The sequence below is a fragment of the Halomonas sp. YLGW01 genome, from assembly GCF_014840935.1.
GTDB lineage: Bacteria > Pseudomonadota > Gammaproteobacteria > Pseudomonadales > Halomonadaceae > Onishia.
On the sequence record NZ_CP062005.1, the window covers coordinates 1,407,061 to 1,522,403 of the forward strand.

The following is a 115,343-nucleotide window of genomic DNA, read 5'->3' on the forward strand; positions in this document are numbered from 1 at the left end:
TCTCGCCGGCATCGGCCAGATCCGCGATCGAGGTGGCCTCGGCATAGCTCGGCACGGCGAGGCCGACGCGGGCATCGGTGAGGTTGGGGCCGAGATCCTCGATCCTATCGGCGGTGCCTTCGTAGTAGCCGGCCTGGGTGATCGGTAACCAGGCGCCGGTGAAGGCATCCAGTTCGCCGACCGATAGCCCCTGCCAGATGGCGGCCAGGCTCACGGAGCGCACATCCACCTCATGGCCCGCGTCCTCGAGGACGGCCTTCAACACATAGGTGCTGGCCTGGCCGGTGGCCCATTCGCCGATGCCGAGACGCAGGGTGTCGGCCTGAGCCAGGGGGCTAACGGCGCCGAGCAACAGGCCGGCGGAAGCGAGCAGGGAACGTAAGTACATCGAAAATCTCCAGCAACAGAGGGTAGGGGGTGCCTCAAGAGGCGGTCATGATAACTGTTCGTTGGCGATGACGATGCCGTTGTTGTCGGCGTAGAGCCATTGCCCCGGGGTGATGGTCACGCCGGCGAAGGTCACGGCGATGTCCCGTTGGCCTTCACCACGCTTCTCGCTCTTGCGGGGGTGGGTGGCCAGCGCCTGAACGCCGAGATCCGTCTCGGCCAGCACATCGACATCGCGCACGCAGCCGTACATCACCACGCCCGCCCAGCCGTTGCTGGCCGCCTGTTCGGCCAGCATGTCGCCGAGCATCGCGCAGCGCAGCGAGCCGCCGGCATCCACCACCAGCACGGCGCCGTCGCCGCGCTCGGCCACGGCCTCCTTGACCCGGGAGTTGTCCTCGAAGCACTTGACGGTGCGAACCGGGCCGGCGAAGGCCTCGCGACCACCGACGTTGACGAAGATGGGGTCGAGCACCTCGACCTCGGGATGGGCGTCACAGATGTCGGGCGTCACGATGGAAGTCATGGGATTCTCCTTGAGCTGAAACTCCGATGGTGCCACAACCTCGGCCTTGAGGAATCCGAGACAGCGTACAAAAAACGCCGGGCCATGGCCCGGCGTTTTTCGTCCGCCCTTCGCTGGGCGGGTGTGCTGGCCGCCGGTTGCTTGATTAGAAGCGCAGGCCTGCCGAGGCGGTGAAGGTGTCGATCTTGTAGTCGCTGTCCAGGTCGTAGCGCTCGTATTCGGCACGTACCAGGAACGGATCGAAGTTGAACTGAGCGCCAACACCGTAGACCGGGTCGGTGCCGTCGTTATCCTCCAGATCCAGGTTGGCGTTGCCCAGGTTGCCATCCACGTCGGTTTCCCACTTGGCCACGCCGGCCTTGGCGAAAGCCGTGAACCAGGAAGTGACCGGCAACTGGCCGACCAGGTTGAGGCCGTAGGCGCTCGACTCGAGGTCGGTGTTGGCGACGTTGTTACCCTTCAGGCGGGTGTGGCCGAGGTCGGCGTAGAAGAGTTCGGTGGCGAAGTAGCGGTTGTGCTCATAGCCGATGAACCCCTTGAAGACGTTGTCGTCATCGTCGACCTCGAAGTCTTCGGAGCCGGACTCGATGAAGTCGTCGACGTCGTCCCGGTCATTCTCCAGCGAGCTGAACCCGGTGCCCAGGCCCAGGTAGAGGCCGTCGGCATTCGGGGCGGCGAGCACGGCCGGGGCCGAGGCGAAAAGACCGGTGGCTATGGAGGCGGTAAGCAGAGTACGAAGTGTCATGGGTATCTCCTTGATGTCGGTACCAGATGGACCGATGCGGCGGGGTGTCCCGCGCGATGGGCGTCCTGCCGGGCAAACACGGGTCGAGACGGGTAAAGCGGAATGACCTTAGCAAGGTAATAAAAACACTGTTCGATAACAAGGTCAGGGCAGTAACGACGCGTGAGTTATTGTTGCGATCGAGACATAAAAAAAGCGCCCTACACGCTATTGGTAAGCATGGCGGGGCGCTTGGGTCATCGACTCCGGCCTGTCATGGCCGCTGTCGGCGCTATGCCGTCAGCGACCTGACGTACCGGCGATGGTGCGAGCATCGTCGATTTCGGGGTGTCCCGGTCTCAGGCTTCGGCGACCGGAATCACGTTCGAGGCGGCCTTCTGGAACTCCTCGATTTCATGGAAGTTCATGTAACGATAGATCTCACCGGCCATCGCGTCGAACTCGCCCATGTAGCTCTGGTATTCCTCGACCGTGGGCAGACGACCCTCGACCGCGGCCACCGCGGCCAGTTCGGCGGAGGCCAGGAAGACATCGGCGCCGTCGCCCAGGCGGTTGGGGAAGTTACGGGTCGAGGTGGACACCACGGTGGACTTCGGTGCCACCCGTGCCTGGTTACCCATGCACAGCGAGCAGCCCGGCATTTCCATGCGGGCGCCGGCACGGCCGTAGATGCCGTAGTAGCCTTCCTCGGTCAGCTGGTGCTGGTCCATCTTGGTCGGCGGTGCCAGCCACAGCTTGGTCTTCAGGCTGCCTGCGGGCTGCTTCTCGAGCAGCTTGCCGGCGGCGCGGAAGTGGCCGATGTTGGTCATGCACGAGCCGATGAAGACCTCGTCGATTTGGCGGCCGGCCACCTCGGACAGCAGGCGGGCATCGTCCGGATCGTTCGGGGCACACAGCACCGGTTCCTTGATCGCATCGAGATCGATCTCGATGACTTCGGCATACTCGGCGTCCTTGTCGGCGCGCATCAGGCTCGGATCGGCCAGCCACTCTTCCATGGCCAGGATACGGCGCTCGATGGTGCGACGGTCGCCGTAGCCGGCGTCGATCATCCACTTGAGCAGGGTGATGTTGGACTTCAGGTACTCGGCGACCGAGTCCTCGCCCAGGGTGATGGTGCAACCGGCGGCGCTGCGCTCGGCGCTGGCGTCGGACAGCTCGAAGGCCTGCTCGACGGTCAGATCCTCGAGGCCTTCGATCTCCAGCACGCGACCGGAGAAGGCGTTCTTCTTGCCGGACTTGTCGACGGTCAGCAGGCCCTGCTGGATCGCGTAGTAGGGGATGGCGTGCACCAGGTCACGCAGGGTGACGCCCGGCTGGCGCTTGCCCTTGAAGCGCACCAGCACGGATTCCGGCATGTCCAGCGGCATCACGCCGGTGGCGGCGGCGAAGGCCACCAGGCCCGAGCCCGCCGGGAAGGAGATGCCCATCGGGAAGCGGGTGTGGGAGTCGCCGCCGGTGCCGACGGTGTCGGGCAGCAGCATGCGGTTCAGCCAGGAGTGGATGATGCCGTCGCCCGGACGCAGCGAGACGCCGCCGCGGTTCATGATGAAGTCGGGCAGGGTGTGGTGGGTCTCCACGTCGACCGGCTTCGGATAGGCGCTGGTGTGGCAGAACGATTGCATCACCAGGTCGGACTGGAAGCCGAGGCAGGCCAGGTCCTTGAGCTCGTCACGAGTCATCGGACCGGTGGTGTCCTGGGAGCCCACGGTGGTCATCTTCGGCTCGCAGTACATGCCCGGACGCACGCCGTCGAGGCCGCAGGCCTTGCCGACCATCTTCTGGGCCAGGGTGAAGCCCTTGCCGGTGTCGGCCGGCTGCTCGGGCAGGCGGAAGACGTCGGACGGCTCGAGGCCGAGGGATTCACGGGCCTTGCCGGTCAGGCCACGGCCGATGATCAGCGGGATACGGCCGCCGGCGCGCACTTCGTCGAGAATCAGCTGGGTCTTGAGCTCGAAGGTGCTGACCACTTCGTCGGTATCGTGCTTGCAGACCTTGCCTTCGTACGGGTAGACGTCGATGACGTCGCCCATCTCGAGCTTCTCGACGTCCATCTCGACGGGCAGGGCGCCGGAATCTTCCATGGTGTTGAAGAAGATCGGTGCGATCTTGCCGCCGAAGCAGAAACCGCCGGCGCGCTTGTTCGGCACGTTGGGGATGTCGTCGCCGAAGAACCACAGCACAGAGTTGGTGGCGGACTTCCGCGAGGAGCCGGTGCCGACCACGTCGCCGACATAGGCGACCGGGAAGCCCTTGGCCTTCACTTCCTCGATCTGCTTGAGCGGACCGATATTGCCGGGCTCTTCCGGGTTGATGCCGTCGCGCGGGTTCTTGAGCATGGCGTTGGCATGCACCGGAATGTCCGGGCGTGACCAGGCATCCGGCGCCGGGGACAGATCATCGGTGTTGGTCTCGCCGGGCACCTTGAAGACGGTCAGGGTGATCTTCTCTTCCAGCGCCGGCTTGGCCAGGAACCACTCGGCGTCGGCCCAGGACTGGATAACGTCCTTGGCCACGGCGTTGCCGGCCTTGGCGCGCTCTTCCACGTCATGGAAGGCATCAAACATCAGCAGGGTGTGCTTGAGCTGTTCGCCGACTTCCTTGGCCAGGCTGTCGTCGTCGAGCAGTTCGACCAGAGACACGATGTTATAGCCGCCCTGCATGGTGCCGAGCAGCTTGACCGCGTGGGTCTTGTCGATCAGCGGGGACTCGGCTTCGCCCTTGGTGATGGCGGTCAGGAAACCGGCCTTCACGTAAGCGGCTTCGTCGACGCCCGGCGGGATGCGATCGGTCAGCAGCTCGAGCAGGAATTCTTCCTCGCCGGCCGGCGGGTTCTTCAGCAGTTCGATCAGCGCGGCGGTCTGCTCGGCATTCAGCGGCTTGGGCGGCACGCCTTGGCTGGCGCGTTCTTCGACATGTTGGCGATAGGCTTCAAGCACGGAGGGACCCTCATCAAGTTGATCTGCCAGAGCACCTCGGCCCGACGACATCGACTGCATGAGGTCGTCGATCATGGCGCTCCGGGACGTTCATTATGCGTCTTTCGGGAGGCGATGAAGTGTACGTGAATTTGTCGACAATGTTAAGCAAGCCCCCGTCGTGAGGCCTCGTCCCTTGGTCGAGTCCCTTGACCGAGAAGGCGCGCGTGGCGCTGCCTCGGCGTCAGGTCGAAGGCGGCCGGAACCGATCGGGGAGGCGCGATGTGTGGGGGGAGGGGGATCAAGGGATAAGGTATGTGAGGGCGAGGTACAAGGTATGTGAAGGTAAGGCATGAGGAGCAAGTCTTGGGGGCGTGGCGCGGTGGAGCAGACACGGGCTGGGGAAGTGTGTCGTGTGCTTTGCGAGCCGGGTAAGATAGGGGCAGCCAAGAGGGAGAGCCATGACACGCCGAATCATTTCGCCCTGCGTCGGGCTGTGTTCCACCACCGTGGGGGACGATGTCTGCCGGGGCTGCCAGCGCCATGCCGACGAGATCCGCGACTGGCCGGCCTACGAGTCGGAAGAGCGGGATCGCCGCCTTGCCGATCTGGATGCCCTGCGGGAGGAGGTCGCCGCCGAGTTGCTGCGGGTGGTCGATGCCGGCATGCTCAAGGCCCAGCTGGAGCGTCATGGCATTCGCCATCGCACCGATCAGCCCGCGCTTTCTCAAGCGGTGGAGCTGCTGCGCGTCGGGCGTGATCGCATCCGGGACCTGTCGCGCTATGGCCTGGAAACGGTGGCCGAAGGCCGAGACCTCACGCCCGCCGAGCTGCATGCCCGGCTGGTGCCGCGCCTGATGGCGGCGGCCGAGGCTCGGCGTGAGGCCTCAGGCTGAAGCGGCACCCCACGCACCTTCCTGTCAGCGCCCCTGTTATCACCCTTACCCACCACATGACTATTCGAGACACGATGCTAGAGACCGTCGATGACCTGTTACCCGCCGAGCTGCGGGACTTTCTGGCCTGCGAGACCCCGGATGCCTGGATCGAAGCGGCGCTTGCCCACCCTGACCTGCTGTTGATCGATCATGCGCAATGCGAGAAGAAGGCCGCCTCGACCGCGATGAGCCTGATGTATCGCTACGTCGACCGCCCCCTGCTGCTGACCAAGATGTCGCAGCTGGCACGGGAAGAGCTGCTGCACTTCGAGCAGGTGATTCGCGTGATGGAGAAGCGGGGCATCGACTATCGCCATCTCAGTGCGTCCCGCTACGCCGAGGGGCTGAGGCGCCATGTGCGTCGCGACGACCCGGGCCGCCTGATCGATATCCTTATCATCGGGGCCTATATTGAGGCGCGTAGCTGTGAGCGGTTCGCCCGCTTGATCCCTCATCTCGATGCCGAACTTGCCAAGTTCTACCGCAGTCTGGTTAAGTCGGAAGGGCGCCATTACGAAGATTATCTGATGCTGGCCCGTCGTTATGCCGCCGAGGCAAATGACACGAGCGTGGAGACGCGCATTGCCTTCTTTGCCGATCGTGAACGCCAGTTGATCTGTGAACCGGATGAGGACTTCCGCTTCCATAGTGGTGTGCCTGCCGCCGCCTGAGGGAGCTCCTGGGTCAGGGGTGTCGCCTGGCGATGCCCCGGCCCGGGAAGAGAACGAGGCGGCAGGTAGAGGCAATCGAGGGCCAGCCAGAGGCGTGACTCGGCCAAGGATGCCGGGGACGAAACGCTCACGCGTTACACACAATAAATGGCTCGGCAAGCTCGCTGGAAAAGCGTGATTGGGTTGTCCGAGTCAGGAAGACAATAACGCAGGAACCAACACGATGCGTGATCCCTCAGTCAACGAGCAGTTAGCGCTTTTCGGGCACTTCTCCCTGACCCTGGGCGAAGACTGTCTGACCCAGTTCAGCTACGACAAGGTCAAGGCCCTACTGGTCTACCTTCTGCTCCATGACCAGCCAGTCAACAGAGCGACCCTGGCTGAGCTCTTGTGGCCGGATCAGGGCCTGTCCTCGGGCCGCACCAACCTTCGTCATGCCCTGCATTGTCTTCGTCAGTCCCTCGGGGACGAGGCCGACCAGGTGCTGGCGGTCTCCCGTCAGACCATCGCCTTCCAGCTGCCGGAACGCTGGGCCTTCGATCTGCATCAGCTGCACGAGCTGCTCGACGGGGTGGCGGATATCCCGACCCTGGAGACCGTTCTCGACGCCTATCGGGGTGATCTGGTCGAGGAGTTGCAGCTCTCTGCCTGTGCCGAGTTCCAGCGTTGGTTGCTCCAGGTGCGCAACGAATGGCGCCAGCGGGTGATTGCCTTCGCCGAGGCGGTGCTCGAGGAGCACGATGACGTGCCGGAGGCGCTGCTGCGTACCCTGGTGAGTCGTTTCTCCGGCTACGGCCCCTTTCACGAGTGCCTGGTGCGTCAGCTGGCCGAACAGGGACAGTCGGCGGCCGCCCATGAAGAGTACAACGCCTACCTGCAGCTGCTGGCGCTGTCCGGTCAGCAGCCCGACCTCAGCTTCCTTCAGCTGGCCAGGTACTGGTCCGACGGCCAGGCCGACATGGCCCCCATCTCCCCGCAGGGCGCCTTTTCCCGCGCCCTGGCCCCCGACAGCACGCCTCTTCAGGAAGACGAGATCGAGCAGCGCCAGCTGTCGGTGATGGCCATCCGTCTGACTCTCGAGGGTGACTGGCAGGAGCGCGCCGAGACCTGTGCCTGCCTGCGCCTGCAGATCGAGCTGCTGCGATGGCTGGAGGAGCAGTGCCATCACCTCGGCGGCTTCTGGCTGACCGGTGCCACCGGCGGGTTGGGACTGGCCTGCTTCGGCACCCATGGGCCCGCCCACCAGCTCGCCGAGCTGGTCGCCCTCTATGAGCACTGCCGCGCCGCCTTGCCTGAGGAAAGCCAACGCCGCTGGTCCGGGGAGGGCGAGATGCCTCGCTTTACCCTGTCGGCCGGCCTCAACAGCGGCCGGGTGGTGTATGTGCCTGAGCGTCAGCTGGTGGACCCGCTCGGTCAGGTGACGCAACGCTCCCTCGAGCTGATGAGCGCCGCGGATGGCAGCGAGCTGGTGATCTCCCACGAATCCAGCCAGCACATGCCGCCGGCGCTGGACCTGCAGCCGCGCCTGACTTCGCGGCTGGTGGCCTGCGACGGCAAGGTGCACCTGCGGGCGCTGGTGCTCGGCGTGAACGAAGGTGGCCGCGATGCCTTGCCGCCGAGCCTGGTGGGCCGCGAAGCCGATCTGCGCAAGTTGCGTGACGCCCTGGCCCGGGCCGGCATCGGCCTGCGCCAGAGCGTGCTGGTACGAGGCGCCTCGGGAATGGGCAAGTCTGCCCTGATGGTGGCCTTTCGCCAGCTCGAGCAGAGTCGCGAGGCGGCCATATGCTGGCAACCCGCCACGCGCATGGCGGCCCAGACGCCCTACAGCGTGGCGAGAACCCTGCTGCGCTGGCACCTGGGAGAAGAGCCCAACGAGGCACAGCTCAACGAGGTGCTGGATGACTACCCGGCGCTGGCCGGCGACGAGCATCAGCGTCGGCTGCTGGCCGAGGCGCTGGGCGTCTGTCACAGCGACGAGACGGTCCTGATCCAGAGCGGCGAGGCGGTCGAGCTGGTGGCCCGGCTAATGCAGCAGCTGATCGAGACCCTGACCCTCGATCGCCCCCTGGTGCTGATGCTGGATGACCTGCAGTGGCTCGACGAGCCGTCCTACAAGGTGCTGGCGGCCCTGCAGACCCGCCTGCCGATCAACTGTCCGCTGTTGCTGGTGGCCAGCCATCATGGCCGCGAATCGCTGCCCACCAAGCTGCACTGGGACCAGCAGATCACCCTGGGCCGCTTGGACAACCAACAGTCCTCGCACCTGCTCTCTCAGCTGGCGCGTCGCTATCGTCTGCACTTAAGCCCCCGACTGCGCAGCCAGCTGATCGAGCGCTGTGATGGGGTCCCGCTGTATCTGCAGGAGATCTGCCGCCGCCTGGACATGGAGCGCCGGGAGGGGCGCAGCGTGCAGGTCGACGAGTTGCCCCAGGGCCTGCTGGGCCTGCTGGCGAGCCGTATCGACCAGCTGGATGCCGATCGCGAGGTGGCGCAGATCGCCGCCGTCCTGGGGCGGCAGTTCCGGGTCGATTTCCTGGCGGAATGCAGCGGCTGGGAAGCCGCACGCCTCAAGCAGGCACTGGAGCAGATGCTGCGCATGGAGGTGATCGAGCCCTGCACCACAACCCCCGAGTGCGAGTATCAGTTCAGTCATCAGCTTCTGCAGGAGGCCGCCTATCTGTCCTGCCCGCGGGACGTCCGGGTGCGCATTCATCGTCAGGTGGTCAGCCTGATCGAGGAGCGCTTCCCGGTGTGGATCTCCCGTCATCCGGGGGATTTCGCGACCCACCTGCGGCGCAGCGGCCATTATGCGCGCGGCGCCCGCTACTTCGAGCTCGCCGCCCGCGAGGCCCTGAAGGTCAGCGCCAATCGCACGGCCCTGAAGATGGCCGACGAGGGATTGGCCAGCCTGCGCCAGGCCGAGGACAGCACCGAGCGCGAGATCAGCCTGCTGACGGTACGCGGCCAGGCGGCCTTCGCCATGGAGGGCCATGCCTCGCCGACGGCTCACGAGAGCTTCGTGCGGGCGCGGGATCTGCTGGCGTCTCAGCAGGCCGCGTCGCAGGAATCGTCCGATGACGAGGCCGATATCGAGCAGCGCTTCCTGGTCAAGTGGGGGCTCTGGGTCGGCTGCAGCCAGCGCCATGCCCATGCCGACGCCTTCTCGCTGGCCTCGCAGCTGGCCGACCTGGCCTCGCGGCTCGAGGACCCGCGCTACCTACGCCTGGCCGACTATGCCCGCGCCAGTTGCGAATACTGGGCGGGTAGCATTCGCCAGGCCTATGCTCACCTGGAAGAGGTCGATCCGCTCCATCAGCCGATGATGATCGAGTGGCTGCCGTTCTCGGACCATCCCCAGGTCGCGGCGGCCTGTTATCAGGGCTGGGCGCTATGCCTGCGGGGCGACTATCGCCGCGCCGAGGTTCAGGCGGAGGCCGCGATTCGCCTCGCGGAAAGCTTCAATCACCCGGGATCGCTGGCCATGGCCCTGATGTATGCCGCCGCCGTCTACCGCCAGCTAGGGCATGTGCACCTGGTCAGTCGTCGCGCCCAGCGAGCCTTCGAGCTCACCGGCACTCCGGACCTGCACCTGTGGCAGATGTCCTCCCAGAGCCTTCTGGGCTGGCAGCGGGCCCTGGCGGGGGATCGTCAGGGGCTCAAGGTGATCGAGACCTGCATGGAGGAGTTCGATGCCATCTCCGGCCGCCATCGTTACCAGACGCCGGTGCTGTGGTGGGTCGATGCCCTGGTGGCCTCTGGCGAGGACGAGCGAGCCGAGAACTATCTCGATCAGTGCCTGCTGGTGGCCCAGGAGCGCAGCTCGCTGTACATGCCGGAGCTGGCCATTCAGCTGGCCCGGGTGCGTCATCGCTTGGGGCATCCGGTCGAGGAGGTGCGTCGGCTGGCCGAGCAGGCGCTGGAGCAGGCCCGGGAGCACGGCAACCTGCATCATCAGCTGAATGCGCTGGAGCTGTGGCTGACCCTGGTGGACCCGCAGGACACCAAGGCCAGGGACGTGTTTCGTGAGCTGCTGGGCACCGTGAGTATCAGCGATGCGCCGGTGCTGGTGCGCTGGCGGACCCTGCTCGACCACCGACTGGCCTCGCCGGCTCGCGCCTAGCGCGGCTTCTCGTCGGGCGCCTCCAACGACAAGGGCTCATCCGCCTGGCGGATGAGCCCTTTTTTCGGCCAGGCCCGATTGTCGGGAAGGTCGAGCGGTGTGATGGCTCACGCGGACTGGCCGGCCAACGGGCCGGGGCAACCACATCGGCCCGCGACATGGCGCCGTCGCGTCAGGTCATGGCTTCCCAGGCGGCGATCCGCGCCAGCGCCTGCTCGCGGTGATCGCCACACAGTTCGGGGTCGAAGTCGAAGCGGGCGCAGACGGCGGGCCGACTGGGGTCGCCGAACAGCCGGCACAGGTTGTCTTCATCGAGCTGCACGCAGCGGACCCCGGCGGGCTTGCCCTCGGGCATGCCGGGTATCGGCGAGCTGATCGAGGGGGCGATGCAGCAGGCGCCGCAGCCCGGACGGCAGCCGCCATCGGCGTCGGAGGGCGCCATGGCCGGGCTGCTGACGATCAGCCGACTCATGGCGTTCGCTCCGCGATGGCTCCCTTGCCGATGCCTTCGAAGGCCTGGACTCTCGTGGTCTGGCCGGTCTCCCGGGCGATCTCGCCGGCAAGCCAGGTGGCGATCTGCTCGATGGTGGTGGCCGTCGGAAGGATCACGCAGCGCTCCTTAGGCAGGCGCAGGAAGAACGCGCCCTGGGGGGCGTGATAGCGCGTCGTCAGTTCGCCCAGGGCGGCGGCCTCGCGATCGTCCTGGAGGTCGCTCTCGTCGATCAGGTAGCGATCCGCCAGCCGCTCGGCCCATGCGGCCTCCAGGGCCGGGGCGCGAACGCCTGCCTGCCAGACATGCAGCGGCGAGCGGTGCCCGTGGGCGATGCGCTGGCAGTTGCCGTCGTGGCGACGCAGGCCATGGCTGTAGGTGTAGGCGGCGCCGGCGATCGGCTCATCCGAGAAAGCGAGGCGAATCGCGCTGACCCGTGGCGGCGGGGCCTGCATCATCTCCTCGGCGAAGCGTGCGGCCAGCCCTTCCGGCGTGATCTCGGCCGTGGGTACCAGGGTGAAGGCCTGACGCGGGCCCCGCACCTCCATGGCATAGGGCGTGGTGGTGCGGATGGCGAGGCCTTCCGCACAGTCGCCGATCGTCACCCCCGGTGCCTCGGTGGGCACGATCAGGGTGTGGTCGGCGCCGTCATCCAGTCGCGACTTGATCCACGGCTTGACGTGGCCGAAGTCGAACAGCATGCCATCCTCGCCGAGCTCGCCATCGAGCTCGACATCCACCTGCCAGCTGATGCCGATCAGGCCGCGGCGGGGGCACCAGGCCGAGGCATCGAGATGCGTCAGGCCATTGACGAAGAGTGTCATCAGTCGATCCCCGCAATCTTGTGGGTCTGCAGCGACAGCTGCCATTGGGGCGCTCCCAGGCAGTAGTCGACGACCGCGGCCATTGTGTTGCCGTCGCCGCCCAGCGGGGCGAGGTCCATGGGCTGCAGGTAGAAATGACGAAAGTTAAGTCCGGCGAAGCGCTCGGGCGGTGCGTCCTGTTGCGGATAGACCAGCTTGAGCTCGTCGCCTGAGGTGATCGCAAGTGTGGTATCGCCCTTGGGGCTGACGCACAGCCAGTCGATGCCGGCCGGCGGCATGAGGGTGCCGTTGGTCTCCACGGCGATCTCGAAGCCACGGGCATGCAGCGCCTCGATCAGCGGGGTATCCAATTGCAGCAGCGGCTCGCCGCCGGTGAAGACCACGTAGCGCCGGCCGCCGGGCACGGCGGGCCACAACGCCGCCAGATGATCGGCGAGTGCCTCGGCGCCCTGAAAGCGGCCGCCGTTCTGGCCGTCGGTGCCGATGAAGTCGGTGTCACAGAAGCGGCAGGCGCTGGTGGCGCGATCCTGCTCGCGCCCCGACCATAGGTTGCAGCCGGTGAAACGGCAGAAGACGCTCGCACGCCCGGCTCGGGCTCCTTCGCCCTGCAGGGTATAGAAAGCTTCCTTGACGCTATACATCGCGGCGACCTTCGCTTGTGTCAGCGGCGGCGTCTGAATCAGTCCCGGGCCGCTGTGACGGAGCAGCTTCTGCGTTATTGTCGGGCCGCTGAGCTGCGGCGGCTTCGGGCCGCTGTAAATAGCCAAGCGGGTCCGTCACGCCATGGTGGGCGAAGGCCGCTAGTCGCTCGCGGCAGCTGCCGCAGTCGCCGCAGGCCAGATCCTCGCCCAGATAGCAGGTCCAGGTATGGGCGTAGTCCAGTCCCATGGCGAGGCCGTCGGCGAGAATCTCGTCCTTGCGCTTGTGCAGATAAGGCGCCTCGATGGTCACCGGGGAAAAGTTGGCGATGGCCGCCACGGCATTCATCTTGTCGACGAATTCGGGTCGGCAGTCCGGGTAGAGCACATGATCACCGCCGTGGGCGCCGTAGAAGACGCGATCGGCGCCGATGTTCACCGCCTGGGCAATGGCCAGTGACAGCAGGATCATATTGCGGTTCGGCACCACGGTGGCGGTCAGGTTGTCCGCGTCGTAGTCGCCGCCGGGCAGCGTCTGGGAGGCATCGGTCAGGGCGGAGCCGTCGATCAGGCCGTGGATGGCGCGGATATCGACGATCTGGTGCGGGATGTCGAGCTCCTCACAGACCTGCCTGGCGGTCTCGAGCTCGCGGGCATGACGCTGGCCGTAGTTGAACGACAGGGCGTGGAGTTCGTAGCCCTCGCGGAGTGCGCGATGCAGCACCGTGAAGGAATCCATGCCGCCGGAATAGATCACCACGGCACGGGGAGTCGAAGAGGTCATGGGGATGTCCTTTCGGAGAATTTGTTTGGGCCGCGGCCTGACGGCGCGGACGCCCGGGATCCGGTCCGGACGAGCCGGGCATTGTAGAGACTGGCGCGGGCGCTGGCCAGTGCGGGCGGCGGCAGGCTGGCCTTGGCGGGGCTGGCTGGTTACCCTCGGGGGATCAGCGCATCAGCACCGGGAGTCGACATGGCCACCATCGAACATAGCGCGACACTGCCGGCGACACCGGAGCGCGTCTTCGAGCTGCTGCAGCGGGTCGAGGACTTCGCCGAGTATTCTGACCTGATTGAGTCCATCGAATCGCTGGGCGACGCCCGCTACCGCTGGCATGTGAGGGCGGTGGGTGTCGACTGGGCCTTCGATGTGGCGATCACCGAATCCCGGGCGCCCGAGAGACTGGCCTGGGAATCCATCGACGGGGTGAAGAACCAGGGCTGCTATCGGCTCACGCCGGTGCCCGAGGGCACCCATGTGGCGCTAACACTTGAGTACGTGATCAAGAATCGCCTGGTGGAGAGAGCCGTCAACAAGGCGGCCCGTCCGCTGGTGAACAAGGTCAGCCGGCAGATTCTCGAGCGGGTCGAGGCGCGGCTGTGATCGTCATGGGCCGGCCAAGCTCGACGGTCAGGCTCGAGGGCCGGAAAACTCAGGTCTTGCGCAGTGACGCGTTGAGATGATCCACCACTTCCGCCCAGTCGGCATCGTCTTCCAGGGCGCCGCGAATCAGTTCGGCCTGGGACGGGCTCCAGAAGGGGGCCTCGGCCAGGCCCATCTCCTCGGGCAGCGGAGCATGTCGCTCGATAAAGGCCTGGATAGAAGCGTTATCGGCCGGGAGGCCAAGCTGTTCGAAGAGTTCACTGAAGGGGTGTACGCCATGTTCCATGGTGATGCTCCTTGTGATGAGGACCGGTCGGTGCCGCATGGATCCATTTCCGACATGCCGGGCCGTACGGCCCGGTAGCTTGCCCTGTCGTTTCTGGTCTTTCGTTTCTGGTCTTTCGTTTCTGGTCTTTCGTTTCTGGTCTTTCGTTTCTAGTCTGTCGCTCTGTCGTCGCTATGGGCCGGCGTGTCGTGCCCTGCGATCCTGTCGGCGGCATCTGCTTGCCGTCTGCCGTTCAGCTTGACACGCCGTGGCCGGCGCTTGCCATCACCATAGCGGAAGAACCGCCATCGCTCAGCGTTCCCCGACTAGGCTTGTGAGGAAGTGCCGGCGTCGGTCCTCGTCACTCAGCGGCTGGGCCAAGAGGTGAATCAGCTTGGTCATGACCGCCTCCGGCGTCATGTCATCGCCGGCCAGCACCTCGGCCTGTGCGAGCCCCTGGCCGGCCGCATAGGCGCCGATATCGATGCGACCCTCAGGGCATTGGCTGATGGCCGTCACCAGCTTGCCTTCGCCGCGGGCCTGGGCCAGGACCTCGACCAGTGCCGGGTCATCGGCGATGTTGCCCCCGCCCCAGACCTCCAGCAGGGCACCCTTCACGCGATCGTCGAGCAGCAAGGCGCCGAGCTGGGCAGCGGTGATGCCCGGCCAGAGGGCGGTGCGCACCACCGGCGAGGGACCGAGCGCTCGATAGTCCGGCAGCTCGAAGCGCCGAGTGCCGCGCTGATGCTCGGCGAGGCCCCGGCCGGGGTAGAGCACCGGCGCATCGTCGACCCGTTCGCCGAGCGGCGGGTGGTTGGGGCTGATGAAGGCGTCCTCGGCCTGGGTGTTCCACTTGCGAGCGCGCACGCCACGCAACAGGCGTCCCGCGAAGTAGAGGGCGACTTCCTGAAGGTCGGGCAGGGCGGCGAAGCGCAGGGCGCCTTCTACGTTGTCGAGCGCATCGCTGCCTTCGGCCTCCAGCGGATGCATGGCGCCGGTCACCACAACGGGCTTGTCGATGCCCTGCAGCTGAAAGGCCAGGCTGCTGGCGGTCCAGCTCAGGGTGTCGGTGCCGTGCAGGATGACGATGCCGGAATAGGCCTGCTGGTGTTGGTCGACGAGGCTCGCCAGGTCCTGCCAGTCGGCAGGGGTTGCACCGCTCGAGTCGATGGGCGAGGGCGTGGCGATGAAGTCGAAGTCCGGCAGGCTGGCGCGGCGTGCCGGCGGAAGGCGGTTCAGGGCCTCGCGCAGGCGGGGCTCGAAATCGCCGCCGGGTGCGAGGCCCTGAGGGGTCTCGACCATGCCGAGGGTGCCGCCCGTGTAGATGATCAGCAGGGGAGGGCGCGGCGCGTGCATGGAGGACTCCTGTCAGCATGGGGAATGAGGCGGTCATGATACCCGATGCCGCGCCAGCTGTGGCCAAGTCGAGGGCGTGATCGAGTGGCTCAAGTGAGTGACGGAAGTTCGAGGCTGACTTGGACAGACGTAACAGGGATCAGGGCGAGCCCAGTTGCTGCTCGAGGAAATCGAGGCCGGCCTCGATGGCCGGGCCGGCCGACAGGAAGGCGGTGTAATGCCCCCGAAGCGCGAGCCGTTCCAGTCGAGTGGCGACGCCGCGGTCTCGCAGGGCGGCCTGGAAGTCCTCGGCGTGCTCCACCGGCACCAGGCCATCCGCGCTGCCGTGAAAGAAGAAGAAGGGCGGGGCCATCTTTCCGAGCTGGCGCAGCGGCGACGCCAGGCGATAGCGCTCCGGACGCTCGGCCTGGGTGCCGCCGATGAAGTCCTTGAGCAGGCGGCCGTCGTCGAACTTCAATAGATCGGTGGGCGTACCGCCGGCCAGCACGCCGGCGAGGCGCGCCTCCGGCCCTCCGTGGGGGCGATCAAGCGGGTTGTCCGGATCGATCACGGCCAGCAGGCTGAGGAGGTGGGCGCCGGAGGAATAGCCGACCCCGATGATGCGGTCGGTATCGATGCGATAGCGCTCTGCCTGGTCATGGAGCCAGTGCATCGCCTGCTGCAGGTCGTGCAGCTGGGCGGGGAAGCGGTAGGTGGGTGCGAAGCGATGGTCGATATTGATGGCCACGAAGCCGCGCTGGGCGAGGCGCGCGGCGATGGCGTCCATGTCCTCGCGGCTGCGCCGTTGCCAGCCACCGCCATGCACCACCAGGGCGGCGGGCCTGAGGCTTGGGTCATCCGGGGTGAAGGGGAGGTGGATATCCGCCTGCAGGACCTCCGGCCAGTCCTCGGGGCTGTAGGTCACGTCGTTGAGGCGTCGCGTGTCGGCGCCGGTGGTGGTGTCGTCGAGGCCCAGCGGATAGGCAGCGCAGCCGGCCACCAACAGAGGCAGCAGCAGGGCGGCCAGTGGCCGGACCATCCAGCGTAGTGGTGAAAGTAGCGGCGAGCGTGGCAGGAAAGAAGCGGCGCGCATGGGTGGGGCTCCGTGGGCCTGAATCCGCCCTACTGTATAGCTCTTGCATCGTTTTTGTACAGCCTGGCGTGCCTGTCCGGACATGAAAAAGGCGCCGAGTCGGCGCCTTCCGTGAAGAGGTCTGTCGACCGAGGGCGAGCCGTCAGGCGTCTGCCGTGGTGTGCTCCGGCGTGCCCAGGCGGGCCACCATGGCCTCGACCATCTGCGCCGAATGCCGGGCGGCCTGGTCGATGAAGGCCTTGAAGGACAGGTTGGACTCCTGGCCCGCGATATCCGACAGGGCGCGAATGACCACGAAGGGGCAGCCATAGAGATGGCAGGTCTGGGCGATGGCCGCGGCTTCCATCTCGGCGGCGAGCATGGTCGGGAAGCGATCGCGGGTGCGCGATACCGCCTCCGGGCAGGCCATGAAGATGTCGCCGGTGGCGATCAGGCCCTCGACGACCCGCAGTTCGCCCAGGGATTCGATGCACTGCCTGGCGACCTCGACCAGCCGGTCGTCGGGCAGGTAGGCGGCCGGCATCTGGGGCACCTGGCCGTGTTCGTAGCCGAAGACCACGGCATCCACATCGTGATGGCGGACCTCCGAGGAGATCACCACGTCACCCACGGCGAGATCGTCGCCGAAGCCGCCGGCCGAGCCGGTGTTGATGACCAGCTCGGGCTGGTACATGTCGAGCAGCAGGGTGGTGCCGACCGCGGCATTCACCTTGCCGATGCCGGACTGGAGGATGACGACCTCGGTGCCCTGCAGTCGGCCGGTGTGAAAGGTGCAGCCCACATGCTCGCGGGTACGGCGATCCTCCAGGCGAGAGGCCAGCAGGGCCACCTCTTCGGCCATGGCGCCGATGATGCCAATCCTGTTCATTGCGTCTGTCGCCTTGGTCATCGGTTCAGGCAAAGATCTGCTGCCATTCGTCACGCTTGGCCAGGAAACCGCGGGCGATGTCCTTGGCGCCTTCGAGGCTGTGGCTGGCCGCCCAGCCGCACTGCAGTTCGTTGCAGGCCGGCACTTCCTCGGCTTCGAGCACGTCCTCGAGGGTCTTCTCGATCAGTGTCAGGATACCGTCGTAGTCGTCGTGGTTGATCATCGCCCAGTAGAAACCGGTCTGGCAGCCCATGGGGCTGATGTCGACGACCTTGTCGGTGTGGTTGCGGGACATCTCGGCCATCAGGTGCTCGAGAGAGTGCAGTCCCGGCATGTCCATGTGGTCCTGATTCGGCTGACAGATGCGCATGTCGTACTTGGTGATCTCGTCGCCGTGCTGGCCGATGGTGACGCCGGCCAGGCGGACGTAGGGCGCCTTGACCTTGGTGTGGTCGAGATTGAAGCTTTCGACGTTCATCTTCTGGTCGCTCATGGCACCTGACCTCGTGAAAGATGGAATGTAAAAGGCGCCCGGATCACTCGGCGCCTGGAAAAAGAATGGCGGGGATTCTACCCCAATGCGCCGACTGGCGCATGGTGGCTTGCGGCCGTTGGCCTATTCGGCCGGCATCGGCGCGTGAAGTTCCGCGGCGTAGAGGGTGTTCTCCAGAAGCGAGGCGACCGTCATCGGACCCACGCCGCCCGGGACCGGGGTGATATGACTGGCGCGCTCGGCGGCCGGGGTGAACTCCACGTCCCCGATCAGCTTGCCGTCGTCGTTGCGGTTGATGCCCACGTCGATGACGATGGCGCCTTCCTTGACCCACTCTCCCTTGACCAGCCCCGGCTTGCCGACGGCCACGACCAGCAGGTCGGCGCGACGCACCTGGGCCTCCAGATCCTTGGTGAAGCGATGACAGACGGTGGTGGTGCAACCGGCCAGCATCAGTTCCAGGGCCATGGGGCGGCCGACGATATTGGAGGCGCCGACGATGGTGGCATCCAGGCCGCGCACATCGAGGCCGGATTCCTGCAGCAGGGTCATCACCCCCTTGGGGGTGCAAGGGCGCAGTAGCGGCAGGCGCTGTGCCAGGCGGCCGAGGTTGTAGGGGTGAAAGCCGTCGACATCCTTGTCCGGATGGATGCGCTCGAGGATCGGGCGCGGATCGAGATGGTCGGGCAGCGGCAGCTGTACCAGGATGCCGTCCACCCTATCGTCGGCGTTCAGCTCGTCGACCAGGGCCTCCAGTTCGGCCTGGCGGGTCTCCGCGGGCAGTTGATGGCGGAAGGACACGATGCCTGCTTCCTCGCAGGCGCGATGCTTGTTGCGCACATAGACCTCGGAGGCCGGATCCTCGCCGACCAGCACCACGGCCAGGCCGGGCGCGCGAGCACCGGCATCCTGGCGGGCCGTCACCTGGCGGGCAACCTGTTGGCGAACATGAGCGGCAATGGCCTTGCCATCGATCAGTTGGGCGGTCATCGGCATTTCCCTGGAAGCTAGGGCGGCGGCTCGGAAAGGCGAGCCTGCCGCGGGCGACAAAAGTTGAAGTGCGGCAATTTTCGCATGAGCGGGCCGGGAGTCAAAGCGCCGTTATGCGCAGAGGAGGTGCTAAGGGCTTGACCAGTGGGCAAAGATGCGTAGAATACGCTGCGCATTGAGGCGGGCGACGTTCTCGCTTCAAGGCCGTGCCGAATGCCGGCGGGATGTAGCGCAGTCTGGTAGCGCGCCTGCTTTGGGAGCAGGATGTCGGGGGTTCGAATCCCTCCATCCCGACCACGCAACCTTTTGATTTTTCAGAAGAAAAGTTAATAAAAGGGTTGCAGGCAAGAGCCTAGAGGCCGTAGAATGCGCCCATAGCTCAACCGGATAGAGCAACGGCCTTCTAAGCCGTAGGTTGCAGGTTCGAGTCCTGCTGGGCGCGCCACTGGTATGTGTAGGTGGTCGGCAGCATGGCGAGTTCCGTATAAGTAAGACGATATGGTGGATGTAGCTCAGTGGTAGAGCCCCGGATTGTGGCTCCGGTGGTCGTGGGTTCGATCCCCATCATCCACCCCATGTCGTGTTCTTGTAGCTTGTTTAGGTAGTGGTGGATGTAGCTCAGTGGTAGAGCCCCGGATTGTGGCTCCGGTGGTCGTGGGTTCGATCCCCATCATCCACCCCATTACCTTTCCCTTCTATTTATCTCCAAATGCATCTTGATTCTACGATTCGCGACCCATGGTCTCGAGTCCCTTTGTCGTGTCCGTTCCTTGTGTCTGTGGTCTGGCCTTCCCGGCGTTGTCTTCTCGACGCTGTATGCCAGCTATCTAAGGTTTTTGCTTCAGGCCCCTTGTAACCAGGTGCGACGCCCCCATAGTCATGGCAATCGCGCTTGCCAGCGTGCATCGGGGTTCTTAGAATTGATCCCCTTTGACCATTCAACGCTTTTTCGAACGCCCCAGTGGTAGAGGACTATTCATGCAAGTTTCCGTCGAAACGACCTCCCAGATCGAACGTCGCGTCAAGGTTCAGGTACCGGCGGCCGAGATCGATCAGGCCGTCGAGGCTCGCCTCAAGGACACCGCCAAGAATGCTCGCCTGAACGGCTTCCGCCCGGGCAAGGTGCCCATGGCCGTGGTCCGTCAGCGTTACGGGAAGGATGCGCGTAATGAAGTGGTGGGCGAGGTGATGCGTGAACGTTACGTTCAGGCCATCACGCAGGAAAACCTCAACCCGGCGGGCTACCCGCAGATCGAGCCGACCGTGAACGAAAGCGGTCAGGATCTCGAGTTTGTGGCTACCCTGGAAATCTATCCGGAAGTCGAGCTGGCGAGCATCGAAGGCACCGAAGTCGAGCGTCCGGTGGTCGAAGTGACCGACGCCGACGTCGAGCAGATGATCGAGACCCTGCGCAAGCAGAACGCTAGCTGGGCCGAAGTCGAGCGTGCCGCCGAAGACGGCGATCAGGTCACCCTCGACTTCCAGGGCTTCCTGGGCGACGAGCCGTTCGAAGGCGGCAGCGCCGAGAACCATGATCTGGTGATCGGTTCCGGCAGCTTCATCCCGGGCTTCGAAGAGCAGTTGGTTGGCGTCAAGGCCGGTGATGAGACCGAGATCAAGGTGACCTTCCCGGAAGACTACCAGGCCGAGAACCTGGCCGGTCAGGATGCGACCTTCAAGGTCAAGGTCCACAAGATCAGCGCCCAGGAGCTGCCGGCGATCGATGAGGCCTTCATCCAGCAGTTTGGTGTTGAAGGTGGTGATGTCGATACCTTCCATGCCGAGATCAAGAAGAACATGACCCGTGAAGCCGGTCAGGCCGTCGACAACCGCGTCAAGCAGCAGGTGCTGGACGCGCTGAAGAAGGCTAACGACATTCCGGCGCCGCAGGCCCTGGTTCAGCAGGAAACCGACGCCCTCAAGCGTCAGGCTGCGCAGCAGTTCGGTCTGGGTGAGGACTTCGACGTCTCCCAGCTGCCCAACGAGCTGTTCGCCGAGCAGGCCAAGAGCCGCGTCCAGGTCGGTCTGCTGCTGGCCGAGGTGATCAAGGTCCATGAGGCCGACGCCTCCGATGACGAGATCAAGGCCAAGGTCGAAGAGCTGTCTCAGCAGTATCAGGATCCGCAGCAGGTGATCGATTACTACATGAGCAACGACCAGCTCAAGAATCAGCTGAAGTCGTCGATCCTCGAGGAGAAGGCCGTCGCGGTGCTGCTCGAGCAGGCCACCGTGAAGGACGTCGAGATGTCCTACGAGGAGGCGCTGCAGGCGGCCCAGCAGCAGGCCGAAGCCGATGAGGAAGCGACCAGCGAAGAAGAGGATGACGCCAAGGCGTGATCGTCGACAGCAGGCGTTGGCAGCCCGGCTTCGGCTGAGCTGCCGATCATGCTTTACTGTCTCCATGCCCCCGCGCCTGCGGGGGCATCATCCAGTCATCGGATTAAGGACGTCACACTATGGGCAACGAGTTCGATATTCAAAACGCTGGCGGCCTGGTGCCGATGGTGGTCGAGCAGAGCGCACGCGGTGAGCGCTCCTACGACATCTACTCGCGCCTGCTCAAGGAGCGTGTGATCTTCCTGGTGGGACCGGTGGAAGACTACATGGCCAACCTGGTGGTGGCACAGCTGCTGTTCCTGGAGTCCGAGAACCCGGACAAGGACATCCATCTGTACATCAACTCGCCGGGCGGGTCGGTCACTGCTGGCATGTCGATCTACGACACCATGCAGTTCATCAAGCCGGATGTCTCCACCGTCTGCATCGGTCAGGCGGCGAGCATGGGTGCGCTGCTGCTGGCCGGTGGTGCCGCGGGCAAGCGCTATTGCCTGCCGAACTCGCGCATGATGATCCACCAGCCCCTCGGTGGCTATCAGGGCCAGGCCTCGGATATCGAGATCCATACCAAGGAGATTCTCAGTATCCGCCAGCGCCTGAACCAGATCCTGGCCGACCACACTGGTCAGGATTTCGAGACCATCGCCAAGGACACCGATCGTGATAACTTCATGAACGGTGCGCAGGCCGCGGAATACGGTCTCATCGATGCCATGCTGGAGAAACGCCCGGCATCCTGATAGCGTGGAAATCATCCCCAGCCACGATATGCAACTCCGGCGGCCGACAGGTCGCCGTCCGTAGAGAGGTACGCAAATGGCCGACGGCAAAGGTAAGGACGAGAGCGGCAAGCTGCTGTACTGCTCGTTTTGTGGCAAGAACCAGAACGAAGTTCGCAAGCTGATCGCCGGCCCGTCCGTCTATATCTGCGATGAGTGCGTCGACCTGTGCAACGACATCATCCGCGAGGAGGTGCTCGAGGCCGATGCCGAAAGCGATGAGGATCGTCTGCCGGCACCGCGGGAGATTCGTCACACCCTCGATGATTATGTGATCGGTCAGGACCGCGCCAAGATGGTGCTGTCGGTGGCGGTCTACAATCATTACAAGCGTCTGCGTGCCGAGGTCAAAAGCGACGAGGTGGAGCTTGGCAAGTCCAACATCCTCCTGATCGGCCCGACCGGTAGCGGTAAGACGCTGTTGGCCGAGACGCTGGCGCGCCTGCTCAATGTTCCCTTCACCATCGCCGATGCCACCACCCTCACCGAGGCGGGCTATGTCGGCGAGGATGTCGAGAACATCATCCAGAAGCTGCTGCAGAAGTGCGACTATGATGTCGACAAGGCCCAGAAGGGCATCGTCTACATCGACGAGATCGACAAGATCTCGCGCAAGTCGGACAACCCCTCGATCACCCGCGATGTCTCGGGCGAGGGCGTGCAGCAGGCGCTGCTCAAGCTGATCGAGGGCACCACCGCCTCGGTGCCGCCGCAGGGCGGTCGCAAGCACCCGCAGCAGGAGTTCCTGCAGGTCGATACCGGCAACATCCTGTTCATCGTCGGCGGTGCCTTCGCCGGTCTGGACAAGGTGATCCGGGAGCGCGCCGAGAAGGGTGGCATCGGCTTCAATGCCGAGGTCAAGAGCAAGGACGAGAGCAAGGGCGTCGGTGACGTGCTGCTCGACGTCGAGCCGGATGATCTGGTCAAGTTCGGCCTGATCCCCGAGTTCGTCGGCCGCCTGCCGGTGATCGCGACCCTCACCGAGCTCACCGAGGATGCGCTGATCCAGATCCTCACCGAGCCCAAGAACTCGCTGGTCAAGCAGTATGCCAAGCTGTTCGAGATGGAAGGGGTGGAGCTCGACTTCCGTGAGGAGGCGCTGCGCGCCGTCGCCGACAAGGCCATGGCTCGCAAGACCGGAGCGCGCGGCCTGCGCTCGATCCTCGAGGCGGTGCTGCTCGATACCATGTACGAGATTCCGTCGCTTGAGGGTGTCACCAAGGTGGTGATTGACGACTCCGTGATTCGCGGGGAAAGCGAGCCGCTGCTGATCTACTCCCAGCAGGAAGACAGCAAGGTGGCGGGCAAGGACGGCTAAGGCCGCTCCCCTCCGGAGCAGGGGCCGCAGATGCGGCCCCTTTTTTTCGTGCTCCAGGCCCCGGCAGGCCGTGGCGATCCTTGCAAAGCGCCTCCGCTGCCCCCATCACCTGTTTAATCATTCGAGCATTGAGGAACGTCTGCGATGCAGCAGAACGCCGAACAGACCCAGAGTCTGCCCCTATTGCCGCTTCGCGATGTGGTGGTTTACCCGCAGATGGTGATTCCGCTGTTCGTGGGGCGAGAAAAGTCCATTCAGGCGCTCGAGGCAGCCATGGCCGCCGACAAGCGCATCTTGCTGGTCGCCCAGCGTGAGGCCGGCCAGGACGAGCCCGATACCAGCGATCTGTTCTCGGTCGGCACCGTGGCCGAGATCATGCAGCTGCTGAAGCTGCCCGATGGCACCGTCAAGGTGTTGATCGAGGGCGCCGCCCGGGCCGATGTCGGCGACATTGCCGTGGTCGACGAGGGCTACAGCCGCGCCGAGGTGATCCTGCGCGAGAGTGAGCCGCTCACCGAGCGGGAGCAGGAGTCGCTGGTGCGCGTGCTGCTCAACCAGTTCGAGCAGTACGTCAAGCTGTCCAAGAAGGTCCCCAATGAGGTGCTCAACTCCCTGTCCGGGATCGAGGACCCCAGTCGCCTGGTGGATACCATCTGCGCCCACCTGTCGCTGAAGATCGGCGACAAGCAGCAGCTGCTCGAGATGGATCGGGTGCGCGATCGTATCGAACACCTGATGGCGCTGATCGAATCCGAGATCGATCTGCTGCAGGTCGAGAAGCGCATCCGGTCGCGGGTCAAGGACCAGATGGAGAAGTCGCAGCGCGAGTACTATCTCAACGAGCAGATGAAGGCCATCCAGAAAGAGATGGGCGAGCTCGACAATGTGCCCAATGAGGCCGAGAAGTACGAGCAGGCGATCGAAGAATCCGGCATGCCCGAGGAGGCCCGGGAGAAGGCCACTCAGGAGCTCAGCAAGCTGAAGATGATGGCGCCGACCTCTGCCGAGGCGACGGTCGTGCGTTCTTACCTCGACTGGCTGATCGCGGTGCCCTGGAAGAAGCGCACCCGGGTCAAGCACGACCTGCTGCGGGCCCAGAAGGTCCTCGACGAGGATCATTACGGTCTCGAGGAGGTCAAGGAGCGCATCCTCGAATATCTGGCTGTTCAGAAACGGGTCAAGAAGCTCAAGGGCCCGGTGCTGTGCCTGGTCGGCCCGCCCGGGGTGGGCAAGACCTCGCTTGGGCAGTCGATCGCCCGGGCGACCAACCGCAAGTACGTGCGCCTGGCGCTTGGCGGGGTGCGCGACGAGTCCGAGATCCGGGGGCATCGCCGCACCTATATCGGTTCGCTGCCCGGCAAGGTGGTGCAGCGCATGAGCAAGGCCGGGGTCAAGAACCCGCTGTTCCTGCTCGATGAGGTCGACAAGATCGGCATGGATCATCGCGGCGATCCGTCCTCTGCGCTGCTCGAGGTGCTGGACCCGGAACAGAACGACAAGTTCAGCGATCACTATCTCGAGCTTGATTACGATCTGTCCGAGACCATGTTCATCTGTACGGCCAACTCGATGAACATCCCCGGTCCGTTGATGGATCGGATGGAGATCATTCGTCTGCCGGGCTACACCGAAGACGAGAAGCTGGCGATTGCCAAGCGCTACCTGATCCCCAAGCAGCTCAAGGCCAATGGCCTCAAGGACGACGAGCTGACCTTCGACGATGACGCCGTGCTCGAGCTGATCCGCTACTACACTCGCGAGGCGGGGGTGCGTGAGCTGGAGCGCCAGGTCGCGAAGGTCTGCCGCAAGGTATTGCGCGAACGCATCGAGGCCCAGGGCAAGGAGGGTGCTCAGGCACCTCAGCGCCTCGGCGCCGAGGAGATCGAGCGTCACGCTGGCGTGCGTCGTTACAGCTATGGGCTGGCGGATCAGGAAGATCAGGTCGGGCGCGTCACCGGGCTTGCCTGGACGTCGGTGGGCGGTGAGCTTTTGACCATCGAGTCGGTGCTGACGCCGGGCAAGGGGCGGATCAACAAGACCGGTTCGCTCGGGGATGTGATGAAGGAGTCGGTGAGCGCCGCCCAGACCGTGGTGCGGGCGCGTGCCGAGGCGCTGGGCATCGACCCCGAGCGCTTCGAGAAGGAAGACCTGCATATCCACGTCCCCGAGGGCGCCACCCCGAAGGATGGTCCCAGTGCCGGCATTGCCATGGTCACGGCCATGGTCTCCGCCTTTACCCATCGCCCGGTGCGCTGCGAGGTGGCGATGACCGGCGAGGTCAACCTGCGCGGCGAAGTGATGCCGATCGGCGGGCTCAAGGAGAAATTGCTGGCCGCCAGGCGCGGTGGTATAAAGACGGTGCTTATTCCAGAGGAAAATCGGCGCGACCTCAAAGAGGTGCCGGACAATATCAAGGAAGCATTGGACATTCGTCCTGTGCGCTGGATTGATGAGGTGCTCGAGGTTGCTCTCGCCGAAAAGTCCACTCTTGAATCTGATGAAAATCGCAAGGATGACTCGGCCTCATCCCAGACGATGATCAGTACTCACTAAGAGGAATTTTACCACCATGCCAAGGCAAAAACCTCGGCATGGTGGGGCTTGGGGCCAATAGTTGCTTGACGATCTTATGTGGCATTGCTATAAATTACGCTTTGCTGTGATCGAGAAAGTCGCCTCAAGATAGCGCCGATTTCCAGTAATTTCTGAAACAGTCAAGGGGTGAAGTGTGAACAAATCCGAGCTGATCGAAGCCATTGCCGCGTCTGCCGACATTCCCAAGGCGGCTGCCAGCCGTGCGCTCGACGCTATGGTCGATAGCGTTACTGAAAGCCTGAAGCAGGGTGATTCCGTCTCACTGGTAGGGTTTGGCACCTTCTCCATCAAGGAGCGTGCCGCGCGCACCGGCCGTAACCCGCAGACCGGTCAGCCGATCGAAATCAGCGCCGCCAAGGTGCCCAGCTTCAAGGCCGGCAAGGCGCTCAAGGATTCCGTCAACTGAGACGCCTGGCTCAGCCTGGTGGACCGACGGTCCTCTGATCTGGCGCATCGCTTAGCGGTGCGCCTTTTTATTGGGCGTCAGTCCGGGTTTGCCTGATGAGCGGTTGCTCCCGGCCCGCATCGGGCGCATATAATACATCGTTTTTTCTCTGCCAATCTCCAGCCGAGGCCAGTAATGCTGCAACGTATTCGGGACCGCTCCACCAGCTGGGGCGCCAAGATCATCATCGGCGCGGTGATCGCGACCATGGCCCTGTTCGGGGTCGACTCCCTGATCGGCCTGTTGTCATCCGGTGGGGATGATGTCGCCACCGTCAACGGGCAGTCCATCACCCGCCAACAGGTCGAACTGCAGGTGCAGCGGGCGATCCGCAGCGGCCAGGTGCCGCCGGAGCAGGAGCGCCAGCTGCGTGGCGAGGTGCTGGATCAGTTGATCAGCACGGCCTTGCTGGATCAATACGTCGAAGAGGGGGGGCTGCATCTCTCCGACAATCAGCTCGACGAGCTGATCGTGTCGCTGCCCGAGTTCCAGGATCAGAACGGTCGCTTCTCGAGCGAGCTGTTCAAGAACCGCCTGGCCAGCGCCGGTTACACGCCGCTGGCCTTCCGTGCCCAGCTGCGGGATGACATGCAGCGCCAGCAGCTGCAGCAGGGGCTCTCTGCCGGCGAGTTCATGCTGGACGACGAACAGCAGCGACTGGCGGCGCTGCAGAATCAGACGCGCCGCTATCGCTATCGGCTGCTCGAGGCCTCCGATCTCGAGGCGATGCCCGAGGTCAGCGAGGCGGATCTGAACACCTACTATCAGGAGCATCGCGACAATTATCGGCGTCCGGAGCAGGTGAAGCTGGCCTATCTGGTGCTCGACCGTCGCGAGCTCGCCGACGAGGTGGAGGTCGACGAGGCCGATCTGCGCGACCTTTACGAGCAGCGCGCCAGCGATGCCGAGCGTCGTGTCTCGCATATCATGGTCACCTTCGGTGATCAGCGCACCCGCGAGGACGCCGTGGCGCGCCTCGAGGATGTGCGCGAGCGGCTGGCAGGCGGCGAGTCGTTTGCTGCCCTGGCGGCAGAGGTCTCCGAGGATGGCTCGACCAGCGGCAGCGGCGGTGACCTGGGGGTGATCAGCCGGGGCTTCTTCGGGGAAGCCTTCGAGGACGCGGCCTTCTCCCTCGACGAGGGGCAGGTCTCCGAGATCGTCGAAACCGACAATGGCCTGCACCTGGTCGAGGTCACCGAGATCGAGATCCCGGCCTTCGAGGAGCTGCGTGATGAGCTTCGCCAGCAGGCGGCGCTGGCCGGCGTGGATGATATCTTCAATCAGCGGGCGCAGCAGTTGATCGATGAGAGCTTCGCTGCCGATGACCTGGCGAGCATCGCCGAGGATATCGGTGTCGAGCTCAAGACCAGCGATTGGGTGTCCGCCAACGGCGCCACGGGCGAGCTTGCCGAGCCCGGGGTGATGGACGCCGCTTTCAGTGCTGACGTGCTTGAGGAAGGCTTCAACAGCGAGGTCCTCGAGCTCGACGAGGATCGCCGACTGGTGCTGCGGGTGCGCGAGCACCGCCCGTCGACCACCCTGGCGCTGGACGAGGTTCGCGAGCGGGTGAGCGAGGCGGTCCGTCAGCGCAAGGTACAGGAGGCGCTGGTGACGCTTGCCGAGACTCGCGTGGCCGCCCTGCGTGATGGCACGGCAACGGCCGATGACTGGCAGCGGGTCGAGTCTGCGACGCGTCAGAGCGGGGGCGAGGCCCCGGCAGCGGTCAATGCGCTGGCCTTCCGGTTGCCGCACCCCGAGGGCGAAGTCCCGGTGTATGGCCAGACCGCGACCCAGAATGGCGTGGCCCTGGTCACACTGCTGGATGTCCAGGCGGGCGACGTGACCGATGCCGCCGGCTCCCAGGTAGCGCAACTGGTCGAGCGCCTGCGGGCCCAGTCCGCGGTGAGCGGCTTGCGCGAACAGCTGCGCAGCGACGCCGAGATCGAGCGCTTCTAGCGCTCGTTGTCGGGCGAGATCGCCTGGCCCCGACACGCGGGAGATAAACGCGACCCACCAGGGTCGCGTTTTTTTGTGCTGGGTGGTAGGGGATGGTTTCTTGTTCCGGAATGTCGCTTGGCGGTCAGGCATCGCTCGATGGTGCATCCGGGGCGCCTGCTGGTTCATCCGGCGTGAATGCCGTCGCATGAAATTCGCTGGCGGCTGCGACCTCGGCGAGGCCGATTTCCTCGGGGGTGGGGGCCTCGCCACCGGCCAGGATCTGCAGCACGGTGTGGACGCCCTGAGACAGGGACTCCAGGTGATAGCCCCCTTCGAGCACCAGCGCGAGCCTTCCTTCGCAATGCTGATCGGCCAGCGTCTGGACGAGCTCCGTGAGGGCGGCAAATCCCTCATAGCTCACGTTCAGGCACAGATCGAGGCGGTGCGCATCGAAGCCGGCCGAGATGAGGATCAGGTCCGGTTTGAACCAGGCCGCGGCCGGGACCAGGATATCGCGAAAGGCCATCAGCATGGCCTGATCGCCGGCCCCGCCGGGCAGGGGCACGTTCACGGTGGTGCCTTCGCCGAGGCCGGCGCCGACGTCCTCCAGCTGGCCCGATCCGGGGTAGAAGGGGGCGGCGCGGTGCGTATCGAACAACATGACGTCCGGCGAGGCCCAGAAGATGTCCTGGGTGCCGTTGCCATGATGAGCGTCCCAGTCGATGATCAGTATGCGCTCCATGCCCAGTTCCTGCTGGGCATGGGCCGCCGCGACTGCCACGTTATTGTAGAAACAGAAGCCGCGGGAGCGAGCCGGTTCGGCGTGATGCCCCGGCGGGCGGCATAGAGCGAAGGCGCTCTGGGCCCGCCCCTTGCAGACGGCTTCCACCGCCGCGATGGCGGCGCCGGCAGCGACCTCGGCGGCTTCTATGCTGCCGGGGGACACGGCCGTTGTGTCGACATCGAGCCAGGCATGCTGGCCACGCATGCGCTCGATTTCCCTCAGGTGGGCGCTGGTGTGAACGCGCCCGAGTTGTTCTCGTGTCGCAGGCTCGGCGGTCTCGAAGCGCACACCTGGTATCGGCTCGGCTGTGAGTCGTTCGGTGATGGCCCTGAGTCGTCCGGGGTGCTCGGGGTATTTCCACTGCACGGCGAGGCCGTTGAGGATTTCCCTGACCCGGCGATCCAGGCGCCCGGGCAGGAAGGGATCCTGGATATCGGGTTGATGGTTCAACATGCGGTCGTCACTGATCACCATCACTGAGCGGTCACCGATCACGGGCATTCTCCGTCACGTGGGGGTAGCGCCCGGCTCGGCTGGTGGGTGCGTGCCGGGGCGTTGTGTCTTCCAGTGTCGTCCTCTCCCGCGTCTCAAGCAATTCAACCCGGGTTTTGTCCAGGTTCACTGGGTCGTCCTTCGCGCACGGATATGGGGGAGGCAGGAGTGCCGTGTGAAAGGCTTTCTTGTTATAGTGTAACGTTTATTAAGTCGTCTTCATCGAGGTCCCGTGCCCGTGTCATCTCAAGCGCTTTCCTCCGCTCCGCTGTCGGGGATCCCCGTACATGTCATCACCGGGTTTCTTGGCAGTGGCAAGAGCACCCTGATTCGCCACCTGCTGGCCCACAAGCCTCGCGAGGAGCGCTGGGTGGTGGTGATCAACGAGTTTGGTCAGGTCGGTATCGATCAGGCCATGTTCGAAGAGCGCGAGGATGTGGTGGTCAAGGGACTGCCCGGCGGTTGTCTGTGTTGTCAGCTGGCCTTCGTGCTGCAGGCCTCGCTGGTCAATCTGCTGCATCGTCATCGTCCCGATCGGCTGATCATCGAGCCCTCGGGGCTCGGTCATCCGGCGGGACTTTTAGACCTGTTGCGCAGTGAGGCCTTCGCCGAGGCGCTGGACGTACGCGATATCATCGCGCTGCTGGACCCGCGGCGGCTCGACGATCCGCGTGCCCGAGGCCATGAGACCTTCCGCGATCAGCTGGCGATGGCCGATGGGGTGGCCCTGACCATGACCGACCTGGCCACGGCGCAGCAGTGTCGCGAAGCCGAGGCCTATCTTGACGCGCTGTGGCCCGCCAAGCGCTGGGTCGAGGCGGCGCCGCATGGGCGGCTGCCGGTGTCGCGTCTGATGCGTGGGCAGGGGAGTGAGCCCGGGCGGGGGAGTGAGGCAAGCGTCGCGAGCGATCACGGCGGCGACGCCTTGGCTGTGGCGCCGGCGCGTCCTGTGCTCCATTCCGCTCTCCATTCCGCTCTCCATTCCGCTATGCATGCCGGGCAGGTGCCGGTGATGCTGGAGGAAATCGCCTATCGGGAGCCGGTGCCGGGTGAGCCGGTCTGCGAGGAGGGCGACTCGCTTGGCTATCGCAGCCTGGGGTGGCGCTTCCATGCCAGCGAGCTGTTCTCCCTGGATGCGCTGGCACGCCTGCTCGAGTCGTTGCCCGCTGACTTGCGGATAAAAGCGGTGGTGCAGACTGACGTTGGCTGGAAGACCTACAACCGGGCCTCGGGGCGGGTGACCCTGACCGGGGCCAGCTGGCGGCGAGATTCCCGCCTCGAGCTGATCATGGATGTCGGTGCAGAGGGGCTGCCGGAGGCAAGCGCATTCCAGTCTTGCCTGCTGGCCTGTCGAGACCAGGATTCCTAGGCGCCAAACTCGCCCGGGTCGGGGGTCTGACGCTGCCTTTAGGGGGCGGTGAGTGGTACAATTTCGCATTGCTATCACGAAGCTAGCCCTGCCAGCCTCCCGTAGCGCCAAACAGTCGCAGTGCAAAGGATTTGACGACCCATGGGTGACATCGCCAGAGAGATTCTGCCAGTCAACATCGAGGACGAACTCAAGCAATCGTACCTCGATTACGCCATGAGCGTGATCATCGGCCGGGCGCTGCCCGACGTGCGCGATGGCCTCAAGCCGGTGCACCGGCGCGTACTCTACGCCATGCACGAGCTGAACAACGACTGGAACAAGCCGTACAAGAAGTCGGCCCGTGTGGTGGGTGACGTCATCGGTAAGTATCACCCGCACGGTGACAGTGCGGTCTATGACACCATCGTGCGCATGGCGCAGGATTTCTCGATGCGCCACGTGCTGGTCGACGGCCAGGGCAACTTCGGCTCCATCGACGGCGACAACGCCGCCGCCATGCGTTACACCGAGGTGCGCATGGCCAAGCTCTCCCACGAGCTACTGGCCGACCTTGAGAAGGACACCGTCGACTGGGTCGACAACTATGACGGCACCGAGCGCATCCCCGAGGTGCTGCCGACCAAGGTGCCCAACCTGCTGATCAACGGCAGTTCCGGCATCGCCGTGGGCATGGCCACCAACATCCCCCCGCACAACATGAGCGAGGTGATCAGCGGCTGCCTGGCGCTGATCGACGACCATACCCTGTCGGTCGATGACCTGATGGAGTACATCCCGGCGCCGGATTTCCCCACCGGGGGCATCATCAACGGCAAGGCCGGCATCCTCGATGCCTATCGCACCGGCCGTGGGCGCATCTATGTGCGGGCTTGTCACACCATCGAGCACGATGACAAGACCGGTCGCGACCACATTATCGTCAGCGAGTTGCCGTATCAGGTGAACAAGGCGCGGCTGATCGAGAAGATCGCCGAGCTGGTCAAGGACAAGAAGATCGACGGCATCGCCGAGTTGCGTGACGAGTCCGACAAGGACGGCCTGCGCGTGGTGATCGAGGTCAAGCGCGGTGAGAGCGGCGAGGTGGTGGTCAACAACCTCTTCGCCCAGACACAGCTGCAGAATGTCTTCGGGATCAACATGGTGGCCCTGTCTGACGGCCAGCCCAAGACGCTGAACCTCAAGCAGATGCTCGAGGCCTTCATTCGCCACCGTCGCGAAGTGGTCACCCGCCGCACGCTGTTTGAACTGCGCAAGGCCCGTGAGCGCGGCCATATCCTCGAGGGCTTGGCGGTCGCCATCTCCAACATCGACGAGGTGATCGAGCTGATCAAGGCCTCGCCGTCCGCTGCCGAGGCCAAGGACAAGCTGCTGGCCCGCGCCTGGCAGCCTGGCCAGGTCACCGGCATGCTGGAGCGTGCCGGTGCCACCTCCTGCAAGCCGGAAGACCTGGAGGAAGGCTTCGGTCTCGATGAAGCCGGTAGCGAGTATCGCCTCTCGCCGGCTCAGGCTCAGGCCATCCTCGAGCTGCGCCTGCACCGCCTGACCGGTCTCGAGACCGAGAAGCTGCTCAACGAGTACCTGGGCATCCTCGAGAAGATCGCCGAGCTGAGCGCGATCCTGGCCTCGGCCGATCGCCTGCTCGAGGTGATTCGCGAGGAGCTCGAGGCGATCCGCGATCAGTATGGCGATCCGCGTCGCACCGAGATCCAGATCAGCCACCTGGACCTGCATATCGAGGACCTGATCGCCGAAGAGGACATGGTGGTGACCATCTCCCGCAGCGGCTATGCCAAGACGCAGCCGCTGTCCGACTATCAGGCTCAGCGCCGTGGCGGTCGCGGCAAGTCGGCGACGGCCATGAAGGACGAGGACGTCATCGAGCACCTGCTGGTGGCCTCGACCCACGATACCGTGCTGCTGTTCACCAACAAGGGCAAGGTCTACTGGCTCAAGGTCTACGAGATGCCCAATGCCAGCCGTGGCTCGCGGGGCAAGCCGCTGGTCAACCTGTTACCGCTGGATGAGGGCGAGGCGGTCAGCGCCATGCTGCCGGTGCGCGAGTACCGCGCGGACAGCTTCATCTTCTTCGCCACCGCGAATGGCACGGTCAAGCGCACCAGCCTTGATCAGTTCTCGCGTCCGCGTAGTGTCGGGCTGATCGCCATCGACCTCGACGAGGACGATCGCCTGATCGGCGCCGCCATTACCTCGGGCTCCGACCACGCCATGCTGCTGTCCTCCAACGGCAAGGCGATCCGCTTCGAGGAATCCCAGGTCCGCGCCATGGGCCGTACCGCCCGCGGCGTGCGTGGCATGCGCCTCCAGAAAGGCGCCCAGGTGATCAGCCTGATCATCCCGCAGAGCCAGCAGATCGATGTCGAGGCCGATGCCGACGACAGCGACGCGGTTCAGCCGGAGGTGGCAGCCGGGAACGGCGGCCAGATCTATATCCTGACTGCCTCCGAGCGGGGCTACGGCAAGCGCACCCGGCTCGAGGAGTTCCCGCTGCGCGGGCGTGGCGGGCAGGGCGTCATCGCCATGCAGACCAGCCAGCGCAACGGCGATCTGGTCGCGGCGATGCAGGTCTACTCTGCCGACGAGATGATGCTGATCACCGACAAGGGCACCCTGGTACGCACCCGGGTCGAGGAGGTCTCCACCACCTCGCGCAACACCCAGGGCGTGATGCTGATCCGCCTGGGCGAGCGTGAGTCGCTGGTCAAGACGGTGCGGATCGACGAGCCGGAGGACGACGAGGCCGGCGGCGAGACGCTAGAGGCCGAGGCGCTAGAGGCAGAGGCCGACTCGTCCGCGGATGACGCCCCGCAAGAGGGCGCCGGCGACGAGGCACCGCAGGGCGATCACTGATCGCCGCGGGCCGATACCATCATTCTGGAAGACAACGCTGATGACACGTCATTTCAATTTTTGTGCAGGGCCGGCGGCGCTGCCGACCGCCGTGCTGGAGCGGGCGCGGGACGAGCTGCTCGATTACCAGGGGCGCGGCCTCTCGGTGATGGAGATGAGTCACCGCAGCCCCGAGTTTGTCGCCATCGCCGAGCAGGCCGAGGCGGATCTGCGTGAGCTGCTGGCGGTGCCCGATAACTATCGGGTGCTGTTCCTGCAGGGCGGCGCCTCCATGCAGTTCGCGATGCTGCCCTATAACCTGCTGGGCCAGGGTGGCACCCCCAACTATCTCTACACCGGGATCTGGGGTAAGAAGGCCATCGCCGAGTCGCGCCATCTGGTCGGCGCCCACGTGGCGGCCTCCAGCGAGGCCAATGGCCTTGTCGCCGTGCCGCGCCAGGCCGATATCGCGCTGTCGAGCGATGCCGCCTACCTGCACTACACGGCCAACGAGACCATCGGCGGCCTCGAGTTCGACTATGTGCCCGAAGGGCGTCTGGCCGACGGCAGCGAAGTGCCGGTGGTCTGTGACATGTCCTCGTCGATCCTTTCTGGCCCGCTGGATGTGTCGCGGTTCGGCGTGATCTATGCCGGCGCCCAGAAGAACATCGGCCCGGCCGGCCTGACCCTTGCGATCGTGCGTGATGATCTGCTGGAGCGGGCCCGCCCGGACACGCCGACCATGTTCAACTACCGGGTCATGGCCGAGAACAACTCGATGTACAACACGCCGCCCACCTATAGCTGGTACCTGGCGGGGCTGGTGTTCCAGTGGCTGAAGCACGAGATCGGCGGGCTTGGCGCGATGAATGCGCTCAACGACCGCAAGGCCGCCAAGCTCTATGCTGCCATCGACCAGAGCGAGCTGTACTCCAACCCCATCGCGGTGGCCAACCGTTCACGCATGAACGTGCCCTTCGTGTTGGCCGATGATCGCCTCGACAAGGCCTTCCTGGCCGAGTCCGAGGAGGCGGGTCTGCTCAACCTCAAGGGACACCGTAGCGTGGGGGGCATGCGCGCCAGCCTATACAACGCAGTGCCCGAGGCCGGGGTCGATGCCCTGGTGGCCTTCATGGCCGACTTCGAGCGTCGGCGCGGCTAGGATCGCAGCGGGCGGCTTGCCACGGGCCGTTGAGCCAGGGCAGGCCGCGGATTGTCGAATCAGGGGTTAGTGTAGGGGAAATCGAATGAGTGACACTCCCATTGATCTCGATGCGCTGCGTCAGCGTATCGATGGTCTGGATGGCGAGATTCTTCGCCTGATCAGCGAGCGCGCCCAGTGCGCCAGTCAGGTCGCCAAGGTCAAGACCGCGTCCGACCCGGATGCCGTCTTCTATCGGCCCGAACGTGAGGCGCAGGTGCTAAGGCGCATCATGGCCCTCAATCAGGGCCCGCTGGATGCCGAGGAAATGGCGCGGCTGTTCCGCGAGATCATGTCGGCCTGTCTGGCGCTTGAACAGCCCGTCAAGGTCGCCTACCTGGGGCCCGAGGGCACCTTCACCCAGCAGGCCACGCTTAAGCATTTCGGCGACAGCGCCGTCAGCCTGCCGATGGCCGCTATCGACGAGGTCTTCCGCGAGGTGGAGGCCGGCGCCGTCAATTACGGTGTGGTACCGGTGGAGAACTCCACCGAGGGCGTGGTCAATCACACCCTCGACTCCTTCATGGATTCCTCTCTGCGCATCTGCGGCGAGGTGGTGCTGCGCATCCACCATCACCTGCTGGTCTCCAGTAATACCCGGCGCGACAAGGTCTCGCGGATCTATTCTCATCCGCAGTCCTTCGCTCAGTGCCGCAAGTGGCTGGATGCCCATTACCCCCATGCCGAGCGGGTGCCGGTTTCCTCCAACGCCGAGGCGGCCAAGCTGGTCAAGACCGAGTGGCACAGCGCGGCGATCGCCGGTGACATGGCCGCCAAGCTCTACGGGCTCGACAAGATCGCCGAGACCATCGAGGACCGTCCGGACAACTCGACTCGCTTCCTGATCATCGGCAATCAGGACGTCCCGGTCTCCGGCGAGGACAAGACCTCGATCGTGGTCGCCATGCGCAACCAGCCCGGGGCCCTGCATGACCTGCTGGAGCCCTTCCATCGCCATCAGATCGACCTGACGCGACTCGAAACGCGGCCGTCCCGCAGCGGTGTGTGGAACTACGTGTTCTTCATCGATTTCAGCGGCCATCGCGACGATGCGCGGGTGGCCGCCATGCTCGAGGAAGTGAGGCTGCGCTGCGCCGAGCTCAAGGTGCTCGGTTCCTACCCGGTGGGCGTGCTCTGATCATGGCAACATCTTCCGAGCTCCGGGCCGCGATGGCAGGTGAGCAGGCGGCTGATGCCAGTGCGCTCGGGGAGCGGCAGCTGCTGATTGTCGGCCTCGGGCTGATCGGTGGCTCCCTGGCCGCGGCGCTCAAGGCCGGCGGCTTCGGTGGCCGGATCCTTGCCTGCGATCGGGACGCCGACGAAATCGCCCGCGGCGTCGAGATGGGCATCATCGATGGCGGCGATACCGAGCTTGCCGCCGTGCTGCCCGGCAGCACCCTGGTGGTGCTGGCGGTGCCGGTGCTGGCCATGGACGCGGTGATGGGCGAGCTGGTGGCAGGGCTCGAGACGGCCGCACCCGAGGTGGTGATCACCGATGTCGGCAGCACCAAGGCGGCGATCCGCGAGGCCGCCGTGCGCGCCTTCGGCGAACTTCCGACCCATCTGGTGCTGGGGCATCCGATCGCAGGCTCCGAGAAGAGCGGGGTGGCCGCATCCAACTCCCGGCTATACCGTCAGCACAAGGTCATCCTGACGCCTGACGAGGGCACCGCGCCTGCGGCTCTCGCGCGGGTGCGGGCCCTGTGGGAGGCCTGTGGCGCCACGGTGCTCGAGATGCCGGTGGAGCGCCATGACCAGGTGCTGGCGCGCACCAGTCATCTGCCACATCTGTTGGCGTTTTCGCTGGTGGATACCCTGGCGCGTCAAGACGAGCGGCTGGAGATCTTTCGCTACGCCGCCGGCGGCTTTCGTGACTTCACGCGCATCGCCGGCAGTGATCCGGTGATGTGGCGGGACATCTTCACCGCCAACCGCGAGGCGGTGCTTCAGGCGCTGGATGATTTCGAGGGCGGCGTGGCGCGGTTGCGTCACGCCGTGGAGGCGGGCGACGGCGATGCCATGCTGGGCATCCTCGATCGTGCCAGTCATGCGCGACAATATTTCGATACGCTGTTGAACCAGACCAGTTATCAGGCGGGTTATCAGACCATGCAAGACAATTCCATGCGTTACCGGGTCAGCCCCGGTGGCAGCGTCGCCGGGCGTATCCGCGTCCCGGGCGACAAGTCGGTATCACACCGTTCCATTATGCTCGGCGCCTTGGCCGAGGGCGTGACCGAGGTCAAGGGCTTCCTCGAGGGCGAGGACAGCCTGGCGACCCTGCAGGCCTTCCGCGAGATGGGCGTGGCCATCGAGGGACCCCACCAGGGCCGGGTGACCATCCATGGCGTCGGCATGCACGGCCTCCAGGCGCCGGCGGGGCCGCTCTATGTGGGCAACTCCGGCACCGCCATGCGGTTGTTCGCCGGCCTGCTGGCCGGCCAGACCTTCGATTGCGAGCTGACCGGCGATGCCTCGCTCACCAAGCGGCCGATGGGGCGGGTGGCCGATCCGCTGCGCCTGATGGGTGCGAAGATCGATACCGCCGAGGGCGGTCGTCCGCCGCTGAAGATCCACGGTGGCCAGCCCCTCAAGGGCATCGACTACGCCATGCCGATGGCCAGTGCCCAGGTGAAGTCCTGCCTGCTGCTGGCCGGCCTCTATGCCGACGGCGAGACGAGCGTCAAGGAACCGGCGCCGACCCGTGATCACACCGAACGCATGCTCAACGGTTTCGGCTATCCGGTGGCCCGCGATGGCGACACCGCCCGACTGAGCGGCGGCGGGGCGCTTAACGCAGGCCCGATCGACGTGCCGTCCGATATCTCCTCGGCGACCTTCTTCCTGGTGGCCGCGGCGATCACGCCGGGCGCCGATCTGACGCTTGAGCATGTCGGCATCAACCCGACCCGCATCGGGGTGATCAACATCCTCAAGCTGATGGGTGCCGATCTCGAGCTCTCCAACCAGCATGAGGTGGGTGGCGAGCCGGTGGCCGATATCCGCGTGCGCTACGCGCCGCTGTCAGGCATCGATATTCCGGTCGATCAGGTGCCGCTGGCCATCGACGAGTTCCCGGCGCTGTTCGTCGCCGCCGCCAATGCCCGGGGCACGACCCGGCTGCGCGGCGCGGAGGAGTTGCGCGTCAAGGAATCCGACCGTATCCAGGCCATGGCCGACGGCCTCGACGTGCTCGGTGTTAAGAACACCGTGGTGGCCGACGGCATCGACATCCTTGGTTGTGACGACGGCTCCGGCACACCGAACTATGGTGGTGGCCATGTCGACAGCCTCGGCGATCATCGCATCGCCATGGCCTTCACGGTGGCGGGCCTGCGCGCCTCTGACGAGATCCTGATCGACGACTGCGCCAATGTGGCCACCTCCTTTCCGGGCTTCGTCGAGCTGGCGAGGCGCGTCGGTCTCACGGTCACGCCGGAACCTGTGGCCACCGAGTCCGCGCCCAGTGAACAGCAGGAGGATGCATGAGCGACGTCGATGCACGGGTACTGACCATCGATGGCCCCGGGGGCGCCGGCAAGGGCACCATCAGCCGCCTGGTCGCCGAGCGGTTGGGCTGGCACCTACTGGACAGCGGCGCCCTCTACCGCCTGACCGCACTGGCGGCGGCCCGCCATGACGTAAGCCTGACCGACGAGGACGCCCTCGAGTCGCTGGCCGCCAACCTGGACGTGGTCTTCGTGCCCGCCGAGGGGGGCAGCCGGGTACTGCTGGAAGGTGATGACGTCAGCCGCGAGATTCGCACCGAGCAGGCCGGCGACCGGGCCTCTCAGGTAGCGGCGTTGCCCCGGGTCCGCCAGGCGCTGCTGAATCGTCAGCGCGACTTCCTCAAGGCCCCCGGCCTGGTAGCCGACGGCCGCGACATGGGCACCGTGGTCTTTCCTGGGGCGCCTCTCAAGGTCTTCCTGACCGCCAGCGCCGAGGAGCGGGCCCGACGCCGCCATCTCCAGTTGCGGGAAGCGGGGCAGGATGCTAGTCTATCGAGTCTTTTAAAGGAGATTCAGGCCCGCGATGCGCGTGACATGCAGCGCAGCGTTGCCCCTCTCGAACCGGCAGACGATGCCATCGAGCTGGACACCACGAGCCTGACAATTCCGGAAGTGGTGGAACGGGTGAAGGATCTGCTTGCCCAGCGTGGCATTGCTTGATCGTCTAACGATCCATTACGGGCCTCGGGATGATGTAACGACATGGGCGGACAGCACGTACTGAGAGTCCGCTCAGGTCTAACCAGCGCCAACATCCCCGGGGCATATTGCAGTAGGCCCGCACTCGCTGGTGGTGCGGAGAAGGCGGTAAACCGCCATTCAACGTTGATCACGTAGGAACATCATGAGCGAAAGCTTTGCTGACTTGTTTGAACAGTCTCTCCAAGACATCAACATGGAGCCGGGCGCCATTGTCATGGCGACCGTCGTCGACATTGAAGGTGATTGGATCACCGTCAATGCCGGTCTGAAATCCGAAGGCCAGATCCCGTCCGCGCAGTTCCGCGACGAGAACGGTGAGCTGACCATCGGCGTGGGCGATGAAGTCAAGGTCGCACTGGAAGCCGTGGAAGATGGCTTCGGCGAGACCCGCCTGTCCCGCGAGAAGGCCAAGCGCGCCGAAGCGTGGAAAGAGCTGGAAGCAGCCTTCGAGAAGGATGAGATCGTCAAGGGCGTGATCAACGGTAAGGTCAAGGGCGGCTTCACCGTCGACGTGGCTTCTATCCGTGCCTTCCTGCCGGGCTCTCTGGTCGACGTGCGTCCGGTGCGCGACACCGCTCACCTCGAGCACAAAGAGCTGGACTTCAAGGTCATTAAGCTCGACCCGAAGCGCAACAACGTGGTTGTTTCCCGCCGCGCCGTGCTCGAAGCCGAGAACAGTGCCGAGCGTGAAGCGCTGCTGGCTACCCTGCAGGAAGGCCAGCAGATCAAGGGTATCGTCAAGAACCTGACCGACTACGGTGCCTTCGTGGACCTGGGTGGCGTCGACGGTCTGCTGCACATCACCGACATGGCCTGGAAGCGCATCAAGCATCCGTCCGAGATCGTTGCCGTTGGCGACGAGATCAACGTCAAGGTGCTGAAGTTCGACCGCGAGCGTAACCGTGTGTCCCTGGGTCTCAAGCAGCTGGGCGAAGATCCCTGGGTCAACATCAAGGGTCGCTATCCGGAGAACACCAAGGTCAACGCACGCGTTACCAACCTCACCGACTACGGCTGCTTCGCCGAGCTGGAAGAGGGTGTTGAAGGCCTGGTCCACGTGTCCGAAATGGACTGGACCAACAAGAACATTCACCCGTCCAAGGTCGTCCAGGTTGGCGACGACGTCGAGGTAATGGTGCTGGATATCGACGAAGAACGTCGTCGTATTTCCCTGGGTATCAAGCAGTGCACCACCAACCCGTGGGAAGACTTCAGCGCTCGCTTCAACAAGGGCGATCGCGTCGCTGGTAGCATCAAGTCCATCACCGACTTCGGCATCTTCATCGGCCTGGAAGGCGGTATCGACGGTCTGGTGCACCTGTCCGACATTTCCTGGTCCGAGACCGGCGAAGAAGCGGTTCGCAACTTCAAGAAGGGCGACGAAGCCGAAGCCGTCATCCTGTCCATCGACCCGGAGCGTGAGCGCATCTCCCTGGGTATCAAGCAGCTGGACAGCGATCCGGTCGCCGAGTACCTCGCCGTCAACGACAAGGGTAGCGTTGTTACCGGTCGTGTCGTCGAAGTCGATGCCAAGGAAGCGCACGTCGAGCTGTCCACCGATGTCGTGGCCGTGCTCAAGGCGTCCGAGATCAGCGCCGATCGCGTGGAAGACGCGCGCAACGTGCTGAACGAAGGCGACAGCGTCGAAGCTCGCATCGTGAGCGTCGATCGCAAGAGCCGCGTGATCAACCTGTCCGTCAAGGCCAAGGATCAGGACGACACCCGTCGCAACATGGGTCGTCTGCGCGAGCAGGAGTCCGAGGCTACACCGACCACCATCGGTGACCTGATCAAGCAGCAGATGGGTCAGGACTAAGTCCCGACCCGGCGTCTCGGTCCGCCGAGACGCCAAGATGGCTTGAACAAAAACGCCGCCCCAAGGGGCGGCGTTTTTTTGTGTCTGTGTGTCTGGGATGAGTGGCCTGGTTTCTAATGACCTAGTTGCAAAGGAGTCACTTGCTGGGGCAGGCCCTGCGTTTCTTCAGGGCCTCGGCGTTTCGCTCAGGAACCAGTCCTTCATGGTCGTGGTGATCTGGCGCATTTCCTCGGCCTGGGTCACATAGGCCGGCATGGTGTACAACCAGCGGCCGAAGCTTCGCAGCCAGACACCGCGCCTGCGAGCGAAGTCCTGTACGCCCTCGAGGCTTGCGGCATCATGAACCTCGATCACTGCTGTGGCCCCAAGCACTCGCACGTCCTCGACGGCCGGGTGTGCCCTGAGCTTGGCATCCTCGACCAACTCCTGGCGAAGGATGGCGTTCAGGGAGGCGATCTTGCCGAGGTAGTCCTCTTCCTCGAAGACGGCCAGGCTCTCCAGGGCTACTCGGCAGGCGAGGGGGTTGCCCATGAAGGTGGGGCCGTGCATGAAGGCATGATCGGGGTCTTCACTCAGGAAGGCCTCATAGACCCGATCGGTGGCAAGCGTGGCCGCATGACCCAGGTAGCCGCCGGTCAGGCCCTTGGAGAGCACCATAATATCCGGCGTGACACCGGCATGTTCGGCGGCAAACATCTTGCCGGTTCGCCCGAAGCCGGTGGCTACTTCATCGAAGATCAGCAGCACCCCGAACTCGTCGCAGAGCTCTCTTGCCGCCTGTACATAGTAGGGGGATGTCATGTTGAGGCCGCCGGCGGCTTGCAGGAGCGGCTCCATGAGCAGCCCGGCGATCTCCTGGTGGTGTGCCTCCAATACTTCCCGCAGGCCCTGAATGCCGGCTTCCACGGCCTCTCGTGGGGCATCGAAGCCGGCCGTCGGTGCCGGGGCAAAATGATGGGTTGGCAGGAAGCCGGCGAACAGCGAGTGCATGCCTTCCTCGGGATCGCACACTGCCATGCAGCCCGTCGTATCGCCATGATAGGCGCGCATCAGGGAAAGCATGCGATGCTTGCCGGGGTGCCCGCGCTGCACTTGGTATTGCACCGCCATCTTCATGGCGACTTCCATCCCGACCGAGCCGCTGTCCGAGAAGAAGACGTGATTGAGACCCGGTGGTGTAATGCGGACCAGGGCCTGCGACAGCCGGTCGGCCGGCTCATGGGTCAGTCCGCCCAGCATCACATGACATAGGGTGTCGGCCTGCTGCTGAATTGCCGCTACCAGGCGGGGATGACCATAGCCATGAATCATGCACCACCAAGAGCAGGTGGCATCCAGCAGGCGTTCGCCGCTCTCCAGGGTGAAGTGTGCCCCGTCGCCACCGACCACCTTGAGGGCCGGGGGTTGTGTCTTCATCTGTGCATAGGGGTGCCAAAGGACATCTCTCATGGAGCTATACTCTGTTAACCGAAGATTTATGATAGGTTAACAGCAGGTCGTCCCTATGACCATTCCTGGCCGCATATTGACTCCCCACTGGCAATAATAAGGAAGAAAATAAGAAAAAAATAAAGGAGAGACTTGCCTTCGGCATGCTACGTTGTCGTTCTAAAAGAAAATGATTAAACTTGGCTCAAGTCAGATATCTTTGGCTTTACCAACTACCTGTCCCGTAGTGTCCACTAGCAGCATATAAGGAACGGCCATGTCCCTGCTCAATGACTACATGCATAAAGAACAGATGCTCAAGCAGCTCACGGAAGAGCTCCATAAGATGGAAAACGACAACCGCCTGAAGTCCGAGCTGGAGTTCAAGGAAAAGCTCGAAGCGCTGATGAAAGAATATGGCAAGAGCGCAGCCGATGTGATCGAGTTGGTCGACCCCAAGGGCGCCGCGCGTCCGGCGGCAGCCAAGACGGAATCATCCGGCGGTCGTCGCAAGCGCAAGCTGAAGATCTACAAGAACCCGAACACCGGCGAAGTCGTCGAGACTCGCGGCGGTAACCAGAAGACCCTCAAGGCCTGGAAAGACGAGTACGGTAACGATACCGTCGAATCCTGGCTGGTCCGCGTCGAAGAGTGATCTAGGCTCTGCGCCAGACTCGCGCGCCGATATGCCCTCGACCTTGTCGGGGGCTTTTTTATGTCGGCTCGTGTCGGGTTTGAATTCCTGGATCATTCCCTATTGTAAGACGATGCAGGACTTGTCTTTATTGCCAGCTGTCGCCAAATGGCAACAGTTGATGAAGGCGAAAGAAATAGTGCGTTCAATATGCTCTTCGGAAGACGGTGGGGCGGTTGGGTAGACGAGAATGATGCCCCTGCGCTATTTGCGTTAAGCCGGCTGGGCGGGAGCGGTAGTGAGATAAGAGCCAGATAAGCGCCAGAATAAGCGTCAGGATAAGACCCGGAGAAGATCACGGGCACGAAAAAGCGATGACGGAGCCATGACGTTATCGCCATCGTCGATGACTCGTCATTCCGGAGCGAAGTGTGGAGATGCTTTTTTAGCGGTAGCGATAAACCCGGAGGCTCGGCAGGAAGGGCGTCTCTTCCAGCCGTTCATCGCTGCGCTTGGCGCGGGTGCGCTTCTCCTGCGGTGTCGGCAAGGGCTCGTTATGATTCGGCAGTCGACCGTCAGTGCTCGGGATGAACAGGGGAAGCGCGACGTTCATGGCCCGTCGTTCGCGTCCATCGGCCAAGGGCTCGGCGAAGAAGAGGTTGGCCCGCATTAGTGGCGCCTGCTTCTGCACCTGGGCCAGGGGTTCGCTATCGGGAATGCCGGCCAGGTGCTCAAGCTGAATGCGCACATGCGGCGCATCGGCATCCAAAGCCAGCAGTTTCTGCTCGGCCTCGCGCACCGTCAGTCTCTTGATCGAGCGCCCGCTGGAGTACCAGGCCAGGCGGACGCGCGATAGGGGCGCGTTCGCCACCGGCAGGTGCCGCCAGCATTGCTTGAGATGCAATCGGGCGAGCCCCTGGCCGGTCAGGTGCGCATGCAGGGTCGGGTGGCGGAATGGCAGGACGGCCTTGATCTCGGGAATGAGGTCGGCGGCATGCTCGCGAATCCTGACCAGTACCGCAGAAAAGGCGTCCTTGGCAGCGTTGACCTCCCGGACGTGCTCGAGCAGGCGCTCGTCGGCGGCAATCAGGCCGATATAGCTACGCGTCGTGCGGCCATCCTGTCCATCCTGATACCAGAAATCGAGCAGCGCGCCCTTGAGCCAGTCGGCGTCGGGAGTGGGGTGATGCAGTGCCCAGGCATCGGTATGGCCGTCTCGGCATTGCTGGCGATAGCAGGCCACCAGGGCCTCGATGCGCTCGATGATGGTATCGAAGGCCGCCTCGAGTTCGGCCAGCAGCCGATACTGGCGCTGCTCGAGCCTGTCTGGCAGTTGTGGGCCGTCCGACATGGCGATGAGACGCTACTCCTGGCCGCGCTCGGCGCGCATGATCATCTCGTCGATGTCGGTCTCATCCATGGCCGGCTCGCCGGCGATGCGGTGGGACTCATCCGCCCAGGCGCCCAGATCGAGCAGCTTGCAGCGCTTCGAGCAGAAGGGACGATGCAGGTTGGCATCAATCCAGGCCACCGTCTTGCGACACTGCGGGCAGGCGACTTCCAGGGGGCGAGACGTCTGTTCTTGAGTCATGTGAATCCACGGCTGATCTATGTTGGCGTCAGGATGCCCAAACAGTGCGGTCAAGGCAATCCTGATGACGCCTCACAAGGGCGAGGCCGCGCGCCTCAGGAGGTGCTGGCGAGGCCGCGATAGAATTGGTCGAGACGGGCTACCCGGCGGACGAGGGCGTCCGCATTGCCGCTGTTGTCGATGACATCGTCGGCCCTGGCCAGGCGTTCCTCGCGGGGCATCTGGGCGGCGACGATGGCCCTGGCCTGCGCCTCGTCACCGCCGTCCCGATCGACGGTGCGTTGGATCTGTAGCGTCTGCGGCAGGTCGATGACCAGGCGGCGATCGACCAGCCGATGTTGATCGGATTCGAACAGGAGCGGGGAAACCAGCAGGTGATAGGGCGAGTCGGTCGCCGCCATGCGTGAAAGATGCTCGACGATGCGTTCCCGGATGCGCGGGTGGGTGACCGACTCCAGCCAGTGCCGCTCGCACTCATCGGCAAAGACGATTCCGCGCAAGGCGCGACGATCGAGACGGCCGTCGGCCGTCAATACGCCATCGCCGAAGTGCGCCACGATATCATCAAGGGCGGGCTCGCCCGGCGCCACGATCTCCCGGGCGACGTCATCGGCATCGATCCAGTCGATACCGTGGGCGGCGAAGGCACGGGCGACGGTGGACTTGCCTGAGCCGATGCCACCCGTCACGCCGATGGTCAGGCTCATGACACCAGGCCAAGGTAGGCAGCCTGCAAGGGCGCGCCGGCCAGCAGGGCGATCCAGCCCGCCATGGCCAGGAAGGGGCCGAAGGGCATGGGGGCGCCGCGCAGGCGCGGTATGGCGAGCTGAATAAGGATGCCCACCACGGCGCCCACACCGGCCGACAGGATCAGTACCATGGGCAGAGCTTGCCAGCCGAGCCATGCGCCAAGCGCGGCCAGCAGCTTGAAGTCGCCGTAGCCCATGCCTTCCTTGCCGGTGACGAGCTTGAACAGCCAGTAGAAGCCCCACAGCGAGAGATAGCCGGCCATGGCGCCGATCACCCCCGAGGTCAGCATCAATGGCTGGAAGAGCAGTTGATAGCCAAGCCCGACCCACAGCAGGGGCAGGGTGATGATGTCCGGCAGCAACTGAGTACGAAAGTCGATGGCCGCCAGGGCCAAGAGCGTCAGGCAGGCGCCTGTCAGGAAAAGGCTCTCGAGGCTTGCGCCATGAATGGCGAAGACCGCCACCACCAGCGCCATGCCGGCGAGCTCGATCAGCGGGTATTGCAGGCTGATGTGCTTGCCGCAGCCCGCACACTTGCCGCGCCGCTTCAGATAGCCGAGCAGTGGAACGTTATCGTGCCAGGCGATGGAGGCCCGACAGGCCGGGCACTGGGACGCGGGCGTGATCAGGTTGAAGGTCGCCGTAGATTCCTCGTCCTGCTCATCTTCAAGCTCCAGGGCCTCGCGAGCCTCGGCTCGCCAGCCCTGCATCAGCATGACCGGCAGGCGAGTCACCACCACGTTCAGGAAACTGCCCAGGCAAAGGCCGAGCACGATGACCAGTGGCCAGAAGAGGGAAGGCGGAAGATCGGCGAACAAGGAAAGGCTCCTAGTAGTGTTAATGATATCTGGTGGTCGGCGGTGCGGAAGCGAAGTCTATGCGGCCTGGCCGCCCTTGCCGGGCGGTCAGTGTAGTAGGTCAAAGAACGCTACCGAGCTCGAAGATCGGCAGGTACATGGAGACCACCAGGCCGCCCACCAGTACCCCAAGAAAAACGATGATAAAGGGTTCCAGTAGCGACGTCAGGGCATCGACCTTGTTATCGACTTCCTCTTCGTAGTAGGCGGCCACCCGGTTGAGCATGGCATCCAGGGAGCCCGCCTCCTCGCCGATGCCCACCATCTGCACGGCCAGAGCCGGAAACTGTTCAGTGAGGCGCATGGCGAAGTGCAGCTGCTGGCCGGTCGAGACGTCATCACGGACCTGCTGGATGGCGCGTTCATAGACCTTGTTGCCCGAGGCGCCGGCAGCGGTATTGAGTGCCTCGACCAGCGGCACCCCGGCGCCGAAGGTAGTGGCAAGCGTGCTCGAGTAGCGCGACACCGAGGACTTGTCGAGGATGTCGCCGATCACCGGGATGCGCAGCGCGAGGGCATGCATGCGATAGGCGAAGGGTTCTGAGCGTCTCATGCCCTGGCGGATCAGCATGATGGTGCCCACCAGCAGGATGATACCCCACCACCAGTACTGCTGGGCGAATTCGGACATGGCGATGGTCATGCGGGTAGGCGCAGGGAGCTCGGCACCGAAGCCATTGAAGAGGCTTTCGAACTGAGGCACCACCTTGATCAGCAGCAGGGCGGTGACGCCGATGCCGACCCCTATCACGGCCACCGGGTAGTAGAGCGCCTTCTTGACCCGGCCCTTGAGGGTCTCGATCTTTTCTTTGTAGGCGGCCACCTTCTCCAGCATATGATCCAGCGCCCCGGACTGTTCGCCGGCCTCGATCAGGTTGCAGAAGAGCTGGTCGAAGTGCTTTGGGTGCTTGCGCAGCGCTTCCGAGAAACTCGAGCCGGCCGCGACATCGTCCATCAGCTCCTGTACCAGGGCGCGCATGACCGGCTTCTTGAGGGTCTCGGCGACTACCTCGAACCCCTGCAACATGGGCACGCCAGCCTTGATCATGGTCGCCAGCTGGCGGGCGAAGATCATGATGTCCCGGGGCTTGATTGTGCCCATGCCGCCACCGAGGCCGCTCTTGCGGCGGATATTCTTGACCATGATGCGCTGGCCATTGAGGACGCGCTCGACTTCCGCCTTCTCGGTGGCGATGAGCTCGCCACTGACGCGGCGTCCCCCCGGGCCCTTGCCGGTCCATTTCCACTGGTACAGCTTGGACTTGACAGCTGACTTGGGCTTGCGTGCCATGGGCGACTCCCTGAGCGCATGTGATCCACGTTCGCTTCTGCGGGCCTCTCGTGGCCTGAGGCGTAACGCGCCTTCAATCCTTGGTGATACGGTTGATCTCTTCCAGGCTGGTCAGGCCCTGCATGACCTTGTAGAGACCGCTGCGGCGCAGGTCGGGGTGGCCCTCGAGGCGGGCCTGTTCATGTAGCTCCATGGCATTGCCGTTGCGCATGATCAGCTGGCCGATGGCCTCACTGATGGGTACCACTTCGTAGATGCCGACCCGGCCCTTGTAACCGAGGGTACACTGCCTGCAGCCGACCGGATGGTAGAGGGTGGCCGCGCGGATTTCATGCTCCTCGAAGCCCTCCTGTCGCAGGGCTTCCTCGGGGATATCGGTCGGCGCCTTGCAGTGCGGGCAGAGCTTGCGCGCCAGGCGCTGCGCAATGATCAACGAGATGGAACTGGCAATATTGAAGGCCGGAATGCCCATATTGGACAGGCGGGTCAGGGTCTCGGCGGCAGAGTTGGTATGCACAGTGGACATTACCAGGTGGCCGGTCTGGGACGCCTTGACGGCGATCTCCGCGGTTTCCAGGTCACGGATCTCGCCGACCATCACCACGTCCGGGTCCTGGCGAAGGAAGGCGCGCAGGGCGCTGGCAAAGGTCAGGCCGATCTTTGGCAACACGTTGACCTGATTGACCCCGGGTACCTTGATCTCGACCGGATCCTCGGCGGTGGAGATATTGCGCTCGCCGGTATTGATGATATTGATCCCGGTATAGAGCGAGACGGTCTTGCCGCTGCCGGTGGGGCCCGTGACCAGGATCATGCCCTGGGGCTCGGATAGCGCCTTCTCGTACATCTCCCGCTGCGCCGGGGTGAAGCCCAAAGCGTCGATGCCCATCTGCGCGGAGCTGGGGTCGAGGATACGCAGCACCAGTTTCTCGCCAAATACCGTCGGCAGGGAGCTGACGCGGAAGTCGATGGAGCGCTGCTTAGATAACTTCAGCTTGATGGCGCCATCCTGAGGCAGGCGACGCTCGGAGATATCCAAGCGTGACATCACCTTAAGACGCGCGGCAATACGGGTGCGCATGCCGAAGGGCGGCCGGGCCGCCTCGACGAGGATGCCATCGATGCGCAGGCGAATGCGATAGCTGGTCTCGTAGGGCTCGAAGTGAATGTCCGAGGCGCCGCGGCGGATGGCGTCGATCAACACCTTGTTGACGAACTTGACGACCGGCGCATCGTCGCTGCCCGCGGTGATCGCCTTGTCGTCGTCGGTGTTCTCTTCTTCGTATTCCAATCCCTCGAGGGCATCGTCGGCATCGTCAAGATCACCGAAGAGTTCGGCATTTTCATGATGGCTGAGGTAATTCTCGAGGACCGGTCCCAGCTGGTCCACCGGCGCCAACACGCCTTCAACCGTCAGGTTGGTGGCAAATTGCAGTTCATCGAGCTGCGCCAGTATCGAGGGGTAGGGCACGGCGACCGTCAAATGATGCCCACTGCGTGCGAGCGGCATGACGGTGAGCTTGCGCAGAATCTTCTCCGGCATCTCGTTGGCGGGAGGAAGGCTCGCCAGCCGCAGGCCATCGAGGTCGATCAGCGGCAGGCCATACTCCCAGGCCGCCGAGAGCGCTGCGTGTCGCGCTGGCACCAAGCCGTTCTCGACCACATGGCGCATCACCGAGACGTCTTCTTCTTCCGCCTCTTTCACGGCGCGAAGTGCCGCCGCCTCGGTCAGGAGGCCATCCGATACCAGGCGAAGAGGAAAGCCGCGCAGCGCCGATGAGGCAGGCGTTCCGTAGGCTGGGGTTCCCGGGTAGGCCAGTGTCGGCGACTGTGTATCCTCCATGTGCACTCCTTATGATCACGACGCGGCAGGAGACGGCAACCTGAGCACGCCTACTCATTCTAGCTCACTAGATGCGGTTAAGGCACGAGCATGAGGTAACCCCGGCTTCGTGACCTGTATCATGGTATGAGTCAGTAGTGTCAAATCATCGCTGATGTCGTCCACAGATGGTCTTGTCGCTGCTAACCGGCTGTACTAGGGTGGGTGCTGTCATGCATCAAAGTTTAAATCGTTGATTCTAACAAGGCTTAGTGCTTGCAGAACAGGCAACACCAAGCTACTTATATGATACATGCAATGGACTTAGGGAAGGCATCAGCCGACGACCCGACCAGGCATGAAGCAGCACACACGTCCAAGATGGGCGTTCATTCGAGGGGACGAGACATGAAGAAGCAGGGTATGAAGCACCTCAAGGGAATGCAGAATGGTCAGGGAGGCTTTACCCTGATCGAGCTGTTGATTGTGGTGGCGATTATTGGCATCTTGGCGGCAATTGCTATTCCACAGTATCAAGACTACACCGCAGATTCTGCGGATAAGGCTTGCTTGTCAGATATGCGTACCTACGGTTCGGCTGTGGCAATAGAAAGGAATCAAGGCAACGACGCTCCTGATGTTGACACTGTGCTCCCCAAGTACAGTGATACTGGTGCCGGGGAAGAAGGTGAAACTGCTTGTTCTCAGATAACTGCTACCGCAGGTACTTCAAATATCACGGGCACTGCGTACTCTCCTGGTGGATCCGTTACACTTGATATTGGTATTAGTGGGTCGTGAGAGTGGTTTCAGAATTTTGATGTAATAAAAATTTTGACCAGAACCGCATAGTGCTATTCAGTCAGCGGCCGGCAGAGATGTCGGTCGCTTTTGTATATGGGTTGATACATTTTTTGGGTTGAAAGCCTGTAGGTCCTGTTTGTGAGTTAGGCTGCTTAGGATGCTCAAAATGACAAATAAGTACCTACATCATACCCTTGCGAGCGGCTGGCCCCCTTTGGTTTGTTGCCTATGCGTTGCCGTAGGTGTGTTGTTGCCTTGGCAGCTAGGGACGTTGGCCTTTTTCGATATTCAGCGTGGGATTCAATGGCTTAGCCTTGGTCTGGTTGTGGGTATTGCGGGATTTCAGTGTCGCTTGCTGATTTATCGAAACCTGGTGGATTATGTCTCCACTTGTCTCCACTTGTCTCGGCTTGTTGCTGTCTTGCTGGTGGGGCTGGTTTTGTGGCAAGTCTCCTTTGGCGGCCTGGCGATGTTGGAAATGGCCTATCTGGTGCTGCTGGGATCAGCGATTATTGTGGTTGCGGTATCGGTTAAGTGCTATTCGCTTCTGGGGTGGACGTTGCTGGGCGGGCTGCTGACGCTTTTAATACTCATCTATGCTTTATTGGCCATTTACCATATCTTTCTGGTTTGGGGCTTTGCCAATCGCCACGATTTCGGGCCGGGCTTCGCCAACGTCCGTTTCTTTGCCGATGTGGCGGTAGGAGTAATGCCGCTTGCGCTACTCTATGTCGTGGCGCGCCCGAGACCCTCAAAAGTGGCGGCGACACTTTGCTTAGCTCCCTTGTCGGTCTGGTGGTGGCTGCTTTGGGTATCCGAAAGCCGTGCGGCACTGCTGGGGCTCTTTGCCGGCTTGCTTTGCGCGCTCTGGTTATTCGGGCGCGCTGCTCGTTGGCCGGTGACGTTGCTGTCCGTTTCCGGTGCGTTGGGGCTGGTGGGTTGGTGGATCCTCAATCCCATCGGCGGCGGAGGCGGTGATGGAGTTGAAGGTGCCTTTTTGCGCGATATTACCTCTAGCAGTGGGCGCCTCTCGCTATGGGTTGACGCACTGCGCTATGCCGTTGAGCATTTCCCGGTGGGTATCGGGCCCATGGGGTTCGCCGCGGATGGCAACCTGCGCAGTGCTCATGCCCATAATCTATTTCTTAACCTCATGGCTGAGTGGGGGCTTCCGCTGGCGATGCTCCTCTTGGCAGTGCTGATCCATGGTTGCCGGTTGATTATACGGCGTTCCCGTGCTCGTCCGGTCGTGGATAGACCTCTATACGCCTGTTTGGTGATGGCCTTCGTCGGCGTCATGACAAATGCGCAGTTCGCTGGTTCGCATATTATCCCGCTCAGTGCATTGGTAATGGTGCTGGCGATCGGTTTGGTATTTGGCTATAGCTCCACCGGTGAGTCGGGGCCTCCTGAATGCTCGGGCCCTGTGCCGATAGGTGCCACTCTGCTCTGGGCTTGCTTGGTGTTGATGCTGGCTTATATGCTTCATGCAGGGCTTGAGCTCTACTGGCTCTCTATTGATTCCACCCAGACCTGTTTTGAGGAACAGGGGCGTATTTATTTGTACCCGCGTTTCTGGGCTCAGGGGCGATTAGAATGCATGCAGATGATCGCACCGGAGCATTGGCTGTTTTGGCACTTATAGGTTAAGGAGAGCAGCTGGTAACTGCCCCTCAATATCTTTACTTTCATGAAATCGGTGGATTGAGTTGCAGCCACTAATGGAGGGGCTAGGTCTGTAGCCAGACGCTGGGACAGGCTGCTTGTTGCTTGCTGGGGGGAGTGGTTGGATATTGGTCGCTTGGTCTGCTTGACTGATAACAGGATCAATACACCACCACCCTATCTCGCCCGCCGGTCTTAGCCCGGTACAGCGCTTCGTCGGCTTGGGCGTAGAGCGCATCGAAGTTGTAGTCTTCAATGCCGCGGATGCTGGTCACGCCTGCGCTGACGGTGAGGGGGACGATGTCGTCGCCGTGGGGAATCACTAAGTTACCGATGCCACGATGAAGGCGCTCGCATAGTTCATAAGCGCCCTGTGCGTCGGTGTCGGGCATCAACAGGCAGAATTCCTCTCCGCCGATGCGCGCGACGACATCGGATTCCCGCACCAGCTGGGTTAGCGTTGTGGCCAGCTGTTTCAGTACTTGATCGCCGAAGGGGTGGCCGTATCGATCGTTGATATGCTTGAAGTGGTCGATATCGATGATGGCGAGGCTAACCGATGCGCCGCTGCGCCTGGCGAGTGCCAGGGTCTGTCTGGCCTGAGCCATCGCCGAGCGGCGATTCTCGAGGCCGGTCAGCTCATCGGTGATTGAGAGAAGCTCGAGGGCGCTTTGCTGGCCGAGAATCTTGTCGATAGCGATCAGCAGTCCGAGGATGACCACCAGCACCAGGATACCCAGGGCGACGATGATCTGGGTCATCACCGTCATGATGCGTTGCTGCTCGGTCGCGCCACTGATCATCAGCGCATGCAGTTCGCTGTAGATGTAGGCCAGGCTGTGTTCGATGCCAGCTGTCAGTTTATCTAGTTGCTCGCGCTGGTCGGGGCGCTCAAGCACCGATTCGGCAAGGGGGTGCGCCTGCTTAAGAAGGGCACCCAGTCGGGCGAACTCCTGCATGATCTGCGCAAGTTCATCTTCTGGCAGATTGCTGCGTTGAAGGTAATGCGCGATGGTCGTCTGGCGGCTGTCGATGACCCACAGCGCCTCGATCAGCTGTTGCTGGTGGAGTGGCTGTGGGTGGTCGAGCAGGTTAAGGCTGGCCTGTCGCAGGGCATCGCCATCGTGCTGGGCCCGGACGATCTCGCTGGCGAAGGCGATGTAGTCGGCATCCAGCTGCTTCTTGGCGTAGCTGGCATAGAAGGCGATGGCGATCACGGAAAGCCCTGCCAATAGCAGGAAGCTCACCCAGATCAGCAGCTGGCGCCGCGGGAGTCTCAGGCTCAGGCGTGCCTTGTCGGTAGTCACGGCCCGTCAGCTCGCGTTGATCCTGTTCAGTGACCAGATCCATTTGTCGAAGGCTTCCTGCCCTTCGAGCACGGCCTCTTCATCGGCGGGCACTACCAGCATCAGCGGGCCTTGCTGGCTCCGGGGAATGGGTGAGCCATCGAAGCGTGTGACCAGCAGGTAGGTCTTGTCGCTGAGCTGGGCAGGCGACAGGAAAACGGAGTAGTTGTCGACCGCCACCAGGCGCAGCCGTTCGGCGTCGTCCAGCGCATGAGAGGCGAGCAAGTCGTCCAGCAGCACGCCACTGTAGACACCCTCAGGCCCCTCGGGGTGTTTCATGCTGGCCTCGAAAAGTGGCAGGCGCTCGATATCGGCGAGCGACAATTTCTCTCGCCGGTCGCTGGCCTGTAGGGTGAGGACCGGCGTGGTGTCCTGGGAGGGCGTAAGCGGGCTTGGCGTCAGCTCGCCGGCCTGCAGGCCGGTGCTGAGCAGCAGTCCTGTCAGTAACCCTGTCAGCAGCACCGCCAGGCGGTCGCGTCTTCGAAGAAAGCCGGCTTTTCTTGCGCTGGCGACCGCAGTCGATCGAGTTCGGAACAGACGTTTGCTGAACATCATCATGATTTTCCCTGCATGGCCCAGGTCGCTCGGTCTGGAACCGGCGCCGTAGGCTTATGTTGTTTCGGCAGCGGTGGTCACCCAGTCCAAGCATGAGAGCCTTAGATGCCATCATCTTTTATCATGAGTGACTCTAGTCGAGGGCTCGGCTTCTGTGAACTGGGCTGGGATGTAAGCCAAAGCCTGGGCCCTCCATGCGCCGTAGGGAGAGGGTCAACGCTCTGCCATGCCCGGGGTGCCTCTAATACACGGCCTGCTCTTCTAGTACATGGCCTGCTCTTCGCCGACGACTTCCTTGAGCAGCTCGAGATAGAGCTTGTCGGCCTCCGAGTGCTCGCTGGGGTCTTCGGGAATATGCACGCTGGTGGTGTCGGAGATGTCATTGGCGATGCGGGCCATGATCTTGGCATCCGAGCCCTGAGCCAGGTGCTGGCGGGCTACCACCAGCGATTGTTCGAGGATCTGCGGGTCCTGCAGCAGCTTCTTGATGAACCCGCGTAGTTCGTTGATGACGCGTGTTTTCTGGATTTCGGATGCGGACATGGTGAGCTCCTCGTGAAAGCAAGAATGCCGGGCAGGAGGACTGCCCTAGTAATGGCGTGACCATAGCATATTGAGAATGGGGGCGGTGAGCCCGTGAGGGAAGAGCCGTTGCCGTCATGAGGGTAGAGAAGTGAACTGAGAAATTATTATTAGAATGTGCTAAACCTAGGTGTGTGGCCTTGTCACCGTTACCTTGCATTCAGCGTTGGATGTTCGTCGCAATAATGTGTGGCATATACTCAGCTTAATTTGTGGCAGATTTTTGGATGCTGTCTAATAAGTTCACTGATGATCGCCTTTGCCCGGCAACAGGTCTCTGCCAGGACGCGCCTGGCTCACAGAATGGACGACATGCCATGCCATACCTTCTTCCCGCAGCTGTTCCTCGGACGGTTGCTGCTCGCCTCCGTGTCGCCCCCCGCTGGCTGACAGGAGGGTTATTGATAGCGTCCATGATGCAGGCGGCCCCTGGCCTGGCTCAGGAGGCTGGCACCGCCACGCTCACTTCCGCCGTGCGCCAGGCGGTCAACGGCAACCCGGAGGTGCAAGCCGCTTGGCATGCCTTCCAGGCCTCGGCTGATGAAGTCGATGTGGCGCGTGGGGAGTACTTGCCGAGCGTCGATCTCACCGCGGCGGTTGGCCGCGAGGATGTCGACGACGATGGCGCCGACAGCTATAGCACCGATTATGTCGAGCTATCGCTGACCCAGATGCTGTACGACGGTTTCTCTACCCGCAATGAAGTCGCGCGGCTCGATCGCGCCAGGCGGGTGCGCTTCCTGGAGTTGCTCGATACCAGCGAGAAAGTGGCGTTCGAGACCTTCCGCGCCTACGAGGATGTGCGTCGCTATCGCGAGCTGGTGGCGCTGGCACGGGACAACTATGCCAAGCATCTGCGGGTGTATCGGCAGATCGAGGAGCGAGTGGCTTCCGGTGCCGGGCGCCGGGTGGACCTGGAGCAGATCAGTGGCCGCCTGTCGCTGGCAGAATCGAACCTGATGACCGAGGCTGCCAACCTGCATGACGTCAGTGCCCGCTTCCAGCGCCTGGTAGGCCGGGTACCGGCGCTTAGCCTGGCGCCCACGCCGGCGCTGAGCGAGCGCCTGCCTGCTTCGTTGCAGACCACGCTCAACGAGGCCTACCGGGGCAATCCCGGCTTTCATGCCGCTATCGAGAATATCGAGGCCACCCGCAAGGAGCTGGCGGGTACCCGCTCGGCCTTCCAGCCTCGGCTGGAGCTCCAGGCCCAGACCGGGCGTAACAACTGGAGCTCGGGTTCCGCACGTCGCGACGGCCATACCGCCGAGCTGGTTGCCAGCGTCAACCTCTATCGGGGTGGCAGCGACCTGGCCCGGTTCCGGCAGGTCAGCGACGAGGTCGAGCGCAGCCTCAGCCTGCGCGACCAGGAGTGTGTGAGCCTGCGCCAGACGACTTCGATTGCCTATCAGTCGGCGCAACGGCTCGAGGAACAGCAGCGCTACCTGAATCAGCATCGTCAGCATATCGACCGGGTGCGTGGTGCCTACCAGCAGCAGTTCGATATCGGCCAGCGGACCCTGCTCGACGTCCTGGATAGCGAGAACGAGTATTTCGATGCCAGTCGTGCCTATGCCAATGCGCTCCATGATCAGCGCATCGCCCAAGCGGAGACCCTGTCGGCCATGGGAGCGCTGCTCGCCGAGCTCGAGGTCCGTCGTGATGGGTTGCCGTCGCTTGGCGAACTGGGAGGCCAGGGCGCAGTGACTGACCCCGGCGCGATCTGTCCAGCGCAGGGTCCGGCCAGGTTGACGCTCGATGACCTGACCACTGGTCTCGATGTGCCCAAGGCCGCCTCGCCCGACATCGTGCTCTCTGCGGATGCGCTCTTCGCCCCGGGCAGCGCCGAGCTTTCACCCCGGGCCAGGGATGAGCTCTCGGGGCTGGCGGCGGAGCTCAAGGCCCGCAATGACCTGGTAGGGATCGTGATCGCCGGCCATGCCGACAGCACCGGCAGCGATGCCGTCAACGAGCCGCTGTCCCAGGATAGGGCCGACCGCGTAGCCGGTTACCTGGCGACGCGGGGCGTGTCACGTGACCTGCTCGAAGCGCGTGGTTTCGGTTCGCGTCGGCCGATGACCACCAATGCCACGGCAGAAGGCCGCCGCGCCAACCGCCGCGTCGAGATCACTTTGGAGACGCGGGAGGTCGGTTTTCATGCCTCGCCGGGGCGCCCGGGCTCCCTGTCCGCTGCCTACGCAGCTGTGTCCGACGCAGCCCCCGCAGCCCCCGCAGCCCCCGTGGCCACAGATGTCGCCTACATCCAGATCGTCGCCCTGAGTGCGGCGGATCGGGCCATGGCCCTCAAAGAGGACCTGACGACACGGCTGGGAGGTGAGCTGCGGGTACTGAGTGGAGAGAGGCTGCATCGGGTGCAGGTCGGCCCGATCGCCAAGCAGGAGGTGCCTGTCCTGCAGGCGGAACTCGAGTCGCTGGGCTATACGGATTCCTTCGTCGTCGCAACAGATCAGCCCGGCTGAGTTCTCTAAGCACTTGTGCCGGCATGAGTTGCCGGCACACCACTCCACCCATGTCTTGAGTTCACGCCTCAACCCCAACACAATGCGCCGGTTTGTCGCCTTTCTTTTTTCACAGAGCGTTCGAGATTCTATTGACCAGTGATGCCCGCAAGGCCAAGGATGCCGCCACCCAGCCAGCGCCGGACGACGCGCCACCGCCTCAGGACGACCTGCTGGCCTGCCTGCAAGTGGTGGCGCGCGCCCATGATCGTGAGACCAGCCCGGACACCCTGATTGCCGGTCTGCCCCTTGAGGGGGGGCGTCTGACTCCGTCCGTCTTTCCCCGAGCGGCCAAGCGTGCCGGGCTCTCGGCGCGGCATACGCGCTGTCGGCTGGTGCAGCTCAATCCCTCGCTGTTCCCGCTGGTGCTGCTGCTCGAGCCGATGCGTGCCTGCGTATTGCTGTCACTGGACGTCAAGGAGCGCCGGGCCCGAGTGATCTTCCCGGAGTTGGGTGAGGCCGCGGTCGAGGTGAGCCTCGATGAACTGAAGGCCCGCTACAGTGGTCGCGCCCTCTATGCCCGCCCGGCGTTCCGCTTCGATGCTCGGAGCCCCGAGCTCGGCGCCACGCGCCGCGGGCACTGGTTCTGGGACGTGATCCGAGAGAACCGTCGTGTCTATCGCGATGTACTGATCGGCTCCGTGCTGATCAACCTCTTCGCCATCGCCATGCCCCTGTTCGTGATGAACGTCTATGACCGAGTGGTGCCCAACCATGCCACCGAGTCGCTCTGGGTGCTGGCGATCGGCATCATTTTGGTGCTCTGCTTCGACCTGGCTCTGCGGCTGATGCGCAACGCCTTCGTGGATCTTGCCGCCAGCCGGGCGGACGTCAAACTGTCGTCCGCGATCATGTCGCGGGTGCTGGGCGTGCGCCTGGAGTATCGGCCCGCCTCCACCGGCTCATTCGCCTCCACCCTGCAGTCTTTCGAGTCGGTGCGGGCCTTCATCGGTTCGGCGACGGTGGTGGGGCTGGTGGATCTGCCCTTTGTGCTGCTGTTTGTGACCATCATCGCCTTGATCGGTGTGCCCCTGGTCATCCCGATCCTGGTCGGCATCGTCTTCGTGCTGCTCTATGGTCTGGCCGCCCAGCGCCGGCTGCATGAACTCTCCGCGACGACCTGGCGTGCCAGCGCCCAGCGTAACGCCACCCTGGTCGAGTCGCTCGGCAACCTCGAGACCGTCAAGGCGCTGAGGGCCGAAGGCCGTCTGCAGGCGATCTGGGAAAAGTCCACCGCCTTCCTGTCACGCACCTCGGCGCAGCTGCGCCTCACCGCGTCCTCGGTGACCAGCGTGGCGATGTGGACCCAACATACCGTCGCGGTGGCTGTGATCGTGGTGGGCGTCTACCTGATCATTGCCGGCGACTTGACCCAGGGCGGCCTGATCGCCGCCTACCTTCTGTCGTCTCGTGCCATGGCGCCGATCAGCCAGTCGGCGGGACTGCTCGCCCAGTATCATCAGGCCTCGACGTCGCTGGACTCACTCAACGAAGTCATGGCGCAGCCGACAGAGCGCGGCGAGCAGCAGCAGTGGGTGTCGCGGCCGGTGATTCGCGGCGAGGTCGAGTTCTCGCGGATATCGCTGCGCTACCCAGGCGAGGAGCGAGAGGCGCTGCGCGAGGTCTCGCTCAGGGTGGAGGCCGGCGACAAGCTGGCCTTGTTGGGTAAGGTTGGTTCGGGCAAATCGACGCTCCACAGGCTGCTGCTGGGGCTCTACCAGCCCACCGCAGGGGCCGTGACCGTCGATGGGGTGGACATCCGCCAGTTCGACCCGCTGGAGCTGCGCCGCCATATCGGTTATGTGCCCCAGGACGTCAGCCTATTCTTCGGTTCGCTGCGCGACAATGTGATTGCCGGCGGTGGCAGCGACGGGGTCAGCGACGAGATGCTGCACTGGGCGATCGAGGTCGCTGGCCTCAAGGCCTTCGTCGACAGTCATCCGATGGGGCTTGAGCTGCCGGTCGGCGAGCGGGGCGAGCGGCTCTCCGGTGGACAGCGTCAGAGCGTGGCGATTGCCCGTGCCCTGGTGCACGACCCGCAGATTCTGCTGCTCGATGAGCCGACCAGTGCCATGGATCATGCAAGCGAAGAAGCCTTCAAGCAGCGCTTGTCCACGCTGGCCAAGGCCAAGACGGTCATCGTTGTCACCCATCGCACCTCCTTATTGTCCCTGGCCGACCGGGTGGCGGTCATCGATGGGGGGCGGGTGGTCGCCGACGGGCCACGCGATCAGGTCGTTGAGGCCCTGCGCAATGGCAAGGTCGGGAGGGCTGCACGATGAGCCGAAAAGATGATGCGTCCCGCCATGCCGAGCAGAAGGGCTTCGAGGCCATCGGCCGGGTATCGGAAGAGGGGGGCAAGGTGCTGCGCCCCCTGATCGACCGCCTGTTTGCCAAGCGGGTATCCTCGGCTCACCTCGACCGTGACTGGGCTACCGACGCCGACTGGGCGCGCCTTCAGCAGGAACCCTTGCGCGCTCGGGCGCTGTTGTATGGGATGCTGCTGGCGCTCCTGAGCCTGGGCGTCTGGGCCTATTTCGCCGAGCTGGACGAGGTCAGTCGCGGTGTGGGTCGCGTGATTCCCTCGTCTCAGCTGCAGCGGGTGCAGTCCTTCGATGGGGGCGTGGTCAAGGCGATCCTGGTCGAAGAGGGCGAGCGAGTCGAGGCGGGTCAATTGCTGATGCGTATCGATCCAACCCGCTTTGTCTCGACCTTCCGTGAGAATCGGGCCCGTGCCAGGGCGCTTCAGGCGAGAGCCGCTCGCTTGCGTGCCCTGGCCACCGACAGTGCCTTCAATCCGCCGGAGGCCCTGCGTGTCAAAGCCCCCGATCTGGTCGCCCAGGAAACCGAACTCTATGCAAGCAGTCAGTCGGCTCTGGCCGAGCAGTTGGGGGTGCTTCAGGAGCGGCTTAGCCAGCGCCAGGCCGAGCTCGCCGAGGCGCGGTCTCGGCTTGCCACCGCCTCCCGCGAACTCAACCTGGCCTCGCGGGAGCTGTCCCTGACGCGGCCGCTGCTCGATACTGGCGCCGTTTCCGAGGTCGAGGTATTGCGCCTGGAACGCGAGGTCTCCCAAGCCAGCGGTGATCGCAACCAGGCGCGTTCTCAGGTCTTACGTCTCGAGTCCGGCGCAGAGGAGGCGCGGGCCCAGCTTCGGGAAGCCAAGGCCGAGCAGCGCAGCGAGTGGCGCAACCAGCTTTCAGAGACGCTGTCCGAGCTCTCCACCCTCGATGAGTCCAGCACCGGGCTTGAGGATCGCGTGCGCCTGGCCGAGATCCGCTCACCGGTCGATGGCATCGTGCAGCGCATGACCATCAACACCATTGGCGGCGTCGCCCAGCCAGGACAGGATGTGGTCGAGGTCGTGCCAAGCGACGATCGTCTGCTGGTCGAGGCGCGCATCGCTCCGCAGGACATCGCCTTCCTGAGGCCCGGCCAGCCGGCCACTATCAAGCTCACCGCCTATGACTTTGCGATCTATGGCGGGGTGCCCGCCGAACTCGAGCATATCAGCGCCGACACTATCACCGACGAAGAGGGGAATACTTTCTATCTGGTGCGCGTCAAGACTCAATCGGGCACGCTGAAAGAGCAGTTGGAGATCATCCCGGGCATGACCGCCGAGGTGGATATCCTCACCGGTAAGCGAACGGTGATGGAGTACTTGTTGAAGCCCCTGCTGCGTGCTGGGCAGAACGCCCTGACGGAGAGATGAGCCGATGATGCAACACTGGATCCTCCTTCCCCCCGAGCAGGTGCCGATGCGCTGGCGCGAGGCCTTTCCCGAGGGGCGTGCGGTGGAGGCCGTAGCGCTGGGCGATGCGCTCGATGGCGGCTGCCAGGTATGGATCCCCATCCAGCTGCCGGATTGGGAGCAGCAGGTTGCTCGTCTCTCCGCCTCTGGCGCCGTGGTCTGCGTACTCACCCTGAACCCTGATAGTCGGGAAGCTCTCCAGGCGCTGTCGGCCGGGGCTCGTGGCTATGCACACCTGCTATCGCCGCCTGACCTTCTCAAGCAGGTCTCTCTGGTGGTCGAACACCAGGGCATCTGGATGGGCAGCGAACTGCTGTCTCGGGTCGTCCGGGTCAGCTTCCAGTCCCTTGGCGGGCGTGACGGGGTGCAATCCGAATCTCTGGATCAGCTGACCGAGCGCGAGCGTGCCGTCGCCTTGGCTGTGGCCGAAGGTCACAGCAACAAGGAAGTGGCACGACAGCTCGATATTACCCCCCGCACCGTCAAGGCCCATCTTGGCGCTATCTTCCGCAAGCTGGAGGTTCGTGATCGCATGCAACTGGTCCTCATGCTTTCTCGCGAAACCTCTCCCAGCGTCTTGCCCAATTAAGCACCTGTACCATCGGTACAATACCCTGAGGTGATTACCCGACTTATGCTTGATGGCATAAGTCATCCGTGCGTCTTAATGTCTGATGCTAAGGGCGCCGTTTTTCGGGAATCGTCATTATGTCTATCGCTACCGTTGTCTCCATCACAGGTCAGGCCTGGGCGCGTGATGCTCAGGGTAACCTGCGTGAACTCCGCCTCGGCGATCAGCTGCAGGAAGGGGAGACTCTAGTGACCTCGGATAATGGCACCGTCGAGCTGGATTTCCTGGACGGCCTGCCTCCGGTCGCAATTGGTGGGGGACAGCAGGTGGCGATGAGCGGAGAGCTCGATGCCAGTGTGCCCGTCGATAACGACGAGGCCAGCGCCGACGATGAGGGTATCGAAACCCTGTTGACCGCTCTGGAGGGTGATGACGACCTGTTCGATAGCCTTGAGTCGCCAGCTGCCGGCGGCGGAGGTGGCATTGGTGGCGGAGGCCACAGCTTTGTCCAGCTGGCGCGAATCATGGAAAGCGTCGACCCGCTGGAATTTGATTTCGATACGGCGCGTGATCCCGTGACGAGCATAGAGTTAGAGGGTGATGAGGCGACGGTCGACGATGGCGATAGCCTCGACACCAGTGCCGAGATCAGTGTCACCCTCGGCGATATCAACAGCGCCAACGCCTCCAGTGCTCTGATCAGCGGCACCACCAGCGGCGTGGAAGCCGGGCAGGTGGTGAGCCTGGTGATCAGCGACGATGATGCCACCAGCGCCGACGTGGCAGTCACCGCGACGGTCCAGCCCGATGGCAGCTACGAAATCACCGCCGACCTGAGCGATCTCGACGACGGCAGCCTGACCGTGACCGCCACGGTCGAAGACCAGGCGGGCAATGAGGCTATTGCCACAGATACCGCTAACCTCGACACCACCATCGGTGACGGTGACACCACCATCGGTGACGGTGACACCACCAACGGGGCCGCCGTCACCATCGATGGCATCAGCGATGACACCGGCACCTCCCGCAGCGACTTCGTCACCAACGACACCAGCCTTGAGCTCAGCGGCCGCGTCGAGCTGGCCGACGGCGACAGCCTCACGGTGCGCTTCAACGGCACCGACTACACCACCGCCAATGGCCTGGTGATTGCCGACGGCAGCTGGACGCTGGATCTGACCGACACCGAACTGGCCGAGGGCACCTATCCCGTCAGTGCGGTGGTCAGCGACGCCGCGGGCAACGCAGCCACCGCCACGCAAGACGTGGTGATCGACACCACCATCGGCGACGGTGACACCACCAACGGGGCGGCGGTCACCATCGATGGCATCAGCGATGACACCGGCACCTCCCGCAGCGACTTCGTCACCAACGACACCAGCCTTGAGCTCAGCGGTCGCGTCGAGCTAGCCGACGGCGACAGCCTCACGGTGCGCTTCAACGGCACCGACTACACCACCGCCAATGGCCTCACCCTCGATGCCACGGCCGGTACCTGGTCACTGGATCTGACCGACACCGAACTGGCCGAGGGCACCTATCCCGTCAGTGCGGTGGTCAGCGACGCCGCGGGCAACGCAGCCACCGCCACACAGGACGTGGTGATCGACACCACCATCGGTGACGGTGACACCACCAACGGGGCCGCCGTCACCATCGATGGCATCAGCGATGACACCGGCACCTCCCGCAGCGACTTTGTCACCAACGACACCAGCCTGGTGCTCAGCGGCCGCGTCGAGCTGGCCGACGGCGACAGTCTCACGGTGCGCTTCAACGGCACCGACTACACCACCGCCAACGGCCTCACCCTCGATGCCACGGCCGGTACCTGGTCACTGGATCTGACCGACACCGAACTGGCCGAGGGCTCCTATCCCGTCAGTGCGGTGGTCAGCGACGCCGCGGGCAACGCAGCCACCGCCACGCAAGACGTGGTGATCGACACCACCATCGGCGACGGTGACACCACCAACGGGGCGGCGGTCACCATCGATGGCATCAGCGATGACACCGGCACCTCCCGCAGCGACTTCGTCACCAACGACACCAGCCTGGTGCTCAGCGGCCGCGTCGAGCTGGCCGACGGCGACAGTCTCACGGTGCGCTTCAACGGCACCGACTACACCACCGCCAACGGCCTCACCCTCGATGCCACGGCCGGTACCTGGTCACTGGATCTGACCGACACCGAACTGGCCGAGGGCTCCTATCCCGTCAGTGCGGTGGTCAGCGACGCCGCGGGCAACGCAGCCACCGCCACGCAAGACGTGGTGATCGACACCACCATCGGCGACGGTGACACCACCAACGGGGCGGCGGTCACCATCGATGGCATCAGCGATGACACCGGCACCTCCCGCAGCGACTTCGTCACCAACGACACCAGCCTGGTGCTCAGCGGCCGCGTCGAGCTGGCCGACGGCGACAGTCTCACGGTGCGCTTCAACGGCACCGACTACACCACCGCCAACGGCCTCACCCTCGATGCCACGGCCGGTACCTGGTCACTGGATCTGACCGACACCGAACTGGCCGAGGGCTCCTATCCCGTCAGTGCGGTGGTCAGCGACGCCGCGGGCAACGCAGCCACCGCCACGCAAGACGTGGTGATCGACACCACCATCGGCGACGGTGACACCACCAACGGGGCCGCCGTCACCATCGATGGCATCAGCGATGACACCGGCACCTCCCGCAGCGACTTCGTCACCAACGACACCAGCCTTGAGCTCAGCGGCCGCGTCGAGCTGGCCGACGGCGACAGCCTCACGGTGCGCTTCAACGGCACCGACTACACCACCGCCAACGGCCTCACCCTCGATGCCACGGCCGGTACCTGGTCACTGGATCTGACCGACACCGAACTGGCCGAGGGCTCCTATCCCGTCAGTGCGGTGGTCAGCGACGCCGCGGGCAACGCAGCCACCGCCACGCAAGACGTGGTGATCGACACCACCATCGGCGACGGTGACACCACCAACGGGGCCGCCGTCACCATCGATGGCATCAGCGATGACACCGGCACCTCCCGCAGCGACTTCGTCACCAACGACACCAGCCTTGAGCTCAGCGGCCGCGTCGAGCTGGCCGACGGCGACAGCCTCACGGTGCGCTTCAACGGCACCGACTACACCACCGCCAATGGCCTGGTGATTGCCGACGGCAGCTGGACGCTGGATCTGACCGACACCGAACTGGCCGAGGGCACCTATCCCGTCAGTGCGGTGGTCAGCGACGCCGCGGGCAACGCAGCCACCGCCACGCAAGACGTGGTGATCGACACCACCATCGGCGACGGTGACACCACCAACGGGGCGGCGGTCACCATCGATGGCATCAGCGATGACACCGGCACCTCCCGCAGCGACTTCGTCACCAACGACACCAGCCTGGTGCTCAGCGGCCGCGTCGAGCTGGCCGACGGCGACAGTCTCACGGTGCGCTTCAACGGCACCGACTACACCACCGCCAACGGCCTCACCCTCGATGCCACGGCCGGTACCTGGTCACTGGATCTGACCGACACCGAACTGGCCGAGGGCTCCTATCCCGTCAGTGCGGTGGTCAGCGACGCCGCGGGCAACGCAGCCACCGCCACGCAAGACGTGGTGATCGACACCACTGCGCCGGGTGGGGGCAGTGGAGGAGGTGAGGGCAACGCCATCGCCTTCGACGACGCCGTGATCGACGCCAGCGAACAAGGCAGCGTCACCTTCAGCGGCACCGTGGAAGACGGGGCCACGATCGATAGCCTCGTGATCAGCGACAGCAACGCCACCACCGCCGACCTCAGTGTGGCGGCGAGCGACATCACCGTGGGCGACGACGGCACCGTCAGCGTGGTGGGGCAGGATCTGAGCGACCTGGCAGACGGCGAGCTGACCGTGACCATGACCGTCACCGATGCCGCCGGCAACACGGGCCGCGTGGATAACAGTGCCACCCTCGACACCTCCGAGCTCGAAATCACGAACTTGTCTGATTCCGGTGACGTCACGGTTTATGAGTCTTTCCTAGACGATGGGACTCGGGTCGGTGACGGCTCGGTTGTAGGCAAGAGTTGGTTTGGCATCAGTGCCACGGCGGGTATCCAGACCTTGGCGATTACTGGAACATTAAGGTCCGGTGCTGGAGAGCAGACCGGTGAAACAGTCAGCTTGAGCTTGAGTCAACTCGAAGGCATTACGTCGAGTACACCGGTAGAGATCAATACGGATCAAGGTGGCATTCTTCGCTTGACTGGTTTCGATGCGAGCACAGGGAAGGTGGATTACGAGTTCGAATTGAGCCAGGCGGTTACGCATCAAGAGGGTGGCGATGCGCGTAACCTGCTTGTTCAGTCGGGCATCGATATAACTGTCACTGACGTTGCTGATAACGTTGAGGCAGAGGCGATCAACGTGGTCATCGTGGATGATGCTCCTGTTGTGGAAGAGTTCCAGGATGCGCTTCTCAGTGTGGAGGTGGGGACCATTCTAAGTGGCAGCCTCGGAATTCAGCTCGGATCGGACACTGAGACTGCTTCCGTAGAGGATATTTCGCTTTCGACCAATGATGACGGTCAGATCCTGGCTCAATACTCGGATCCCGTGTCAGGGGCATTGATGACGGCACCGGTTACAGTCGAGAGTGGACAAACACTGACATATGCCGTGCAGGATGGAGTGCTTACGGCCACAACGTCGGACGGAGAGGCTGCATTTCAGATTACGGTGGATCCGGGCTCCGGTAGTTACACCCTTGAGGTGTTCAAGGAAATTGATCCGGCGGCTCAGGTCTTTACAGGCTTTTCATTGAGTACTGGTGGGAACAACGCATCTCCGACCTTTGGCGATGATAGCCTGCAAGTGACGGTCTCTGCCGGTGATCTTTCGCCGAATTGGAGCGCCAAAAGTATCTGGGTGGCGCAAGGGGGTAAGATTACAACCGGTCAAACGCTAAGGTTCGATTTTCATGAGCCAGGAGAGTCAACGCTCTCCAACCCATTGAGCAAGATTGTCTTTACAACCAATGGCGCGAGCAGTTGGGAGGCTTACCTCGACGGTGAGCTTGTCCACTCTGATGAAAGTGCTGAAGGGGTCTTGACCATTCTGGCCGAAGATGTTGGTTCCTATTTTGACCGAATCGACTTCATTGGTACCTCGGATGGGTATAGCGTAAGTAATAACTTGCAAGGGCTGTATCTTGATTCCTCTACTGACTTCGCTCTGGCTGGTGAAGTAACGGTCAAAGATGGTGATGGCGACAGTGTGACAGTGGAAGGTGACTTCAGCTTCAGTGCCGATTCGAACTTTGAAGGTGGCCCAGGCGATGAAATCCTTGTTGGTACCACCGACAACGATGTGCTCATGGGAGGTGAAGGAAACGACCAGCTCATTGGCAGAGAAGGCAGCGACACTCTCTTTGGCGGATTGGGTGCCGATGTCTTCGTCTGGCAGCTAGGCGATGAAGGGCAGCCCGGCGATTCGGCCCACGATACGGTGAAGGATTTTTCCCTCGCCGAAGGGGATTCCCTGAACCTTACCGAACTACTGGTCGATGAGACGACTGATTCAATCGATGACTACCTGCATGCCGAACCCAGTGCCACGGGTGATGATACCATCCTGCATGTCAGCACCACGGGGGGATTCGGTGGTGACTTTTCCAACAACTCGGGACAGGAAGATCAGACGATTACCCTGGAAGGCGTTTCGATGGATGGTCAGTCATCGCAAGCCTTCATCAATGACCTGATCCAGAATGGCAACCTGAATATTGATCAATAACGAGCCTGGGGTGCTGTATGAGGTGCTATATGAATGACTACAGCAGGCCCATGGCAGGGAAGCAGTGTCTTGCGAGGGAACGGCATGTACATCAAGCGGAATAAGGCAGGAGAGATTGAGCAGCTCAGCCGGGTAGCTACGGGCGATTGTCAGGAGCGGATCGATGTCGATGCCCCGGAGCTGGATGTCTTTCTGGAGCGTGAAGATAGCGAAAGCGGTGGCAAGCTTGCACAGTCGGATCTGGGGTTGGTCCGTGTGATCGAGGATCTGGTCGATGTGCTGATCGAGCGCAACCTGATCAGCTTCACCGACTTTCCGCAGGCCGCACGCGACAAGCTGATGACCCGCCAGAGCCTGAGGCAGCAGCGCAACAGCGTGGCCTTGCTCGGCGAGCGGGACGAGGAGGATGCGATCTAGCGGCCATGGGGTGGCCGCCCTCGCATGAAAGCCGGAATCCAGGAAGCACAAAGCCGGATCGTCCTATGGTCGATCCGGCTTCGTGTCTGTTGGTACCGTGTGGAAATGAGTGAATATCTAGCCTTCGAACTTCACCACCGGCCCCGTCACCCCATCCATGCCAATCTCGACGAGAGCTTGGCGTTCTTCTGGGGTTTTCACGCCTTCGGCGATGGCCAGGATCCCCAGCGAGTGGCTCAGTGTCGCCATGCCGCGCAACAGCGTCTGGTGTGCGGTCTGCTGGTCGATATCCCGGATCAGCGAGGCATCGAACTTGAGGTAGCTCAGGCCACTGCCCTGCAGGTCGGCGAGGTGTGTGAACTGCTGGCCGACGTGTTCAAGGCCGATATGGCAGCCAAAGCGTTGCAGGGCATGGCACAGGGACTGGAAATCCTTCAGCTGATGGATGGCCACCGTCTCGGGCAATTCCAGCCACAGCCGCCTGGCTGCCTCGGGGTGGGCCAACAGCAGTTCATGCAGCCGCTGATGGAACCCCGAGCTTGCAAGGCTTCGGGCCGAGAGGTTTAGCGCCATCGGCGCCTGTTCTTGTTCCAAGGTACGCAGAGCACTCTCGATGCTGGCCAGATCCAAGGCTTCATCCAACTGGAAGCGTGTGATCCAGGCTAGATAGGTGCCCGCTGGCTGCCAATCGCCATCCAGCCAGAGACGTGAGGGGCATTCCATATGCAGCAACTTCCCTTCGGCATCGAGTACCGGGTAGCGAGCTAGCCTAACGCCTTGTTCGAGAGCCGTTTCCAGCGCGTGTCGCCATTCTGCATGGTTGCGGTATTTCAGGACATCGGGCGTCGGCTCCGTCATGCAGATCGATCGTCCACCACGCGCCTCGGCCCTGGCCAGTTCCCCATCGAGTTGGCTGAGCAGCGTCTCGCGTGGGACATCGTGCTTGAAGGCGACGATGCCGATGGGTAGGTCGAGCAGGCTGGGTTGTCGGTCGGCGAGCGGATGCAGGCGCTGAGTGAGCTGGTCGGCGACATCGTCGGGTGTCATGCCGTGGGGTAGCAGGATGGCGAAGTCACTGCCATTGAGGCGGCCTAGCTGGCTTTCATGATGCTCCAGCGATAACTCATGAAGAGCCGTGGCTATCTCGTGGAGAAAGCGATCGGTCTCCGGTCGCCCCAGCTTGGCATTGAGAGCTTCAAGGTCGGCGACCCTTACCATGGCCAGGCAGCCCTGGTGGAAGACTTCCTTGTTGTCCAGGGCATGCTGGAGATGCGTCATGAAGTAGGCCCGATTGGCGAGGCCGGTGGTCGCATCCTGTTGCAGCTTACGTCTCAGGTCCTCGAGCTTGCCGCTTTCCCGGGTCAACATCTGACGTACGCTGCCGGACAGGCGGTTCATGGCCGCGACCAATTCGCGCAACTCCTGTGTCCTGGGCTCCGGGGCGATGGTGAAGCGTCGGTTGCCGATATCGTTGGCCTGGTCGATCACCGCCGCCAGCGGGCGACGGATGCGCCGAACGATCCACCAGGCGATCAAAGCGCTGATCAAGGCGGCGAAGGCAAACCAGGCCACCAGTTGCTGGGCGCTCTGCCACAGGGAGCGGTAGGCATAGCTGTGCTGACTCTCGAGCATCAGGGTGCCGTACTGACGCCAGCCATCCTGCACCACGGCATGGCCGGGAGGAATGGTGAAGTGGGTCAGGTCCACGAACCAGCCCGGTACATCGGCGATGAACGGAGGGGCCTCGCGGCGCAGGATGAGGTCGCCGGCGGAGTCGCGCAATTCGATGCGCCGGTAGTGGCCGGTATCGAACTGGGCGGCCAGCAACAGCTCGATGGTGACAGGATCCTTGTCGAGCTGACTCATGGACAGGGCCAGTGCATTGGCATTGTCGGCGTTCTTGATGCGCACTTCCTGCTCGATGTAATGGCGACTGGTCGATAGCCCCACGATCAGGCTGCCGCCGAAGGCGAGCAGCAGGACGGTGGCGATGGCCAGCCATAGCTGTTTGATCAGAGACATCCCAAGCTCTCCCTCTGCCGCCTATTGGCGGTTATATCGATCATCATCGAATGTGTCACCGTTAAAGTCGAAATCCCTGTTCTCGCATGCGGGCCAGTACGCTGCGCCAGCGAGACAGACGCTGCACCGGGTCGACCCGTGACTGGCTGGACCCGCCGGTCCAGAGGCCGTCGCTGTTGAAACTGAACACGGGCGTCAGGTCCAACCGCTCGCTGGCGGGACGAATGCTCTCCACAAGGTTGTCCAGTACCAGCGGTTCTGCCCCCGGCAGGCGGTAATAGCCCAGCACCATGTGTGCCTGAGAGAGACCGCCGCGCCCCAGGGTCGCCCGGACATAGATCAGTCGCAGTCGCTCGGAGGCCATCCCCAGCTGCAGCAGGGTGATGTACTTGGCGATGGTGAAGTCCTCGCAGTCACCATCGCCGCGCCCCAGCGTCTCCAGAGGCGTGGCCCAGTAATCTTCCTGCTGCCAGATGGCACGGTCATCCAGCCAGCGAATACGCTGGTTGAAGAAGTCGTTGACCCCGGCCAGCTGCTCGGCGATGGCGAGGGGGCGAAGGCGCTCGATCAGGGCGAGCCAGGCCTCCAGCGCCGCCGTGCCTTGTGTCTCAAAGCGGGACTGCATGACCTGACGCAAGCGTGCCATGTCGAGGGCGGCCACCGCTGGCGGTGACAACCCCAGCCAGCCACCCGCGAGCAGACCCCCTAGCCCGATGAGCAGGCGGCGACGCTGGCGTTGAAAGGCTGGGGGAGTGGGGGCACGAGGCATCGAGGTTTCCCTGCGTGCAGGGCCTGATAGGGAGGCAGATAAGAGTGGCGGAATATATCAGGCTTTGCCTGGGCCCTGCCAGATGCGCAGCCGACCGATCCAGGGTAGGCGGGCGGCGTGGCGGCGCAGGGTGTCGGCCGCCTCGTCGAGGCTCAGCTCTGAGCTATCCGGGCGCACGTAGAGAGAGATATCAATGTGCTGATCGAGATAATGCAGGTCCAGGGTCAGGCGGGATTCCCAGGCAGGCAGGCCGGACCAGGCGGTGGCGAGCTCGGCCTCCACTTCCTCACGCAGCGGCAGCACGTGCAGTGGGTGCTGGGGCGGTGCGTCCTGATCGTCCTCGGGGTCGATGTGGAAGGTCACATCACTCAGGTTGGGGAAGGCCTGATGCAGTTGACGACAGACCTCGTTGCCGACCTCGTGGGCCTCCGAGACGGTCACCCGCGGGCGTACCACCAGGTGAAGGTCGAGCAACACCTGGCCACCGACGGTGCGGGTGCGCAGATCGTGCACGCCGCGCACCCCGGGTACCTGGCTGGCCGTCTCGCGCATGCGCTCTTGCTCGGCCTCGGGGAGCGCGGTGTCGATCAGCTCCTGACTCGCCTCCCACAAAAGCTCGCCACCGATCTTGCCGACCATGATGGCGACCACCACCGCGGCCACGCCATCCAGCCAGCCGGCGCCGAACTGGGCGCCGAGCAGGCCGACCAGCACCACTACGGTGGAGAGGGCATCCGAACGGGAATGCCAGGCATTGGCCTCCAGCAGCTTGGAGCCTACCCGCTTGGCCACCTGCATGGTGTAGCGGAAGATCCATTCCTTGGCAGCCAGGGCGAGTACCGCGATCCCGATCGCCCAAGGGCCGGGCGCGAGGACCGGCGTGCCACTGAATAGCCGTTCCAGGCTGCCCCAGGCGATGGCGCCGGCGACGAAGATCAGGATGCTGCCCAGCCACAGGGTCGCCAGGGTCTCGATGCGACCGTGGCCATAGGGATGGCCGCGATCGGGCGCCTGGCGACCGTAGTGGGTGGCGCCAATCACGAAGATGTCGGTGAGAATATCCGAGAAGGAATGAATGCCATCGGCCACCAGCGCCGCCGAGCCGACCATCAGGCCGGCCACCAGCTTGAACATGCCCACCACGAAGTCGATGCCGGCCCCGATCAGGGTGACGCGGTGCGCGGCCCGGGTGTCGGCGGCGCGGTCATCGGTCTCCGCGCGGGAGTGATGCATGTGGCCCATGGATGGTCTCCTCGGAGGGTGGCCCCATCCAACGGGGCCTGAGGCTAAGGGTGGCTGCTTGGCGGGGCATCGGCCAGATCAGAGCCCGTCGAGCGCCGCCGAGGCAGAAGATCGGCGGCGTATGCCCAGGGGCCTGGTTTGGCGCCTGTTAGAGCCGTCCGGCGCGATTGAGTACCGGGTTGGCGTACTGCGCCAGCCACCAGTCACGCAGGTGGGTGGGCACCTCGGCAAGCCGCGCATGGAAGCGCTGGCGATCCGTCTCGGTGACCTCGCTGAGATCGACAAGATCCGGTGCCAGGCCGCTGGCCTCGAGGGCCAGTTGGTGGCTGGGGAAGAGGTGGTAGCCGTTCAGCACCTGCTGGTCGATCTCCTGGGCCACAGCCTCGGGGTCGTCGAAGTCCGCGACCAGTGGAGTGCCGAAGGTCAGCTTGATCCGTCCCTTGGCGCCGGTGATGCCGGCGACGATTGAGCGAATGTCCTCGAACTCGATCTTCTGATAGGCCCCCTCGGTGTGCATGGCATGGAGTTCGCGCGCCTTCTGAAGATCGCAGGGATCGTACTCGTAGCTGATCGACACCGGCACCATGCGCAGTTCGCGGATGATCGTGCCCAGGTTGGCCTGCTTGTCGGCCTGGCGACCCGCCATGGTCAGCATCTTGATGATCGCCGGGTCGGCACGATCGATGCCGTCCTTGGCGCGCCCCTCGCGTTGAGCCATCCAGATCGAATGGTTGTCCTCGCTGATGGAGTGGCGAATGTAGCGTGACAGCAGTTGGTAGGCGGCCAGCATGGCGCGCTTGCCCTTGGCCGAGCGCGGCACGATGAAGCTCTTGTTGAGGCGCATCAGGTCCGACACATAGGGTTTCTGCAGCAGGTTGTCGCCGATGGCGATGCGCACCGTGCTGCGGTTGGCCTGATAGAGCGCGTAGTTGACGAAAGCCGGGTCGAGGGCGATGTCGCGGTGGTTGCCGATGAACAGGTAGGCCTGATCGTGCTCCAGGCGGTCGAGGCCTTCCACCTCGAAGGACTCGGTCGTGGTGCGGATCATGCGCTGCATGTAGCTGGCGATGCGCATCTGAAAGTCATAGACGCTGTCGACCCCGCGCATCTCGCGGCGAATCGCGAAGCGGGCCAGGGTGCGCGCCAGGCGCGGGGCCATCCGCGCGAGCCTGGGCAGCTTGAACTGGGTCAGCGCATCGAGCAGCTCGGCATTGTCGGCCAGCCGCGTGATCACCTCGGCGACCTCGTCGTCGTGATAGGGACGAATGTCGGCGAAGGGGTCGTTTATTGTTTCGGCTTCTGTGGTCACGATGAAAAAATCACGAGATTGAAGACTGGAAAGATGAGAGCGACGCGGATCATAGGCTCGGTGATCATGGGCTCGGCGGCGCGGCGGAGGCTTCGCCGTCCAGCCAGCCGATCAGGCGTTCCACGACCTCGGCCAGGGTCTGCGCCATCAGCACGAAGTCGGCCTCCATGCGCAGGATGGCGTCATCGCCGTCGTTGGCCTGGCTCGCTTCGTCGAGCAGGGCATCGGAAAAACGCAGCGACTTGAGGGCCAGGTCGTCGTGCAGCACCAGGGAGAGCTGCCCTTCGACCTCGAGTGCCAGCTTGTGGGCCTGTCGTCCGCCTTCGAGCAGGGTCTGGATCTCGTCGCTGTCCAGATCCACGGCCCGGGCGCGCAGTACGCCATCGTCGCCCTGAGCCTTGAGCTCGACCTGGTCGCCGAGGATCAGCCCGGTCGGGCGGCTATCCGCTTCCTTGAGCCAGGTGGTCATGGCGCGGATCGGCAAGGCCTGGGTGGCCAGTGGCGTGACCTTGAGGCTGCCTAGGGTCTGGCGCAGCAGATCAAGTATTTCCTCGGCGCGGGCACGACTGCTGGCGTTGACGGCGATCAGGTCGCGGCGAGTGTCCCACCACAGGTCGACCTTCTGGCTCTTGATGAAGGCGCGTGGCAGCAGCTCCTCATAGACCTGTTCCTTGATCGTCTGCTTCTCCTTGCGCGGCAGGGGGCGGCCCTCGGCGGCCTCGCGGTCGGCGCAGCGCTCCTCGACTTCCTCGCGCACCACGCTTGCCGGCAATACGCGCTCCTGGCGCAACGCCGAGAGCAGGCGATGCCCCTGGATCTCGTGGAGATGACGTTCGCTGCCGCGCCCGCCCGGCGTCCGCCAGCCCAACCGCGTGGCTTCGCTACCCCCTAGCGGGCGGAAGGCCTGTTCGGCGAGCTGGTCGTCCAGGTCGTCGTGGGCGATCTGCGGGGCATCATGCAGGCGATAGAGATGCAGGTGCTTGAACCACATGGCAAGTCTCTGACAAAAAAGGAGCAACATTATGGCCAAAGGGGGCCTTCGGTGCCAGCGCTGGGCCGGCGGCGCACATTTCGTTCTGGCGCCGGCGCACGTTACGGCTAGGCCTCAAGCGCTGGGCGGTGCGTCGAGCGGGAAGTCGCGCAGCTCGGGTGCCTGGCCGGCGTCGAGGCGAATATCCCAGCCTCGATCGGGCTGCCAGTCCCCCAGCACGACGCGTATGGCCGGCTGGTCATCGAGCGTGAGGTCATGGATGGCCGGGCGATGCGTATGGCCGTGAATCAGCAGGGCAACGTCATGCGCCTTCATGTCCTTGACCACCTCATCGGGCGTGACATCCATGATGTCCTCGGCCTTGTTGGAGTTGGCGTCACCGGATTGCTCGCGGATCTGCTTGGCTAGCGCGAGGCGCTCAGGAATCGACATGGCGAGGATCTGCGCCTGCCACTGAGGATCGCGGGCCTGGGCGCGGAACGCCATGTAGGCCTCGTCGCGGGTGCACAGGCTGTCGCCGTGCATCAGCAGGATCGGCTCGCCGTCGTTGTCGAGCTTAGTGGGATCATCGAGGAGGGTGGCGCCACAGGCTTCGGCGAAGCGCTTGCCGATCAGGAAATCCCGGTTGCCGTGCATCAGGTAGACCGCCGTGCCGGCGCTGCTCAGGTTGTGCAGTGCCTTGGCGACGCGCTTGACCAGCGCCGCGTTGCCGCTGGGCTCGGCCTCCGGCAGGTCGAGGATGTCATCACCGACCCAGGCCTCGAAGAAATCGCCGAGGATATAGAGGGCGTCGGCCTTGCTGGCCGTCTCTTCCAGGTAGGTGAAGAAGCCGTCGGTGATCGCGGGGGCACCCGGGTGCAGGTGCAGATCGGAAATCAGCAGAGTCGTCATGGCGAGCCTGTTCGTGTGATTGCGGTGCGGTAACGTGGCGCTTGTCGGGACGCGCCGTCAGGGCGCATGTCCCAGCGGCCGAGGGCCGAAAAACGACACACGCCCGCACGTAGGCGGGCGTGTCTTACAGGCATGGATCTCAGGTGTCGCTCGGCGCGTCATCCTTGAGATAGGCGCGCTGGATCACCACGTCGTCGGCGGGCACGTCAGCGTGCATGCCGCGGCGAGTAGTCGGGACGACGCGGATCTTGTCGACCACGTCCATGCCGTCGACCACTTTGCCGAACACGCAGTAGCCCCAGCCCTGGAGGTTCTTGCCGCTGTGATTGAGGAAGTCGTTGTCGGCGACGTTGATGAAGAACTGGGCGGAAGCCGAGTGCGGGTCCTGGGTGCGAGCCATGGCCAGGGTGCCCTTGGTGTTCTTCAGGCCGTTGTCGGCTTCGTTCTCGATCGGCGCGCGGGTCGGCTTCTGATTGAAGTCGGTGTCGAAGCCACCGCCCTGCACCATGAAGCCGTCGATCACCCGATGAAAGAGGGTGTTGTCATAGTGGCCGTCGGTCACGTACTGCTGGAAGTTCTCGGCGGTCTTGGGCGCCTTGTCGAAATCGAGCGCGATGGTGATATCGCCGTAATTGGTCTGGAGAACAATCATGTCAGTTTCCCGGAAGTCGTATTGGGCGCCTTGGCGTTGCGCATCTGCGTCGCGCTATAATAGCGGTTTTGCATCGACGCGCGAAGCCGGCAACCGCCATCCGTCCTGGTCGATCGGGATGAGAGGATGACGGTCCGTCGCCAGCGTACTCCATCAAGAGGTTCTCAGACGCCCCATGAGCAATGACAGCACCAGCGCCCCGAACTTCATTCGCAATCAGATTAGCGAAGAGATCGAGGCTGGCAAGGTCGACAAGATCGTTACCCGTTTCCCGCCGGAGCCCAATGGCTTCCTGCACATCGGCCATGCCAAGTCGATCTGCCTGAACTTCGGTCTGGCCGAGCAGTTCGGTGGCGACTGTCACCTGCGCTTCGATGACACCAATCCGGCCAAGGAAGAGCAGGCCTACATCGATGCCATCAAGGAAGATCTTGAGTGGATGGGCTTCGACTGGGCCGGCGACGTGCGTTACGCGTCGGACTACTTCGATCAGCTCTATGCCTGGGCGCAGCACCTGGTCCGCGAAGGCAAGGCCTATGTCGACGATCTGTCGCCGGACGAGATCCGCGAGTATCGCGGCACCCTGACCGAAGCCGGCCGTCCGAGCCCCTATCGCGAGCGCAGCGCCGACGAGAGCCTCGATCTGCTCGAGCGTATGAAGCAGGGCGAGTTCGCCGAGGGCGAGAAGGTGCTGCGTGCCAAGATCGACATGGCCTCGCCGAACATCAATCTGCGCGACCCGATCCTCTACCGCATCCGTCACGCCGACCATCATCAGACCGGTGACAAGTGGAAGATCTACCCGTCCTACGACTTCACCCATGGCCAGTCGGATGCCATCGAGGGCGTGACCCATTCCGTCTGCACCCTGGAGTTCGAGGACCATCGCCCGCTCTACGAATGGTTCCTCGACAACCTGCCGGTGCCGGCCAAGCCGCGTCAGATCGAGTTCGCGCGCCTGAACCTGAATTACACCCTGACCTCCAAGCGCAAGCTCAAGCTGCTGGTCGATCAGGGCATCGTTGATGGCTGGGATGACCCCCGTCTGCCGACGATTTCCGGCATGCGTCGCCGCGGCTATACGCCGGCCTCGATCCGCAAGTTCTGCGACATGATCGGCGTGACCCGCGCCGACGGCGGCCTGGTCGAGATTGGCATGCTCTATCATGCGATTCGCTCGGATCTCGAGGACAACGCGCCGCGGGCCATGTGCGTGATGAAGCCCCTCAAGGTCGTGCTGACCAATGTCCCCGAGGATCACGACGAGGTCTTCGAAGTCGCCGGCCATCCGGCCCGCGATGACATGGGTACGCGCCGGCTGCCGTTCACCCGCGAGATCTGGATCGACCGGGACGACTTCATGGAGGAGCCGCCGAAGAAGTTCTTCCGTCTGGCCCCGGACAAGGAAGTGCGCCTGCGCAACGGCTACGTGATCCGCTGCGATGAGGTGATCAAGGACGACGCCGGCGAGATCAGCGAGCTGCGCTGTTCGGTGGACTTCGACACCCTGGGCAAGAACCCGGAAGGCCGCAAGGTCAAGGGCGTGATTCACTGGGTCAGCGCCGCCCACGGCGTGTCGGTAGAGGTGCGTCAGTACGACAACCTCTTCCAGGTCGAGGTCCCCGACAAGGACAAGGACGCCGACTTCCTGGATCACCTGAACCCGGAGTCGCTGGTCACCGTGCAGGGCATCGCCGAACCGTCGATCCGTGACGCGGCCCCCGAGGCGCGCTACCAGTTCGAGCGGGTCGGCTACTTCTGCGCCGACCGCCACGCCTGCGCCGAGGGCAAGCTGGTGTTCAACCGCACCGTGGGGCTGAAGGACGGCTGGGCCAAGGCACAGAAGAAGGGCTGATATGCAGATCTACAATACCCTGACGCGCCGCAAGGAGCCGTTGGCCCCGATCGAGCCCGGCAAGCTGCGCATGTATGTCTGTGGCATCACCGTCTACGACTACTGCCACATCGGTCATGCTCGGGTGATGGTGGCCTTCGATGTCATCACGCGCTACCTGCGTTCGCGGGGCTATGACGTCAACTATGTGCGCAACATCACCGATATCGACGACAAGATCCTCAAGCGCGCCGAGGAGAACGGCGAGACGATCGGTGCGCTCACCGAGCGCATGATCACCGCCATGCATGAGGACGAGGATCGTCTCAAGGTGCTGCGCCCGGATCATGAGCCCCGGGCCACGCGCCATATCGACGACATCGTCAAGATGATCGAGACGCTGATCGACAAGGGCTATGCCTACGCCGCTGATAATGGCGACGTCTATTACCGGGTTCGCAAGTTCGCCGACTATGGCAAGCTCAACAACCGTGATCCCGACGAGATGCGCTCCGGTGCGCGCATCGATGTCGGTGAGCACAAGGAAGACCCGCTGGATTTCGTGCTGTGGAAAGCCGCTAAGCCAGGCGAGGCCAGTTGGCCGTCGCCCTGGGGTGAAGGCCGTCCCGGCTGGCACATCGAGTGCTCGGCCATGTCGACCTGCTGCCTGGGCGATACCTTTGATATCCACGGCGGTGGGCCGGATTTGACCTTCCCGCACCACGAGAACGAGATCGCCCAGAGCGAGGCGGCCACCGGCCAGCGCTACGTGAATACCTGGATGCACGCCGGTGCGGTGCGAGTCGACAGCGAGAAGATGTCCAAGTCGCTGGGCAACTTCTTCACCATCCGCGAAGTGCTCGAGTTGCACGACCCGGAGGTGGTGCGCTATCTGCTGGTGGCGAGCCATTACCGGAGCCCGATCAACTATGCCCCGGATGCCCTCGATGATGCCCGTCGCTCGCTGGAGCGTTTCTACAACGCCCTCAACGGCGTCGAAGCGGTCGCAGGTGAGGTCGATGCTCGCTTCGACGAGCGTTTCACGGCGGCCATGGACGATGACTTCAACACCCCCGAGGCGTTGGCAGTGCTCTTCGATCTGGCTCGCGAACTGAACGTGGTCAAGAAGGATGCCCCCGAGACCGCCCCGGCGCTGGCCTTCGAGCTCAAGCGCCTGGGCGAGGTGTTGGGACTCTTCGATCAGGACCCGGCGGCCTTCCTGCAGGCCGGTGCCACGGCGCTTGCCATCGGCGAGGACGAGATCGAGGCGCGCATCGTGGCGCGAGCCGCGGCGAAGAAGGCCAAGGATTTCGCCGAGGCCGATCGCATTCGCGAGGAGCTCTCGGCGCTGGGTATCACCCTCAAGGACTCCCGCGAGGGCACCACCTGGGTCGTCGATCGCGACTGAGTCGCCGCGTGGCTCGTGGGGCGTGTCGATTGCGCCTCAGCGGGTGAAGGCCACCGGGGCAGGCGGCAGCGGCAGTTTGCGCGGCCAGTCGTCGCCGACCACGAACAGCCGTTGCCAGCTGCCGTCCTCGCCCTGCAGGACCAGCGGCAGGGGGGCAGCACCGGTGGCGAAGCGCGTCATCAGGTAGGCGTCGACCTCCTCGAGTGGCCGGAGTTGCTCGGGGAGCGGCGGCGCCAGCCAGTGAGGCTTGTGCAGCCAGGCCCCTCGGGTGCCAGTCGTCAGGCCGGCACGAAAGGCCGGCCAGTCGTGCCAGGCGAGCCATTGGCCACGTAGGTGCTCGGCGGTGGCTTCGACGGGTGAGGGGAGCGGCGGCTGATCCGCCTCACGTCGCCAGGGGTAGAAGAGCACCCCGGGCATCGCCATGCGCTGATCCGTGATCCTTTCTCCACCGTCGGCTTCACGGCCGGACGTGTCGGCAACCGATACTTCTCTCTCTTTTTCCCCCTCTTTCCCCCGAGTGAACTCGCTGAGGGCCAGGCGCGCCTCCGGGGTGTCGATCAGCGGCAGCTGATGGTGGAAGAGGTGACTGCGCTTGCCGGCCAGGCTGTCCGCGCAGCCAGGCCCCACCCAGCGTGCCTGACTGGTCGCCTCACCGGGCCCCTCGCTGAGGCCCAGGTAGAACTTGATCGCCACTTCCAGATGTACCGGGCGATGGCTACCTGCCTGCTGATAGACCATGTCGAGCTCGCCCAGGGTGCGTCGTTCGCGCATCACCGGCAGATTATGGGCCAGCAGGTGGGTGCGGGGGGCGGTCTCGAGCAGGAATTGCCAGAGCCGTTCGTGGTAGTGCCCCATGCGTGCATTCACGGCGCCGCCCACCAGGGCTTCCAGCGGTTGGGGGGCGGCTTCCAGCCGATCCAGGTAGTCTCGCCAGCCGTCATTCTCAAGCCCCAGCTCGCCAAGGCTCGGCCGGCCCGGGCAGGGCATCCCCAAAAGATCGGGAGCCAGGCACAGCCAGCCCAGGTCACGCACCAGCGGGTGGCGCCAGGCGCCCAGCATGCAGTCGGGGTCTGTCAGTCTGTCGTCGTCCATCGAATCCTCAAGCCTGGACAGTCACTTGGCGTTGACGTCCTGCCACACCGTCCTTCCTGACATTGTAACGTCAGTTCCTTATACTGCCTTCACACTTGGCATACCACTGGGGTGATCGCGATGAACCGGACGTTGACATGGGTGGCAGCATTGGCAACTAGTGCCCTGGTCGGGCAGGCACAGGCCGCCGACCCGGTGGTGGTGTCCTCGAAGATCGACACCGAGGGCTCGGTGCTCGGAGAACTGATCATGCAGTCCCTGGAGGCCGGGGGTATCGAGACCGAGAACCGGCTGCAGCTCGGTGGCACCAGCATCGTGCGCGAGGCGATCATCGCCGGCGAGATCGATATCTATCCCGAATACACCGGCAATGGCGCCTTTTTCTTCGACATGGCGGACAGCCCCGTGTGGAAGAACGCCGCCGAGGCTCATGCCGAGGTCAGTGAGCTCGATCGTGAGGCCAACGGCCTGGTGTGGCTGACGCCTGCAGAGGCCAACAATACCTGGGCGATGAGCGTGCGTGGCGATCTGGCCCGGGAGTATGGCCTCGCCTCTCTTGAAGACCTGGCTACCTATCTGGCCGGTGGGGGCGAGTTCAAGTTCGCCGCCAGTGCCGAGTTTGTCGAATCCGAGGCGGCCCTGCCGGCCTTCCAGGAAGCCTATGGCTTCCAACTCGACTCTGACCAGCTGGTGGTGCTCTCCGGCGGCAATACCGCGGCAACCCTGCGCGCCGCGGCGCTGCAGACCAATGGCGTCAACGCCGCCATGGCCTATGGCACCGACGGCGGCCTGAATGCCCTGGACCTGCGCGTGCTCGAGGATACGCTGGGCGTGCAGCCGGTCTATCAGCCGGCCCCGGTCGTTCGCGAAGCGGTGCTCGAGGCCTACCCGCAGATCCCCGAGCTGCTCACGCCGGTCTTCGAGGCTCTGGATCTCGAGACGCTGCAGCGCCTGAACGGTGAAGTGGCCGTCAACGGCGCCGACCCGGCCAAGGTCGCGGCGAGCTTCCTCGACGGGCTCGAGCCGTAAGCTGCTGGGACGGACTTCCGTAAGCGTGTCATCTGCGTCATTCCCCCCGTCGCGGCGTGTGCCGCCCAACCGGGTGCTGCTGGTGCTGATGCCGGCAGCGCTCGCGGCCCTGACGCTTCTGGATCTTGCCAGCGTTCAGCCCAACCGCATCGTGCCGGGGCAGGGCATCGATCTGTGGGCCATGCTCGGCCCTGCCGGTCTGGTCGTCATACTGTTGCCGCTGGTCGTTGTGGGCCTGGCCTGGCGGGCGACATCGTCCCGGCTTAAGTGGGCGCTTGGACTGATCGTGCTCGCCATGCTCGGCCTGCCTTGGGCACTGGCCGGCTTCTGTGATGCCTTCATCGACCCGGATGCTCCCTATGCCCGTGCGGGCCTGGCGGCGGGCTTCTGGGTACTGCTGTTCGTGCTCATGCTGGCACTGATCGAGCTCAAGGGGCGCCTGAGGCTACCCCGGGGCAGCTGGTGGGGGCTAGGCGCGCTGATGCTCGGGTCCTGGGCCGTGTCGCTCGCTAGCGGGGCCCTGGATAAACTCGCACTGATGCAGGAATACCAGGGACGCAGCGACAAGTTCATCGAGGCCCTCGGCTATCACAGCCTGCTGGTGGCCTCGGCGGTGGGGCTTAGCCTGATACTGGGATTCGCCCTGGCGCTCGCCATGCGCCGCTGGTCGCGGCTTGAGCGTGGTATCAATGGCCTCCTGAGCCTGATCCAGACCATTCCCAGTCTGGCGCTGTTCGGTCTGCTGCTGGCCCCGCTGGCCTGGCTCGCCGATCGCTATGACTGGCTGGCGGCGCTCGGCGTGCAAGGCATCGGTGCCGCGCCGGCCCTGATCGCCCTGGTGGGATATAGCCTGCTGCCGATGACGCGCAATACCTTCGTGGCGCTGGGGGACGTCGATCCCGGCGTCATCGAATCGGCCCGTGGCATGGGCATGAGTCCGCGTCAGGTCTTTCTGCAGGTGCGCCTGCCGCTGGCGCTACCCGTGTTACTCGAGGGCGTGCGCATCACCAGCGTCCAGGCCATCGGCCTAGCGGCGGTGGCGGCGCTTATCGGTGCCGGCGGGCTCGGCACCTTCGTCTTCCAGGGACTTGGCCAGGCGGCCATGGACCTGGTGTTGCTCGGGGCCTTGCCGATCATCGCCATGGCGGTGATCGTCGATGGCCTGCTGACCGCCCTGGCCGAGGCGCTGCGACAAGGAGCCCGCCATGACGGCCGGTAAAACCGAGATGGCGCGTATCGCGCTGATGGACGTGTCCAAGCGTTTCGACGAGGATACCGCCGTCGACGGCATCTCGCTTGCCATCGCGCCTGGCGAGCTGTGCGTGCTGGTGGGGACCTCGGGCTGTGGCAAGTCCACCACGCTGCGCATGATCAATCGCCTGATCGAGCACAGCGACGGCCAGATCCACATCGACGGTCAGCCCATCCGCGAGATCAACGAGCAGGCCCTGCGCCGGCGTATCGGCTATGCCATCCAGAGCACCGGGCTCTTCCCGCACTGGACGGTGGCGCGCAACATCGGCCTGGTGCCGCGGCTGTTGAAGTGGCCCGCCGAGCGCATCCAGGAGCGGACCCGCGAATTGATGGCGCTGCTGGGGCTCGATGAGGCCGAGTTCGCCGGCAAGTACCCGCATCAGCTCTCCGGCGGTCAGGCACAGCGAGTCGGGGTGGCGCGAGCCCTTGCCGCCGATCCGGATATCCTGCTGATGGACGAGCCCTTCGGTGCCCTCGACCCCATCACCCGCGAGTCGTTGCAGGACGAACTGCTGCGCCTTCAGGCGCGCCTTAAAAAGACCATCGTCTTCGTGACCCATGACATGGAAGAAGCCCTGAAGCTTGCCGATCGTATCGTGGTCATGCATCGCGGGCGGATCGTCCAGCAAGGCAGCCCCGAGGATTTATTAGCGTCGCCGGCGGATGCGTTTGTCGAATCGTTGCTCGGTGGGCGCGATCGCGGTCTCAAACAGGCCGGGCTGATCCGTGTCCGCGAGGTGATGCACCCGACCGGCGCGCGTCGCCAGACCACTGCCGCCGCGGTTGGCCAGGATGACGACCTGCGTCAGGCCCTGTCGGTGATGCTGCTGCATCGGCTGTCGAGCCTTACGGTCGTGGATGATCGCGATCGCACCGTGGGGACGCTGGAGGTGGATGACATCATGCAGCGGAAGAGTGCTGCCAAGGCGGAAAGGCCTCGCGCCAGGAACAGCACAAGCGTGACGACCGCTGCACCCGACGAGGCGGGTGATGGCCCTGATATCGCTAAGGGGAAGGCGCCACCCGAGGCGCCGGAGGGGCGCCATGAAGACTGATCCGGTCAGTATGGTGCGCGCCATCCCATCGCCCTGGCGACGCTGGGCAGCCCCTCTGGGCTGGTGCGCGGCCCTGGGCGCTTTGCTGGTCACCCTGCCGCACCTGGGGCCTGTGTTTGCCGCCATCGACCCCGACGCCCGTGAGCCGATCTATCGGCGCGATGCCTTTGTCGATCTGTTGGCCAACCATCTGCTGCTGGTGGCCGGGGCCTCGCTGATCGCCATTGTCAGCGGGGTGAGTGCGTCGATCATGGTCACCCGCCCCTGGGGGCGCGACTTCCTGCCTCTGGTCAGCCAGCTGGCCTCCATCGGTCAGACCTTCCCGCCGGTGGCGGTGCTGGCCCTGGCGGTGCCCTGGCTCGGTTTCGGCGGCCTGCCCACCGTGGTGGCACTGGTGCTCTACGGCCTGCTGCCGATCGTGCGCAATACCCTGGTCGGTATCGGCGAGGTCGATCCGGCGACGCGCGAGGCTGCCCGCGGCATGGGCATGTCACCCACCCAGGTGCTCTGGCAGCTCGAGCTGCCCCTGGCGGCGCCGGTCATCCTCGCCGGCATCCGCACCTCGGTGACCGTGGGGATTGCCACCGCGGCGATCGGCTCGACCATCGGCGCCAAGACCCTCGGTGACCCGATCATCGCCGGCATCATCAACGGCAACACCGCCTATATCCTGCAGGGGGCGATCCTGATCGGCGTGCTGGCACTGGCCATCGACAGTGCCTTCGCGCGCCTGCTGCCGTCTCGTCGCTGAGGACGTGAATGGCGGTTCTCAACCGCTCACATTTCCGCTTTTCCCTCTTGCCTCCCCTCATGCCACCCGGGCCACTAGGCTCCTTCCTATCTCTGTTTACTTTCCCTGCGACCATGGTCGCAGAGGCGGTGGCTATACAGCACCCTCGGTCAGGCTCTATCTTACGTTAACGTAAACTTGCATCGCTTGGTCGTTGCCCAGCCGACCATGCTGCCGTTGTGGTTTATGACTACCTTCTGAATAACCATGCCCCCACAAGGGGCATGAGGCTTTTCACCATCACCCCCAGGGAAGAGCATCATGACAACAACCACTTCCTCGCTCGTTCACTCCCCGACCTTCCTGAAAGGCGACGAGTTCTCGATCGATACCTTCGCCTTGCTCAAGCAGGACGGCAGCCTCTTCGAGGGGGCGACGGCGCCTGAGCTCGATCGTGAAAAAGCGCTGCGCATCTACCACACCATGGTCTTCACCCGGGTGCTCGACGAGCGCATGCTGGCCGCCCAGCGCCAGGGCCGGCTTTCCTTCTACATGCAGTGCACCGGCGAGGAGGCCGCGGTGATCGGCAGTGCCGCGGCGCTGGATGATGAAGACATGATCATGGCCCAGTACCGGGAGCAGGGAGCGCTGGCCTATCGCGGCTTCAGCTGTGACGAGTTCATGAACCAGATGTTCGGCAACGAGCGTGACTACGGCAAGGGTCGCCAGATGCCGATCCACTACGGGTCGGCCAAGCTGCACTACATGACCATCTCCTCGCCGCTGGCCACCCAGATTCCCCAGGCCACCGGCTACGCCTACGGCCAGAAGCTGGCCGGCGACGGCCACTGCACCATTACCTACTTCGGCGAGGGCGCCGCCTCGGAGGGCGACTTCCATGCGGCGCTGAACATGGCCACGGTGCATAAGGTCCCGGTGATCTTCTTCTGTCGCAACAACGGCTATGCGATCTCCACCCCGGCGGTCGAGCAGTTCGCCGCCGATGGCGTCGCCCCCCGAGCCTTCGGCTACAAGATGCGTGTGATCCGGGTCGACGGCAACGACGTGCTGGCGGTCTACCAGGCGACCCTGGAGGCGCGCCGGCTGGCCGTGGAGCACAACCAGCCGGTGCTGATCGAGGCCATGACCTACCGTCTGGCGGCCCACTCGTCCTCAGATGACCCCTCTGGCTATCGCAGCAAGAAAGAGGAGGAGGCCTGGCGCGAGAAGGACCCGATCCTGCGGATGCGTCGCTGGCTGGAGTCGCGTGAGTGGTGGAGCGATGAGGAAGAGAAGGCCTTGCAGGAGCGCCTGCGTCGCGAGGTGCTGGAGACCATGAAGGTCGCCCAGAAGCGCCCGGCACCGCCGCTGGAGAGCCTGATCACCGATGTCTACGATACGCCCACGCCGCAATTGAACGAGCAGCTCAAGGCGTTGGAAGCACATATTCGCCGCTATCCCGAGGCCTATCCCAAGAGCTCTTCCCGAGTCTCGCCCACGTCGTCGAGTGCCGTGACCGGCCAGGGAGGGCACTGAAATGGCGAATCTCAATCTGCTGCAGGCCATCAATCAGGCGCTGGATATCGCCATGGCGGCCGACGAGAAAGTGCTGTGCTTCGGCGAGGACGTCGGCGGCTTCGGCGGCGTCTTCCGAGCCACCAGCCATCTGCAGGAAAAGTACGGCAAGGCGCGCTGCTTCAATACGCCGCTGGTCGAGCAGGGCATCATCGGCTTCGCCAATGGCCTGGCCGCCCAGGGCTCCACCCCGGTGGCGGAGATCCAGTTCGCCGACTACATCTTTCCGGCCTTCGACCAGATCGTCAACGAGTCGGCCAAGTTTCGTTACCGGTCGGGCAACCTGTTCAACGTCGGCGGCCTGACCATTCGCGCGCCCTATGGCGGCGGCATCGCCGGCGGGCTCTACCACTCCCAGTCGCCGGAGGCCTACTTCGCCCATACCCCGGGCCTCAAGATCGTGGTGCCCCGCAACCCGCACCAGGCCAAGGGCCTGTTATTGGCGGCCATCCGTGACCCCAACCCGGTGCTGTTCTTCGAGCCCAAGCGCCTCTATCGTGCCTCGACCGGAGAGGTGCCAGAGAGCGACTACCAGCTGCCGCTCGGCGAGGCCGAGGTGATCAAGGAGGGCAGCGATATCACCCTGCTGGCCTGGGGGGCTCAGGTAGAAGTCATGGAGCAGGCCGCCGAGCTCGCCGAAAAGGAAGGTATCTCCTGCGAGATCATCGATTTGCGAAGCATCCTACCCTGGGACGCCGAGACCGTGGCGACCTCGGTGCTCAAGACCGGCCGGCTGGTGATCAGCCACGAGGCCCCGCTGACCGGCGGCTTCGCCGGCGAGATTGCCGCCACCATTCAGGAGCGCTGCTTCTTGTACCTGGAGTCGCCGATCAGTCGAGTTACCGGTATGGATACGCCCTTCCCGCTGACGCTGGAGAAGGAATACCTGCCCGATCGCCTCAAGGTCTTCGAGGCAATCAAGGCGAGCATGGCGTACTAGATCCCGATATCCGGACAGGAGAGCAACGATGAGCGATTTTATGCTGCCCGATATCGGCGAAGGTATCGTGGAGTGCGAGGTGGTCAAGTGGTTGGTCGGCGAGGGCGACGTGATCGAGGAGGACCAGCCTGTCGCCGAGGTGATGACCGACAAGGCACTGGTGGAAATTCCCGCGCCCTATCATGGCCGGGTGACCCGGTTGTATTACCAGGAAGGCGAGATCGCCAAGGTGCATGCGCCGCTCTTCGCCCTGGTGGGGGACGAAGCCGGCCAGGAAGGTCCGGCGGATGAGGCGGCATCATCCCCGCGTACCGGGCAACAGGCCGCGACCGATCGGGCGCCGATGCCGAAGGAGGCCAAAGGCTCGGCGCCAAAGGCCGCCGCCGGTGGCGGGGCCATCGATTTCATCCTGCCGGACATCGGCGAGGGCATCGTCGAGTGCGAGGTCGTCGAATGGCGTATCCAGGAGGGTGATGAGATCGCCGAGGATCAGCCGGTGGTCGACGTGATGACCGACAAGGCGCTGGTGGAGATCACCGCGCCCGAGGCCGGCCGTGTCACCCGGCTGCATTACCAGCAGGGCGAGCAGGCGCGGGTGCATAAGCCCCTGTTCGCCTATCTTCCCGAGGAGCAGGCAGCGGCGACCGCCGAGCCTGCTGCGGCCCAGCCGCAGGAGACCCAGCAGGCGGGACCTGCTGATAAGAGCGCGGTCGCGTCGCCGAGCGCGCCGCAACAAGGACATGTCTCAGCTCAAGCCAGTGGTACCTTCGGGCGCATTCCAGCGAGCCCGGCGGTGCGTCGGCTGGTACGCGAGCACGCGCTGAGCCTCGCGGCCATTCCCGGTTCGGGCAAGGACGGCCGGGTGCTCAAGGACGACGTGCTGCGCTTTCTCGAACAGGGCGGACACAACGAAGCACATCGGCAGCCGCCATCGACTGAGGTCGCGGCGCCGTCGACTGCCGAGGCCACGGCCGTGTCAGGCAACGTGCGCGTGGAGCCGCTCAAGGGCATCCGGGCGGTCATGGCCCGGCGCATGGTGGAGTCGGCCAGCACCATCCCCCATTTCGCCTATGGCGACGAGATCGATGTCACCGAGCTGCTGGCGCTGCGCGAGCGCCTCAAGCCACAGGCCGAGGCGCTGGGGGTGAGACTGACGCTGATGCCCTTCTTCATGAAGGCCCTGGCCCTGGCCGTGCAGGAATTCCCGATCCTCAACAGCCGGCTCAACGATGACGTCACCGAGATCCACTATCAGAGTGCCTGCAACATCGGCATGGCGGTGGATGGCCGGGCTGGCCTGATGGTGCCCAACGTGAAAGGCGTCGAGGGCAAGAGCCTGCTGGCCATCGCCGGCGAGATCGCGCGCCTGACTCATGAGGCGCGCGAGGGGCGCGTGCAGCAGGCGGATCTCAAGGGCGGCACCATCAGTATCTCCAACATCGGCGCCCTGGGCGGCACCTATGCCACGCCGATCATCAATGCCCCGGAGGTGGCCATCGTGGCGATCGGCAAGACTCAGCGACTGCCGCGCTTCGATGCCGACGGTCAGGTGGTGAGCCGGGCGATCATGACCGCGACCTGGTCGGGGGATCACCGGCTGATCGATGGCGGCACCATCGCCCGCTTCGTCAATCGCTGGAAGGGCTATCTGGAGTCGCCGCAATCCATGCTGCTGCACCTTGGCTAACACCATGACGGGATGAAGTCATGACCGCGACGTCGCTCCAGCAGTTCTACATCCCGGAAGAGCAGTCGATCTATCTGCTCAGCCACGACGATGCCAAGAAGCTCAAGGACTGGGTCGCACTCTGCCAGACCCAGCTCGAACAGCTCGGCTACCGGGATATCGCGCTGATCGGCAAGGGCGCCTACGGCTTCGTGTTCGCCGGCCGGGCGCGCCGACCAGGGGGCGAGGTCGAGCATGTCTTCAAGTTCACCCGGGTGACGCTGCCCCAGCACCTGCAGGACCGGCTCGAGGAAGAGGCCTTCATGCTCGAGCAGGTCGACCACCCGCGGGTGCCTGAGCTGATCGCCTACCAGCGGGTTCGCAACCAGTCGATCCTGGTCATGGAGCGGGCGCCGGGGGAGAACCTCGAGGAGGTATCCTTGCGCCATGGTCGGCTGTCGCCGCGGCTGGTGGTGCACATCGCCGCCCAGCTGGCGGACATTCTGCGTCACCTGCGCCGTGAGTCGGGGCGGCGCAAGCCGCTGGTGCACGGTGACATCAAGCCCTCGAACCTAGTCTTCGATACGAAAACCGAACGTATCGCTCTGATCGATTGGGGCTCTTCGGTGTTCGCTCAGCTCGATGAGCGCCTGCAGCACGTGACCACCAACGTCATGGAGCTGATGTCCGACAACCTGCAGCAGACCAATGCCCGCCTGGGCGATGTCTATTTCATCGGCGAGGAGCAGTTGAGCGGTGCGCTGTCATCGCCACGCTTCGATGAGCAGGGCGCCGCCGGCACTCTCTATGCGCTAGCGTCGGGCCAATCGTGCCGCTTCGGCCATCGGGCCATTCCGGCGACGTCGCTGGGCCTGCCCATGGAGTTTGCCCGCATGCTGGATGCCATGCTTTCGCCGGACCCGGCGCTGCGTCTGCGGGCCGGGGATTACTTCCTTGACGAGATGCCGCGGCTGTCGCGCACCGTGATGATCGATCTCGACGACCCCCCCGAGACGCCGCTGCTGCCGGTGTGGGTGCGCCCGGCCGAGCGCGAGATCGATACCGTGGTGTACAGCTCGCGCAAGGCCTTCTTGCGTGAGGAAGGGGCGCCGGAGCAGATGAGCGAGGTCAACGACGTTCAGCTCGATCGCTACTACAAGAACTTCATGCAGGGCATGGGCGATACCGAGAAGGCCTTCCTGGCGGCGGTCAGCCGGCTCGGCCGCTATCCGGTGGTCGGGGGACTGGCGATCCGCTGGGAGACCGACGGTATCTATGTCGATATCTCACTGAACCTGCATGACCCGGCGCTGAAGGCGGCCTTCGTCAGCGCGGTCAATAACATGGTGCACCTGGCGAGGGCCATCTACCGCCGGGGGATCTTCAAGAGCTGCCTGTTCAATGCCCGGGAGACCCTGCATGTCGACCGGCTGGGCCCGGATCAGCCCTTTATTCTGACGCCAGACATGCGTCTGCCCTACGAGGTCAGCGCGGTACCCGAGCTCGAGGATCACACCCGGGTGCATTCCTACTTCGAGGATGGCCCGGACCCCGAGGAATTCCTGGTGCTGCCCGACGAGATCATCGTTTCCCTGGAGGCGCTCAATGCTATTCACCATACCGGGATGATCATCTTCGAGGCGCTGCCGACCCACCTGAAGATCCATAGCTACTATCGGCTGCTGGATCCCGCCCGTGAGGGCGAGTTTCGTAAGTGCCTGGATGACATCCTGGCGGCGGTGGGCCTGATCGAGGGGCTGGGGGTATCGGGTTTCATGAAGATGCCCTACAAGGACACCAAGTTCTTCGCCCATATCGAGCGTCTGCCGGACCGCTTCTATCCGAAGGATCCCCGCAACCGCTGACTCGGCAAAGAACAAAAAAGCCCCCGCAGGCGCAAACTGCGGGGGCTCGGCGTGCCTCGGCTTGGAATGTCAGGGCGGGGCGTCAGAGCGAGGCGGCCGCGCGCGCCGCCTGGTCATAGAGGCCCGACATGGCGCGCAATAGGCCAGCCATCTGGTGCATGTCCTCTCGGCCGATGCCCAGGGACGACAGCGATTCCACCAGGCAGGCCTCGCGGATCTCCGCGTAGCGCTGGCAGGCCGCGCGCCCCGCCTCGGTGGTGCGAAACAGGGTTTCCTTGCCCTGCTTCTCGCCGGCCACCAGATCGTGCTTGCCAAGCTTCTTCAGCGCGTAGGTGACGGTGTGGGTGTCCTCGACATTGAGTACCAGGCAGATATCCGCCTGGCGCTTGGCGCGTTCGCGGTGATTGACGCTGTGCAACACCAGCACGTCCAGCACCCCGAGCTCCGGTAATCCCGCCGCCGTCATGCAGCGCACCATCCAGCGGTTGAAGGCATGGCCGCAGATGTTCATGCCGAACTCGAACTCGGAGAGTTCCATGGCACTGCGTGACAGGTGCTCCGACGACACGATCGGTCCTAAACGACTCATGTCGGTGCGGGCGGTATTGCGATCCTCGCTCATCAACGGTTCCCCATGGCCTCGGGCAGGTAAGTAACGATCTGCGGAAACAGGGTGATCAGGATAACACCCAGCAGCATCAGGCCGAAGAAGGGCAGTGCGGCCCGGGCGATATGCAGGATGTTACGCCCCGTCATGCCCTGCAGCACGAAGAGGTTGAAGCCGACCGGGGGCGTGATCTGCGACATCTCCACCACGATCACCAGGTAGATGCCGAACCAGATCAGATCGATGCCGGCAGCCTCGACCATCGGCAGCATGATCGAGGTGGTCAGCACCACCACCGAGATGCCGTCGAGGAAGCAGCCCATCAGGATGAAGAACACCGTCAGCACGGCGAGCAGCATCATCGGGGAGAGTCCCTGGGTGGCGATCCAGGCGGCCAGGTCGCTGGGCAGGCCGGTGAAGCCCATGGCGGCGGTTAGGAAGGAGGCGCCGGCGAGGATGAAGGCGATCATGGTGGAGGTCTTGACCGCGCCGAGCAGGGCCTCCGTGAAGATCGACCGGCTCATGGCCCCCTGCAGCTTCGCCAGCAGCAGCGACAGCACCACGCCGACGGCGGCGGCCTCGGTGGGGGAGGCGATGCCGGCATAGATCGAGCCGATCACGCCGACGATCAGCGAGAACAGCGGAATCAGGCGCCGTGATGCCCGAAGCTTTTCCCGGAAGCTGACTCGGGTATCGGCAGGCGGCACCTTGTCCGGATAGCGCCAGGACCACAGCATCAGATAGCCGGTGAACAGGGTGATCAGCATCACGCCCGGCAGCACGCCGGCCATGAACAGGCGTGCGATGGACTGATCGGTGGCGACCGCAAAGACGATCAGGATGATCGAGGGCGGAATCAAAAGCCCCAGGGTCGCCGAACCGGCCAGGGTGCCGAGCACCAGGCGCTCATCGTAGCCGCGGCCAGTAAGCTCGGGGATCGACATCTTGCCCATGGTGGCGCAGGTGGCCGCCGAGGAGCCGGAGACGGCGGCGAACAGGCCACAGCCGACCACGTTGGTGTGCAAGAGGCGGCCGGGGATGCGTTGCATCCAGGGGGAGAGGCCGCTGAACATGTCCTCGGCGAGGCGCGAGCGGAACAGGATCTCACCCATCCAGATGAACATCGGCAGGGCGGTCAGCTCCCAGCTGTGGCTGGCGCTCCAGATATCGGAGGCCATCACGTCCCCGGTGGGTACGGAACTGAACTGGCTGATGGCGATCCAGGCCAGTCCCATCAGCGAGAAGGCCACCCAGACGCCGCTGCCGAGCAGCAGCAGCAGGGCAACCAGCAATACGGTCATCATGACGAGCATGGGAAATCTCCGCGCTTATTCGTGGCCGCCATCATCGACCGTGAAGGTCGCGGGCCGGGTCAGGGCAGTGGTCAGGGTGGACAGCCAGGCCTCGAACAACGCCAGGCAGAACAGTGCGGTGCCGGCGAGCATGACGCCTTGGGGAATCCAAAGCGGAATCGGCACCAGCCCGTAGGAGGTCTCATTGAAGGCGATGCTGTCGGCCAGCAGACGATACTCGTAGAAGGCCAGATAACTCGACAGCAAGAGCGCAAGGCTCAGGCACCACAGTTCGATGAAGACCCGGACCTTGGCCGGCAGATGGCCGATTAGCAGGGTCACGCGGATATGGCCGCCATTGACGAAGGTGTAGGCGAGTCCGAGGAAGCTGGCGCCGACCAGTAGGAAGCCGGAGATATCGGAGAGGCCGGGAATGGCCAGTCCCAGGCTGTCGAGGCCGAGTTGGGCGGCGGCCTTGTCGACGAGGCGGCCGACGATCTGGGCAGTAATCAGGGTGCAGATCAGGCACAGGCAGAAGGCCGCGCCATAGGCCCCGAGGTCATATATTGGGCGAAGACGAAAGGACATGGGAAATACCTGGGCAGGAGTCGCCATCCAGGGAGAGCGCCGACCGTGGCCGGCGCATCCCGATGAGATAGTGATTAACGGTCAGGAAGGCGTTACTTGGCGTCGCGGTAGGCCTTGAGGATCTGCATGCCCTGTTCGCCGGCGCGCTGGACCCACTCCTCGGTCATCATGCTGCCGATCCCTTCCAGGGCCTTGGCCAGTTCCGGGGTGGGCTCGCTGACGGCGATGCCGTTCTCCTCGAGGACCTTGACCGCATCCTGGGTTTCCTGGCGGCTCATGTCCCAGCCGCGCTGTTCGGCGGTCTCGGCTGCATCCAGGACGGCCTGCTGGGTGGTCTCATCCAGACGCGAGAAGGCGCGCTCGCTGACGATCACCATGTTCTTGGGCAGCCACAGCTGGGCGTGGTTGTAATGGCTCAGGAAGTCCCAGGCCTTGGAGTTGGCGCCAGTGGTCGGCGAGGTCACCATGGCATCGACACGGCCGGTGCTGAAGGCGGTGGGAATGTCGGGGTTGTTGACCTGGGTGGGCACCGCGTTGGCCAGCCCTGCCAGTCGTTCGCTGGAGCTGTTGTAGACGCGCATCTTGAGGTTGCGCAGGTCCTCGATTTTCTCGATGGACTGCTGGGCATAGATGCCTTGGGGCGGCCAAGGCACGGCAAACAGTAGGCGAAGGCCCTGTTGTTCCAGTTCCTCACCGATGATCTCGCGGGAGGCCTCCCACAGCGTCCAGGCATCCTCGTAGTTGGCGGCCAGGTAGGGTACGGAATCGACCTCGAAGATCGGGTTCTCGTTGGCCAGGCGCGACATGATCAGTTCGCCGGCCGGCACGATGCCCCGGCGCACGGAGTTCTTGATCTCGGCATGACCGATCAGCGAGCCGTTGGAATGCACGGTGATGTCCAGCTCACCATCGGTGGCCTCACGCACGTCATCGGCGAATTCGCGAATGTTCACGGTATGGAAGGTGCGATCGCCATAGGGCGTCGGCATGTCCCACTCGGTGGCAGCCTGAGCGTTGATGGCCAACGGCAGGGTGGCAGCGGCCATACCGAGGGTGGCCAGGGTGGCACTGGCAAGGGTCTTGGCGGTCATCGAGAAGTCCTCATTGTTATTGGTGAGGTTATTGTCGGCATCGTCGATCTCGTGCCATGCAGGGCATAACACGAAGGCGTCGAGACCAAGATACTTGAGGAAGATTAGGTTGAGGAAGTGGTGGCCGTCAACGATATTTCGACTAATTGGCGGCTTTTTAAAAATAAAATGTCGATAATTTATTTATGACAGCTGGGTGGCAGTGTGGTGCCGGGGCAGGGAAGCGACACCGACGAGGGCAAGAATATTTGCTCGGCCGGCGAGGGCGCAGCAATGGCGCAGGGTCGGGCGGTCGTCAGACCAGCCCGCGAGCCTGCATCAGGTCCGTGATGATCGGGACCGGGGTCATGATGTGCTCGAGGGTAAGCTCGCTGGCCCTTTCGGCATCCCGGGCGAGAATTGCATCGACGAGGGCGGCATGCTCTTGACGCTTGGTGGCCAGCGCCTGGTCGGAAAATACCGTCTGACACAACCACAGGTGACGATAGCGAGCGGCCTGGTCGAAGAGGCTCTCCCGGGCCATCAGCAGCTGGCGTGAGCCGCAGCCTTCGACCAGGGCGCTGTGGAACGCCTGGTGACGACGATCCCAGAGCTCCAGCATCTCTTCCGGGCCATGCACCTCGGCCACCTTGGCCAGAGTGTGCGCCTTGGCCAGCACCTCGGCCTCCCAGGCATCGTCGCCCCGCTCGATGGCCAGGCGCACCAGCAGGGCCTCGAGCTGAGCCCGGGCGTCGTAGATGTCGTCGAGTTCCTCGACCGACATGGGCGCCACGCGATAGCCGCGCTGGCTGATGGCCACCACCAGATGCTCCGCGACCAGTTGGGACAGCGCCTCACGCAGGGGGCTGATGCCCAGTGCGTACCGCTCTCTCAGTCGGCTCATCAAGAGCTTCTCACCCGGTTGGTAGACCCCGCGAATGATGTCCTGCTTCAGCCAGGCATAGGCACTGATGCCCATGTTCTGGCGGGGCTCGCCTTGCTGTGCAGGGCGCTTGTGTGGAGAGGAGTCCTGGGGAGAGGAGGGGGCCATAGGCGCTATCCATCACGGGAGAGTCAATAAGTGGCGACATGATACCGAATCCAGCCGGGCGGGCATAAGACGATGCAGTGCATTTATTTTGACGTATAGAGAAAATGTAGATATTTTTTATTATTGTAGTTTTTGGCGCGGCGAGGCTTGACGTTCGTGCGCCAGCATCCGTGAGCCCCGTGAATCGCTAGGGTCTCACCGCTTGCTTTGATCCATTCTGGAGGCCCCGATGACCGCCCTGACTTCGTTTGACACCACACTCGTGCCGAAGCCTGACCCTCTCGAGGGCTTCACCCTCACCCCGTCGGCGCAGTCGCCGCGCCTGCTCGAGCTGACCCTGCACCGCGGGGTGGTCGATGCTTTTCTCGAAGCGGTGGCCGAGTGGCCGGTGCAGGCACTGGAATACAAGTCCTTCCTGCGGTTTCGGGTCGCGAAGCTCCTGGATGATCTGTGCGGCAATACCCTACAGCCGCTACTGATCAACACCCTGGTCGACCGCCGCACAGGAGGCCTGTTGGTGACGCCCGAGGGGCTTGATCGGGTCGAGCAGGCCGAGGACATGGTCAAGGTCTCTACCGCGGTGGCGCACCTGATGGGGCGTTCCAATTTCGACGCCATGAGCGGCCAGTACTATGCCCGCTTCGTGGTCAAGAACGTGGATGAGTCCGACAGCTACCTGCGTCAGCCGCACCGGGTCATGGAGCTGCACAACGATGGCACCTTCGTCGAGCAGGACACCGATTACGTGCTGATGATGAAGCTCGATGAGCAGCACATGGAGGGCGGTAATTCGCTGCTACTGCACCTGGACGACTGGGAGGGGCTGTCGCGCTTCTATCATCACCCGCTGGCCCGGCGCGAGATGCGCTGGACGGCGCCGCCCAGCAAGAAGGTCGACAAGGACATCTACCATGCGGTCTTCGATGTCGATCGTGACGGGCTGCCGATCATGTCCTATATCGATCAGTTCGTGCAGCCCAAGGACTTCGAGGAGGGCAACTGGCTCGCCGATCTCTCCGATTCCCTGGAAACCAGCGAGCATCGCCTCTCGGTGCCGGTCCCCGTTGGCAGCTTCCTGCTGCTCAACAACCATTTCTGGCTGCACGGGCGTGACCGCTTCACGCCTCACCCCCAGTTGCGTCGGGAGCTGATGCGCCAGCGGGGCTACTTCACCCACGCCAAGACGCTACGCCAGCCGCGTCAGCGCTAGGCGTCGTCTGCAAACTGCCAGACGGCTTCACGAGCAGGACACTTCCCAACAGCGAGGCGATGCGGGTGTACGATTTCATCATTCTGGGTGGGGGCATTCTCGGCATGTCCACCGCCATGCAACTGGCCAAGGCCTATCCCGATTGCCGCCTGCTGGTGGTCGAGAAGGAGACGGGCCCAGCCCAGCACCAGACCGGCCACAACAGCGGCGTCATCCATGCCGGTGTCTACTACACGCCGGGCAGCCTGAAGGCGCGTTTCTGTCTCGAAGGCAATCGCGCCACCAAGGCGTTCTGCGATGCCCACGACATCCGCTATGACGAGTGCGGTAAGCTGCTGGTGGCCACCAACGCGCTGGAGATGGAGCGCATGCAGGCCCTGTGGGAGCGCACCGCGGCCAATGGCCTTGAGCGAGAGTGGCTCGAGGCAGATGCGCTCTACGAGCGTGAGCCCAATATCACCGGCTTGGGCGGGATCTTCGTGCCCTCCAGCGGGATCGTCGACTACGGCGAGGTGACGCGCGCGATGGCCGCTGAATTCGAGCGGATGGGGGGCGAAATTCGTTATTCCACCGAGGTGGTGGGCATCCAGGAGGGCTCCCACGAGGTGGTGGTGGAGACGCCTGAGGGTGCCATTCCCGGCAAGTTTCTGGTGACCTGCTCGGGCCTGATGGCGGATCGGGTGGTACGCATGCTGGGCGAGACGCCGGACTTCACCATCTGCCCGTTCCGTGGCGAGTACTATCGCCTGCCCGAGCAGCACCACCAGATCGTCAATCATCTGATCTACCCGATTCCCGATCCCGCGATGCCGTTTCTGGGCGTCCACCTGACGCGGATGATCGACGGCAGCGTCACCGTGGGGCCGAACGCCGTGCTGGCGTTGAAGCGTGAAGGCTATCGGAAATCTGATATCTCTCTGCCCGACATGGCCAGGATGTTCACTCACCCGGGCATCCTCAAGGTGCTCAAGGCCAACCTGCGGCCTGGGCTGATCGAGATGAAGAACTCGCTCTTCAAGCGGGGCTATCTCAAGGAAGTGCGCAAGTATTGCCCGAGCCTTACGCTTGAGGATCTCGAGCCCTATCCGGCCGGGGTACGGGCCCAGGCGGTGTCCCGCGAGGGTAAGCTGATCGACGATTTCCTGTTCGTCGACACCCGGCGCACCGTGAACGTCTGCAATGCGCCGTCGCCGGCCGCCACCTCGGCGCTGCCGATCGGCGCGCATATCGTCGAGCGAGTCAGACAGCGCCTGCCCCAGTAAATCACCAAACCTGGGTCGCATCGAGCTGGCGGATTCCCGGGGGCTGGCATATACCTGAAACGCTATCGCCGCGATCAGGGAGCCAGGTCATGCTGCACTCGATTCTGTTGGCCGTTAACGCCTCCACGGCCTCACAGGTGGCCGCCGCCCAGGCCGTCGATCTGGCTCGTCGCCTGGGTGGGCAGCTGCTCGCCGTAGAGGTCAATGACACGCGTGATGCAGCGCTTGGCAGTTATCGCCTTGACGGCCAGCTGGCCTTCCAGGCGGCCGATGCCATGCCACCACGAGCGATATCGCGTCATTCGCCCTCTCGATCCGGAGCCCTGGCAGGTGTGGCTCGGGCGGCGCTGGAGGCCGGGGTGTCCTGTCGCACCGCGAATCCCTCTGGTATCCCGGCGGAGGTGCTGCTGGAAGCGGCCGTGGACAGTGATCTGATCGTCATGGGGCGCCATGGGGACGCGCGGGGCAGGCGGACGCCGCGGGGACTCAGCGGGGTGGTCGAGGCGGTGTTGCGACAGGCGAGCCAGTCGGTACTGCTGGCCGGCGTCGAATTCGAGCCGCCGCGGCGAATCCTGCTCGGCTTCGATGGCCGTGCGCCGGCTCGTGCCACCATGTCGGTTGCCTTCGAGCTGGCCCAGCGGCTGGCGCTGCCGGCCTGTGCATTGAGCGCGCACACGAAGCCAGGCGCAGCGAGACGCCAGTTGGATGCCGTCGAGCATTTCGCCTCCGCCCATGGCGTCGAGGTGGAGACCCATGCCGTCGCAGGGGCGCCGGTGCCCGCGCTGCTGGAGCTGGCCGAGGAAGATGACCTGATCGCGATCGGGGCCTTCGGCGAGGGCCGCCTGCACGAATGGCTCAAGGGCTCGACCACTGCCGATTTGCTAAACGCCGCCCCCCAGCCGGTGCTGCTGCACCGCTGATGCGGCGCCCGAACCCGCTTGCCGCTCCCGGGCAAGGCCATTCGCACTTTAGCCGGGCTCGCCGCTAAGATCGACAAGGCCGCCGACCTGAGGTCGGCGGCCTTGTTGTTGGCGTGACTTGTTGTTGGCGTAATAAGTGCATTCAGTCGCGACGCTGACGCAGCTCGCACCAGGCCGCATAGGTGCTCAAGAAGACACGGCCGGTCAGGCCGTCCAGCAGGTCGCTCTGCTTGAGCTTGTCCATCACCGGCCCCTTGACCTCGGACAAATGCAGGGTGACTCGGGAATCCTCGAGGCGTTCGTTGATGGCCTCGAGGCTCTCCAGCGCCGAGGCGTCGATCAGGTTGACCGCCGAGCAGATCAGCACCACATGCTCGACCTCTGGTCGGTTGGCGATCAGGGCGTAGACGGTGTCCTCTAGGTAGCGCGCATTGGCGAAGTAGAGGCTCTCGTCGATGCGCAGCAAGGCGACATGGCTGTCGGTCTCCACGTCATGGCGAGCCACGTTGCGAAAGTGTTCGGTGCCCGGGACACGCCCCACCAGCGCGCTGTGGGGCCTGCTGGTACGATAAAGGAACAGACCGATCGACAGCGCTACCCCGGCGATGATGCCGGCTTCGACGCCCTCGACCAGGGTGAGGAGGATGGTGGCCGCCATGGCGGTGAAGTCGCTGCGGGAGTAGCGCCAGGTCTGGCGGATCATCTTCACGTCGACCAGAGTCAGGATCGACACCGTGATGGTGGCGGCCAGGGTGGCGATCGGCAGGTGATAGAGCAGTGGCGTCAGCCCTACGGTGACCAGGGCGATGCCGATTGCCGCGACGGTGCCGGCGGCGGGAGTCTGTGCGCCGGCATCGAAGTTGATCACGGTGCGCGACAGCCCGCCGGTGACCGGCATGCCCGCCGAGACGGCGGCGGCGATATTGGCGGTGCCGAGCCCGATCAGCTCCTGGTTGGGGGAGATGCGCTGGCGGCGTTTGGCGGCCAGCATCTGGCCCATGGACACCGACTCGACGAACCCCACCACACTCAGCAGCAGGGCCGGCACCAGCAGCTGTTGCCATAGGGAAAGCTCCAGGTCCGGCCACGTCAAGGGCGGCAATCCTCCGGGTATGTCGCCGACCACAGCTACCCCCTGCTCGGCGAGCGCGAAGTGCCAGGTCATGAGCGTGGTCAGCACCACGGCGAACACCGGGCCCGCCTTGGCCAGCAGGTCGGCGGCCCCCGCCGGCAGGCGAAGGGCTCGCAGGGCCTGTCGGCCATGGCGACGCATCAGCACCAGGAAGGCGAGGCTGCCCGCTCCGATGGCAAGCGTCGGCGCATGGGTGTCGGTGAGCCCCGCAAGCAGCCCCGGCAACAGTTCGGCGACGGTAAAGCCCGAGGCGGTGATACCCAGTAGGTGGGCGGCTTGGCTGGTGGCAATCAGCAGGCCCGAGGCGGTGAGGAAACCCGAAATCACAGGGTGGCTGAGGAAATTGGCGAAGAAGCCGAGCTTCAGGGCTCCCATCAAGGTGAGCATCAGCCCCGAGAGCAGGGCCAGTGCCATCGCCGCCTGCAGGTATTCCGCGCTGCCCGCCACGGCGATGGGCGCCAGGGCGGCGCCGGTCATCAGGGCCAGGATCGCCACCGGGCCCACCGCCAGGGTACGGCTGGTCCCGAACAGCGTATAAGCCAGCAACGGCAGGATGCTGGCATAGAGCCCCACGACCGGTGGCAGGCCCGCGATGATGGCATAGGCCAGCGATTGGGGAATGACCATGATGCTGACGATGATGCCGGCCACCAGGTCGGCGGCCAACAGGCGGCTCGTGTAGTGGGGTAGCCAGGTCAGGATGGGCAGATAGCGCTTCAACATGGAGGTTCTACTTGTGGCTGGCGGCGTTGGCTGGAGTCGTGCGTTCGCGGGATGACCAGGCCGACCAGGAGTAGAGTGCCAGGCCCGCCCAGATCAGCAGGAAGCTCGCCAGTTGCTGCGGTGCCAGCGGCTCATGAAACACCAGCAGGGCGATACCGAACTGGATGCTCGGGTTGATGTACATCAGAAAGCCGAGGGTGGCCAGGCGCAGCCGTCGGGCGGCTCCGGCGAAGGCCAGCAACGGCAGGGCGGTGATCACCCCGCTGGTGATCAGCAGAGCGGTGGTGGCCGGGGTGTCGGTGAAGTGCCCCGTGCCTTGAGCCCCTAGCCAGGCGACGGCGGCGAGGGCCACCGGGAAGAGCAGCAGTGTCTCGACGAAGAGCCCCGACAGGCCATCCAGCGGGACCTGCTTGCGCAGCAGGCCGTAGGTGCCGAAGGAGAAGGCGAGCGCCAGCGTGATCCAGGGTAGCTCGCCGAGCCCCACCAGCTGAATGGCGATGGCAATGCCCGCGAGAATCACCGCCACGCCCTGCAAGCGGTGCATGCGCTCGCGCAGCACCAGCATGCCCAGCGCTACATTGACCAGCGGCGTCAGGAAATAGCCGAGGCTCGCCTGCAGCACCTGACGGCTTTCGACGGCATAGATATAGATGCCCCAGTTCAGGGCGATCAGCACCGCACAGGCCAGCACCCGACCGAGTCGCTCGGGGCTACGCAGGGCGGTGATCACCGGCGACCAGCGCCTAAGCAGGCTGACCAGCCCGACCAGAAACAGGCAGGACCACAGCACCCGGTGAGTCAGGATCTCGAGGGCCGGCACACCCTCGAAGAGCGCGAAGAACAGCGGAAAGCAGCCCCACATCACATAGGCGCCCAAGCCAAGCGCTACCCCCTTGGTGGCTTCCGGGTCCCGGTTCATGGAAGTCGCTGGTTGCCCCATGGCTGCGTCCTTGCCTCGCTGTTGAAAGCCCCTAAGCTAGCACACCGCTTGCATCAGCCCCAGCCGATGTCATCCGCGCGAGGCCCGGCCCGTGCGCTCGTTGCGGCCGCTGGTCATGCTTGAGAGGACGACACGGGGAAGCGCGGCCGTTAGGATATGGCGCATCCGAGCCAATCAATGGAGGGCATGGCATGAGCGATCTGAGAACGACCCTGGTGCAATGCGACCTGCGCTGGGAAGATCCTGCGGCCAACTGCGCGATGCTCGAGGAGCTGCTCGGCGATCTCGGGGAAAGCGACACCGATTTAATCGTATTGCCCGAGATGTTCGCGACCGGCTTCACCATGAACTCCCGGGAGATGGCCGAGCCGATGGGTGAGAGCACGACGGTCGCCTGGCTCAGGCGACAGGCAACGGCGCGTGGCTGCGTGATGACCGGCAGCGTGGCCATCGAGGACGGCGGCAGCTGCTACAATCGCCTGATCTGGGCCCGCCCCGATGGCAGCATCACCCATTACGACAAGCGTCATCTGTTTCGCATGGCCGGTGAGCACGAGCGGTATGGCGCCGGGAACGAGCGCACCATCGTCGAGCTCAAGGGCTTTCGCCTGTTGCTATCGGTCTGCTATGACCTGCGCTTTCCTGTGTGGATGCGTCAGCAGCCGCAGGCGGAAGAGCACTTCGAGTACGACGTGATCCTGTGTATCGCCAACTGGCCGGCTCCGCGCCGGAATCCCTGGCGGACCCTGCTGGCGGCGCGAGCGATCGAGAACCTCGCCTACGTGATCGGCGTCAATCGGGTCGGCGAAGATGCCAAGGGCCTGTCCTATGCAGGCGATTCCATGCTGGTGGACTTCAAGGGCGACTCCCTCCTGGACCGTCCCCGCGATCAGGCTTTTCTCTCTACCGCGACCCTCCCGCGCCAACCGCTCGAGGCGTTTCGCGACAAGTTTCCCGCCTGGCGGGATGCCGATGATTTTGAGGTATTTCTTTAATGCGTTTGGACAAGTTTCTCAGCGACACCACCGACCTGACCCGCAGCCTGGCCAAGAAGGCCATGCACCGGGAGGAGGTCATGGTCGATGGGGTCGTGGTCAAGAACCCGGCGACGCAAGTCGGCCCGGACAATGCCGTGAGCTGGCTGGGCCAGTCGCTGGCACTGGTCGGGATGCGCTACGTGATGCTGCACAAACCCGCCGGGGCTGAATGCAGCGCCCGCCGGGGGCTCTATCCTCTGGCCCATGAGCTGATCGATCTGCCCAAGGCCGAGCGCCTGAATCCGGTGGGTCGCCTGGATGTGGATACCACCGGCCTGGTGCTGATGACCGACGACGGCCAGTGGTCGCACCGCATCACCTCGCCGAAGCGGCGGTGCGAGAAGGTCTATGAGGTGACACTCGCCGAGCCTCTCGAGGGCGAGGCCGCCCGGCGAGCCGTGGAGGCCTTCCGCGAAGGCGTGCTGCTGGACGGTGAAGATCAGCCCACCAAGCCTGCCGAACTCGAGATGCGCGAGGCGCAGCGGGCGCGATTGGTACTGATCGAGGGCAAGTATCATCAGGTGAAGCGTATGTTCGCGGCCATCGGCCATCATGTGACGGCATTGCACCGCTCCTCGATTGGCCCCATTACCCTGGATGCGGCGCTGGCGCCTGGCGAGTGGCGGGAGTTGACCCAGCAAGAGGTCGACGCCTTTCGCTAAGCGCATATACCGTTATCTTGGTCATTGCTGCACGGAACCATGCTACGCCCGACCAGGAGTGCCCGGCGAATCGCGGTGGGGGTCTCGGAAGGTGCGCTCAGAAACGGTAGATCAGCGAGGCAGTGGCCATGGTCAGATGGTCGAGATCACTGGAATCGATGATCTCGTACTCCAGTTGGCCGGTCAGGGCAGGGAGCAGGCGCAGGTTGGCGCCCAGGCCGTAAATCGGCGCGGTTCCGCTGATGGAACCACGGCTATCCGGGGCGTCGATGCTGCCGCGCCATTCGGCGAGCCCAGACTTGGCGAAGAGCCCCAGGCGTCCCATCTTCACCCCTGCCAGAAGGCTGCCATTGATGCTGGTGGTGTCGAGCAAGGTGGGGGAGCCATCCAGAGAGGCTGAGACGTTGTCGCTTTCCAGGTAGGCCAATTCGGCACCAAACTCCAGATGCGGCAAGCGGGAGAAGAAGTAGCCCGCCATGACCCGGAAACCGGTGATGGCGCCGTCGCCGGAATCCACCTCGCGCCCGCCAACCGTCAGGCCATTGTCTAGGGCAATGCTCCCGTCCCCGGTGTCGGCGTAGATCGAGCTCTCGTTGGCGTTCACTGCAGGCGCCATGGCGCTCGTGGCGAACAGGGCGGTCAGCACCAGAGCGGTCAACAGCGAGGAGGGTGCGCGGGACGTCATCTGGAGTTCGCCTTCTTTCCACTCAAGGTGGCGTCGGTCATTCATAGACTACAAGCTTAGTCCGCGACTCGGGTTTATCTAGTGCGCCTTGCCCTTGACATCATCTTTGGTCTTCGTCCTGAAACGGCTACGCAGGATGAACAACAGTGACTTGAAGGCCTGCGTCAGCACGAAGACGACCCAGCCGGCGCTCGCCAGTACATTGACCAGCAGCATCTTCTGGCTGCCGGTCAGCGGTGTGACCAGGAGCCCTTCGACCACAATGGCAAAGAACAACGCCATCAGCAGCGGCAGGGCGAAGAGGTGCATCTGCATCTCGGTGCGCCGACGACGGACCCGGAAGCGACGCAGGGTAACCCGCATCGGCCGGTGGCCCCAGCTGACCAGCAGGATGGTGGCGACCAGGGTCATGGCGGCCACCGTCGGCATCGTCGAGCCTTCCCAGATCGAAAAATTGACCGACCAGGCGAGTGCCAGCCACATGGCGCCCTCCAGGGCGGCAATGATATCGGCTGACTGGCGAACCCTTGGCATGATGTGACTCTCCCCGCGTAAAGACCTCCATGATACGTAAGACTAACGGGCTTGTCGCAAGCCGAGTCTGTATGTCGGCGGGGAAGCGATCGATGGTTCGGTACATCGGCTGATGAGGCAGGGGCCACGCGGGGAGGGCGAGACGTTATACTAGGCGCCGCCATCTACCACACAGGACCCGCCGTGAATCAGCTAACCCTCACCACCCCCGACGATTGGCACCTTCACCTGCGCGATGGTGAGCCTCTCGAGGCCGTCTTGCCCTACAGCGCCCGCCAGTTCGCTCGCGCCATCATCATGCCGAACCTGACACCGCCGGTCACGACCACCGAGCAGGCGCTTGCCTACCGGGAACGCATCCTGGCGGCGCTGCCGGAAGGCTCGAGCTTCGAGCCGCTGATGGTGCTCTACCTCACCGACAACACCCCGGCCGAGGAAATCGAGCAGGCCGTAGCCAGCGGCGTGGTCAAGGCGGTCAAGCTCTATCCGGCCGGGGCCACCACCAACTCGGCTTCCGGCGTCACCGACATCCGCCACTGCGACGCCGCCATCGGCGCCATGGCGCGCCTCGGCCTGCCGCTGCTGGTGCATGGTGAGGTCACCTCGCCTGAGATCGATATCTTCGATCGCGAGGCCATCTTCATCGAGCAGGTCATGGCCCCCCTGCTCGAGCGCCATCCGACCCTCAAGGTGGTGTTCGAGCATATCACCACCGCCGATGCGGTGCGCTTCGTGCGCCAGGCGCCGGATAACGTCGCCGCCACCATCACCGCTCATCACCTGCTGTTCAACCGCAACCACATGCTGGTCGGCGGTATCCGCCCGCACTATTTCTGTCTGCCGGTGCTGAAGCGCGAGACCCATCGTGCGGCCCTGATCGAGGCGGCGACCTCCGGTTCGCCCAAGTTCTTCCTGGGCACCGACAGCGCGCCCCATGCCCGCGGGGCCAAGGAGTCTGCCTGCGGCTGTGCCGGCGCCTTCACGGCGCCCGCGGCTCTTGAGCTGTACGCGACTGCCTTCGAGCAGGCCGGGGCCTTGGATAAGCTCGAGGGCTTTGCCAGCCACTTTGGTCCGGATTTCTATGGGCTGCCGCGCAACCAGGGCACAGTGACCCTGAGCCGCGAAGACTGGCAGCTGCCAGGTGCGCTTGAGTATGTCGGCGATGAGGTGATCGTACCGCTGATGGCGGGCGAGACGCTGACCTGGAAACTGGCTGACGCCTGAAACACGCATTCATTATGACGGCATTTTTATGACGGCATTCTTATGACTGGCACGCCCACGCTACCTATCGAGAATCGCCTGTCGGCCATTCGAGAGGCGCTGGCCGGATACACCCGGGTCCTGCTGGTCGCCGAGCCTGGCGCCGGCAAGACCACCCGGGTGCCGCTTGCCTTGCTCGACGAGCCCTGGTGTCGTCAAGGCAAGCTGCTGCTACTCGAACCGCGTCGCGTGGCGGCAAGGCTCGCCGCCCGCTATATGTCCGAGCAGCTCGGTGAGTCGCTTGGCGAGACGGTGGGCTATCGCATGCGGGGCGAGAGTCGGGTGGGGCCCAATACGAGGCTCGAGGTCGTCACCCAGGGGGTGCTGACGCGTCTCCTGCAGGATGACCCGATGCTCGAGGGCGTGGCCGTGATCATCTTCGATGAGTTCCATGAGCGCAGCCTGGAGGCGGACCTGGGGTTGGCGCTGACCCTGGAGGTGCAGCAGGGGCTGCGCGAGGATCTGCGCCTGCTGGTGATGTCGGCGACACTGGATGTGGAGTCGCTTAAGAGTGTTCTGGGGGAGTCGACGCCGTTGATTGACTGTCCCGGTCGCTCCTATCCGGTGACGACCCATCACCGGCCGGTGAATTCCCGTGACACGGCGGCCCGCCAGCAGGCGACGGTGGTCCGTGAGGCCCTGACGGCGGATGAGGGCGATCTGCTGGTATTCCTGCCCGGTATTGGCGAGATTCGTCGCCTGGGCCGGGAGCTGTCCAGCCTCTCAGACGACGATGTCGCGGTGCTCGAGCTGCACGGCCGTTTGCCGCTTGCGGAGCAGCAACGCGCGCTGACCAGAGATGATCAGGGGCGGCGCCGGGTGGTGCTGGCCACTGCCATCGCCGAGTCCAGCGTGACCGTCGATGGGGTGCGGGTGGTGATCGATGGTGGCTTCGAGCGGGTACCTGTCTTTCAGCCGCGACTCGGGCTGACGCGCCTGGCGACTCAGCGTCTCAATCGGGCCAGCGCCGGTCAGCGGCGCGGGCGTGCCGCCCGCCAGGGCCCAGGGGTGTGTTATCGGCTTTGGGCCGATGAGCAGCCCCTGCCGGCCCATGGCGAGCCCGAGATGCTCCAGGCCGACCTGGCCCCGCTGGCCTTCGAACTGGCGCGCTGGGGCGTGCAGGATGCCGCGACTCTCGACTGGGTCACGCCTCCGCCCGCGGGGCCATTGGCCGCGGGTCGCGTATTGCTTGTGCGTCTTGGGGTGCTCGATGACTGCCATCGGCTGACGACGCTGGGGCGTGGCTGCAGCCGTTGGCCCTGCCATCCGCGCCTGGCGGTGATGCTTGAACGGGCAAGCGAGCTCGATGCCATGCCGCTGGCCTGCTGGCTGGCGGCGCTGCTCGAGTCCCGCGCGGGCGGTGAGGCGCGTGATCTTGCGGTGACGCTGTCGCGGTTGCCCGGTCGCGACGCGCGAGGTGCCGAGTCGCAGTGGTATCGCGATGCCAAGCGCCTGGCCGGGGTGGCCACATGCGGCCTCAAGGTATCCTCCATGGCGCCGCTTGGCGAGCTACTGGCGCTGGCCTATCCCGAGCGGGTCGCGCTCTTTCAGTCGCCCGGGCGCTTCAAGCTGGCCGCCGGCAATCTGGCGCTGCTCGAGGCGGATCATCCGCTGGCTCACGGCGAGGCGCTGGTGGCGGTGGAACTGGATGGCCGGGCCCAGGGCGCGAAGATCTATCGCGGCGCGGCATTGTCCTTGTCGCGGCTCGAGGTGCTCTTTCCGCAGGCGCGCGAGTTTCGCCCCCGGCTCGAGTGGAGCGAGGAGGAGGGGCGGCTGATCGGTGAGGAAGTGCGCTCGCTTGGCGAGCTGATACTCGAGAGACGACCCTTGAAGACACTACCCGCCGAGGCGGTACAGGAGGCCTTGCTGGCGGCGGTCCGTCGCCGCGGGCATCTGGCCCTCGATGCGGCCGCCGAACAGCTGATAGCGCGGGTGGCCTTGCTACGCCAGACCCTGGGCGGTCCTTGGCCCGATTGGTCCCAGGAGGCTCTGCTTGCCGATCTTGAGGTCTGGCTGGCGCCCTATCTCGAGGGTGTACGGCGGCTTGATAAGCTCGACCGCCTGCCGTTGGCGTCAATCCTCCTCGACCGGCTCGACTGGCCGCAGCGCCAGGCGCTCGATGACCTGGCGCCGACCCATGTGGCGGTACCCAGTGGCTCCAGGATCCGTCTCGACTATACCGGGGCCGAGCCGGTGCTGGCGGTCAAGCTCCAAGAGCTGTTCGGGCTTGCCGAGACACCACGTATCGCCGGTGGCCGGGTGCCGGTGCTTTTGCACCTGCTGTCGCCGGCGGGCCGGCCCCTGCAGGTCACCCGGGATCTGGCGAGCTTCTGGGCCAACGGCTATTTCGAGGTGCGCAAGGACATGCGCGGGCGCTACCCCAAGCATCCCTGGCCCGAGGACCCCTGGGACGCTCGGGCCACCGCCCGCACCAAGCACGCTAGGCGTCAGTAGATAACGCTAGCCGTCGGTTGATCCGCTTTAGAGCGTCTTCACGAAGGCAGTCAGCGTGTGAATGCCGTCGCGGATCTTCTCGAGCCCCGGATGCGCGAGCACGGGGCCTGATGTGTCCAGCAGGATCTCGCCATCGAAGTCGACGTAGGCCAGGCGTGCCGTCAGCCGCTCGGCCGGGGCACCGAAGGCCGAGCCTGGCAGCAGCGCCACACCACATTCCTCGAGCAGTGCCTGGGTCAGTTCACTGCCGCTAGTAATTCCGCGCTTGGCCAGAGCCTCACGGTGAGCCTCGAAATCCGGATACAGATAGAAGCCACCATCGGGCGCATGGGTGCGGATACCCGCGGCATCTAGCTCGTGGGCGGCCCACTGACCGATCTCGGTGAGAATCTCACGCTGACGGTTGATATAGGCATCCAGTGCTGCGGTGCGCTGGTAGGCAATGCAGGCGGCTTCCTGCACGGGACTCGCGACGCTCGACCAGGTCTCGGACGCGATACCGAGCAGGCGGGCAAACAGCGCCTGCCCAAGGGGGGCCGGCACATGCATCGCGCCGAAGCGCCAACCGCCGGCGCCACACCACTTTGAGAGCCCGGTGGTCGTGACCGTGCCTTCCGGATAGTCGAGGGCGAAGGCCCGATGACTACCGTCATGATCCAGCACACCGTAGATTTCGTCGGACAGCACCAGCAGGTCATGGCGCCGGGCGACTGCGGCGAGCTCGGCCTGCTCGGCATGGCTCATCGACAGGCCGGTAGGGTTGCTGGGCTGGTTGAGAATCAGCAGGCGTACCCGATTGTCCGACGTGGATGTCTCGGCCAGTGCGGCCTCGAGGGCATCGGCAGTGACCTGCCAGCGGCTCTCGAAGCTGCAGGTCAGGCGCCGGGTGGCGAGGTGACACATCCGCGCCTGGGGCGCGTAGGACACCCAGGCCGGGTCGGGGATCAGGACTTCGGCATCGGCGGGCAGCGCCTTCATCAGGGCGAACAGCAGCAGCTTTGAGCCGGGAGCCAGCAGCATCTCGTCGGCCTGCCAGTCGACGCCATCCACCTCGCGATGAAAGGCGGCAACCGCCTCCCGGGCCAAGGCGAGGCCCTGAACCGGCAGGTAGGCCTTGTCGGCGGCATGCGCGGCCAGGGCCTTCACGGCTGGCGTGAAGACCGGGAAGGGTGACTGGCCGAAGCCGAACTTGATCACGCGCTCACCGCCGGCCTCGCGCAGGCGAGACTGCTCGTTGATCAGCAAGGTGTCCGAGGCGCGGGGCGCCTCGCCGGCGTTCAGGCGCTGGGTGAGCGTCGACGTGCTGGCGGGTGCCGGAGCATGTTGTGCGGACGAGGGAGCCGGCATGGTTGCCTCCTGAGGCGTAGCTCTTGTCTGTGGTGTCTGGTGGTTGTGGCGTGACATGAGGTGCTGGTTTTCGTTACTCGACGCCGCGGCGGGCAATCAGCGCCTCACGACGGCGGATTCTCTTGATGGCGTCCTGGCCCAGTCGGGTCGACAGGCGAGACAGCAGCATCTCGACCAGCAAGAACAGCGAGCCCATCGGGTTGAAGAAGAAGGGGCCTGACGCCGGTGCTACCAGCGTTCGATTGCTCAACCCCGGAACTTCGCCCCGGGGATGATTGGTCAGGCCGATAATCGGCGTGCCCTGATCGGCGGCGGCGCGAGCATAGGCGAGGGTGGCGCGGCTTTCGGGTCGAAAGGCAATGGCGATCACGCAATCGCGCTCATCGAGATCCAGCACCCGCTCGACATCGACCCCGGCCGTGGAGGCAATCAGCTCAACGCCATCCCGCAGGTAATCTAGGTAGTAGGCCAGGTAATGAGCGGCGGCGAAGCTGGCACGCAGCCCCACGACATGGATTCGGCGTGCCGCCAGCAACTGGCTGCAGGCGGCCTCGAGCGCCTCGGGATCGAGGCCCTTCAGGCAGGCATCGATATTGTCCCGCTCGGCCAGATAGAGAGGATCATCGGAGGCAGTGACGCTTTCTGAGGCGGGCGTCGGCTCGATATCACCGATCAGGCGCTGAGCGCGGCTCGAGTAGAAGCTGCTGTCGGCGAGATCCTCGCGGAAGAGCCCCTGGAATGACTTGTAGCCCTCGAAATGCAGTGCCTTGCACAGTCGCGTCAGGGTCGAGGCATTTACGCCATGGTCGTCGGCCAGGGCCGAAATACTGTTCAGACCGACCTGGTGGGGTTGTGCCAGGAAACTTTCCAGAAGCGTCATAGCCCGGGCCGATAGCTTAGGTATCGGCATGCCCCGGAAGCGTCGGTCGCCGCGGCGCGCGGCCTCGACCAGCCTTGCCAGCGTCGACAGATCGCTGGGTGGCAGAGGAGAGGCGGGTTGATCGTCGTTCGGTGACTCGACAGGTAGAGGAGGCATCGGGACTCTCGAGGTTGGGAGGTTCTGCAATTTATGGTGGCATAAATTTGCCATAAAGCAAAAAAAATTGCGTTAAAGGCGGGTGAGTATGGCCTTAGCGTCTCCATGATGCAGGGGGCATGCATGGGCTTATGCTCGTTACAGCGCCAATTGCCGGTCCGTCCATGGACACCGTGGATGGGGTTCTGGAAGTGGGAGGGGCTTGAAAAGCCCCTCATGTCGCGCTCCGAGACGAGATGCTATCCCCTCGTTCTAGATAGCTATCGTGGGAGGGGGCGCGGGAGGTAACGCCACCGGACGGGCGTTGCCAGCTCGTTGGGACTGAACCTGAATGCCAAGAGGGCAGGCAAGAAACGCGAGGGTTGACCGTCGCCTGCAAAAACGTCATGGTGTGCGCAGTTGGTTAGCAAGTAGTAGAACGTCAGTTGTAAGCGATCCCTTCGATCGTCCTGGTGTATTTCTTTCTTGTTTACCCACTGCTTCATCGGGTAACACCCGGCAATTGAATCAATGCGCTATATGCGTAAGGATCGTAAAAAATGGCAACTGGTACAGTTAAGTGGTTTAACGACGCAAAAGGTTTTGGCTTCATCGCTCCGTCTGACGGCGGTGATGACGTCTTTGCTCACTTCTCCGAGATCAAGATGGAAGGGTTCAAGTCCCTTCAAGATGGTCAGGAAGTGACCTTCGAAGTGACTCAGGGCCAGAAGGGCCTGCAGGCTTCGAACATCCAGCCGGCGTAACGTCGCTGGCCCTGGCACCGCCAGGCATAAGAGGCTTCTAGCCTTATCCGACAAGGCCCGCGCAACGCGGGCCTTGTTGTGTCCAGTCGGTGTAGTTGAAGAAGCTGAGACGTCTTTACATTGACGGCAGATCGAACTGCTGGCTCGCTCTATCGTCACCTCTTACGCCATGCCCAATGATGCTCATCTGGCGTTCAATCCATTCTGGCTTTACTACAGGGGATATTAGCCCCTGCCCCTCTCCCAAGATTGCTTTTAACGCATTGATAAAAAGATATTTTTATCTGATGTTGTCATCGGGCGCCCATGCGGTACTCCTTTCTGCGCGCGCATGCCGATTAGATTTCTCATCCTCATCTGATTAGGAAAATGATGGTGTGAAATCTAAGTATTTTTGTAACCTTATGAAATCAATCTTCATATATTGTAACCAAGCGTTATGGGCGAAGGTGGCCGTCCGACAGGGAGCAGACAGTCTGTTTTGCTGGCTGAGGCGGTACAAAAAGATAAGAATTTATAGCGTTTGGCCAATGCTGAAATATGATTTCAGTGGCGGTAGCGTGGTTATATTTCGCAAGGGAGTACGTGATGGAATTGATCTTCCGTGATGAGGAAGTTCAGGAAAAGGTAATTCGAGTAAGGAAAGTTGGCAAGTCTTACCTTTCCATCAGTCTTTCTCTGTTACTGTTAGTAGTTATTCTGGTTTCCCAAGGCTGTGCTTTTGCGCCAGGTGGGCATATTAGATATGAGACAGAGTCTCCTCCTATAGATGACTTGGTCGATATCCAGGCTATTACGCCTGAACTCGTCGCGGCTTACCGAAAAGAAATCAATGGCGATATTGCTAGCTTGATCCCCCCTGCGATTCAGCAAGAGCTTGACGATTATCAATATCTTGTCGGTTCAGGGGATATCCTGAGTATCATTGTCTATGATCATCCGGAGCTTACTATTCCGGCCGGTGCCGAGCGTAGCGCGGCAGAAACAGGTAATGCCGTGCATCCGGATGGGACGATTTTCTATCCCTATATCGGTAGTGTGAAGGTTGAAGGGAAATCCTTGGATGAGATTCGGCGTCTAATTACCATAAGGCTATCCAACTACATCAATGATCCGCAAGTTGAAGTGAATATTGCTGTCTACCGTTCCAAGAAGGTCTATGTGAGTGGTGCAGTCACTACGCCAGGAACTTTGCCGATTACCAGCGTGCCCTTGACGGTTCTGGACGCGATGAGTCAAGTCGGTGGCGCCACCGAGAATGCCAACTGGCACAGTGTGATACTCAATCGAAAGGGCGGTAAGCAGGAAATCTCCCTGTATGCCTTGTTGCGGCAGGGCGACCAGACACAGAACCTGTTATTGAAGGATGGAGATGTTCTCCATGTATCGACTCTTGAGAATCAGAATGTCGCCGTGCTCGGTCAGGTACGCACTCCGGGCAATTTGGCCCTCGGGAATGAGCGGATCACATTGACAACGGCTCTGGCAAGAGCTGGCGGTGTCATTGAAACAACTGCAAAACCCTCAGGAATATTCGTGATACGAGTCCAGCCTCCTGAGAGTGATAAGCTGGCTACCGTCTATCAGTTAGACATCAGTAATGCCGCTGCGCTGACCATGGGAACTCACTTCCCGCTACAGCCAAAAGATGTAGTTTATGTTACGGCCGCGCCACTGTCGCGCTGGAACAATGTTATTAGTCTATTGTTGCCCACGGCTGTGCTTCCAATCACAATATCTAATGCCAACAGCGGACTCGAAGGCCTGTAGTCGTCAGATAGGTAGCCTGTTTGGGTATTGTTAGTGATCGGGTTGTTATTTACTGCTTCGCGTTGGTTTATAAAAACGTTTTTATACCGTCGACAGGTTTCCTTTGCAGGTATCTTTAAGCGAGGGTTAACCATGCCAAAAGGCACCGTCATGACTCAGATGCAACAGATTCCTAATGTGCCTAATGAAAGTGCAGATATAGATATTTCCCGCTTGTTAGGAATTGTTATAGATAACAAGTGGTTGATATTTTCTGTTGCATTCTTGTTTTTTATAGGAGGGGGTTTTTATGTGTTCATGTCGACTCCAGTGTATAGGGGGGATGCACTGGTTCAGATAGAAAAGCGTTCTTCCGTTAATCCTCTTGGGGATCTCAAAGCGGTCATGGGAGAAGAGGATCAGAGTTCATCTGTAGAAGTTGAAATACTGCGCTCCAGGATGGTGTTAGGGAGAGTTGTTGATCAAATGAATCTTGATTCCATCGTCGTACCGCATACAATTCCTCTTGTCGGAGAGTATATCCAGAGGAAGAATTTCTCACGCCCTAGTATTGCTTCCATACCAATTCTAGGCACTTTTTTAGACCAGTATAGTGAATATCTGCCAGTTTTTAGGGAAATGGATGCCTACGTATGGGGGGGGGAGAGCGTTAACGTTGGCCTTTTCTCTGTTGGAGATGCGCTACGTGGTCGATCTCTGACATTGAAATCCTTGGGGCACAATGGCTATCAAATTTTGCTTGGTGATGAACTGCTGGGAAAGGGCGTATCTGGAGAGAAAGCTAGCTTTATGGATGGTGCTATAGAGTTGCGAGTGTCAGAGATAATGGCACCAGAGGGAGCTGAATTTACACTGATCAAGGCACCGCGTTCGTCTGCAATACAGTCTCTGGCTTCGAGGCTGTCCGTTTCTGAAACAGGAAGTGGTTTTGTTGGCAATGCTGGAATGCTCCGCTTGACATTGACGGGTACGGATCGTGAAGAAATCCGTCGCTTGCTGGACGCCATCAGTGAAAATTTCTTGATGCAGAATGTTGAGCGTCAGTCGGCACAAGTAGATCAGAGTCTTGCATTTATTGACGAACAGGCGCCGGAGCTCCGTGCTCAGTTATCCAATGCCGAGGACAAGTTAAATGCATATCGTGTCAAGATGGATAGCGTAGACCTTGACTCGGAGTCTCAGTCTGTCATTGCTCAATTGATTGATATAGAGAAGAAATTGAGTGAGGTGGAGTTTCAAGAAGCAGAGCTGGTGCAGCGTTTCACTCGAAATCATCCTGCTTATCAAGCCTTGATTCGTCAAAAAAACTTCCTGAGGAATGAGCGAGACCGTCTTGATGCGCGTGTTGAGAAAATGCCCGCCGCTCAGCAGGAGGTTGTCAGGCTGACTAGGGATGTGGAAGTCACGCAAGCGATATATGTAAACCTGCTAAATCGTTCTCAGGAGTTGCATTTGGCAAAAGCCGGGACAATCGGCAACGTTCGCATCATTGATTCAGCTCAGGTCAGCGCAAGCCCGATCACACCGAAAAAATTCTTAATCATAATGTCCGCAACTTTGCTAGGCGCGGCCTTGTCCATCGGTGTGGTGTTGCTGCGTGCTTTTATCAACAGGGGGGTTGAGATTCCCGAGCAGTTAGAAAGTATCGGGCTTCCGGTTTATGCTACCGTGCCCTTATCGGATGATCAGCTGAAGCTGGTGAGAAAAAGCAAAAGCCATTCACGTAATGGAAATGTGATCAAGGGCGTTCTTTCAGTGGAATGCCCAACGGACATTGCGATAGAAGCACTCAGAGGACTGCGAACAAGTTTGCACTTTGCCATGATGGAGTCAAAAAATAACTGCATCATGGTATGCGGACCAAGCCCTGAGGTTGGCAAGAGTTTTGTGGCGATAAATCTGGCGGCTGTTTGTGCTCAAGCAGGTAATAGGGTCTTGCTTATCGACGCCGATATGCGTAAGGGGAATATTCATAAGGCATTCGGCGAAGATTCAGGAACAGGTCTCTCAGATTTTCTGTCAGGGAAGATGGAATGGAAGAAAGTAACTCGCTGTAGCGGTGTTGAAGGGCTATCTTATGTCTCTAGGGGTATGGTGCCGCCCAACCCTTCTGAGCTTTTGATGCAGGGTAGGTTCGGAGATTTATTGGAAGATGCTGGCCAGGAGTACGATCTAATTATTATTGATACTCCACCAGTGCTGGCCGTTACAGATAGCGTGATAGTGGGGAAAAAGACCGGGACGGCCCTCATGGTTGCGCGTTATAGGCATAACCCACCAAAGGAGATAAATCTGGCTTTACGGCGATTCGAGACCTCTGGCGTGGAAGTTCGAGGGTTTATCCTTAATGCTCTGGAGGGAAAGGCTAGAGTTAATTACGGATATTATAATTACGTCTATAAGTAATAATATTTTATCTTGGATGGAAGATCTTTTCGGCTCGATATGATAGTGCCTTGCGTGATCATGGTGGAAAGTTTGAGTGTGGTGTGACCTGTTGTATATAAGGGGCATGCCGTGAATTCCTGGAAGATAGTGATAATTAAAATGAATCTAAAAGGGAAGAAAGTTCTCGTTACAGGTGCAGATGGCTTTATCGGCTCTCATCTTGTAGAAGCATTGGTTAGCCAGGGATGTTCCGTTCGAGCCTTCGTGATGTATAACTCCTTCAACTCCTGGGGGTGGCTTGATCATTGTTATCCGGGTGTTCGCAATGATCTGGACATATTTGCTGGAGATATACGGGATCCAAATGGTGTTCGCCAGGCCATGAAAGGGTGTGATGTTGTCTTTCATCTTGCCGCCCTCATTGCAATTCCCTATTCCTACCACTCACCTGATACCTACATTGACACCAATATCAAGGGCACGCTGAACGTTGTGCAGGCAGCCCGGGATTTGAACGTGGCGAAGGTCGTGCATACGTCTACCAGCGAAGTGTATGGAACGGCACGTTACGTGCCCATTAACGAAGAGCATCCTCTGCAAGGGCAGTCACCCTATTCCGCGTCCAAGATCGGGGCCGATCAACTTGCTCTGTCTTTCCAACGTTCGTTTTCTACTCCGGTGGCGCTGATTCGACCGTTCAATACCTACGGGCCACGCCAATCGGCTCGAGCCGTGATTCCCACCATTATCACTCAAGTTGCGTCCGGAGCACGTCGGCTGAGCCTCGGCGCCTTGCACCCCACCCGAGATTTCAGCTTTGTCTCCGACACCGTCGCCGGCTTTATGCGCGTTGCTGAGTGCGATGCCGCCGTGGGAGAAGTGATCAACGTCGGCAGTGGTTTTGAGATCAGCATCGGAGACACCGCCGGCCTGATTGCCGAACTGATGGGCTGTGAGATCGACATCGGCCTCGATGAGCAGCGGCTGCGCCCTCGTGATAGCGAGGTCGAGAGGCTCTGGGCAAGCACCGAGAAGGCCGCTCGGCTACTAGGGCACCGACCCGACCATGAAGGGCTCGATGGATTGCGTCGTGGACTAGAGAAGACCATTGCCTGGTTCGCCGAGAGTG

Annotated in this window: 90 protein-coding genes, 4 tRNA genes and 1 pseudogene (2 of these 95 only partly in view); 51 read left to right on the forward strand and 44 right to left on the reverse strand. The window is 63.3% G+C overall.

Annotation, left to right across the window (positions count from 1 at the left end; genetic code table 11):
• The 4 genes from IEJ03_RS06585 to acnB form a co-directional block, all read right to left on the reverse strand.
• A protein-coding gene (locus IEJ03_RS06585; RefSeq protein ID WP_192036862.1) for a glycine betaine ABC transporter substrate-binding protein crosses the window boundary here: on the reverse strand, positions 1–388 show its 5' end (the start). The gene continues 494 nt to the left of window position 1, outside the view; 388 of the gene's 882 nt are visible here — the first part of the coding sequence; the start codon lies at positions 386–388; its stop codon lies off the left edge, out of view.
• Positions 389–433: 45 nt separating this feature from the next.
• The gene (gene rraA / locus IEJ03_RS06590; RefSeq protein ID WP_192036863.1) at positions 434–913 is read right to left on the reverse strand and encodes a ribonuclease E activity regulator RraA; all 480 of its coding nucleotides are present in this window, start codon (positions 911–913) and stop codon (positions 434–436) included.
• 145 nt (positions 914–1,058) lie between these two features.
• Complete coding sequence (locus tag IEJ03_RS06595; protein WP_192036864.1) at positions 1,059–1,658, reverse strand: porin family protein; 600 nt, start codon at positions 1,656–1,658, stop codon at positions 1,059–1,061.
• Between the two features lie 338 nt (positions 1,659–1,996).
• Positions 1,997–4,597 carry a bifunctional aconitate hydratase 2/2-methylisocitrate dehydratase gene (acnB, locus tag IEJ03_RS06600; protein ID WP_192036865.1) on the reverse strand — a complete coding sequence of 867 codons (2,601 nt, stop codon included), beginning with the start codon at positions 4,595–4,597 and terminating at the stop codon, positions 1,997–1,999.
• A gap of 440 nt (positions 4,598–5,037) precedes the next feature.
• On the opposite strand from acnB, the gene IEJ03_RS06605 reads away from it, so the two are divergent.
• The 3 genes from IEJ03_RS06605 to IEJ03_RS06615 all read left to right on the forward strand — a co-directional run bounded on the left by IEJ03_RS06605 (position 5,038) and on the right by IEJ03_RS06615 (position 10,305).
• Positions 5,038–5,472 (forward strand): DUF1289 domain-containing protein, encoded by a 435-nt coding sequence (locus tag IEJ03_RS06605; protein ID WP_192036866.1) that lies wholly within the window; start codon positions 5,038–5,040, stop codon positions 5,470–5,472.
• Between the two features lie 74 nt (positions 5,473–5,546).
• Positions 5,547–6,185, forward strand: coding sequence for a tRNA-(ms[2]io[6]A)-hydroxylase (locus IEJ03_RS06610; RefSeq protein WP_242458069.1), 639 nt, complete (start codon positions 5,547–5,549; stop codon positions 6,183–6,185).
• A 223-nt stretch (positions 6,186–6,408) separates the two neighbouring features.
• Positions 6,409–10,305, forward strand: a complete 3,897-nt coding sequence (locus IEJ03_RS06615; protein ID WP_192036868.1) for an AAA family ATPase — start codon at positions 6,409–6,411, stop codon at positions 10,303–10,305.
• Between the two features lie 172 nt (positions 10,306–10,477).
• Here IEJ03_RS06615 and IEJ03_RS06620 read toward each other — a convergent pair whose 3' ends face one another.
• Genes IEJ03_RS06620 through queC form a run of 4 tightly spaced genes read right to left on the reverse strand, consistent with a single transcriptional unit; the run spans position 10,478 to position 13,041 of the window.
• A complete protein-coding gene (locus tag IEJ03_RS06620; RefSeq protein ID WP_242458070.1) occupies positions 10,478–10,777 on the reverse strand; it encodes a YkgJ family cysteine cluster protein in 300 nt (99 codons plus the stop codon).
• Positions 10,774–11,619 carry a 6-carboxytetrahydropterin synthase gene (locus IEJ03_RS06625; RefSeq protein WP_192036869.1) on the reverse strand — a complete coding sequence of 282 codons (846 nt, stop codon included), beginning with the start codon at positions 11,617–11,619 and terminating at the stop codon, positions 10,774–10,776. The genes IEJ03_RS06620 and IEJ03_RS06625 overlap by 4 nt, the downstream gene beginning before the upstream one ends.
• On the reverse strand, positions 11,619–12,260 hold the full coding sequence (gene queE / locus IEJ03_RS06630) for a 7-carboxy-7-deazaguanine synthase (protein ID WP_192036870.1): 642 nt from the start codon (positions 12,258–12,260) through the stop codon (positions 11,619–11,621). The genes IEJ03_RS06625 and queE overlap by 1 nt, the downstream gene beginning before the upstream one ends.
• Positions 12,253–13,041: a 7-cyano-7-deazaguanine synthase QueC gene (gene queC / locus IEJ03_RS06635; protein ID WP_192036871.1), complete on the reverse strand. Its 789-nt coding sequence runs from the start codon at positions 13,039–13,041 to the stop codon at positions 12,253–12,255. The genes queE and queC overlap by 8 nt, the downstream gene beginning before the upstream one ends.
• 189 nt (positions 13,042–13,230) lie before the next feature.
• Here queC and IEJ03_RS06640 point away from each other — a divergent pair, with 189 nt between their 5' ends.
• Positions 13,231–13,641, forward strand: coding sequence for an SRPBCC family protein (locus IEJ03_RS06640; RefSeq protein ID WP_192036872.1), 411 nt, complete (start codon positions 13,231–13,233; stop codon positions 13,639–13,641).
• A 49-nt stretch (positions 13,642–13,690) separates the two neighbouring features.
• Here IEJ03_RS06640 and IEJ03_RS06645 read toward each other — a convergent pair whose 3' ends face one another.
• From IEJ03_RS06645 to folD, 6 genes are all read right to left on the reverse strand, one after another.
• Entirely contained in the window at positions 13,691–13,927 is a 237-nt protein-coding gene (locus IEJ03_RS06645) for a DUF2789 domain-containing protein (protein WP_192036873.1), read from the reverse strand.
• Between the two features lie 291 nt (positions 13,928–14,218).
• Positions 14,219–15,262: an asparaginase gene (locus IEJ03_RS06650; RefSeq protein WP_192036874.1), complete on the reverse strand. Its 1,044-nt coding sequence runs from the start codon at positions 15,260–15,262 to the stop codon at positions 14,219–14,221.
• A 139-nt stretch (positions 15,263–15,401) separates the two neighbouring features.
• A complete protein-coding gene (locus IEJ03_RS06655) occupies positions 15,402–16,334 on the reverse strand; it encodes an alpha/beta hydrolase (RefSeq protein ID WP_242458071.1) in 933 nt (310 codons plus the stop codon).
• Positions 16,335–16,476: 142 nt separating this feature from the next.
• Positions 16,477–17,202, reverse strand: a complete 726-nt coding sequence (gene mtnN, locus IEJ03_RS06660; protein WP_192036875.1) for a 5'-methylthioadenosine/S-adenosylhomocysteine nucleosidase — start codon at positions 17,200–17,202, stop codon at positions 16,477–16,479.
• A gap of 25 nt (positions 17,203–17,227) precedes the next feature.
• Positions 17,228–17,695 (reverse strand): S-ribosylhomocysteine lyase, encoded by a 468-nt coding sequence (locus tag IEJ03_RS06665; protein WP_192036876.1) that lies wholly within the window; start codon positions 17,693–17,695, stop codon positions 17,228–17,230.
• Positions 17,696–17,818: 123 nt separating this feature from the next.
• Positions 17,819–18,685, reverse strand: coding sequence for a bifunctional methylenetetrahydrofolate dehydrogenase/methenyltetrahydrofolate cyclohydrolase FolD (folD, locus tag IEJ03_RS06670; RefSeq protein ID WP_192036877.1), 867 nt, complete (start codon positions 18,683–18,685; stop codon positions 17,819–17,821).
• A 220-nt stretch (positions 18,686–18,905) separates the two neighbouring features.
• Here folD and IEJ03_RS06675 point away from each other — a divergent pair.
• The 10 genes from IEJ03_RS06675 to IEJ03_RS06720 all read left to right on the forward strand — a co-directional run bounded on the left by IEJ03_RS06675 (position 18,906) and on the right by IEJ03_RS06720 (position 28,115).
• Positions 18,906–18,982 (forward strand) — tRNA-Pro (locus tag IEJ03_RS06675).
• A 71-nt stretch (positions 18,983–19,053) separates the two neighbouring features.
• Positions 19,054–19,130: transfer RNA gene (locus IEJ03_RS06680), tRNA-Arg, on the forward strand.
• A gap of 56 nt (positions 19,131–19,186) precedes the next feature.
• Positions 19,187–19,261 (forward strand) — tRNA-His (locus tag IEJ03_RS06685).
• A 31-nt stretch (positions 19,262–19,292) separates the two neighbouring features.
• A tRNA-His gene (locus IEJ03_RS06690) sits at positions 19,293–19,367 on the forward strand.
• A gap of 296 nt (positions 19,368–19,663) precedes the next feature.
• Positions 19,664–21,022, forward strand: coding sequence for a trigger factor (gene tig, locus IEJ03_RS06695; RefSeq protein ID WP_192036878.1), 1,359 nt, complete (start codon positions 19,664–19,666; stop codon positions 21,020–21,022).
• Positions 21,023–21,141: 119 nt separating this feature from the next.
• Entirely contained in the window at positions 21,142–21,762 is a 621-nt protein-coding gene (gene clpP / locus IEJ03_RS06700) for an ATP-dependent Clp endopeptidase proteolytic subunit ClpP (protein WP_192036879.1), read from the forward strand.
• 76 nt (positions 21,763–21,838) lie between these two features.
• Entirely contained in the window at positions 21,839–23,119 is a 1,281-nt protein-coding gene (clpX, locus tag IEJ03_RS06705; protein WP_192036880.1) for an ATP-dependent Clp protease ATP-binding subunit ClpX, read from the forward strand.
• A 144-nt stretch (positions 23,120–23,263) separates the two neighbouring features.
• Positions 23,264–25,672: an endopeptidase La gene (gene lon / locus IEJ03_RS06710; RefSeq protein WP_192036881.1), complete on the forward strand. Its 2,409-nt coding sequence runs from the start codon at positions 23,264–23,266 to the stop codon at positions 25,670–25,672.
• Between the two features lie 175 nt (positions 25,673–25,847).
• On the forward strand, positions 25,848–26,120 hold the full coding sequence (gene hupB, locus IEJ03_RS06715; RefSeq protein WP_092528694.1) for a nucleoid-associated protein HU-beta: 273 nt from the start codon (positions 25,848–25,850) through the stop codon (positions 26,118–26,120).
• 174 nt (positions 26,121–26,294) lie between these two features.
• Positions 26,295–28,115 carry a SurA N-terminal domain-containing protein gene (locus IEJ03_RS06720; RefSeq protein WP_192036882.1) on the forward strand — a complete coding sequence of 607 codons (1,821 nt, stop codon included), beginning with the start codon at positions 26,295–26,297 and terminating at the stop codon, positions 28,113–28,115.
• Between the two features lie 124 nt (positions 28,116–28,239).
• Here the strand turns inward: IEJ03_RS06720 and IEJ03_RS06725 are convergent, their stop codons facing one another.
• On the reverse strand, positions 28,240–29,382 hold the full coding sequence (locus IEJ03_RS06725; protein ID WP_192036883.1) for a histone deacetylase: 1,143 nt from the start codon (positions 29,380–29,382) through the stop codon (positions 28,240–28,242).
• Positions 29,383–29,605: 223 nt separating this feature from the next.
• On the opposite strand from IEJ03_RS06725, the gene IEJ03_RS06730 reads away from it, so the two are divergent.
• The 7 genes from IEJ03_RS06730 to rpsA all read left to right on the forward strand — a co-directional run bounded on the left by IEJ03_RS06730 (position 29,606) and on the right by rpsA (position 40,820).
• Positions 29,606–30,742: a GTP-binding protein gene (locus IEJ03_RS06730; protein WP_242458072.1), complete on the forward strand. Its 1,137-nt coding sequence runs from the start codon at positions 29,606–29,608 to the stop codon at positions 30,740–30,742.
• 141 nt (positions 30,743–30,883) lie between these two features.
• Positions 30,884–33,613, forward strand: a complete 2,730-nt coding sequence (gene gyrA, locus IEJ03_RS06735) for a DNA gyrase subunit A (protein ID WP_192036884.1) — start codon at positions 30,884–30,886, stop codon at positions 33,611–33,613.
• 40 nt (positions 33,614–33,653) lie between these two features.
• Positions 33,654–34,754 (forward strand): 3-phosphoserine/phosphohydroxythreonine transaminase, encoded by a 1,101-nt coding sequence (gene serC / locus IEJ03_RS06740; protein WP_192036885.1) that lies wholly within the window; start codon positions 33,654–33,656, stop codon positions 34,752–34,754.
• A gap of 85 nt (positions 34,755–34,839) precedes the next feature.
• The gene (gene pheA, locus IEJ03_RS06745; RefSeq protein ID WP_192036886.1) at positions 34,840–35,931 is read left to right on the forward strand and encodes a prephenate dehydratase; all 1,092 of its coding nucleotides are present in this window, start codon (positions 34,840–34,842) and stop codon (positions 35,929–35,931) included.
• A 32-nt stretch (positions 35,932–35,963) separates the two neighbouring features.
• Positions 35,964–38,282, forward strand: coding sequence for a bifunctional prephenate dehydrogenase/3-phosphoshikimate 1-carboxyvinyltransferase (locus IEJ03_RS06750; protein WP_192037220.1), 2,319 nt, complete (start codon positions 35,964–35,966; stop codon positions 38,280–38,282).
• Entirely contained in the window at positions 38,279–38,962 is a 684-nt protein-coding gene (cmk, locus tag IEJ03_RS06755) for a (d)CMP kinase (RefSeq protein ID WP_192036887.1), read from the forward strand. The genes IEJ03_RS06750 and cmk overlap by 4 nt, the downstream gene beginning before the upstream one ends.
• A gap of 184 nt (positions 38,963–39,146) precedes the next feature.
• Positions 39,147–40,820, forward strand: a complete 1,674-nt coding sequence (gene rpsA / locus IEJ03_RS06760; RefSeq protein ID WP_192036888.1) for a 30S ribosomal protein S1 — start codon at positions 39,147–39,149, stop codon at positions 40,818–40,820.
• Between the two features lie 165 nt (positions 40,821–40,985).
• Here rpsA and bioA read toward each other — a convergent pair whose 3' ends face one another.
• Positions 40,986–42,269 carry an adenosylmethionine--8-amino-7-oxononanoate transaminase gene (bioA, locus tag IEJ03_RS06765; RefSeq protein WP_192036889.1) on the reverse strand — a complete coding sequence of 428 codons (1,284 nt, stop codon included), beginning with the start codon at positions 42,267–42,269 and terminating at the stop codon, positions 40,986–40,988.
• Between the two features lie 256 nt (positions 42,270–42,525).
• On the opposite strand from bioA, the gene IEJ03_RS06770 reads away from it, so the two are divergent.
• The gene (locus IEJ03_RS06770) at positions 42,526–42,903 is read left to right on the forward strand and encodes a histone-like nucleoid-structuring protein, MvaT/MvaU family (protein WP_192036890.1); all 378 of its coding nucleotides are present in this window, start codon (positions 42,526–42,528) and stop codon (positions 42,901–42,903) included.
• A gap of 424 nt (positions 42,904–43,327) precedes the next feature.
• Here IEJ03_RS06770 and IEJ03_RS06775 read toward each other — a convergent pair whose 3' ends face one another.
• The 6 genes from IEJ03_RS06775 to pilB form a co-directional block, all read right to left on the reverse strand.
• Positions 43,328–44,233 carry a DNA replication terminus site-binding protein gene (locus tag IEJ03_RS06775; RefSeq protein WP_192036891.1) on the reverse strand — a complete coding sequence of 302 codons (906 nt, stop codon included), beginning with the start codon at positions 44,231–44,233 and terminating at the stop codon, positions 43,328–43,330.
• Positions 44,234–44,245: 12 nt separating this feature from the next.
• On the reverse strand, positions 44,246–44,473 hold the full coding sequence (gene yacG / locus IEJ03_RS06780) for a DNA gyrase inhibitor YacG (protein WP_192036892.1): 228 nt from the start codon (positions 44,471–44,473) through the stop codon (positions 44,246–44,248).
• A gap of 95 nt (positions 44,474–44,568) precedes the next feature.
• Positions 44,569–45,180, reverse strand: coding sequence for a dephospho-CoA kinase (gene coaE, locus IEJ03_RS06785; RefSeq protein WP_192036893.1), 612 nt, complete (start codon positions 45,178–45,180; stop codon positions 44,569–44,571).
• Positions 45,177–46,040 (reverse strand): A24 family peptidase, encoded by an 864-nt coding sequence (locus IEJ03_RS06790; protein ID WP_192036894.1) that lies wholly within the window; start codon positions 46,038–46,040, stop codon positions 45,177–45,179. The genes coaE and IEJ03_RS06790 overlap by 4 nt, the downstream gene beginning before the upstream one ends.
• A 100-nt stretch (positions 46,041–46,140) precedes the next feature.
• Positions 46,141–47,370 (reverse strand): type II secretion system F family protein, encoded by a 1,230-nt coding sequence (locus IEJ03_RS06795; RefSeq protein ID WP_192036895.1) that lies wholly within the window; start codon positions 47,368–47,370, stop codon positions 46,141–46,143.
• A 73-nt stretch (positions 47,371–47,443) separates the two neighbouring features.
• Positions 47,444–49,213, reverse strand: coding sequence for a type IV-A pilus assembly ATPase PilB (pilB, locus tag IEJ03_RS06800; RefSeq protein WP_192036896.1), 1,770 nt, complete (start codon positions 49,211–49,213; stop codon positions 47,444–47,446).
• A 420-nt stretch (positions 49,214–49,633) separates the two neighbouring features.
• Here pilB and IEJ03_RS06805 point away from each other — a divergent pair.
• Positions 49,634–49,747, forward strand: a pseudogene (locus tag IEJ03_RS06805) (prepilin-type N-terminal cleavage/methylation domain-containing protein); the annotation flags it as partial.
• A 415-nt stretch (positions 49,748–50,162) separates the two neighbouring features.
• Positions 50,163–51,641, forward strand: a complete 1,479-nt coding sequence (locus tag IEJ03_RS06810; protein ID WP_192036897.1) for an O-antigen ligase family protein — start codon at positions 50,163–50,165, stop codon at positions 51,639–51,641.
• A gap of 181 nt (positions 51,642–51,822) precedes the next feature.
• Here the strand turns inward: IEJ03_RS06810 and IEJ03_RS06815 are convergent, their stop codons facing one another.
• From IEJ03_RS06815 to IEJ03_RS06825, 3 genes are all read right to left on the reverse strand, one after another.
• Complete coding sequence (locus IEJ03_RS06815; RefSeq protein WP_192036898.1) at positions 51,823–52,968, reverse strand: GGDEF domain-containing protein; 1,146 nt, start codon at positions 52,966–52,968, stop codon at positions 51,823–51,825.
• 6 nt (positions 52,969–52,974) lie between these two features.
• A complete protein-coding gene (locus IEJ03_RS06820; protein WP_192036899.1) occupies positions 52,975–53,565 on the reverse strand; it encodes a hypothetical protein in 591 nt (196 codons plus the stop codon).
• A 258-nt stretch (positions 53,566–53,823) separates the two neighbouring features.
• Positions 53,824–54,105: a hypothetical protein gene (locus tag IEJ03_RS06825; RefSeq protein ID WP_192036900.1), complete on the reverse strand. Its 282-nt coding sequence runs from the start codon at positions 54,103–54,105 to the stop codon at positions 53,824–53,826.
• Between the two features lie 440 nt (positions 54,106–54,545).
• On the opposite strand from IEJ03_RS06825, the gene IEJ03_RS06830 reads away from it, so the two are divergent.
• From IEJ03_RS06830 to IEJ03_RS06855, 6 genes are all read left to right on the forward strand, one after another.
• Positions 54,546–56,621 (forward strand): TolC family outer membrane protein, encoded by a 2,076-nt coding sequence (locus tag IEJ03_RS06830; RefSeq protein WP_242458073.1) that lies wholly within the window; start codon positions 54,546–54,548, stop codon positions 56,619–56,621.
• A 209-nt stretch (positions 56,622–56,830) separates the two neighbouring features.
• Positions 56,831–58,942 carry a type I secretion system permease/ATPase gene (locus tag IEJ03_RS06835; RefSeq protein ID WP_192037221.1) on the forward strand — a complete coding sequence of 704 codons (2,112 nt, stop codon included), beginning with the start codon at positions 56,831–56,833 and terminating at the stop codon, positions 58,940–58,942.
• Positions 58,939–60,372, forward strand: a complete 1,434-nt coding sequence (locus IEJ03_RS06840) for an HlyD family type I secretion periplasmic adaptor subunit (RefSeq protein WP_192036902.1) — start codon at positions 58,939–58,941, stop codon at positions 60,370–60,372. Before IEJ03_RS06835 ends, IEJ03_RS06840 begins: the two co-directional genes overlap by 4 nt.
• A gap of 4 nt (positions 60,373–60,376) precedes the next feature.
• Positions 60,377–61,000, forward strand: a complete 624-nt coding sequence (locus IEJ03_RS06845; protein ID WP_347401002.1) for a response regulator transcription factor — start codon at positions 60,377–60,379, stop codon at positions 60,998–61,000.
• 119 nt (positions 61,001–61,119) lie between these two features.
• The gene (locus IEJ03_RS06850) at positions 61,120–66,759 is read left to right on the forward strand and encodes a retention module-containing protein (protein ID WP_192036903.1); all 5,640 of its coding nucleotides are present in this window, start codon (positions 61,120–61,122) and stop codon (positions 66,757–66,759) included.
• A gap of 84 nt (positions 66,760–66,843) precedes the next feature.
• Positions 66,844–67,176, forward strand: coding sequence for a tryptophan synthase subunit beta like protein (locus IEJ03_RS06855; RefSeq protein ID WP_192036904.1), 333 nt, complete (start codon positions 66,844–66,846; stop codon positions 67,174–67,176).
• 117 nt (positions 67,177–67,293) lie between these two features.
• Here IEJ03_RS06855 and IEJ03_RS06860 read toward each other — a convergent pair whose 3' ends face one another.
• The 7 genes from IEJ03_RS06860 to IEJ03_RS06890 all read right to left on the reverse strand — a co-directional run bounded on the left by IEJ03_RS06860 (position 67,294) and on the right by IEJ03_RS06890 (position 75,052).
• Complete coding sequence (locus IEJ03_RS06860) at positions 67,294–69,198, reverse strand: EAL domain-containing protein (RefSeq protein WP_192036905.1); 1,905 nt, start codon at positions 69,196–69,198, stop codon at positions 67,294–67,296.
• 61 nt (positions 69,199–69,259) lie between these two features.
• On the reverse strand, positions 69,260–69,967 hold the full coding sequence (locus IEJ03_RS06865) for a transglutaminase-like cysteine peptidase (protein WP_192036906.1): 708 nt from the start codon (positions 69,965–69,967) through the stop codon (positions 69,260–69,262).
• Between the two features lie 57 nt (positions 69,968–70,024).
• A complete protein-coding gene (locus IEJ03_RS06870) occupies positions 70,025–71,209 on the reverse strand; it encodes a cation diffusion facilitator family transporter (RefSeq protein ID WP_242458074.1) in 1,185 nt (394 codons plus the stop codon).
• Between the two features lie 148 nt (positions 71,210–71,357).
• Entirely contained in the window at positions 71,358–72,518 is a 1,161-nt protein-coding gene (locus tag IEJ03_RS06875) for a 1-acyl-sn-glycerol-3-phosphate acyltransferase (RefSeq protein ID WP_242458075.1), read from the reverse strand.
• Between the two features lie 64 nt (positions 72,519–72,582).
• On the reverse strand, positions 72,583–73,509 hold the full coding sequence (locus IEJ03_RS06880) for a recombination-associated protein RdgC (protein WP_192036907.1): 927 nt from the start codon (positions 73,507–73,509) through the stop codon (positions 72,583–72,585).
• A gap of 114 nt (positions 73,510–73,623) precedes the next feature.
• On the reverse strand, positions 73,624–74,400 hold the full coding sequence (locus IEJ03_RS06885) for a UDP-2,3-diacylglucosamine diphosphatase (RefSeq protein WP_192036908.1): 777 nt from the start codon (positions 74,398–74,400) through the stop codon (positions 73,624–73,626).
• Between the two features lie 139 nt (positions 74,401–74,539).
• Entirely contained in the window at positions 74,540–75,052 is a 513-nt protein-coding gene (locus tag IEJ03_RS06890; RefSeq protein WP_192036909.1) for a peptidylprolyl isomerase, read from the reverse strand.
• A 175-nt stretch (positions 75,053–75,227) separates the two neighbouring features.
• Between IEJ03_RS06890 and IEJ03_RS06895 the strand changes: the two genes are divergently transcribed.
• Positions 75,228–76,907 carry a glutamine--tRNA ligase/YqeY domain fusion protein gene (locus tag IEJ03_RS06895; RefSeq protein ID WP_192036910.1) on the forward strand — a complete coding sequence of 560 codons (1,680 nt, stop codon included), beginning with the start codon at positions 75,228–75,230 and terminating at the stop codon, positions 76,905–76,907.
• A 1-nt stretch (position 76,908) separates the two neighbouring features.
• Positions 76,909–78,294: a cysteine--tRNA ligase gene (gene cysS, locus IEJ03_RS06900; RefSeq protein ID WP_192036911.1), complete on the forward strand. Its 1,386-nt coding sequence runs from the start codon at positions 76,909–76,911 to the stop codon at positions 78,292–78,294.
• 36 nt (positions 78,295–78,330) lie between these two features.
• Here cysS and IEJ03_RS06905 read toward each other — a convergent pair whose 3' ends face one another.
• Positions 78,331–79,386 (reverse strand): DUF1853 family protein, encoded by a 1,056-nt coding sequence (locus tag IEJ03_RS06905; protein WP_242458076.1) that lies wholly within the window; start codon positions 79,384–79,386, stop codon positions 78,331–78,333.
• Positions 79,387–79,506: 120 nt separating this feature from the next.
• Here IEJ03_RS06905 and IEJ03_RS06910 point away from each other — a divergent pair, with 120 nt between their 5' ends.
• The 8 genes from IEJ03_RS06910 (at position 79,507) to IEJ03_RS06945 (ending at position 89,500) form a co-directional block, all read left to right on the forward strand.
• Positions 79,507–80,415, forward strand: a complete 909-nt coding sequence (locus IEJ03_RS06910; protein ID WP_192036912.1) for an ABC transporter substrate-binding protein — start codon at positions 79,507–79,509, stop codon at positions 80,413–80,415.
• A 25-nt stretch (positions 80,416–80,440) separates the two neighbouring features.
• Positions 80,441–81,634: an ABC transporter permease subunit gene (locus tag IEJ03_RS06915; RefSeq protein ID WP_242458077.1), complete on the forward strand. Its 1,194-nt coding sequence runs from the start codon at positions 80,441–80,443 to the stop codon at positions 81,632–81,634.
• Complete coding sequence (locus tag IEJ03_RS06920; protein WP_242458078.1) at positions 81,621–82,724, forward strand: ABC transporter ATP-binding protein; 1,104 nt, start codon at positions 81,621–81,623, stop codon at positions 82,722–82,724. Before IEJ03_RS06915 ends, IEJ03_RS06920 begins: the two co-directional genes overlap by 14 nt.
• Entirely contained in the window at positions 82,714–83,475 is a 762-nt protein-coding gene (locus tag IEJ03_RS06925; RefSeq protein WP_277950346.1) for an ABC transporter permease, read from the forward strand. The genes IEJ03_RS06920 and IEJ03_RS06925 overlap by 11 nt, the downstream gene beginning before the upstream one ends.
• A gap of 300 nt (positions 83,476–83,775) precedes the next feature.
• On the forward strand, positions 83,776–84,990 hold the full coding sequence (locus IEJ03_RS06930; RefSeq protein WP_192036913.1) for a thiamine pyrophosphate-dependent dehydrogenase E1 component subunit alpha: 1,215 nt from the start codon (positions 83,776–83,778) through the stop codon (positions 84,988–84,990).
• Position 84,991: 1 nt separating this feature from the next.
• Entirely contained in the window at positions 84,992–85,969 is a 978-nt protein-coding gene (locus tag IEJ03_RS06935) for a transketolase C-terminal domain-containing protein (RefSeq protein ID WP_192036914.1), read from the forward strand.
• Positions 85,970–85,997: 28 nt separating this feature from the next.
• On the forward strand, positions 85,998–87,656 hold the full coding sequence (locus IEJ03_RS06940) for a dihydrolipoyllysine-residue acetyltransferase (RefSeq protein ID WP_192036915.1): 1,659 nt from the start codon (positions 85,998–86,000) through the stop codon (positions 87,654–87,656).
• A 20-nt stretch (positions 87,657–87,676) separates the two neighbouring features.
• Entirely contained in the window at positions 87,677–89,500 is a 1,824-nt protein-coding gene (locus IEJ03_RS06945) for a protein kinase (protein WP_192036916.1), read from the forward strand.
• Between the two features lie 82 nt (positions 89,501–89,582).
• Here IEJ03_RS06945 and IEJ03_RS06950 read toward each other — a convergent pair whose 3' ends face one another.
• The 5 genes from IEJ03_RS06950 to csiR all read right to left on the reverse strand — a co-directional run bounded on the left by IEJ03_RS06950 (position 89,583) and on the right by csiR (position 94,108).
• On the reverse strand, positions 89,583–90,122 hold the full coding sequence (locus IEJ03_RS06950; protein ID WP_242458079.1) for a winged helix DNA-binding protein: 540 nt from the start codon (positions 90,120–90,122) through the stop codon (positions 89,583–89,585).
• On the reverse strand, positions 90,122–91,420 hold the full coding sequence (locus IEJ03_RS06955; RefSeq protein WP_192036917.1) for a TRAP transporter large permease subunit: 1,299 nt from the start codon (positions 91,418–91,420) through the stop codon (positions 90,122–90,124). Before IEJ03_RS06955 ends, IEJ03_RS06950 begins: the two co-directional genes overlap by 1 nt.
• Before the next feature lie 15 nt (positions 91,421–91,435).
• Positions 91,436–91,987, reverse strand: coding sequence for a TRAP transporter small permease (locus IEJ03_RS06960; protein WP_192036918.1), 552 nt, complete (start codon positions 91,985–91,987; stop codon positions 91,436–91,438).
• Between the two features lie 92 nt (positions 91,988–92,079).
• Positions 92,080–93,078: a TRAP transporter substrate-binding protein gene (locus tag IEJ03_RS06965; RefSeq protein WP_192036919.1), complete on the reverse strand. Its 999-nt coding sequence runs from the start codon at positions 93,076–93,078 to the stop codon at positions 92,080–92,082.
• Positions 93,079–93,373: 295 nt separating this feature from the next.
• Positions 93,374–94,108 carry a DNA-binding transcriptional regulator CsiR gene (csiR, locus tag IEJ03_RS06970; RefSeq protein ID WP_192036920.1) on the reverse strand — a complete coding sequence of 245 codons (735 nt, stop codon included), beginning with the start codon at positions 94,106–94,108 and terminating at the stop codon, positions 93,374–93,376.
• A 229-nt stretch (positions 94,109–94,337) separates the two neighbouring features.
• Here csiR and glaH point away from each other — a divergent pair, with 229 nt between their 5' ends.
• From glaH to IEJ03_RS06985, 3 genes are all read left to right on the forward strand, one after another.
• Positions 94,338–95,318 carry a glutarate dioxygenase GlaH gene (gene glaH, locus IEJ03_RS06975; RefSeq protein ID WP_192036921.1) on the forward strand — a complete coding sequence of 327 codons (981 nt, stop codon included), beginning with the start codon at positions 94,338–94,340 and terminating at the stop codon, positions 95,316–95,318.
• Between the two features lie 65 nt (positions 95,319–95,383).
• The gene (gene lhgO / locus IEJ03_RS06980) at positions 95,384–96,580 is read left to right on the forward strand and encodes an L-2-hydroxyglutarate oxidase (protein WP_192036922.1); all 1,197 of its coding nucleotides are present in this window, start codon (positions 95,384–95,386) and stop codon (positions 96,578–96,580) included.
• 89 nt (positions 96,581–96,669) lie between these two features.
• Positions 96,670–97,500 carry a universal stress protein gene (locus tag IEJ03_RS06985; RefSeq protein ID WP_192036923.1) on the forward strand — a complete coding sequence of 277 codons (831 nt, stop codon included), beginning with the start codon at positions 96,670–96,672 and terminating at the stop codon, positions 97,498–97,500.
• Positions 97,501–97,642: 142 nt separating this feature from the next.
• On the opposite strand, the gene sulP is transcribed toward IEJ03_RS06985, so the two are convergent.
• Together sulP and rarD are read right to left on the reverse strand one after the other, a co-directional pair.
• Positions 97,643–99,355 carry a sulfate permease gene (gene sulP / locus IEJ03_RS06990; RefSeq protein ID WP_192036924.1) on the reverse strand — a complete coding sequence of 571 codons (1,713 nt, stop codon included), beginning with the start codon at positions 99,353–99,355 and terminating at the stop codon, positions 97,643–97,645.
• Positions 99,356–99,362: 7 nt separating this feature from the next.
• The gene (rarD, locus tag IEJ03_RS06995) at positions 99,363–100,295 is read right to left on the reverse strand and encodes an EamA family transporter RarD (protein WP_192036925.1); all 933 of its coding nucleotides are present in this window, start codon (positions 100,293–100,295) and stop codon (positions 99,363–99,365) included.
• Between the two features lie 191 nt (positions 100,296–100,486).
• Between rarD and IEJ03_RS07000 the strand changes: the two genes are divergently transcribed.
• Together IEJ03_RS07000 and IEJ03_RS07005 are read left to right on the forward strand one after the other, a co-directional pair.
• Complete coding sequence (locus IEJ03_RS07000) at positions 100,487–101,290, forward strand: amidohydrolase (protein WP_192036926.1); 804 nt, start codon at positions 100,487–100,489, stop codon at positions 101,288–101,290.
• The gene (locus IEJ03_RS07005; RefSeq protein ID WP_192036927.1) at positions 101,290–101,994 is read left to right on the forward strand and encodes a pseudouridine synthase; all 705 of its coding nucleotides are present in this window, start codon (positions 101,290–101,292) and stop codon (positions 101,992–101,994) included. Before IEJ03_RS07000 ends, IEJ03_RS07005 begins: the two co-directional genes overlap by 1 nt.
• 97 nt (positions 101,995–102,091) lie before the next feature.
• Here IEJ03_RS07005 and IEJ03_RS07010 read toward each other — a convergent pair whose 3' ends face one another.
• Both IEJ03_RS07010 and IEJ03_RS07015 read right to left on the reverse strand, forming a co-directional pair.
• Entirely contained in the window at positions 102,092–102,679 is a 588-nt protein-coding gene (locus IEJ03_RS07010) for an outer membrane beta-barrel protein (RefSeq protein WP_192036928.1), read from the reverse strand.
• 78 nt (positions 102,680–102,757) lie between these two features.
• On the reverse strand, positions 102,758–103,213 hold the full coding sequence (locus IEJ03_RS07015; RefSeq protein WP_192036929.1) for a hypothetical protein: 456 nt from the start codon (positions 103,211–103,213) through the stop codon (positions 102,758–102,760).
• 183 nt (positions 103,214–103,396) lie between these two features.
• Here IEJ03_RS07015 and pyrC point away from each other — a divergent pair, with 183 nt between their 5' ends.
• Positions 103,397–104,437, forward strand: coding sequence for a dihydroorotase (pyrC, locus tag IEJ03_RS07020; RefSeq protein ID WP_192036930.1), 1,041 nt, complete (start codon positions 103,397–103,399; stop codon positions 104,435–104,437).
• 42 nt (positions 104,438–104,479) lie between these two features.
• The gene (gene hrpB / locus IEJ03_RS07025) at positions 104,480–106,930 is read left to right on the forward strand and encodes an ATP-dependent helicase HrpB (protein ID WP_192036931.1); all 2,451 of its coding nucleotides are present in this window, start codon (positions 104,480–104,482) and stop codon (positions 106,928–106,930) included.
• A gap of 27 nt (positions 106,931–106,957) precedes the next feature.
• On the opposite strand, the gene IEJ03_RS07030 is transcribed toward hrpB, so the two are convergent.
• Positions 106,958–108,277 (reverse strand): pyridoxal phosphate-dependent aminotransferase, encoded by a 1,320-nt coding sequence (locus IEJ03_RS07030; RefSeq protein WP_192036932.1) that lies wholly within the window; start codon positions 108,275–108,277, stop codon positions 106,958–106,960.
• 73 nt (positions 108,278–108,350) lie between these two features.
• Positions 108,351–109,313: a MurR/RpiR family transcriptional regulator gene (locus tag IEJ03_RS07035; protein WP_192036933.1), complete on the reverse strand. Its 963-nt coding sequence runs from the start codon at positions 109,311–109,313 to the stop codon at positions 108,351–108,353.
• Between the two features lie 539 nt (positions 109,314–109,852).
• Between IEJ03_RS07035 and IEJ03_RS07040 the strand changes: the two genes are divergently transcribed.
• The 4 genes from IEJ03_RS07040 to IEJ03_RS07055 all read left to right on the forward strand — a co-directional run.
• A complete protein-coding gene (locus IEJ03_RS07040; protein ID WP_092523673.1) occupies positions 109,853–110,056 on the forward strand; it encodes a cold-shock protein in 204 nt (67 codons plus the stop codon).
• A gap of 588 nt (positions 110,057–110,644) precedes the next feature.
• Positions 110,645–111,826 (forward strand): polysaccharide export protein, encoded by a 1,182-nt coding sequence (locus tag IEJ03_RS07045; RefSeq protein ID WP_192036934.1) that lies wholly within the window; start codon positions 110,645–110,647, stop codon positions 111,824–111,826.
• A 33-nt stretch (positions 111,827–111,859) separates the two neighbouring features.
• Entirely contained in the window at positions 111,860–114,232 is a 2,373-nt protein-coding gene (locus tag IEJ03_RS07050; protein ID WP_242458109.1) for a polysaccharide biosynthesis tyrosine autokinase, read from the forward strand.
• 111 nt (positions 114,233–114,343) lie between these two features.
• Positions 114,344–115,343, forward strand: the 5' portion of a protein-coding gene (locus tag IEJ03_RS07055; RefSeq protein WP_277950347.1) for an NAD-dependent 4,6-dehydratase LegB. The gene runs 41 nt beyond the window's last position; the window shows 1,000 of its 1,041 coding nt (coding positions 1–1,000); its start codon is at positions 114,344–114,346; its stop codon lies beyond the right edge, outside the window.

Coding starts and splice junctions, on each gene's coding strand:
- rraA (WP_192036863.1), bottom strand. CDS start 913: ATGACTTCCATCGTGACGCCCGACATCTGTGACGCCCATCCCGAGGTC.
- IEJ03_RS06595 (WP_192036864.1), bottom strand. CDS start 1,658: ATGACACTTCGTACTCTGCTTACCGCCTCCATAGCCACCGGTCTTTTC.
- IEJ03_RS06605 (WP_192036866.1), top strand. CDS start 5,038: ATGACACGCCGAATCATTTCGCCCTGCGTCGGGCTGTGTTCCACCACC.
- IEJ03_RS06610 (WP_242458069.1), top strand. CDS start 5,547: ATGCTAGAGACCGTCGATGACCTGTTACCCGCCGAGCTGCGGGACTTT.
- IEJ03_RS06615 (WP_192036868.1), top strand. CDS start 6,409: ATGCGTGATCCCTCAGTCAACGAGCAGTTAGCGCTTTTCGGGCACTTC.
- IEJ03_RS06620 (WP_242458070.1), bottom strand. CDS start 10,777: ATGAGTCGGCTGATCGTCAGCAGCCCGGCCATGGCGCCCTCCGACGCC.
- IEJ03_RS06625 (WP_192036869.1), bottom strand. CDS start 11,619: ATGACACTCTTCGTCAATGGCCTGACGCATCTCGATGCCTCGGCCTGG.
- queE (WP_192036870.1), bottom strand. CDS start 12,260: ATGTATAGCGTCAAGGAAGCTTTCTATACCCTGCAGGGCGAAGGAGCC.
- queC (WP_192036871.1), bottom strand. CDS start 13,041: ATGACCTCTTCGACTCCCCGTGCCGTGGTGATCTATTCCGGCGGCATG.
- IEJ03_RS06640 (WP_192036872.1), top strand. CDS start 13,231: ATGGCCACCATCGAACATAGCGCGACACTGCCGGCGACACCGGAGCGC.
- IEJ03_RS06645 (WP_192036873.1), bottom strand. CDS start 13,927: ATGGAACATGGCGTACACCCCTTCAGTGAACTCTTCGAACAGCTTGGC.
- IEJ03_RS06650 (WP_192036874.1), bottom strand. CDS start 15,262: ATGCACGCGCCGCGCCCTCCCCTGCTGATCATCTACACGGGCGGCACC.
- IEJ03_RS06655 (WP_242458071.1), bottom strand. CDS start 16,334: ATGCGCGCCGCTTCTTTCCTGCCACGCTCGCCGCTACTTTCACCACTA.
- mtnN (WP_192036875.1), bottom strand. CDS start 17,202: ATGAACAGGATTGGCATCATCGGCGCCATGGCCGAAGAGGTGGCCCTG.
- IEJ03_RS06665 (WP_192036876.1), bottom strand. CDS start 17,695: ATGAGCGACCAGAAGATGAACGTCGAAAGCTTCAATCTCGACCACACC.
- folD (WP_192036877.1), bottom strand. CDS start 18,685: ATGACCGCCCAACTGATCGATGGCAAGGCCATTGCCGCTCATGTTCGC.
- tig (WP_192036878.1), top strand. CDS start 19,664: ATGCAAGTTTCCGTCGAAACGACCTCCCAGATCGAACGTCGCGTCAAG.
- clpP (WP_192036879.1), top strand. CDS start 21,142: ATGGGCAACGAGTTCGATATTCAAAACGCTGGCGGCCTGGTGCCGATG.
- clpX (WP_192036880.1), top strand. CDS start 21,839: ATGGCCGACGGCAAAGGTAAGGACGAGAGCGGCAAGCTGCTGTACTGC.
- lon (WP_192036881.1), top strand. CDS start 23,264: ATGCAGCAGAACGCCGAACAGACCCAGAGTCTGCCCCTATTGCCGCTT.
- IEJ03_RS06720 (WP_192036882.1), top strand. CDS start 26,295: ATGCTGCAACGTATTCGGGACCGCTCCACCAGCTGGGGCGCCAAGATC.
- IEJ03_RS06725 (WP_192036883.1), bottom strand. CDS start 29,382: ATGCCCGTGATCGGTGACCGCTCAGTGATGGTGATCAGTGACGACCGC.
- gyrA (WP_192036884.1), top strand. CDS start 30,884: ATGGGTGACATCGCCAGAGAGATTCTGCCAGTCAACATCGAGGACGAA.
- serC (WP_192036885.1), top strand. CDS start 33,654: ATGACACGTCATTTCAATTTTTGTGCAGGGCCGGCGGCGCTGCCGACC.
- pheA (WP_192036886.1), top strand. CDS start 34,840: ATGAGTGACACTCCCATTGATCTCGATGCGCTGCGTCAGCGTATCGAT.
- IEJ03_RS06750 (WP_192037220.1), top strand. CDS start 35,964: ATGGCAGGTGAGCAGGCGGCTGATGCCAGTGCGCTCGGGGAGCGGCAG.
- cmk (WP_192036887.1), top strand. CDS start 38,279: ATGAGCGACGTCGATGCACGGGTACTGACCATCGATGGCCCCGGGGGC.
- rpsA (WP_192036888.1), top strand. CDS start 39,147: ATGAGCGAAAGCTTTGCTGACTTGTTTGAACAGTCTCTCCAAGACATC.
- bioA (WP_192036889.1), bottom strand. CDS start 42,269: ATGAGAGATGTCCTTTGGCACCCCTATGCACAGATGAAGACACAACCC.
- IEJ03_RS06770 (WP_192036890.1), top strand. CDS start 42,526: ATGTCCCTGCTCAATGACTACATGCATAAAGAACAGATGCTCAAGCAG.
- IEJ03_RS06775 (WP_192036891.1), bottom strand. CDS start 44,233: ATGTCGGACGGCCCACAACTGCCAGACAGGCTCGAGCAGCGCCAGTAT.
- yacG (WP_192036892.1), bottom strand. CDS start 44,473: ATGACTCAAGAACAGACGTCTCGCCCCCTGGAAGTCGCCTGCCCGCAG.
- coaE (WP_192036893.1), bottom strand. CDS start 45,180: ATGAGCCTGACCATCGGCGTGACGGGTGGCATCGGCTCAGGCAAGTCC.
- IEJ03_RS06795 (WP_192036895.1), bottom strand. CDS start 47,370: ATGGCACGCAAGCCCAAGTCAGCTGTCAAGTCCAAGCTGTACCAGTGG.
- pilB (WP_192036896.1), bottom strand. CDS start 49,213: ATGGAGGATACACAGTCGCCGACACTGGCCTACCCGGGAACCCCAGCC.
- IEJ03_RS06810 (WP_192036897.1), top strand. CDS start 50,163: ATGACAAATAAGTACCTACATCATACCCTTGCGAGCGGCTGGCCCCCT.
- IEJ03_RS06820 (WP_192036899.1), bottom strand. CDS start 53,565: ATGATGATGTTCAGCAAACGTCTGTTCCGAACTCGATCGACTGCGGTC.
- IEJ03_RS06825 (WP_192036900.1), bottom strand. CDS start 54,105: ATGTCCGCATCCGAAATCCAGAAAACACGCGTCATCAACGAACTACGC.
- IEJ03_RS06840 (WP_192036902.1), top strand. CDS start 58,939: ATGAGCCGAAAAGATGATGCGTCCCGCCATGCCGAGCAGAAGGGCTTC.
- IEJ03_RS06845 (WP_347401002.1), top strand. CDS start 60,377: ATGATGCAACACTGGATCCTCCTTCCCCCCGAGCAGGTGCCGATGCGC.
- IEJ03_RS06850 (WP_192036903.1), top strand. CDS start 61,120: ATGTCTATCGCTACCGTTGTCTCCATCACAGGTCAGGCCTGGGCGCGT.
- IEJ03_RS06855 (WP_192036904.1), top strand. CDS start 66,844: ATGTACATCAAGCGGAATAAGGCAGGAGAGATTGAGCAGCTCAGCCGG.
- IEJ03_RS06860 (WP_192036905.1), bottom strand. CDS start 69,198: ATGTCTCTGATCAAACAGCTATGGCTGGCCATCGCCACCGTCCTGCTG.
- IEJ03_RS06865 (WP_192036906.1), bottom strand. CDS start 69,967: ATGCCTCGTGCCCCCACTCCCCCAGCCTTTCAACGCCAGCGTCGCCGC.
- IEJ03_RS06870 (WP_242458074.1), bottom strand. CDS start 71,209: ATGGGCCACATGCATCACTCCCGCGCGGAGACCGATGACCGCGCCGCC.
- IEJ03_RS06880 (WP_192036907.1), bottom strand. CDS start 73,509: ATGTGGTTCAAGCACCTGCATCTCTATCGCCTGCATGATGCCCCGCAG.
- IEJ03_RS06885 (WP_192036908.1), bottom strand. CDS start 74,400: ATGACGACTCTGCTGATTTCCGATCTGCACCTGCACCCGGGTGCCCCC.
- IEJ03_RS06890 (WP_192036909.1), bottom strand. CDS start 75,052: ATGATTGTTCTCCAGACCAATTACGGCGATATCACCATCGCGCTCGAT.
- IEJ03_RS06895 (WP_192036910.1), top strand. CDS start 75,228: ATGAGCAATGACAGCACCAGCGCCCCGAACTTCATTCGCAATCAGATT.
- cysS (WP_192036911.1), top strand. CDS start 76,909: ATGCAGATCTACAATACCCTGACGCGCCGCAAGGAGCCGTTGGCCCCG.
- IEJ03_RS06905 (WP_242458076.1), bottom strand. CDS start 79,386: ATGGACGACGACAGACTGACAGACCCCGACTGCATGCTGGGCGCCTGG.
- IEJ03_RS06910 (WP_192036912.1), top strand. CDS start 79,507: ATGAACCGGACGTTGACATGGGTGGCAGCATTGGCAACTAGTGCCCTG.
- IEJ03_RS06920 (WP_242458078.1), top strand. CDS start 81,621: ATGACGGCCGGTAAAACCGAGATGGCGCGTATCGCGCTGATGGACGTG.
- IEJ03_RS06925 (WP_277950346.1), top strand. CDS start 82,714: ATGAAGACTGATCCGGTCAGTATGGTGCGCGCCATCCCATCGCCCTGG.
- IEJ03_RS06930 (WP_192036913.1), top strand. CDS start 83,776: ATGACAACAACCACTTCCTCGCTCGTTCACTCCCCGACCTTCCTGAAA.
- IEJ03_RS06935 (WP_192036914.1), top strand. CDS start 84,992: ATGGCGAATCTCAATCTGCTGCAGGCCATCAATCAGGCGCTGGATATC.
- IEJ03_RS06940 (WP_192036915.1), top strand. CDS start 85,998: ATGAGCGATTTTATGCTGCCCGATATCGGCGAAGGTATCGTGGAGTGC.
- IEJ03_RS06945 (WP_192036916.1), top strand. CDS start 87,677: ATGACCGCGACGTCGCTCCAGCAGTTCTACATCCCGGAAGAGCAGTCG.
- IEJ03_RS06950 (WP_242458079.1), bottom strand. CDS start 90,122: ATGAGCGAGGATCGCAATACCGCCCGCACCGACATGAGTCGTTTAGGA.
- IEJ03_RS06955 (WP_192036917.1), bottom strand. CDS start 91,420: ATGCTCGTCATGATGACCGTATTGCTGGTTGCCCTGCTGCTGCTGCTC.
- IEJ03_RS06960 (WP_192036918.1), bottom strand. CDS start 91,987: ATGTCCTTTCGTCTTCGCCCAATATATGACCTCGGGGCCTATGGCGCG.
- IEJ03_RS06965 (WP_192036919.1), bottom strand. CDS start 93,078: ATGACCGCCAAGACCCTTGCCAGTGCCACCCTGGCCACCCTCGGTATG.
- csiR (WP_192036920.1), bottom strand. CDS start 94,108: ATGGCCCCCTCCTCTCCCCAGGACTCCTCTCCACACAAGCGCCCTGCA.
- glaH (WP_192036921.1), top strand. CDS start 94,338: ATGACCGCCCTGACTTCGTTTGACACCACACTCGTGCCGAAGCCTGAC.
- IEJ03_RS06985 (WP_192036923.1), top strand. CDS start 96,670: ATGCTGCACTCGATTCTGTTGGCCGTTAACGCCTCCACGGCCTCACAG.
- sulP (WP_192036924.1), bottom strand. CDS start 99,355: ATGTTGAAGCGCTATCTGCCCATCCTGACCTGGCTACCCCACTACACG.
- rarD (WP_192036925.1), bottom strand. CDS start 100,295: ATGGGGCAACCAGCGACTTCCATGAACCGGGACCCGGAAGCCACCAAG.
- IEJ03_RS07000 (WP_192036926.1), top strand. CDS start 100,487: ATGAGCGATCTGAGAACGACCCTGGTGCAATGCGACCTGCGCTGGGAA.
- IEJ03_RS07005 (WP_192036927.1), top strand. CDS start 101,290: ATGCGTTTGGACAAGTTTCTCAGCGACACCACCGACCTGACCCGCAGC.
- IEJ03_RS07010 (WP_192036928.1), bottom strand. CDS start 102,679: ATGACGTCCCGCGCACCCTCCTCGCTGTTGACCGCTCTGGTGCTGACC.
- IEJ03_RS07015 (WP_192036929.1), bottom strand. CDS start 103,213: ATGCCAAGGGTTCGCCAGTCAGCCGATATCATTGCCGCCCTGGAGGGC.
- hrpB (WP_192036931.1), top strand. CDS start 104,480: ATGACTGGCACGCCCACGCTACCTATCGAGAATCGCCTGTCGGCCATT.
- IEJ03_RS07030 (WP_192036932.1), bottom strand. CDS start 108,277: ATGCCGGCTCCCTCGTCCGCACAACATGCTCCGGCACCCGCCAGCACG.
- IEJ03_RS07035 (WP_192036933.1), bottom strand. CDS start 109,313: ATGCCTCCTCTACCTGTCGAGTCACCGAACGACGATCAACCCGCCTCT.
- IEJ03_RS07040 (WP_092523673.1), top strand. CDS start 109,853: ATGGCAACTGGTACAGTTAAGTGGTTTAACGACGCAAAAGGTTTTGGC.
- IEJ03_RS07045 (WP_192036934.1), top strand. CDS start 110,645: ATGGAATTGATCTTCCGTGATGAGGAAGTTCAGGAAAAGGTAATTCGA.